Genomic DNA, 115343 nt, shown 5'->3' with positions numbered 1-115343 from the left:
AATAAATATTTTTGAATGATGAATTAAACCTCTATTTTGCGCGCCTGATTGCTCAAATTGACAAAGTCTTTTACGCTCAAGGTCTCGGGACGCGCTTGTGGATCAATAGCGCAAGTAGCAAAGTCTTCTTCGCTCAATGTCGGCAACAAGGTAGACTTCTTAAAAATAGCACGTAGTGTCTTACGACGATGATTAAAGGTTTCGCGCACGACAACGGCGAAATACTCTTCGTCTTCTGCCACGATTGGCTTATTGATATGCGGGGTCAGGCGAAAGACTGCGCTGGTGACCTTTGGTGGTGGATTAAATGCGCCACGTGGCACAGTCAATAGATAGTCGGTATCACAGTGATATTGCATGATGACCGACAAGCGACCATAGGTTTTGCTGCCGACATCAGCGGTGATACGTTCGACCACTTCTTTTTGCAACATAAAGTGCATGTCTTGAATCACATCAGCATAACTGAGCAGATGAAAAAGTATCGGTGTAGAGATGTTATACGGTAAATTACCCACCACACGTAGTTTGCCACGCTCAGGGCTATAGAGCTCACGATAATCAACGTGCATGGCATTGTCTTTGATGATCGTAAAATTTGGATGGCTATTAGCCCCAATACGAATGCGCAAACTATCGGCCAAATCACGATCCAGCTCTACCACGGTCATCGCATCGACTTCTGCCAATAGCGGCTCTGTTAGCGCGCCCATGCCCGGTCCAATCTCGATTAAATTATCATTACGCTCTAAACGAATGCTCTCAACAATCTCACGGATAACACTACGGTCATGTAAGAAGTTTTGACCAAAGCGTTTACGCGGTTGGTGTTTGGCAGCCCGTAGGCTGTTAGAAATAGTTTGAGCATCAAACGTAGTCTTGGACATAAAAAAGTCTTAATAGGTAAAAAAAAGGGTCGATAAGTCGATGCCAGTGATATATTGGCTTTATAATGACAAATTATAGCACAGCTCATAAATTTGCTGTATTTTTGAGAAATTTTATCGGTAAACTGCTCATACCTTAGCGCAATCGACACATTGTTTTTTTGCCCTCAAGCCATTTACCATAACGTCCGTTATGGGAATAATGGGGCATTATCGTTAAGCCACCTGATCAAAATAACCCAAGTTTGTTTGTACGGATTTGACGGCAGGGGCCAGACTGTGTTTGATGATTCATAAATGACCATTATTCACACTAAGGTATATCCAATACTGCGCGATAAATCTCGCTAAGGCACCGACTTATGCCAGAGGTCTATTAATAAGCGATTTGTCTGCCATTTCATTAGCCATATTCAACGCTTGGTATAAGCTGGTAGCACTTGCACCGCCACATCCTGCCAAATCAAGCGCCGTCCCGTGATCAACCGAGGTGCGAATATAAGGCAACCCTAAGGTAAGATTGACCGTATCACCAAAACCATGCGATTTAAGCACCGGCAAACCTTGGTCATGATACATCGCAATCACCGCATCGCAATTTGCCAAATGTCTTGGCGTAAATAAGGTATCCGCTGGCATCGCCTCTGATATATCGACGCCCGCATCGATAAACTCACGCAATACGGGATTGATAATCTCAATTTCCTCAACGCCCAAATGCCCGCCCTCGCCTGCATGTGGGTTAAGACCGCAGACCAAAATACGTGGCTGCGTTAAGCCGAATTTCTCGCGCATATCATCAATGACAATTTGTACTGTTTGCCGCACATTCTCAGCGGTAATGGCGACAGGAATATCCTTTAATGCTAAATGTGTGGTGACGAGCGCCACTTTCATCGCTTGATTAGCGAGCATCATCACGACTTTCTCACAGCCACTTTGCTGCATAAAAAATTCAGTATGACCACTAAACATCGTGCCATCGAGCAACTTTATACCAGCATCTATCAAGGCAGATTTTTGCAATGGCCCTGTGACGATAGCAGCGACTGTTTGGTTGGTTGCCATCTGATGGGCAATTGCTAATTGCTTGGCAACCATCGCTGAATTGTTAATGTCGATTTTTCCACGAACGACTGGCGCAGCACAAGGCGTATTCAGCAGGATAAAAGCACTATCGCTATCCATAGTTTGCTGTGATAGTTGACTTAAAAAATCATCAGCTTCTATATTTACATCCAGTATTTGCCAAGCAGGACAGCTTTCGAGCACACCAGCCACCACAAGCTCGTTTGCCCGCGTTTGTATAGCGGTGCTATCTGCCGTGACCCATATTGGACGTTCAAAATCTTGCAACTTGCCTGCAGCCGCTAATAGCAGTACGACATCCATACCAATGCCTGCCGGTTCACCGGTTGTGATTAATAATGGCAGTTTTTTTTGTGTATCTTGCATAATAGCAACCCCTTTATATTCAAAATAAGTATTTGATTTAATTATTATTTTTATTGTTAGAAAAAATATTTATATTCACATTGTATAAACGATTTCTTTACGTATTACAACCCTGATTTAGATTAGATAGTTGTTTATAGCGTCTGAAAAAAGTGCATTATGTGTTAAACTTTCGTTTCTCATTTTAGCATTTTTAAGCAAACGCTGAGACCACCTTTTGGTACTGCTGTCGTAGAAGTGCAGCGCGCTTGCTTTGCTGTATCATTGCTAAAATAAGCATTTATATTAAACACTTTTCACACCCTTTTTTATACGACTTTTGACATATTAGGCACTCATGGCAGACAAAGAAAAAACCGACGACTTACTCAATCAGACACCGCCGCACAATATTGATATTGAAAAGGCCTTGCTCGCGTCTTTGATGAGTATCGAAGAGGCGTATGACAAGATTGCAGATATCGTCACCAAAGACGATTTTTATGCGGGGCGGCACCAGTATATTTTTGATGCCATTGCTCATCTAGCGGCGGTCAACGAGCCTTACGATACGGTCATGGTTCATGATTGGCTAGAAGCACAGAAACTGCTAAAAAGTGCGGGCGGTGACAGTTATTTGGCCGACATCTTGAGCCAAAGCCCTGCCACCTTATTCAACCTGACCGCCTACGCCCAGCGCGTACGTGAGCTGTCTACCCTACGCCAATTGATCACGACTGGCAACGAGATGCTAACGCTGGCCTATAATCCCAAAGACCAAACCGTCAGTGATATTTTGGACAGCGTCGAGGGCAAGATATTCAGTATCAATGAGCAGCATAACAAACGCGCTGAGCAGCGTGGACCCGTCGGCATTACCGCGGTTTTGACCAACGTTATTGATAAAATTCAAGAGCTAAAGTCCAATCCAGACGGCATGATTGGTCTACAAACGCCATTTGCGGAGTTGAATAACAAAACGCAAGGCTTGCAAGCAGGTGACTTAATCATCGTAGCGGCGCGTCCTTCTATGGGTAAAACCACCTTTGCCATGAACTTGGCAGAAGGGATTTTATTTAATGAAGATTTGCCCGTGGTGGTATTTTCGATGGAAATGCCCGCAGAGTCTATCGTCATGCGTTTGCTGTCCTCATGGGGCGCGATTAATCAGACGCATCTCCGTTCTGGGCAAATGAATGAAGATGAATGGGCAAAAATGATGAATGCCATTCAACACTTGCAATCTAAGCACCTTTATATTGATGATAGTACTGCTTTGCCACCATCTGAGATGCGTTCACGCTGCCGCCGTATTGCAAAAAACCATGATGGCAAACTTGGCGCTATCGTCGTCGATTACTTACAGTTGATGAAAGTCCCTAATCTTGATGGCAACCGTGTTGGGGAAATCTCTGAGATTTCACGGAGTCTCAAGGCGCTAGCACGTGAGCTTGAATGCCCCGTCATCGCCTTATCACAGCTTAACCGCAGTCTAGAAAACCGCCCCAATAAGCGCCCTATCATGTCGGATTTGCGCGAATCGGGCGCGATTGAGCAGGATGCCGATTTGATTATGTTTATCTATCGCGATGAGGTTTATAATGAAAACTCAGATCACAAAGGCGTGGCTGAAATCATCATTGGTAAACAGCGTAACGGCCCTATCGGTACCCTACGTTTGGGCTTTGAAGGGCAATTTACCCGCTTTATTAACCTGACGCCAGAATACTATCAAAACGCGAGTTTCGAAAATGATGAATAAGTATCCATCAATAAATAACGATTAATAAAAAGGCCAGTGATTCATCAGTTGATCGATGTTTCACTGGCTTTATAACTTTGCTGATAAAGAAGCCGATTATGCGCACCATTACTATTAAACCAAAAGCCATCACTCATAATCTTAACCAAGTTAAAAAACTGGCACCCCAGTCTAAAGTCCTCGCTATGGTCAAGTCCAATGCTTATGGGCACGGAATCGCAGCGGTACTGCCCGCATTATCACAAGCTGATGGTATCGGCGTTGCAACCTTAACTGAGGCGCTGGAAGCCAGACAATTGGGCTGGGATAAAACCATTGGTTTAATCGAAGGTGCCTTTACCGCTGATGAGTGGCAACAAGCGATTGAGCATGATATTAGCTGCGTGATTCATCATAACCAGCAGTTGCAGTGGGCGTTGGACAATATGCCAGCCGCTGATAGCGCAACCAGAGTAGTTTGGATTAAATACAACACTGGTATGAACCGCTTGGGCTTCAATGCAGAAGGTGTGATTGCAGCGGCTATACAGTTACATAAAGCAGGTTATCAGCTTATTTTAACGACTCACTTTGCCAATGCCGATGACCGCACTCATCCATTAAACGTGCTACAGATTCAGCGGTTTTCGGAGGTGTTAAGTACGTTGCAAGCAACCATTAGCGCCGATATTAAAGGTTCCTTATGCAATTCAGCCGGTATCGTCAATTTCTCAGAGCACCATTACGACTGGGTACGTCCCGGCATCATCTTATATGGTAGTGCCCCCGTCATTGATAAAAATGCGCAAGAATTGGGTTTGCAGCCAGCGATGGAGTTTAGCGCCCAGATTATGGCACTGCAGACGGTCGATCTAGGAGATGCCATTGGTTATGGTAGCCGCTGGACCGCACAACAGGACACCAAAACGGCACTGGTCAGTATCGGCTACGGTGATGGCTATCCGCGTGTGGTCAGCGACGACGCTTACGTCTCTGTCATAGATAGCATAAATCATCAAAGCTACCGATGTGCGGTACTTGGAAGAGTAGCCATGGATATGATCGTCATTGATGTCAGTAGCGTACCAGAAGATACCGCGTTGAATAGTAAGGTCATACTCTGGGGCGATGCGCCACACGTTGACGAAGTCGCTGCCCACGCTGGCACCATTAGCTACGAGCTATTATGCCGTCTCAGCTTAAGGCCAAACCGTATACAAGCTTAATATCGCAAGGTAACCATAAACTTAACACTCGAATGATGGGTATATTAGGCGCAGAAAAATTGGACATTTACATTAAGACTAATTGCGCTATACTAAAAGTTTGTTGTCACCCCAGCATACGCACTGACGCAATGCTATTACAGACTGATGACGTTTCATTGACCGCGATCGACTGCTAGGATTACTATGAGTTTGCGCCATTTTTTGACCTTATCTGATTTAACCCAACAAGAACTAGAAAACCTAATCAAACGCGCCAGCGAGTTGCGCAAGATGCAACACGCCGGTGAGATATATCAACCGTTTGTGGGTCGTACGCTCGGCATGATCTTTGAGAAGTCGTCCACTCGTACGCGCATCTCATTTGAGACTGGTATGGGGCAATTTGGCGGTAGTGCTATCTTTTTGTCACCCAACGATACCCAGCTAGGACGCGGTGAGCCATTAGAAGATTCAGCTCGCGTTATCTCTAGTATGGTTGATATCATCATGATTCGTACCTTTGGTCATGAGAAAGTTGAAACCTTTGCTGAATACTCAAGCGTGCCTATTATCAATGCCCTTACCGATGACTTTCATCCTTGCCAGCTCTTGGCTGATATGCAGACCTATTATGAGCATCGCGGCAGTATCGAAAATAAAATCGTCACGTGGGTTGGTGACGGCAACAATATGTGTGCTTCTTACATGCAAGCGGCCAATCAATTTGGCTTTGAGTTACGTGTAGCGGCGCCTTATGGCTTCGAGCCTGACCCTGAACTGATGAAACGCTTCTCGCATTGCGTTAGTATTGTGGAAGACGTTCAAGAGGCAGCGAAAGACTCTCATTTGATTGTCACCGATGTCTGGGCCAGTATGGGGCAAGAGTCTGAACAAAACACTCGTGCACGCCGTTTTGCCTCTTATCAAGTGACACCTTCACTACTCGATAAAGCCGATCCTGACGTGGTATTTATGCACTGCTTGCCAGCGCACCGCGGTGAAGAGATTTCTCACGATATGCTTGATGACCCGCGTTCAGTAGTGTGGGACGAAGCAGAAAACCGCTTGCATGCCCAAAAAGCACTGATGGAATTTTTATTAAAAGATAAGATTAAACTATAGTCAAAATATCCTAAAATCGCTACGGTATTGCTGATATCAATTTTTTGTAGCCTCTGTCTGCGCAGGCACAGCAAGCAAAGAAAATTGATATCAGCAGTGCGTCATTTATTGATATTACTTTTCGCTAACTATACCTGCATAAAAAACCTCTGCCCGAAGTAATTATAAAATAAACCATATAAGAAAGGCAGATCACATCTATTGTGGTCTGCCTTTTTATTGTCGCCCAACAATTATTAGTCAGTTAACAAGCCCTTTAACGGGTAAAGGTCGTTACGCCAGTACTGCCCGCTTTTAATAATACATCGGCTTGGTTGGCAGCAAAGATACCATTACAGACGACCCCAACGATATTGTTCAACTCTTTCTCAAGCGCTATCGGATTACTAACATCCAAATCATAAGTATCTAAAATTACATTACCATAATCAGTCACAAAGTCTTCACGGTAAACAGGATCACCGCCTAGACGAGCCAATTGACGTGCCACATACGAGCGCGCTTGTGGTAGTACTTCTATCGGTACGGGGAACTCGCGACCCAATATCTCAACGCTCTTACTCTCATCAACCATACAGATGAACTTATTGGACGCTGCAGCGACGATTTTTTCACGAGTCAGTGCACCACCACCGCCTTTAATCAATTGTAAATGGGCATTAACTTCATCAGCACCATCAATATAGACATCTAGCGTGCCAGCAAAGTTCAAATCAACGATTTCAATACCAAAAGCACGAAGTTTGTCTTCCGTCACCTGCGAGCTTGCAACCGCGCCAGCAAGCTTGATGGTCGGCAACAATTCAATCAAACAGTTCACCGTACTGCCTGTGCCTACTCCAAGTATCATGTCGTCTTCGATATAGCTTAGAGCAGCTTTGGCTGCGGCTTGTTTCTGTACTTGCTGATCACTCATCATAAATCCTTGGCAGAATAAACGTATCATTGTAAAAAAGGTAAAATGCGCCGCTATTATAACCGATGACTTTGATATATGTCAGCGTAATAGCCACACTAATCGCAAGTCATTTACTCAACTTTTAAAATGAAGACAGATAAGGCAACCAAAACACCAAGGCCAACAGCGTGACTAGTAATACTGGCGGCGTAATGAGCAGACCGATTTTCATATACTGCCCCCAGCTTATTTTATAGTCTTTTTCTGCCAATACATGGAGCCACAATAAAGTCGCCAGACTACCGATAGGCGTAAATTTCGGTCCCAAATCATTACCAATCACATTAGCATAAATCATCAGCTCACGAGTGGCTGCGGGTACTTGCGCACTATCAATAGCCAGTGCGCCCACTAAGGTCGATGGCATATTATTCATGATAGAAGCCACGATAGCCGAAAGGAATCCAGTCCCTACTGTAGCGATAACATTGCCCTGCTGCCCTAACCAGTTAAGTATTTGAGCACCATAAGCCGTTAATCCTGCGTTACCCAAGCCATAAACGACTAAGTACATACCGATTGAAAACAACACGATTTGCCAAGGCGCTTTACGTACGACATCAGATACAGAAACAATAGCACCCCGACCACCTTGCCAACAGCGCCCTGCAATAGCTATTAGCAGCAGTGCAGCAGCGCCAGTGACGAGGGAAATAGGAATACCTAGTGATTCAGTCGCGAAATAAGTAACCATTAATAATGCTAATAGCGGAAAAGCTGCCCTAAACACCATCGGATCTTCAATAGCGGATGCAGGTGCACTAAGACTGGCAATAGAATAGTGTGTTGGAATTTGGCGGGCATATACCACCCATAGCACTGCTAATGTCGCGATGACAGAGACAATATTTACCGGCACCATGACTGCTGCATAACGTCCAAAGCCAATATCAAAATAATTGGCGCTAACAATATTAACCAGATTAGAAGTCACTAACGGCAGGCTGGCGGTATCAGCGATAAAGCCAGTGGCTATGATAAAAGCCAACGCAGATGGCGGTGAAAAATTAAGACGTAGCAATATAGCGATGACAATCGGTGTTAGTAGTAACGCGGCACCATCATTAGCAAAAAACGCGGAGATAAATGCGCCCAGTATCACAATCATGGGAAACAACAACCGTCCCTGCCCATTGCCAAGTCTGGCCACATGTAGCGCCGCCCAACCAAAAAATCCCGCTCTATCTAAGATAAGCGAGATGATAATTAGCGCCACAAAAGTAAAGGTTGCATCCCAGACGATGTCCCATACAATACCGACATCGGATAACTGCACCACGCCAAAAGCTAAGGCGATTAAAGCCCCACCCAGCGCGCTCCAACCAATGCCTAATCCTTTAGGCTGCCATATCACCAAAACCAAAGTCACGATAAAGATAATTAATGCGAGCATGGAGCAACCTTATTTGAGCTGGCTTTTTTAACCGTATTGGTTTAACCGATTTTGTTGAGCTATTTGGTTTAGCCGATTGAATCTATAATCAGTTCGAAATAAAATCGATACGCTGATGTTATCGTGCAGTTGGGATAAATTTTCCTTGCGTGCTGTTATCTTTCGATGCTGCACAAAATTCATCCCAACCGTACTGTATCGTTTTTAAAGTGGGTCAACTATATAAAAGACTAAATCGACTTTTGATTGACACGTTGCGACACTGCTTCAGCACTTTCCACCCGCTCAGAGTACCTATCTGTCAAATAGGCTGAACGTCCACGAGTGAGCCAAGTAAACTTTACCAGCTCTTCACAGACATCAACGAGACGCAGATATAAGGGCGACTTGTCCATGCGATTATCGTCATTAAACTCTAAAAAGGCCTTAGGGATAGACGATTGATTCGGGATAGTAATCATGCGCATCCAGCGCCCAAGAATACGCAGCTGATTGACGGTATTAAAGCTTTGGCTGCCACCGCTCACTTGCATCACCGCTAAGGTTTTGCCTTGGGTTGGACGTACGCCGCCCAGTGCGAGTGGTATCCAATCGATTTGTGCTTTCATAATGCTAGTCATACTACCGTGACGCTCTGGACTCGCCCACAGCATACCCTCTGACCACTGCGCCAGCTCGCGCAGCTCTTGTACCTTTGGATGATTGATATCAGCATCATCTGGCAGCGGTAGACCCGATGGATTAAACATCCGTACCTCGCAGCCATACCAACGTAATAGACGGCTTGCCTCTTCAGCCGCCAGCCGCGAAAACGAGCGCTCACGTAATGACCCGTATAGCACTAGTATTTTAGGCGGATGACGCGGATCATTTGGCGCAATCAATGACTCAATATCAATCGGTTGTAATTGACTGGCATCAATATTGGGCAAGTCATCTAGATTGAATAAGCCATCTAGATTGGATAAATCGTGTATGTCAGATTGCCCTGTATTAACCTTTACCATGATGTAGAACCTCTCCATCCTCTTTAGTAAAGCTGCTCACTGGGTTTTCTAACAATTCAAACACTCGCTCTGAAGGTCGGCATAACGCTGCGCCTTTATCCGTGACCACGATAGGACGGTTAATTAAGATAGGATGGGCCATCATCGCATCGATAATGTCGTCATCAGATAACTCAGGATTGTCTAAGCCCAGCTCATCATTGATGGCTTCTTTACTACGTAGCAACTCTCTTGGCGAGAGGTTCATTTTTGCCAATAGCTCAACCAAGTAATCACGGGTTGGCGGGTTTTTCAGATACTCCACTACTTTTGGCTGCTCGCCTGATGCCTTCATGATGGCTAACGTATTGCGAGAAGTACCGCAGTTAGGATTATGAAAAATTAATGGTTTCATAGCAATCTCACCTATTTTATGGGTATGGTTATTAATAATATATTTGTTCAGAAAACGTTTATTAAGAATCTATTAGTTCTACTACTTCTATTAGTTAAGAGATAGTTATTGAGTCAGCTATCGGCTTAGCGCTTACTTTACAGATTGTCTTTATTATTAAGTTTAGCAGTCTCACATCCACTCAAAATTTCCATGAGCGAGGCACACAGCTCTGGATGTCCCGCACAGCAGTCTTGCAATAAAAACTGCACGACCGCCTCCATATGCGACAACGAGGCGCGATAGATTATTTGCCGACTTTGGCGTTTTGACACTACCCACCCTGCTCGTGCCAGCACCGATAAATGCGCCGACATAGTGTTATGCGGCACAGACAGCTGACGGGCTATCTCACCCGCAGGCAAGCCCTCAGGCTCTTGACTGACAAGTAACCTAAAGGCTTTGAGACGAGTATCTTGAGACAGCGCAGCGAAGCTTGCGATAGCATTTGTTATTTCCATATGTCCAATAATACAGACATATGGAAATAATTCAATACTTTTGAATTCACTACCCTATAAGAAGGCTGTTTTTTTACTTAAAAACCATCAGTGCAGTAAAACTGCTATAAAAACTGCAATAGGGCCTTGCATGATAATCAAAATCAGCATAGGCTAATCTATTTCGTTTTTATATTCATTTTTTAGGGATCATTATGCTGTCACATTGGGTACGCGCCATCTTACAAGCCACTGTCTATGACGTTGCTATTCAAACGCCACTTGAAGCGGCACCCAAGCTGACCCAACGTTTTGCTAATGATATTCGATTTAAACGCGAAGACCTGCAACCAGTCAAATCCTTTAAATTGCGCGGTGCTTATAACCGCATCAGCCAATTGAGCGATGAACAAAAAGCGCGCGGCGTGATTTGTGCGTCGGCAGGTAACCATGCGCAAGGCGTGGCTTACTCGGCACGCAAGTTATCGCTTAATAATATCATCGTTATGCCAACCACTACCCCTGATATCAAGGTAGATGCCGTCAGAGCGCTTGGTGGCAACGTTGATCTGCATGGTGATAGCTTCGATCAAGCCAACCGCTATGCGATTGATCGTGCTGAGCGTGAAGGCTTAACCTTCATTCCTCCTTACGATGATGAATTGGTTATCGCTGGACAAGGCACTATTGGACTTGAGCTAACCCAGCAGTGGCGCAACATGGATTATGTTTTCGTTGCCGTTGGTGGTGGTGGTTTGGTCTCAGGTGTCGCAGCCTTCCTAGGTGAAGTTGCCCCGCACGTTAAAGTCATCGCTGTAGAAGCAGAACAATCGGCCTGCCTAAAAGCGGCGTTAGAGACTGGCGAACGCGTAAAACTTGAGCAAGTAGGACTGTTCGTCGATGGTGTGGCAGTCGCGCAAATTGGTGAATTGCCTTTTGATATCGTCCGTATGCAAAAAAGCGATAACTCAGGGCCTTTGGTCGAGCCTGACGTTGTCACTTGTACCAATGATGAAGTCTGTGCGGCGGTCAAAGACATCTTTGAAGAAAACCGTAGCATCGTTGAGCCTGCTGGCGCGTTACCCGTTGCGGGCATGAAAAAATATATCGAAGCTCATAATCTACAAGGCAAAAACTGCGTAAGCATCATCTGCGGTGCCAATATGAACTTTGACCGTCTGCGCTATATCGCTGAGCGTACTGAGATAGGGGAGAAAAAGGAAGCCATCTTTGGCGTGACCATCCCTGAGCAGACTGGGGCATTCTTAAACTTCTGCCGTAGCTTACATGGACGTAATATCACCGAGTTTAACTACCGTGCCGATAGCAAAAAATCACCAGACTCGATGGAGCCTGCAGCCATATTCGTCGGAATTGCCCTAAAAGAAGGTGATAAAGAGCGTCAAACTATCCGTACGCAATTGGCAGCAGATGGTTATACGGCGCATGACTTGACTGACGATGATATCGCTAAATCGCATATCCGTCATTTGATTGGTGGTCACGCCCACGTCACAAATGAGCAATTATTAAAAGTTACCTTTCCTGAGCGTCCGGGTGCGCTATTGACCTTCTTAGAAAAGCTGGGTGACGATTTTAATATTACCTTGTTCCATTATCGCAACCATGGCGCTGCTGAAGGACGCGTGTTAGTGGGTCTACAAGCCTCTGAAAGCAACTCACGTTTACTGCAAGATGCCTTACTTGATATTGGCTATGATTGTACTTCCATCACTGACAATGTCGGTTATCAATTATTTTTAAAGTAATCTCAAAAATGGTTTTTTAACCATAATGATGACAACATATTTTAAGCGGCCTACCCCACTAGGATTGGCCGCTTACTAATATTGAGAACGCGATGCATATCCCTACTGTTTTTGCCGAAGACAATTTTGACAATATTATTAAATTTATCGCCGTTAATCCGTTAGCAACTTTGATTGCCCAAACTAATGATGGTATGGAAGCCTGTCATATACCGTTATTTTGGTATAAAGATGATGCAAACATCAATTCTCAATACGGCTATCTTTACGGTCATTTTGGTCGCAAAAATCCTATTTACCAACAGGCTTTAGCAGACAGCTCATGGTTAATTATCTTTCAAGATTCTGGACACTACATTAGCCCTAACTGGTACCCTAGCAAAGCTAAAACTCATAAAGAAGTGCCGACATGGAACTATCAAAGCGTCCATATTCAATCTAAAATTGAGCTGCTTGAAGACACTGATACCCTTAAATGGATATTAGCTACCATGACGGCGCAGCAAGAAGTAATAAACAATAATCCTTGGTCGTTAGATGACGCACCAGCTACTTATATCGATGCCATGTGCCGCGGTATTATTGGCTTTAGATTGTCTATTGATTCGATACAAGCCCAATTTAAACTAAGCCAAAATAAAACTGTAGAAAACATCACAGGGGTGATAAATGGCTTAGAGCATTTACATAAAAATGACGCTAAAGAAATGGCTGTTAAAGTTACAAATCAAAATGAAGGCTAATTTTTTTTACTTATTCACCATAAAACCCCATTTTGAAAAACTTTAATCACTCATCACTCTTTTAATATCTAAAAAAAGCACCATTATTATCTTAGTTTATTGATATCTATGAGGTTTTGATGAGTAAACACAATAAAAACCACAATCAACCCAGCCATAGCCAGCCCGATGCTGTGCGTATGCGTCTCGATAAATGGTTATGGGCCGCGCGTTTTTATCGCACCCGTACCCTTGCCAAAGAAGCCATCGAAAGCGGACGGGTGCATTATGCTGGTAGCCGAGTCAAGACCAGCAAAGAGATTGCCGTCGGAGATGAATTGAGTATTCGCCAAGGCTCAGCCACTGCCATGACCGAAAAAACCATCGTCGTCGAAGCATTAACAGCACAACGTGGTAATGCGACTGCCGCGCAAGTGTTATATTCAGAGACCGAGGAAAGTGAAGAGCGCCGCGCTTATTATGCCGAGCAGCGCAAACTTGCCAACCTTGCCCGCCCTGATAACAAGCCCAATAAAAAAGAGCGCCGCGATTTACAACGCTTTAAAAGCAACCAAGACTAATGTTAACAAATCATTCTATATCTAAAAGCTGAGCAGCTGAGCAATAATCACTGGCGTGACCCTGTTGTTTAGCTTCTGCCCTTGCCATTCAAGGTATTAAGCGTTACGCTGATCCCTTATTAGTTTACTAGATAGCATGCTCATAAACCGCATTACCCATGCTGGTTTTTTATGGCATGTTTTTTTTGCTGTAAGAAAAGGTCATATTATGCTGATGAAAACTTGTACCCCATCGTCTGTATTATTGGTTTGTTTAGGAAATATTTGCCGTTCACCGACTGCCGAGGAAGTTTTTCGTCAGCAGGCGGCGATCGCAGGCTTGTCAATTAAAGTAGACTCAGCAGGCACTGGCGACTGGCATATTGGTCATGCCCCTGATGAGCGAGCGCAGCGCCATGCAAAAGCCCATGGTTATAAAATCAATAAACTGGTCGCTCGCCAAGTGAGTGCAGACGACTTTCGTAATTTTGACTTGATACTGGCGATGGACACGCAGAATTTAGCTGATCTACAAGCTATCAAGGATAGCTTAGCGGTTACAGATGACCATTTAGCGAAGTTGGCATTATTCAGTGAAGAAGATCCAACCTACGGCGGCGATGACGTGCCAGACCCTTATCAAGGCGATAGCGATGCTTTTGAAGAAGTGATTGAACGTATCGAGTCAAGTGCACAAGCTTGGATTGAAAGCTGGAAGACTTGCTAGCCAAACAATCTATATTTATGCTACTTTTGCACCCTGCATCCTTTATAATAGGGTCTGTTGAACATTCAAATGTGGAACTGGCAGTGGCTATTTTTTAGACAATACGCAGTGAAATTTTTGACGCCTAGTCATTCTAGGTTAGATAATTTCGCCATGTATTGGCAAAAAATAGCCCTGCCCTGAAAGGCTGATATTTGAATGTTCAATAGACCCTAAACATCGCATAATTTTTTATATTTGCCATATAGGCTATGTTATGACCTCAGCTGTTCGCCTTGATTCTAGCGCTCAACAGACTATGTCGACTGATTTACCGCTTAGCTTACTTAATGCTAAGTCGGTCGATTTGTCGCATGGTAATACCATGGCATTGGCATGTGTCGCTGACTCTGTCGTGACCCTAACAAATGAAGCTCAGCTAGACAGTTTTATGGCAAGCTATGCCAATAATCCTGAGCGTAAGCCATCATTGTTTGTACTGTCTGGCGGCAGCAATGTGTTGTTGCCAGCGCAGTTAGAGGCGACGGTATTACAGCCACAGATGCGTGGCATCACGATGACGGCGCAAACAGAGAATTATGTCGATATTGAAGTGATGGCGGGTGAGAACTGGCATGACTTAGTGGTTTATAGCGTTGACCAAGGCTGGTATGGACTAGAGAATCTAGCCTTGATACCGGGTCTGACCGGCGCCGCACCTGTACAAAACATCGGTGCTTACGGTGTCCAGTTAGAAGACTGTTTGCAATACGTTCGTGCTTATCATTTGCCAACTCAAACGTGGCATCGTCTATCGCTGGCAGACTGCCAGTTTGGCTATCGCGATAGTATTTTTAAGCGCGCACTCAATACATGGTTGATCAGCCGTGTGGGATTTAGATTGCATACCGATGCGAGTAAAATTCTTGCCAGTTACGGTGATGTACAGACAGTAGCGCAGCGCTATGCTGAGCAGAAAAATCGCCTACAGCCTACCCCTGCCGATGTCATGCAAGCAATTATCGATATTCGTCAGCAAAAACTCCCTGATCCTAAACAGCTACCGAATTGTGGCAGTTTTTTTCAAAACCCAATTATTCCGCAAGCACAATTCGCCACTCTTAAAGAAATCTATCCTACTATCGTTGGCTACCCAATGCCTGATGCAACGGTGAAAGTTGCCGCTGGTTGGTTGATTGAACAAGCTGGCTTAAAAGGGGGTGGTATTGCCCCTATTGTTACCCATCAGCAGCAGGCGCTGGTACTGACCAATCATAGCCCTTATCAAGCAACCCAAGATGACGTAGCAACTGCCCAATACTACATCGCTGCTCACGTCTATGAAAAATTTGCGATTCAACTATCGCGTGAGCCGGTTTGGATAAATGCAGATGGCTCTATTGGGTATGATGAGCATGTGGTCTAAGCGCCTATTATCCAAACGCTTATGGCGCTATTATTTGCAGTCAGCCGAACGTATGGTGAAGCTGTTTCGCATCATTAACATCACCTTTTTGCTCGGCTCAACGTCTGTTATTTTAGTGCTAATTAGCTTATTCACCCCGCTATTCTCGCAAGCGATCGTTTATATGTTTTCGCTTTTGCCATTACCTAACATGCCTCCGGCTGCCAAGAGTTCTCCGCCTACTGCTTATGTGGTGCTAGGTGGCGGCCTCACCAACGATCACAATAACCAAATCATCCTCAATAGCTACAGTCTTAATCGCGCCCGTACTGCTGCCACCGCTTATCACGATTTACCGTTGCCTATTGTCCTCAGCGGTGCCGAAGCGCCGTGGCTCGGTCAATGGCTCATCGAGCATGGCATTGATGGATTGATAAGCGAAAATGCTAGCATGAATACCTGCGAAAATGCCCGCTTTACCGCTAAGCGCATTCCGCTACATCACGTGTATCTTATTACCGACAGCTACCATATGGCACGGGCGCGTAGACAATTTGCTTTAAATGGTATCAATAGCACGCCTATTGATGCGCCATTGCCCGTCAGGCGTGATTGGATGAAACCAGCACAAAACTTGAGCCACTCACGGCGCGCCGTCTATGAAGTCGCCGCCTATTTGCGTGATGTGATACGTCCACAGATGGACTGTCGCAATGCCAATGATGTCACTTCACAGCAGCTATTGACCCCCAGAGGAAATGCAACAAAAACGCCTGTGCAATAACGTTGGTAATGAGTTTTCGCCACCATTAACCTCTGTACCTGCTCCTTTTCCAATCATCTACTATATTACTTTCAACTCTGCAAGTCGTCCATCACCCTGATGACAAGTGTATAATAACGTCAGAAACTGCTATAAAAGAGATTTGCCATGCTCAGTATATTTTTATTAATTCCATTAAGTCTCATGCTGTTTGTGGTTGCCATTTGGGCAGTACGTTATGCGGTTAAATCAAACCAATTTGAAGATTTAGACAACGCTTCACAGCGTATTATATTAGATGATCGTCAAGAACGTCGGCAAACCATGCAGGCTCACGAGCAATCAGCTGCAAGTACACAGATTAACCTTACCGTCGCGACGGATACTGCTAATAATGACAAATTAGCGAATGGGGAAAATCCCTTCGATAATGATATCGATGACAACCTCAAACCATAGCTTTAAATCATCTTACCTGTGCGCCCTACTGTTGATTTTTTTGTCAGTAATCAAACTATATTGCTGACCCGCTATATTAAAGACCAATTATAAAAGTAGGCGCGCCTTTTGCCATTTTTAGGAGAATTGCCCCATGACCACCGCCTTACTTGTTGCGGCATTACTAATGGGATTTTTTGGTTCACCACATTGCTTGGGTATGTGCGGGGGTCTGGTGACAGCGTTTGGTCTATCGATGAAAGACATTAGTCCCGCTAAACGCCGCGCCCTTGTGGTAACTTACCATTTAGGGCGTCTTAGCAGCTATGCGCTGTTGGGTTTAGTCGCAGGTTTGATTGGTACGACTGTTTTAGAACCCTTGATGCGAGGCAATAATATGCCGCGTATCTTATTAGGTTTGGTATTGGTGTTTGTTGGTGTGACCATGCTTGGTGCGCCATTTTTGAGCAAGCTTGAGCGCTATGGCATGCGTTTTTGGCAGTATCTCAGTCCCCTTCGTCAAAAAGTTTTTCCTTTAAACACTTTTCCACGAGCATTGTCAGCGGGTCTATTGTGGGGATTTTTGCCTTGTGGTTTGGTTTATGGCGCTCTACTGATTGCAGTGGTTGCCCACAACCCATTAAGCGGCGCGGCATTAATGTTCGTCTTTGGCCTGGGTACAGTGCCGATGCTGGTTGCCACGCACGAGACCGTTGGCTGGCTACGCGACAAAATTGGACGCTTTCGTCTGCGTCAGATGAATGGAGCACTGATGGTCGTGTCAGGTATGGCGATCATTGTCGTCCCATTAGTAATGGCAAATATGCATAGTGGGCATGATATGTCCACTATGCATAGCGATCATATGCAGATGAGTGATTCGCAAATGATGGATATGCCCATGGATGGATCGATGGATCATGGCAGCCACTCTGCGACGACTACTGATACCCATGGCCATCATGATATGAGTCAAATGAATCATGAGATGACACTTGCTACGACTGACACAATGGATCACAGTATGCATGATATGAGCAATACGAGTAGTGAAGCAAACATGGAAAACAATCAGGATACTATGATAGAAAATGCTGAATAAAAATTAAAGCGCTTGGCATTGTGATGCCCTAATCAAAAGAAGCCCTTAACATCAATCACGATGTTAAGGTCTTTTCTATACATCCGAAATTATTAAGCAGACCACTTATTCCTGCCATTGCTCAAGCGTAAACTTAGTATCTAAATGCTTCTCTAACGCAGGGATGTTAAAAGCATCATCTTCACTAACGAAGCTAATACTGATACCAGTCTGTCCAGCGCGTCCCGTACGACCAATGCGGTGTACATAATCATCTGGCTGATCAGGCAAGGTATAATTGACCACGTGGCTGATATCATCGACATGAATACCGCGCCCTGCGACATCGGTGGCAACCAAGATAGAAGCGTGACCATCTTTAAAACGCTGTAAGTATTTTTCGCGTTTTTGCTGAATGACATCGCCTGACAACATCACAATTTTATGTCCCTGACGAAGCTTATGATATAGACGCTTGACTTGATCTTTGCGATTGGCAAAGACAATCACTTTATCGACAGCGCTATCACTAATAATACGCTGCAATGCCGCTAGTTTTTGATCTTCTGTCAATAAATAAAAGTGCTGATCGACCAACTCACTGGTTTTATGCTCAGGCTCAATTTCAACAAATTGCGGCTCATGTAACCAACGATAGGCCAAGTTCATCACATCTTGGTTAAAAGTGGCTGAGAATAACAAGCTTTGGCGATCGGTGTTCGAAGGCATCCGACCAACCAAGCGCTTGATATCCGGAATAAAACCCATATCCAGCATGCGATCTGCTTCATCTAGTACCAGCACTTCTACTCGATCCAGATAGACCATGCCCCTATTGGCAAGATCAATCAGACGACCGGGCGTCGCTACTAAGATATCGACATATTGACGCTCAAGCTCATGCTGCTGGGTCTCATAATTGGTGCCACCCATAATACAAACGCTGTGCAGCGAAGTGTATTTGGTCAAAGCGATACAATCATCAAATATTTGCTGTGCAAGCTCGCGGGTTGGTGCCATGACCACGGCGCGCGGCTCACCTAGATAGCGCTCTTCGTCACTGGTAAAAGGACGCTTGAGTAATGCCTCCATAATGGTCAACAAAAACGTTGCCGTCTTGCCGGTGCCAGTTTGTGCCTGTCCGATAGCGTCTTGATTTGCCAAGGTATGCGGTAATATTTGTGCTTGGATAGGCGTCAGTTCAGTAAAACCTAAATCACTTACCGCACGCAAGGTCGGTGCAGAGAGTGGTAAATCAGTAAACGCTGTAAAATTACTCAAAAAATCATCCTTTTGTATGAATCGCTTGTATTTTTCAATTCAGTGATAGGCTTATGCCAAGACTCAGCCTAGCTGTATATCGCTACCAATATAAACACGCTTCTAAACGCTGTACATTGATAAGCATAAAAAAAGCCAAGCCTAACGCCTACCCTCACCAATAATGCTGAATGAAAATCAACATAGGTAAGATAAGACGGGCTTGACTCGGTAGTATATCAGTAGTTTATCCAGACATTATAACTAAACTGCGCTAATGGCTGTATCGACTATTCTTCTACTTTTCTGACTTCTTCAGCTTGAAGACCCTTATCGCCTTCGACCACGCTGAACTCAACCTTTTCGCCATCTTTTAGAGAGCGATAACCATCACCTTGGATCGCGCGGAAATGGACAAAAATATCTTCTCCGCTATCACGTTGAATGAAACCAAAGCCTTTTGAGTCATTAAACCACTTAACGATACCTTGCTCACGAGCTGACATAATATTACTTCCTAAAAAAGTCGCTTAGCCCCAAATTCCTTTGCAACATTGCATATAAACGGGGTCTAAGATTGAGAAATCAGAATTAAACGCTATGACGCAACATACATTCGTATAGACAGACAAGATGAATGCTTATCTTAACTATGTTGAATGTACTGTTTTGCTATACCTTTTACTCATACCAAAATAGCTTTTGTACTCATCATCGTTTATGTTAGATGCTTCATTATAAAAACTTATAATGGTAGTAGTAACAAATTCGCAATATAGATTGCTTAAAAAATATCATAGCACGGGTTTTTAGCAACATAAAGACTTTTAACACGGTTTTTAAAACTTAGCTTGATTTTTGATGTAATTTTTTTATAACCTTGCTGACAAGCTGTTATCATAATGCGATAAGAGGGGTTTTATGGCACAGCTTTTTCTGTATTAACCCTACTTATTTAGCAGTAACGCATCAATCATCCGTAGCCTTCAATAGCGATAGAGAGCATTATGACCACCCCTTCTCAATCAGCAGCGCCAGTAGCACACGTTGACCAATCAGTAAAAACAACCTTGACCCAAAGATTATTATTGATTAATGGCGTCAATCTCAATTTACTGGGCAAGCGTGAGCCGGAGATTTATGGCCATACGACGCTGGCAGATATTGAGCAGGGCCTCATTGAGCGCGCGGCAAACTACGGTGTTGAGCTGATTTGCATACAGTCAAACCATGAAGGCAAGCTGGTCGATGAGATTCAACACTATGGGCTTTTAGCAGAGTCAGCAGCGCAAGTAGATGCCATCATTATCAATCCTGCAGCGTTCACTCACACCTCGGTCGCAATCCGTGATGCGTTATCGGCCACGCAAAAGCCATTTATCGAGGTGCACTTGTCTAATGTACACGCTCGCGAAGCTTTCCGGCAGCATTCTTACTTTAGTGATATTGCAGTCGGTGTCATTTGTGGCTTAGGACATAGAGGTTATCAGATGGCTTTAGATTATTGGCTAGCTAATACCTATAAGATAAACCTAAATGATTAGGGCGTGTTGAACATTCGATCATGGCACTGACAGAGACTGTTTTTTAGGCGATTCAAAGATAAAAATAGTAAGTTTAGTCATTCTAAGCGTCTCTTTTTATCAAAGAATCAGCAAAAAATAGCCCTGTCCTTTTAGGCTGATGCTAAAATATATTGAGAAAGTCATACAGAAAGAAAAAACTCATTCGCGCAAGACAACCTTATCTTTAGCACACTAGTCAAACAGCAATTACTTGCTTAAAATAATAAAATTACGGTTTGGTAAATAAACCTCTACATGGTGATATGAATGGCAAAATCGTCCGGAAAACGCTTTATGAAACTGGCTGGCATGACAGCGAGTATTGCCGGCAAAGCCGCTAAAAACTCATTAAGGCACCTATCAAGTGACGAAGAAAAACGTCTGCAGGCACGCTCAGAATTGATGCAAGACGTGGGTATTCAAATAGCCGAAACGCTTGGTGAAATGAAGGGCGCGGTGATGAAAGTGGGACAAATTGCCTCACAATATAAGGACGTATTTCCACCTGAGGTTGCGACCGCTTTAGAAAAGTTGCAAAAAGATGCACCGCCCATGCCTTATGCGCAGATACGGGCACAAATAGAACGTGAGCTCAAAGCTCCTGTCGATCAACTGTTTACGATGTTTGAAGAAACACCCTTTGCCGCCGCTTCCATTGGACAAGTACACAGGGCTATTCTACCCTCTGGGCAAAAAGTCGTGGTCAAAGTACAGTACCCCGATGTCGATGAAAACTGTGATAGTGACCTCAAACAAGTGCGCATGGCGCTAAAAATCGCTGGCGTCTTGAATATGAGCAAACAATTGCAGGAGCAGCTCTTTAACGAGATTCGTCAAAGCCTGCATGATGAGTTGGACTATGTCAAAGAAGCTCACAACCTACAGGTATTCGGTGCTTTTCATACTGATGACCAAGGACTTATTATCCCCAAAGTCATTAACAGCCACTCTACCAGACGGGTTTTGACATTGACTGAGGAGATTGGAGAGACGCTGACCGTCGCCGCGACGTGGAATAATGAGATCAAACAGAAAATCGCCAAACGACTGTTTCACTTTACTGCAGGTCAACTGTTTGGCTTATACCGGATGCACTGTGACCCCCATCCCGGTAATTTTGCGTTTCGTCATGATGGCAGTGTCGTAGCCTATGATTTTGGCGGTATTCGCAGCTATAGTCATAGTGAGGTTCAATTGTTTCGCCGCTTCGCGCAGCATGCCGTCAAAGGTGATGTGACCGCACTAGAGCAAGACTTAATCGCTCTTGATATTCGCCGTGAGGATGATAAAAATGTGCCGGGTGAATTCTATGAAAAGTGGCTGGCTATTGGTATGAAGCCGCTATCCATTGCACCTTATCAAGAAGGGGCTTTTGATTTTGGCAGCAGTCAAGTTCATCATGAAGCCATCAGCCAAATGCGCACCTCATTAAAATACTTCGGGCAATTTCAACCTTCAGCCACGACGATGATGCTAGATCGTACCGTGTCAGGACAATATTGGAACCTAGTCAATTTGGGTGTTGAAATAGACCTGTCACCACTGGTCGCTGAGTATATAACCAACTAGGGCGTGTCCTCATTTTAAAAATGGTGATACAAATGAGGTAAATTGCCGTCAAACAAGGAAAATAGTGCAGATAATATCGATGTATTACCTAGCTATTTGACGATGTTTGGCAAGATTTAACCATTTTTAGCCCATTTAGATTGCTATCGGTTGAATTGAGGACACGCCCTAGCCTCTAGCCTACATAGAAAAATAAAGACTAGTGAACATTACACATGCAGTGCATGGCCGCAGCGGTCGCAAAAAACAGCACTCACGGCATGACCGAATTTTCCGCAGTTCGGACACGTAATGGGGTTAAGCTGTGGACGCATATTTCGAGCAAGCTCAGAAGTAAAAATACCCGTTGGTACCGCAATGATTGAATAACCCGTAATCATGACCATACTCGCAATCGCTTGACCCAACGGAGTTTTAGGTGACATATCGCCATACCCTACCGTAGTCATCGTAACAACCGCCCAATAGATAGACAGCGGAATACTCGTAAAGCCATTTTCAGGCCCCTCTACCACGTAGATAATCGAGCCGAAAATCGTAACCAATAATACCAGCGATAAGAAAAACACTGTGATTTTTTGCTGGCTGGTTTTGAGTGCCGAGGCCAAAAACCCTGCTTGTTGCATGTAAGCTTTGAGCTTGAGTACGCGAAAGATACGTAAAATACGCAAAACACGTATGACCAACAGATACTGCACGCCTACAAACAACAGGCTTAAATAGCTGGGCAATACAGATAATAAATCCACTACCCCAAAAAAGCTAAAGGCATAACGAAAGCGGTTGGGCGCTGAAAACCAGCGCAATGCATACTCAATGGTAAATAAAATCGTAAAAAACCATTCCGCATAAAAAAACAGCGTGCCATATTGCAAACGCATATATAGCACGCTGTCCAGCATTACCACCCCAACACTGGCCAAAATGGCTATCAACAATACAACATCGAAAAGCTTACCCATGCGGGTATCTGTGCCTTCGATAATAATATGAATGCGGTTACGCAGGTGAGTAATAGCTTCGTTAGTTGGTTGCTTCATAGAGTCAATAGAGTCACAAGATCAATGGTTTAAAAAAACCGAACGATTTAGGCTAGGATGGACAAGCTAAGATTGGTCAAAACGCGTAAAAGTGGTTTATAATATCCCACACCTTATGACTATCAATAGTTATTATCAAGGTTCGATAAGTGACGATATAGGCAGCCATAACGCAAAAAATAATAGTGTAGCAAAAAAGCACTGCTAACGACATACAAATCGTTAACTTGCAGGTAAGTCAATTACCTCAAAAAACAGCTCAATCATATAATAAAAACCGCTTATGAAGTATCAAATATTATCATTCATAGTCTTTTTATTCACACCATAAAAACCACGTAAAACTTTAAGGATGTCATATGGCAGGCCATTCAAAATGGGCAAATATTAAACACCGTAAAGCGCGTCAAGATGCGGTAAAAGGCAAAGTATTTACCAAGATTATTCGTGAAATTGTCTCAGCTGCCAAGCAAGGCGACCCTGACCCTGATAAAAACCCACGCTTACGTGCTGTTATCGAAAAAGCATTGTCAGTCAATATGACTAGGGACACTATCAATCGTGCAGTAGCTCGCGGTACGGGTGGCGATGACAATGACAATATGGATGAAGTGAGCTATGAAGGCTATGGCGTTGGCGGTGTGGCAGTATTAGTCGAAACCATGACTGATAACCTTAACCGAACCGTCAGCGAAGTACGCCATGCCTTTACTAAGAATGACGGTAATCTTGGCACCTCTGGCTCAGTGGCTTATCTCTTTACTAAGCGCGGTGAAATCACCTTCAATGACACAAGCTTAGAAGACGAAGTAATGTTGGTCGCTCTAGATGCTGGTGCGCTTGATATCGAAAATGATGGCGACAGCTTGCTGGTCATTACCGAATGGGAAACTTTCGGTCAAGTCAAAGATGCGCTTAATGCTGCAGGTCTGGTCTCTGACAACGCGGAAGTAACCATGTCGCCGTCAACTACTGCTGAGATAGACAATGTGGATGATGCCGAAAAAGTCATGAAGATGATTGATATGCTAGAAGACATCGATGACGTGCAAGAAGTTTATAGCAATGTGAACTTCTCAGATGAGGTAATGGCGCAACTTGAGCAATAGTTCGGGTTGAGAATATCAAATAAAAAGGCCAAACGTTTTTTAATGTTTGGCCTTTTTTTAGTGACGAGTGATAAGCACTTATTTTAGACTAAGCCTTGCAAGTGACCCCTTCAAGCGCTAACAAATATTCTTTCTTATCCAGCCCACCCGTATAACCACCAAGCTTACCATCGCTAGCAATGACGCGATGACAAGGAACGATGATGCTAAAAGGATTCCTACCATTGGCATTGGCCACCGCGCGAAAGCCTTTGGGATTATGCACATTTCGTGCCAGCGTTGCATAGCTGATAGTTGCGCCATGATCGATGTTTTGTAATGCCCGCCATACTCGTTGCTGAAATGGCGTGCCCAAAGACAGATCTAATGCTAAGTCAAACGCTTGACGCTCACCCTTAAAGTACTCATCCAACTGTTTTATAGTCTCTAATAGTAGCGCTTGAGCCGGTTCATTTTCGCTTAGCTTATCCTCATTGATAAACGTAAAGCTCTTATCAACAAGGCCATAGTGCTTTTTAAGTTTGGGAATGGATTTTGAGCTATGCCAAGCGTCACCCGTCTGCTGCCAGTTGACTTCAACCAGTTTAGGGCTGCTATGCTCATTGACGCTGGCAATTAACGTTAACTGGTTAGATCCAAAAGCTGCTTCGGTGACTATCATGGTTTTCCCCTGTTAAATCATTACGTTTTTAAGGCTCTATCATTGACCATCGACTCAAACAAACTATCGAGTACTACTCTTTATCGTCGGTTTCGAACAAGGCTGCGACAAACTGCTTTGGACTAAAAGCGCGCAAGTCATCAATTGACTCACCAACGCCAATATAACGAATCGGCACGTCTGTGGTTTCGGCAATATTAAAGACCACGCCACCTTTGGCCGTTCCATCTAACTTAGTAATCGTAATACCCGTTAATGGGACGACTTTGTTAAAGAGTTCTACTTGATTGATCGCATTTTGACCCGTGCCAGCATCGAGAACAATCATGCCTTCGTGCGGTGCGCTTGGATCAGCTTTACGCATGACGCGTACGACTTTTTCTAGCTCCGCCATGAGATGCGTTTTGTTTTGCAAGCGTCCAGCAGTATCGGCGATCAGTACATCGATATTTTTTGCTTTGGCAGATTGCATGGCATCAAAGATCACAGAGGCACTATCAGAGCCATGACCCTGCGCCACGACTGGAATATTATTGCGCTCACCCCAGATTTGTAGCTGCTCGGTTGCGGCAGCACGGAATGTATCACCAGCTGCGAGCATGACAGATTTGCCCTCGCCTTGTAAGCGCTTGGCAAGTTTACCAATCGTCGTCGTTTTACCGACCCCATTGACGCCCACTACTAAAATTACAAAGGGTTTTTTGCTGGTATCAATCACCAGTGGCGCGACTTTTGGCGTTAAGATATCAACCAGTTCCGTTTGCAACGCTTTATACAATGAATGGGCATAAATTAAGTCACCACGGTCTGTCTGCTCAGTGAGACTTTTGATGATACGGTTGGTCGCGTTGACACCGATATCGGCGACCAATAGCTGATCTTCGACTTCTTCTAACAGCTCATCATCGATCTCTTTGCCACCGATCAGGATACTGACCATCCCTTCGGCTAAGTTCTTCCGTGATTTACTCAGCCCCGTTTTCATACGGTTAAACCAGCTGCCTTTTTTCTTATTATCCTGCTGTTCTTGTGAGTCTTCTGGCAATGGCGACGGCTTTTCTGCTTGTTGTACTTTATTATTTTCTGGGCTTACGCTTGCTGTATCTCCCAATTGCTCTTGTAATGGCATGGTTGGAATGGTTGAAGCCGTATTAGTCTTGCTGTTAGCTTCTGTTTCCTTGGCACGCGAAAAACTTTCAGAGGAACTTTTAGGTACGTTATGCTCCTCTGTCGTGACAATCGGCGTGGCTAAAGCGATACTCTCAGCAGCATGGGCGCTTGAGACGTCTTTGTTTGTCGTCGTTTCTTGCTCTGTGGCCTTATCATTATTCACTGCATTGTCATTATTCACTGCATTGTCATTATTCACTGCATTGTCATTATTTGCCGCATTGTCATGATGCTTATCGGTCATCCCAGCATCATCTAACGGTTTGGTTGGTACGATATCCTCATCAACGATGGGCATAGATTGCACCGGTAGGCTGGGTAAGGTAATATCATCGTCATCTAAATCATCAAGACCACCTTCAAGGTTAATGACCACACGATTGCTATTGTTTGGGTTATTCATAAGCTTGCCCTAAAAGTTATCATTATTAGTAAGATGTTTATTTTAAAATCGGTCAGTATATCGTCCGTTTTCTATCATTCAAATGATAGATTATTTTTAGCCTAGTTTAGCATAATTCAAGTTGCTCTCAGCCTTTACCATCCTAGACCGAGGTTAAATGCTAGAATTCATTAGATGAGATGAATGGTTGAGAAAGTTTAGCTTAAGGTTTGGACACAAAAATCTGACCTTCAATATGCGTAACTTCGCCTACTCTTAGCGAGCTTTATTCAATAACTTCATATTAGGAATCACCTATGTCATCGCTATCAGATTATTATAAAAAAATTGCCAATATCAGTGCGGCTCTATTAATAACCACCATCGCGCTGTCAGCGACTGGCTGTAACACCACGCAAGAGTTTAAGCCGACGGCTAGCGTGATGGTTGGCGCGCATAAATCGCTGTAACGCCAGCACTGTCGATTACTATATTTAGCATGCATACATTCAGCCATCTTTTTATATAAGTAGAACCTACCATGTCCTCGACCTTACCCTTACCTGCTAGCTTCTTACGCCTTGCCTGCGCTTTGGCGATAGCAACTACCCTTGCCGCTTGTCAGACTAACAGCGTTGGCACTACTTCGTCAGCGGATGGAAACGCACTTGTCCAAAGCCCAGACAGCAAGGAATCCCAGCCATCGTCAGCGTTGTCTATGGATATGTCAGGTCGGCATGAGTATCAGTTAGCAAACGGTCTAAAGATCGTGGTAAAAGAAGACCACCGCGCACCCGTCGCCATGACCCAGATTTGGTATCGAGTAGGCTCGACAGATGAGCCGCTTGATAAAGGCGGCATCTCGCATTTGCTAGAGCATATGATGTTCAAAGGTACCTCTACTGTATCAAGTGACGACTATGAACGCCTAATCGCCAAATTTGGGGGCGTTAACAATGCCTTTACCAGTTATGACTATACGGGTTATTACGAGCTATTCCCAGCCAACCGTATGCCACTGGCGCTAGAGCTTGAAGCCGATCGAATGAAAAACTTAATCTTTGATGACAAAGAATTTACCAAAGAGCACCAAGTGGTCATGGAGGAGCGACGCCAACGTACTGATGACAACCCACTTGCTAAAGCTTATGAATCATTTCGATTGTTGGCGCTACCTGATAGCCCAAAAGGCGAATCTGTCATTGGCCCTATGAGTGAGCTTGAATCCATTACGCTCCCAGAGCTAAAAGCGTGGTACAAGACTTGGTACGCACCCAACAATGCAACCTTGGTGATAGTTGGCGATGTTGACCCAACAGAAGTGTTGGCGCAAGTCAAACGCTACTTCGGTGATCTCAAACCAAGCAATCTGCCCAAACGCCCTGCTGTCAGTCAAAAGGGCTTTCGTGGTTATCAGCAAGTTGAGTCTGAACAAGCGGTACAAGTACCGGTTTTGCTGATGGGTTATAACGTGCCCAGTCTCGTCACTGCCGGCACAGCCAATGAAAAACAAGCTTACGCGTTATCGTTGGCACAAGACGTATTGGATGGTGGTCTGTCTGCTCGCTTAGAGAGCCGACTGATACGCGAACAAGGCCTGCTCACCACAGTTGGCACCTCTTATGACTTGCTCGATCGCGGTGATGGACTGTTTTTAATTCAAGCGACGCCGCGTGAAGGTGTCAGCTTAGAACAAGCGCAGCAAGCCATAATTTCTGAAATAGAAAAGCTCAAAACCGATCCCATTGCCGATGATGAAATCAGTCGCGCCAAAACCAATACAGTAACTGGACTGGTCTATGCCCAAGATAGCATGGAGGGTCAGGCGCGCATGATTGGCTCGCTACAGTCTATCGGTCTCGATGACAGGCTGCTTGCCGAATTACCAGCCAAGCTCGATGGTGTCAAAATCTCTGATATTCAAGCGGCCAGTAAAAAGTACTTGGTCAAAGATAATTTGACCGTCATGCATGTGATACCGCCTACTGAGCAAGCGTCTAAAGAAAAAGCATCTACAAAGCAAATAAGTCAAAAAACGGTAAGCAAAAATCAATAATAACAACGTGCTGTCAATATTTTCACTGATAAGACAATGCTAAAGACCTTATTAATAAGAAGAAAGCCATGACTCAGACTACTTTTCTCATGAATATAAAAAGAAGCCCTTTAATGTCATTAGTAAAGCGCGAATTTAAACCTCATTTCGAACCTCGTTTCGAACCTGGGTTTAAGCAGCGTTCCTACTTGAGCCTAAGTATATTATTAGGTTTGACGATATTGACGACCACCGCTCAGGCAGATACCACTGGTAGCGAAGACTTTCGTACGCCATCATCTGCCGTTGATATAAATGCACCAATAGCCGCACTATCAACACTCACAAGTGTCGCTGATGCCAAGCCATTAAAAGTCACAGTGCCAACCATTCAACCGTTCAAAACCAAATCTGGCGTTCCTGTGCTTTTTGTACGCACCACCGCCCTGCCCATTGTTGATATTGATTTACGCTTTAATGCAGGTAGTGCCCGAGATGGCAGCATACGCAAAGCCGGTTTTGGCATTGCCAATATGACCGCTACGATGTTGGAACAAGGCTCTAAAAGCTTAGATGAAAATGAGTTCACCCGCGCTGTTGAAACCTTGGGAGTGAATTTGAGCAGTAGCGCCTATAAAGATATGTTTATCGTCTCGCTACGCAGCTTATCCGATGACAAACATCTACTGCCTGCCGTCGACTTGATGACTCAAATGCTGAATGAGCCAGCGTTTGATGCAGATATCCTAGCTCGTAACAAAGCGCGGTTATTGGTCGGTTTGCAGCAGCAAAAACAAGACCCCAATAGCCTTGCGAGTATTGCTTTTAATGAAGCTTTATATGGCGACCACCCTTACGCCCACCCTTCCGTTGGCACACTCGACAGTGTACCGACTATTGAAAGAAAAGAATTAATCGACTTCAAAAATCGCTATTTGGTTGCGGCAAATGCTTCTATCGCGATGACAGGCAATCTGACTTTAAGCCAAGCCAAAAAACTTGCTGACAATATCACTGCTGACTTGCCGGTCGGTCAAGCCGCGACAACGCTACCTGAGCCCAAACCACTGACAAAAGCGCAGCATATTCACATTCCTTTTCCCAGCACCCAAACGACCGTACTAATGGGACAACTGGGCGATAAACGCGCCACCGATGCTATCGCACAGCAGAAGCAAACTAACTTTGCCGTGGGTAACGAAGTGCTGGCAGGAAGTGACTTTAATGCGCGGCTGATGACTGAAATCAGACAAAACCTTGGCTATACCTATGGTATTTCAGGCTCAATGAGTCCGATGCTAGCGCGCGGCCCTTACCAGATTGGTTTTTCGACGCGCAATGATAAAGCGCGCGCTGCTATTGATGCCAGCTTAGACGTCATCAATGATACTTTGGATAATGGTATTACTAGCACTGAGATGCGCTTGACGACCGACAATTTAAAGAACAGTTTTCCGATGGGCTTTGCCAGCAACGCCGGTATCAATAGCTTATTGGGAATGATGAATTTTTATCAATTGCCCAATAATTATCTGACCAATTATGTGAGCCGTATTGAGCAAGTACGATTACCAGAGGTCAATGAAACCATGCGCGATACGCTCAAACCTGATAACTTTTTGATTGTCACTGTTGGACAAGAGGATCCTTGGAAGGCCGATAAATAGTGATTATTAATAATAATGAAGATCAAAAAAAGCACTTATAAAAGTGCTTTTAGACAAATTATTAAAGATAGCTATTGGCAGTAACTATTGAAAGTAACTATATGAAATACAAGAAGAATAGACAATAGAAAAATAAAGGATGACGTTACAAGTACTAACTATTATGTAAAGTCGTCAGCTTAGGTTACGTTAGCTAGTGATGGTGATGTTTACGTCATAGCTTAAGCGCGTGGGTTTATGAGTTGCCCCGACATAATTTAAGCGAATCACATGTTTATCATAAGATTGAACTTGATAAGGACCATTGGCAAAGTTATGCATGGTTGGGACAATTAATAACGTCTCGATTTGATCGCTATTAATATTAATATCGATGCTTTGACCTGCTTCTGGGTATAAATAATAGTCACAATAATCTGATATCAAGACCTCAGCCGTACGGACGATAGTGTCATCATCGACGTTTTTTTGCAGCAGTTTTGGACATATATCAGGACGTTTAGCGGCGAGAAGCGCATAAGAATTTCTGATATTTTCTTCGATATCTTCTGCATCCGAAGCATTTGCATTGGGCAAGCTATTTTCAGAAGCAGGGTCTGGACTGCAAGCACTAACACACAGAAGAGACAAAACCACTGAGCAACATAACCCCGTATACATCTGGGTTGAGCGCAAAGTGCTTTTTTTAGGTTTGTCTGATTGACTCAATCTTTCTACTGCTGAGTACCGCTTTTTCATAAATCCCGCTTACAGCAAACGATGGTGTATTATTTTTGACATAATACACCATCATTTGTTGCAATAGAAAATGGTTTATATACGTATGAGTATAACTGGATAATTATATTCGTTTTTACGATAATATCGGCTTTATCAATAGCGACAGGAAGAGCTGCTGCTGGCATGATTAAAGCCCCATTTGCGGTATCCATCAGTATCCAAATGGATAGCGCCTGTGGAATACAACCCCAACCCAAAGTTATGAGACTGACCTTGATATTGCCAGAACTGACATAAGCCATCTTGCATGGTGCTGAGCAGCCATAAATTGTCTTCGTACTCAGGCACCCAAATATCTATAGCGCCTGCGGTCATATGTTTGCTGCTACTTGCCCCGCCAGCACAGTCATTGAGTCCAGGACTGCGATATACCGAGCGTATCTCAGTACTAGCGGGTAAAATACCTTGGTTTTTTAGCTCACTATACAGGCGCAATGTGGGCACGACATTGGCCCATAACTCTTGCGGCGGCAGCTGATAAGGCTCATAGCCACATTTATCCCAACTGCGTGCCGTCGTGAGTAATTGAGACAAGGGCGGTACATTACGAGCACCCACTCGCGCATTTAAATAGCGTTGATAGTCGGCAACTTGGCTCGCTCGGTAGCTATTGCTGTTTAGCCAGCCGTTAAAATCTATACTGGTAAAATTATTATAAGTATTATTACTGGTACTGTAAGTAGAGGGATAGGTGGTACTGTAGCTAGGCGCGCGTCTATTGATGTTGACGCGTTTGTTCTCTTCAATGGATACACTGGCATCAAAATTGAAATCGCGTTGTTTTTGCTGAATCAAGCCCTGCATGCTATCGCCAGTCACCACATTTGCGCCACTTAGCCTTGCTCCACTTAACATAGTAACACCAGAGTTATATGTCGCATTAGTAGAAGGCTTGATATAGGGATTACTGCTACTATTATCGCTACTATTGCCATGACGGACTTGAATGCGGCGCTCACTGCTGTCGCTCACGATAGCCGCATGAACGCTGATACTACTGGCACAAACCAATAAGGCAATAATAGGCTTGTGAATCTGCCCATAGACATGGTTTTTTTTATTGATCATTGCAAGAAACACCCGCTAAAAACGTTTTACCGATACTATCAAATTTTTAGCAAGCAGGCTAAACTATCGCATCTAATTCTTAGCGACCTATTCGTAATTAACACTTATCCTTATAATCTTCATAGTTACGTGACTTTATTACTAATGTGTTACTTTATTGGTTAGCATCTATTAGAATGAATACCTTATATTTATTGATTAATTATTTTTTTGTGTCAAATCAGACTTCTCTTTTACGCCAATTGCCAGCCACATTTTGCCTATGTCTTCTAATCCGCAATACCGTTTTTCCCGTCAGAGCCACCATTTAGGTCAGGGTCATGCACCGACGCTATGGCAACGTATTCATATTGACCCATGGTTGACCCTGCTTTTATTGACGGTTTGTTGTATTGGTTTAACGATTTTATATAGTGCTTCGACCCAAGATGGGAGCATGGTCATACGCCAGATGATTAGCTACGGGGTAGCGTTTGCCGTCATGTTTACCATGGCTCAGATACCGCCCAGCATTTATCGTAGCTTTACGCCTGTTTTTTACGTTCTAGGACTCGTACTATTAGTATTGGTAGATATTATTGGCGAGGTGCGCATGGGTGCACAGCGCTGGATTAACCTGCCAGGATTCGGCAGCGTGCAGCCTTCAGAATTTATGAAACTTGGCATGCCGATGATGTGCGCTTGGTTTTTGTCTAAGCGCGATCTACCTCCTTCAGCCTCAAGTATCGCCATTACATTAGCGTTGATTATCGTTCCGGTGCTATTGATTGCCAAAGAACCTGATTTGGGTACTTCGCTGCTGGTTGCGGCCAGCGGCATTTTTGTGCTTTTTTTAGCAGGTCTGTCATGGCGAATGATTTCAGGAGCGGCCATCTTAGCGATACCGCTTATCGCCATCGCTTGGAATTTTTTGTTACATGACTATCAGCGTACCCGAGTATTGACATTGCTCAACCCGGAAGCGGATGTGCAAGGTGCTGGCTGGAATATTATTCAGTCCAAAACCGCCATTGGCGCAGGGGGGCTGACGGGTAAAGGCTATTTGGAAGGCACACAGTCGCATCTACATTTCTTACCAGAAGGCCATACTGACTTTATTATTGCCGCGTTTTCTGAAGAATTCGGTCTGTTGGGCGTTATGTTATTGATGTTCGTGTATGCCTGTCTACTCACACGCGCCTTATATATTGCTTTTACCCATACCGATGTTTATAGCAGACTATTGGCAGGCGCGGTCGCCATGTCGTTTTTTGTCTATGTGTTCGTCAACGTCGGTATGGTTGGCGGTATTTTACCTGTTGTTGGCGTTCCTCTACCTTTCGTTAGCTATGGCGGCACGGCAATCGTCACTTTGATGGCAGGCTTTGGGTTATTAATGTCCATTCATACCCATAAATCTAACTAGAGCATGGCTTTAATCTTAATATGAGAGAATGAAAAAACACTATGTCGGTAACAGCTAAAAAGGCGCTATTTTATGGCGTCCTTTTTTAAAGCCTACATGAAATTTTGGACTTGGAATGTCTGTATAAACACGCCATACGTGACTCTTGAGAGTATCAAAAATGCAAACTATAGCGACTTATTAATTAAAAAATAGCAGCCTTAATATCCAAAAATTAGAATATTAAGATAGAATTTAAGCAGTTTTTAGGAGCTAATAATTCGTTTTATTTGTAATTAATGCTACATATTCTTTGATATTACCCATCGTTTATCATAGCCATATTCCACCTTAAACTACTAATATAGTTAGAAAAAATATCTCTATACTACAGCTTTTTTCCTCTAAAACTCCCCCTATTGTTACTCTACACTGATAGGTTTTAATCCTTGTTTTTTACAAATAATTGCGTTAACCTCGTTTTATTGTGTTTTGCTACATAACCCGTACAGAGCTACTAACAAACTTAGCATTTAATTATATTTTAGTTATAGCTCATCCGTATAGTTAGCAAATCCGAGATTTCAGACTTTCAAATCGACTACTTAGTTAACGCTTTAATAACAAAGTAATACGTAATACACTTTAAAACGTTTATTAATTTAGCAATACATGGAAGTTTGTTTATCGGATATGATAAATGTCGGTACTGACCATTGAAACTTTAGTTATTTAACTATGAGAGTCGGTACTTAATTAATGTTGTTAACTATCATTTGAGCACATCGTAAACGTTTCAGTCATTTACTACTGCAACGCATTTATGATAACAAAATGAAAATTATCATATGTTAGACCCTATAAAAGCCATCTTTTGCATCAATCGTGATTAGAATAACCGATTGATATATAGGCTTTAGAGCTTGCGACACGATTAGATTGGTCTAAGTCTGTCACACTCGATCTAAGATTTTTAGAGTTAGGTTTTAATGTATAAGTTATAGAGGTATTTATGAATAAGCGTTTATCTGGTTTACTTACAATGTCAGTATGTCTATTTGCTGGCTCTGCAGTCGCATCTAATGCCAATGCGGTAGAAGCAAAAACCACCCTTGCAATGATTTCGCAAGATAACGCCTCCCATATCGACCGTGTCCTCGGTGAGCTTAGTCGTCAACATGACGGTGCTTCAAGCTTGGTTAAGTCTGCCCGTCAGCCTACCTCATTAGCACTTAGCAGCTCACTATTAGCGAGCGATACCGCTCAAGTAAGCAATGACGAAGACGTGCTAGAGCGTTTAACAGCAGTCGCGTCTAACTCAGTGAGCAAATTTAAGCAAACCGGTTTGGCATCTTGGTACGGCCGTAAATTTCATGGTCGCAAAACGGCCAGCGGTGATACATTTGATATGAATGCCCTGACAGCGGCTCATCGTTCACTACCATTAAATTGCTATGTCAAAGTCACCAATAAGACCAATGGCAAAAGCGTCGTGGTAAAAGTCAATGATCGCGGTCCATTCCACGGTAACCGGGTAATGGATTTGTCTTATGGTGCTGCTAAGCAATTAGGTATCACTAACAAAGGGGTTGGCAACGTCTCGATTGAGCGTGTTTCAGGACCCTAGTTCTAAACCTACAGTTTTATAACTAAAGTTATAGCTAAAACGAAAAAAGCGCCTAACCACGATGAGTTAGGCGCTTTTTTATGTCTGACATTTATCTTTTTTAATATAAAGCTATAAGCCTATCGCTTACAACTCAAACGCACTTTCGATAGCATCGTCAAGACGTTCAACGGCAATCACATTAATGCCTTTAAATTGAGGAGAATCCTTCGCAGGTGCGTTAGCTTTAGGAATAATAGCGTGCTTGAAACCATGCTTCATCGCTTCTTTCAATCGTTCTTGACCGTTAGGTACAGGGCGTATCTCTCCAGACAAGCCTACTTCACCGAACACGGCTAAGGATGAAGGCAAGGGCTTTTCTTTGATACTTGAAGCACAAGCCAATAATACAGCCAAATCAGACCCTGTCTCTATGACCTTGACGCCGCCAACCACGTTGACATACACGTCTTGTCCACTGGTATGAATACCGCCGTGACGATGCATGACGGCCAGCAGCATGGATAAGCGTTGAAAATCTAGCCCCAGCGCCATACGTCTAGGTTGACCTTGCGAATCATCAACCAACGCCTGTACCTCGACCAATAGCGGTCTCGTACCCTCACGACTGACCATAACGACCGATCCAGCCACGGGCTTATCATAACGGCTCAAAAATATCGCTGACGGATTGGCGACTTCTTTCAGTCCCATATCGGTCATACCAAAAATACCGAGCTCGTTAACCGCACCAAAACGATTTTTGACGGCGCGAATCATCCGAAAGCGGGAGTCTGACTGTCCCTCAAAATACAATACCGTATCAACCATATGCTCAAGCACGCGTGGCCCTGCGAGCGTACCTTCTTTAGTCACATGCCCCACTAAAAATAGCGCAGTGCCCGTCTGCTTGGCATACCGTGTCAAAATAGCCGCAGATTCTCGAATTTGACTGACGCCGCCCGGTGCAGAATTGATGGCATCTGTATAAATAGTCTGAATAGAGTCAATAATAGCAATGGCTGGCTGCTCTTGAGTTAAAGCCGCACAAATAGTCTCGACGTTGGTCTCGGCCAATACCCGAAGTCTGTCAGCAGGCAGATCCAAACGTTTGGCACGCATAGCAACCTGAGCCAGTGACTCCTCGCCGGTCACATAAAGCGCACTACCTGCCAGCGAATCAGCACGAGCCATATTGGTCGCTGTTTGCAATAAGATAGTCGACTTACCAATACCGGGGTCGCCGCCTATTAATACGACAGATCCGGCAACCAATCCACCGCCAAGCACACGATCAAACTCGCTAATGCCAGTGGGCAAGCGCGTATCTAGGCCGACGCTGACAGCATTAAGCGGCATGACCGCACTATGAGTGCCTGCATAGTTGCCAGCGGGTGCACCTGTACTACGAGACACCGCTCGACTAGCATTAGGCTTAGCAGTATTCTTATTATGATGCGGCATACTGACGTTTGGCGCTTCAACCAAGCTGTTCCATTCCCCGCAATCCGTACACTGCCCTGCCCATTTGCCAAAATGCGCCCCGCAATGCTGACAGACATAACTGCTTTTATTTTTTGCCATAATGTATGAGCCTTATACAGACGATCAATAATAAAATATCAGAATACTTTTTTAAGTGTTTATATGAGAATAATTGTATGAAGAAGCCGTTAAGATGACAGGCTGTGTAGCAGGGATAATAACGAATAGGGTATGAATTATGGTCGTTGACACAAAAGATAGCTGAGACTTTATGCCAACTTATAAAAACAGAAACGAACGTGAATAGTGGTTAACTTACTGATTTATACCTGAAAATCTTTACCTAGGTACACAGATTTCACCAATTCATTATCTAAAACATCGCAAGCTGTACCTTCAGCAATAATGGCACCTTCTGAGACGATATAAGCTTTTTCGCAAATAGCGAGCGTGTCGCGGACATTATGATCCGTGATTAGTACGCCAATACCACGATTTTTTAGCGTTAATATCACATCTTTAATATCACCAACAGAGATAGGATCAACGCCCGCAAAAGGCTCATCGAGCAAGATAAACTTCGGATCAGCTGCTAGGGCACGGGCAATCTCGCAACGGCGACGCTCGCCGCCCGATACACTCATTCCCAAAGATTTGCGTACATGTCCTAGATTGAATTCACCGATTAGTTTTTCAAGCTCTTGGCGCTGCTCATTGGCCGTCAATTCTGTACGCGTTTGTAAAATAGCTAAGATATTGTCTTCAATAGACAGTTTGCGGAAGATAGAGGCTTCTTGCGGCAAATAGCCAATACCAGCACGAGCACGCTCATGCATGGCATATTTGGATAAATCCATGTTGCCTAAGCTGACGCTGCCTTTATCCATGTTAACCAGTCCGACGACCATATAAAAACTGGTGGTTTTACCGGCACCATTAGGGCCTAATAATCCAACCACTTGACCTTGATCAACAGAAAACGAGACATCTTTGACGACCCAACGTTTGCCATAGCGCTTACCTAAGTTCTTCATACACAAGCGCGCGACAGGCTCAGCGTTGATGGTTGGGGCTAAAGGGTCAAGATTTTGGTTATCACTCATAACTTACTCATAGTGTTATCGAAATTTAAGCGCTGCTACAGACTGGTTTGTACAACTTAGCGTACACCGCTCTGGCTATTACTGTTGCTGGGCGGGAAAACCAACTCCACGCGCTGATTGCCGCCAGCAGTCGCTTCTACATCACCCGCCTTTAAGCTATAACGAATGACATTACCTGCGAAACTGGCACCATTTTGTACAAGCTTTGCATTGCCAGTCAACGTGATAATACCAGTGATGGCATTATAATCAATTTTATTGGCCTGACCTTTCGCCACACCTTTTTCTTGGGTAACTACTTGTTGCATAGTGGCTGGACGACCGGTCGCTACTGCAGAGTTGATACTACGACCCTGTGATAAGTTGACCGTAATATTATCTGCGGTCATCTTAAACGTACCTTGAGTAATAACCACACCACCAGAATAACTCGTGACGCCGGTACGTTCACTATACGTGGCTTTATCTGCCAACAGCTTGATCTGCTGGTTGGCGTCTGATGGCAGCGCATGACTGTATAGTGGTAACGCTAGCAACATCATGACCGATAGCGTGCGCAGACGAGGAGAGACTTGAATCGAGCGGGTCGATAATAAGCGCAAAGTAGGCAAAAATTTAGATTTCATAAATATTACTCGTTTTATTATTAGTAGTAGGATTTGCAAACTTTATGCTAACGATAGTCAATTCTATATTAATCGGACACGGTCTCAGGTTATTAGAGTCACTCGGCGTACTATAGATAGCACTTTCGCTCATCTGTCCTGTCTCTCAATTATTCTGAACCAACTATATTGTTTTAATGCTTTTTGACGTAATCATTTACTGTAAAAGGCAACGGTGATTAAAACAAGGCTTTGTCTTGACGGTCAGCAGGAGAAAAATTCACAGCGACCTGACCGAACTCATATTCTCCAGTCTCAAGATTGGCTTTCATACTCGATGCTTCAAATCGATTCATCCCTTGTTCAATCTTGACCGCTTCATCACTATAAACTTGACCTGACTTGGTATTGCCTTTAAGAGTATTACCCGTCACTTTGATGGGTTCAATATCTGATGCGCCATCAGCTTTATCTTCACTAACTAAGGTAAAGCCACCAGACAAACTCAGCTCTCCAGTCTGTTGGCTAATAGCAGCACTACCCGCTTCGATACGATAGCGCTGCTCATCTGAGGGCTCCCAATTCATCGTAATACCGGACATCTCATCCTCATTAGTCACCGGATTGTGTGTCAACGATTCAGCGGTAAGCTCATATTCCGTTTCGCCTTGCTCATTGGTTTGCACCGCCTTGATGTCGGTCGCTTCATAATCAACATCCGTCGCTTCCATACTGACTGGCGGTGATATATCTCCTTGCTGCTGAAAAAACCAGCCAGCAATACCAGCAATAATCAACGCTAAAACTATTAAAACACGAGTATTCACGACAAGTTATCCTGAGTTTGTGCCTCATCAAGCGTATAGTGCGCGATAAAGTCTTGATAATGACCGTGACCTTTTAAGATAAGATCACATATTTCACGAACTGCCCCCGTACCGCCTGCGCGGGTGGTGACCATGTCGCTACGCTTAATCACTTCGGCATGAGCATTGGGCACCGTTGCCGCAAACCCCACGGTTTGCATTGCTTTAATATCTGGCAAATCATCGCCCATATAAGCACAATCAGCCGCCGTAATGTTGAGTGCCGGGTCAAGGGTAGATAACAATTCATTTAAGGCAATGAGCTTATCATCACGTCCTTGTACCACATAATTCACACCCATCTCGACAGCGCGCTTATCCACCATGGCGCTGCTACGACCCGTGATAATAGCAGTCAAAATGCCATACCGTGCTAACGACTTAACGCCGACACCATCGTGTACCGAAAAGGCCTTAGTCTCAATACCATTGGCGTCATAGATAATTTGACCATTGGATAAAATACCATCAACATCCAGTACCAATAGCTTCACTTGTCCGGCTTTTTTTATTAAGTCTTGCATGAGTCATCCCTTCTTAAAGACTTTTTGGCTCTTATTTATGTAGCATTATTTTTTTAAATGCATAATGCTTACTTAACACCCGCTTGTAGTAAGTCATGAACCGTAATAATCGCTTCCAAGCGATCTTCGTCATCGATAATCAATAGCTGGCTAATGCCGTTTTCGTTCATGACACTCAAAGCGTCTGATGCGCGCATGCTTTTACTGATGCGACGTGGGTCGTGTACCATCACATCGCGCATCGGGGTTTGTAGATCAATGCCTTTTTCTAAGCCACGGCGTAAGTCACCGTCTGTAAATACGCCGACAACTCTGTCATTATCATCAATGACCACTGTCATACCTAAACGCCCAGCAGACATGGTAAAAAGCGCCTCTTGCAATGGGGCTTGTTGATTGATAAGTGGCAAATCTTCTGACTTAGTATGCATCAAATCTTCGACGCGCGTGAGCAGTTGACGACCTAACGCCCCTGCTGGATGCGATAAAGCAAAATCCTCTGACGTAAAATTGCGCGCATGCACTAAAGCCACTGCCAAGGCATCGCCTAGCGCCAATGTAGCGGTGGTGCTAGAAGTGGGCGCAAGATTTAGCGGACAGGCCTCCTGCGATTTACCCAAAGTCAATACAATGTCAGCTGCGCGCGGTAACATGCCACGCTTATCACGGCTGATACTAATCAGTGGAATATTTAAATGCTTAACCACAGGCAGCAGCATTTTAATTTCGTCTGACTCGCCAGAGTTTGAGATGGCCAGCAACACATCGCCTTTCACCAGCATACCTAGGTCTCCATGCCCCGCTTCACCAGGATGCATAAAAAAAGCGGGTGTACCAGTAGAGGCAAAGGTCGCAGCGATTTTGCGCCCAATCAATCCTGACTTACCCATACCAGTCACCACTACCCGACCTTTACAGGCCAAGATAATATCGCAAGCCTGTGCAAATCTATCGTCTATCTGCTCTGTCAGTAGTGCTAACGCCGATATCTCGGTATTGATGGCTTCGATAGCGGTACTAATATATTGCTCATGGGTCAGATTGCTTTGGCTATTACTCATGCATCAGCTCTATGTTTATAATGAATCGATAAGATATTTTACTATACTCTGAGCAATATTAATAATGCCCCGCAAAACCCAATAGCAACGTCAAATCGATATCAATGTTTAGTAGTTATTATACGTCTATTTATACAAAAAAAACCCACTATAGCAGCAGGTTTTGATTAAGTATATCAAGTCGAGATAACGCATCTATAGGCAAAATACTTCCTGTCTATGATCGGTTATTTATTATCAACTTAGTTGTTATCATCAGACTCGTTATTTGGCTTACTTTCGAAGCTCGCACTGTCTGCTGGCGTCTCAAACCCACGGTCTTGACCAAAACCACCACGTTCAAAACCGCGATCTTGACCTTGTCCTAAACTACCACGCTCAAAGCCGCGATCTTGACCTTGGCTAAAGCCACCACGGTTGAAGCCACTACGATTAGCAGCAAAACCGCGCTCTTCAAAACCACTGCCGCTAGCAGGATTACTACCACGTTCAAAACCACTACCTTGATAACTGGTTGGCGCGGCACTCTGAGGCTGAGCGGTAGTGCCTGTCGCTGTGCTACTACGCGGGTTACGCGCTGGTACAACCGTCGAGATGGCATGCTTATAAACCATCTGGCTCACGGTATTTTTGAGCAACACGACATATTGGTCAAACGACTCAATCTGACCTTGCAATTTGATACCATTAACTAAAAAAATAGAGACAGGAATGCGATCTTTGCGCAGCGAGTTCAAGAACGGATCTTGTAAAGTTTGTCCTTTTGACATGAAATCTCTCCTAAATATTATATAATTATGTTTTAAGCGCCAATTATTTTAAGTGTTGATTCAATTATAATGGCTAAGAGTAGATACAATAATAAGTTTTATTTATAAAACGTATCTAAATAAACACTGGTCCTTCTTAAGCGATTCCACTTTATCGTGAATACATTATTATTGTAGATAATTAAGTAACTACTTGTTTCATAAACTGTTTTTATCAACAAACGTCAATTAATAATAGTTAATAAAGCAATGGCGATCGCGCAAAATACACCACTTTACTGAATTTAAATTATAACAGCTATTAACGTTGTATTTTGAAACTAATTGTCATTACTTTCTAGTGTGTTTATGAAGCGTTGCTGCTATGTTGTGTTTCTAATAAGATGGAGCAAAATCAAGACAGACTTTAAAGCAAATAACGCCTTTAAGAATGGCTAAAGCAGATAGTTTCTTGCCTCTGCCATTGTTGTGAATGCTTTAATCTCTAACGTATGGTTCATAGAGTCATTTGCATCATCAGCAGAGTTGGGATTTATTGCTACTGGTGTCGCAGTACTGGGCAGTTGCATTACTTTGCGAAGCCAAGTGTACTGGCGCTTTGCTAGCTGTCTTGTCGCATATAGTGCCTTATTTTGCATTTGCTGACAAGCAAGCACCTCGGTTTGGCTATCGGCCAAACTTGATTCAAGAAGAGGCTGAGACGCTTTATCTTGTTGTAATTTATTACTTAATGAACTGTCTAATTCGCCAAAAGCCTCGTAAAACAACGCCTTGTCTAAATGCGGCTGTTCAAATATTGGATGATTAGTATGCACGAGATATTCTAAGACTTGCCGATAGCCAACGCAGCGCATCGACGGCAAATTCGGTGTTAGTGGATACTGCTCAAGCAGCCTGATTACTTCAGCCACTAGACCCTCATTCCACATGATGTCTAGACGCTGCTCGATACGCTCATGTAACCATGGGCGATCAGGCATCACTGCCAATACATGCCAGTTCTGATTGGGATTATGGGCCAATGCTTGTTTGGGCTTTCGCTGCCAGTCACTAATTGGGATATCTGTTTGCAAATACACTTCAATAGCGCGGGTAATACGCTGAGTATCAGTGGCATTGAGGCGCTGGTGGCTCACCGCATCAACTTCACCTAGATAGTCATATAGCACACTTATACTTTCATCTTGTCGCCATTGCTCCACCCGCGCACGGACGCTATCATCGCTATCTGGTACTGGAGATAGCCCATCTAATAGCGCCATGTAATACATCATGGTGCCGCCAATGAGCAAGGGTATTTTGCCGTTTTCATGACAGCGATCAATCAGACGAGCAACATCATTAACGAATTCTGCAACGCTATAGCTCTGCGTCGGGTCAATAACATCAACTAAATGGTGCGGATAACGCGCCAGCTCCTCCGTCGTAGGCTTGGCTGTACCGATATTCATGTCGCGGTATATCAGCGCTGAATCTACTGAAATGAGCTCATAACGCCCTGTATCATACAGCTCATAAGCCAGTGCTGTCTTACCGCTCGCGGTTGGTGCCATCAAGCACACCACGCTATTATCTGCCAAATTGGGATTTAGGCGATAAGACGAGCTATCAGACGAATGTTGCATAAAGTTGCCTTTACCAATAATGTTTTGGGTAACAGAAATAGAATTTAGTTATTTTTTTTATTCACAGACGAGAGCATTAACGCGACTAACTGCTGACTGTCTATCGTTTTGAGTGCGTTATTAATAAGTAACGAGTCGATATCAGCTAAGAATACTATCAAATCTTGCGCTGACATTTGCGCGCTCACGGTAGCCAGTTGCTGATTAATATATGCTGCACTATCTATCGACTTGCCCTCTAATATTTCCCCTTCTTTGGAAAAATTATTGCTAAGCACTTGTGACTCAAATAATGAGCTTAACATCGACTGCCAATCTGCTGCACTGATGAGTAAACATTGCCCGTGATAGTAAAATAATAACCAAGGCAGTGATTTATTATCGATGTCTTTAGCATAAGAAGATTCGATTGCTAGGTTATTTAAGCTCGTAATGATGTCTAAGCAAACTGGTAAAGACTCGCTTGTTAGTAACGAGCTACTTAGAATATTAGCGTTATTGGTTGAAACTGGACTTAATAATTTAATACTCTTCGCTGAAGAGTCATCACTATAGAATTTTCCTGAAAGACGCTCTTCTAAATTTTGCGAAAAAGCTTTACTTACTGACAACTGATATGGCTGTCTGGGTGCTTGTACTTGCTGGCTTTTGGTTAAACGAATGGTAGATGATGTCTGTTCCCTTTCAGCAGCAAAGGCGTTATATATAGGTAGACGATTATCTAATACTTGACTATCATCATTAGCAGAATCAATGGTCTTTTTGCTAATAATCGTTTTAAGCTTTGTCCGAATATCATGACTTAGATGCGCCATGATATTGTTGAGCGGACTGATTTTGATGCGCTGTTTGGATGGATGTACATTGATATTGAGCCACTCGGTTGGCAAATCAAAATAAAGCGCGTAGCCAATACCTGCCAGCTGAGTACTTTGGGCAAGTTGGCGCAATTGATTGCTAACCAAGGCTTCTTTTACTAGCCTGCCATTTACATAGATTAGCTTTGGTAAAGTATCCTGCGAATGAGCGATAGGCCACAACCAACCATTAATGCTTGCTTGAGCGCCAAAGCTATTGCCAGCATACTCTGCAGGTGACTGCATCAAGCTGCTGAGATCTATCGCTATTTCTAACGCATTATCCATTAGTGATGACCCAGTCGCTTGTTCAAGACGCGATAATGGCAGACGATTTATATTACTATGATTGTTGTTATCGACAGACCTTGAAGACAGCGACAGCCGCTTTTTATTATCATGAAACAGCGTCAGTGCCACATCTGCTCGCGCCAGTGCGACTTCACGGACTATTGTCTCAATATGACCAAACTCGGTCGCGATAGACTTTAAATTACCGCGACGGGCTGGCACGTTAAAGTATAAATCCTTTACGGTAATGGTCGTACCACGATGATGCACAACGGGTATGAGCTTTGGCACATCGTCCAATACACCAGCAACTTGCAACTGACGACCGATGCCACTGTCATCGTGGCTACTGGTCAAGGTCAAACGAGAAACTGCTGCCGTCGCTGCCAAGGCTTCCCCGCGAAAGCCTAACGTTGTAATACCATGTAAGTTAGCGACATCCGCAACTTTACTGGTCGCATGACGGGTAATGGCCATGACCATATCATCGGGATGAATGCCCGTGCCATTGTCCATCACTTCAATCATTCCCATGCCGCCTTGGGTAATATGAATTTCAATATTACTCGCACTAGCGTCAATCGCATTTTCAAGCAGTTCTTTGACCACTGCGGCTGGACGCGTGACCACCTCACCTGCTGCTAATTGATTGATGAGCAACGGCGATAATTTTTTGATGCGGCTATTGGAGAGATTATCTGGCATTAATGGATGTCATACTTTTCTATAGTCTCAGCAGCATTAACGGGGTCTAACCTAAATTTTAAGAGAGGATAAATCTAAGCCTTGTGCTTGGCCCGCCTTCGATAGTCGCAGCTCAACTTGACGAGCCTCTTTATCTATATCAGCGCTGTTGGCTTGCGTCATATCGATAAACATAGTCGGCGGTGGTAAGTAGCTGTCCGCACGGCTGGCCCATTCGATAATGACCAGCGCATTTGGTTCATCGAGATACTCATCGAAACCGATAAAAGACAGCTCTTCTGGGTCTTGCAGACGATATAAATCAGCATGATAAACAGGCTTAATTGAGTCGTCATTTTGCTCGATGCTATAAGGTTCCACTAAGGTGTAAGTCGGGCTTTTAACGGCACCCGAATGTCCGAGCGCTTGCAACCAATAACGCGTCAGCGTGGTTTTACCTGCGCCCAAATCACCCGCTAGCCAGACACTACCGGATAGTGGTAATGCCGCCAATTGTGCCGCCAAACGCTGAGTATCGGCTTCAGAATACAGCGTCAACATTTTTACGTTTTTGTCTTCCATTGTACTATTAAGCATCAGGCTTACCTGTCTGTACTTGCGTATGTACCTGCATAGTCACGGATGGATTGACAAAGCGCTCACCGCGAATCAGCTTGGTATACAACTCGGTGTCATGCCATTCAGCACTCACTTGGTCGCTGAACTCAAATTCTTCTAAATTAAGCTCGCCCATTTGCGCGTTTGCCACATCATCAGCAAAGCACTGTGCGTAACCGGTTGCCGTCTCATGGGCAATCACCGAGTAAACGCTGACATCAGACTCACCGTTTTGCATTTGGGTTTGTTTTAGAATTTCTTGCGCCCAAAAGAATATCACGCGCGAGAACTGCTCTGCGGACGGCGAGACTGGCAAACTTATCCAGCGTGCGCTGAACTTTTTACAAGCCTCAATATACTCAGGATCGTCCTTATTCCAAAAGCAAATGGCATGATCAAAGCTGTCGATGATGTCTTTAATCGAAGACTTTAATAAGCCAAAATCATAGACCATTTGCCCGTGATCTAAACGCTTGGCTTCTAGAATCAGCTCAATCTGATAGCTATGACCATGGATAGAATGCTTGCAACGCTCAGAGCTACAGTTACGCACGATATGAGCATTTTCAAATTTAAAAAGTTTACGGATACGCATAATAATTTTGACCAAAACAGTAAGCACTATCGTGCTAAATATTAATAACTAAAGGTTTGCCACAGCGAATCATTGGCTTGTCGCTTATTATAGCAAATTGGCATGTATCCGTAAGTAAGCACTTATTAATAGCAATATTGGCTAAATAAATCTATTGCCTACAACGTCTATTTATAAAATACGAATTTAAGGCATAGCATCGACAAAGGCAGGGTTGGATCGAATCGTAGGTGAATTGTGCAGAGGCTATCTATTACCTACCCTTCAGCCTATACTCAATCCAGTACGCAGCGTTTGCGGCCATTGTAGCAATATCGCCTACTAGTCAGCTAATTTGGCTTAGAGGATGGTATAAGCTACCTAAAAAGGAAAAAAAATCATGAGTAAAGGTCAAGATAGTAAGAAGAATGTAAAAAAGAAGCCACTGTTAACGGCAAAAGAGAAAAAAGCGGCTAAACAATCAAAGAAAGAAGACAGTGGTAGTATTTTAGGTAAACATTAATATTCAATGCACCACTGTGCTAATTGAAACCCTATTAATTAAAGCTATGCCAATCGAACCTCAAGGTTTGATTGGCATTTCTTATATTTGATTGGCATTTCTTATATTAGATTGGCATTTCTTATATTAGATGATGCTTTGATACTAGGGTGTATCCTCATTTTAAAAATAGTCATAAAAATGAGATAAATCGCCGTCAAACGAGAAAATAGCGCAAATAATATCGGGATATTAGTCAGCTGTTTGACGGTGTTCGGCAAAATTTAGCCATTTTTAGACCATTTAGATACAATCGAGTGAATTGAAGATACGCCCTAAGTACTGCGCGGTGCAAACATAATAATCGCCATCCCTAACAGCGCGACCGCCGAACCCACTATATCCCACGTGGTTGGTCGAATACCATTCACCGTCCACAACCATAAAATCGCCATCACCACATATACCCCACCATAAGCTGCGTAGACTCTACCCACAGCCGTTGGATGTAATGTCAGCAACCAAACAAAAGCGGCTAAACTAAGCACGCTGGGAACAAGCAGCCAAATTGACTTACCTTCTCGCAGCCATAGATAAGGCAGGTAACAACCGACAATCTCAGCTAATGCTGTCAGCGCAAAAAGGCCAACCGTCTTTAATTCTGTCAAACTTACCTACTCCCCACCTACTACTCTTCTAATCTAACAAAACCAGTTAGGTATTGTACGGTATTTCCCAAAATAATCACTCTATCTCTATCACCTCTTATAAAAGACTATTTTGTCTGACATTACAGTCAAAATCACAGTAAAATCTATCATAGCAAACCTCTTAGATAACCGTCTATCGAGGTCATACCGATCTATTGAATAGGGATTTAACGTAATGATGCGTATTGGCTTGTTTTTATTGACCAACTTAGCCGTGATTGTGGTGTTTAGCATTGTATTTGGCATACTATCCAGATTTTTTGGGATTGGCGGTGTGCATAGTGCAGGTGGTCTTAACTATGTCAGTCTTGCTGTTATGTGTGGTATCTACGGTATGGTTGGCTCGATGGTGTCGCTATTTATATCAAAGTGGATGGCTAAAAGATCAACGGGTACGGTGGTGATAGAATCCCCTCGTAACTCGACTGAGCAATGGCTAGTCGATACAGTAGCCAAACAAGCGCGAGCAGTAAATATCGGTATGCCTGAAGTCGGTATCTTTAATAATTCGCAGCCAAATGCTTTTGCGACTGGTTGGAATAAGAATAAGGCGCTGGTAGCTGTATCGTCTGGTCTACTACAGAATATGACAGCCGATGAAGTTGAAGCGGTATTGGCACATGAGATTGGTCATGTAGCCAACGGTGATATGGTAACCCTTGCCCTTATTCAAGGCGTGGTCAATGCCTTTGTGATGTTCTTTGCACGCATTGTCGGTAGCTTCGTTGACCGTACTGTGTTCAAAAACACCAGTGATCGCCCAGGTATCGGTTACTTTATTACCAGTATTGTGATGGATATCTTACTTGGGTTTTTGGCGTCTGCTATCGTAATGTGGTTTTCACGCTTACGTGAATTCCGTGCGGATCAAATGGGGGTAAAACTTGCCAGCCGCGAAAAAATGATCAGTGCGCTTGATGCGCTTCGTCCTTCTGCACAGCGACCTGACCAGATGCCTGAGAGCATGAAAGCCTTTGCGATCTCGTCTGGGCAAACGCAAGGCTTTAGTATCGCGAATCTATTCCGCTCACACCCCACGCTTGATGACCGGATTGCGGCGTTGCGGAATTATAATCCTAGTGAGAGATAATAAGAAGATTGATGAATTAACTCCTAATTTGCTATCTCTTAGCAGATTAAGTGACATACTAAAACTTACCTATGATTTATATGTACTGCAGAGATTTTAGACATTTAGTGATTTCCTCTATTATCTCTTCATAACCATCTATTTTTTGTTCAACTTCGAGAAAATTTGTACCGGTATCTTTACAATAATTTCTTGCTGCGTTATAGATTGAATCTTGCATTTGATAGTTTTCAATCAAATTCACTGTTTCGTCGTATACACGATTTCTTTTTTTCTGTAATGTACTCCAATCATCTTCACTTACTTTTATAAATACTAATAAATCGGGAGCGGCTAATAGTTCTGCATCTAATTCAGCAGTTCTCTTAACAACTTCATAGTAGGCATTTTCTTTTGAAATCAACCAACTAAAAGACGGGTCGTTAATATAATATTTAATCAATACATCATAGAAACTGTCAACGAAGACTAACTCTTTCTCAGATATTAATGCAGCTTTCTTATACTCAGGAACTCTAGCAGATCTAAACCAATTCAAAGCACTAAACTGATCTAGGTTATCCTCTTTAATCCAACTTGGCCAAAAATCCTCCTCTGGCTCTAGAAAGTACTGGCTACTACAATTTTCAGCTATTTTTGCTGTTAACGTACTTTTGCCACAAGAAGGCAACCCACAAAAGACAACTAACATGAAGTATCCTTTTTATCGGCTATACGCCACATTTCTTCAAATTCAGATAGATACATATGAAATAGTCGACCAGGATTTTTAACTTCATAAGTAACAGTGGATGAACTTCTGGATTTTTTAATTATTGAATAATGTCCTGTAAATAATGTATCTCCTAGACGATATATCATGACTGGTAAACTTTGTTCAATAAACCTAATTTCAACATTTTCAATACCTTCAAAACTGGCTAATATATTCGTACATAATGTTTGGTAATAATCTTTAACGTGCCCTTCGTTAAGAGCTTGACTCTTTGATGCTTCAGTATCTGGATTAACTAGTAAAATTCTAACATTTATAGGATTTTTACCCTCATTTCTTCTTTTTATTATATCTAAAGCTTGATTTGAAAACCCTGATAGCGAATAACCTGTAACATCAATCTCATTAGACGTTTCTAATAATTTCTCATATATACTCACTAAGGCTCTCTGACTATGTATTTCCTTTAAGCCATAGCTCCTAATGTTAGACAAGAGTCTATCTTCAGATGTCTTAATAAACCTAACCCATAAGGTGCTAAAGCTTACAAGAGAGCTAGCTATTAATGAAGTTCCAATTGCACGTGGAATTTCATCAAAAAAAATTAATATTAACCCTAGTATCAGTATTGAAATATTTAAGACTAGTAGTGAAGTAGTAGAATTAAATAACTTACGAATTGTTTCATGTTCATCTAAGTTAAAACTAGCCATATTTAATCTTAATTTTTAATGGTTATTATAGTTAAACGTCGTGTATATTTATGATACTTTCAATTTTATCCGCACCCATAACTAAACACTTACGTATCACAAAATCTTCTAAGCCCAGATTATCAGACCATCTTTGAATATACCCTTCTCGCATTTCCTTAGGATACAAGAGTATATCGCTCGATTTATTATAAATAGTGGCTAGTAACCTTACTTTATTTTCTAAATCAAGCTCTATAAGTCCTGTCTGTTCATCGCTATCTTCTAAAATTTTTTCATCAATTTTTTCAACTATATGTTCTACTAAGCTTTTCTCTTTATCACTCATTTCATTTACGATATTAGTCATATCTGAAAATTTATCAATATAAGAGTGGGCTTCAACTAATTTGCTAACTAATATTTTCATGTACTATTCCTCTAGTATTTTTTTAATAAAAGGTATTATTTCTTTATAAATACTCTTTATAGACTTACGATTATTACCTTTATCATATGCATCAATAAACACTCTATTTTTTTTATTTTCAACATTGCTAAAGAAATTGTTCACCTTTACCTGTAGACCTTCATCTTTTTCATGAATATCTGAACTATCTAAAGAGTAACTTCTATCTTTCGAGCCATTTCTTTCTAAATGTATACCATCTATGTAATGAGAGTCTGGAGCAGTAATAATAACCTCCAAATCAGGTTTGGGAAGCTTATATATCTCATACTCTAACCACTGAATGAGTTCTACAAGCTTCTCACTTCTATCTATATCTATTAACTTAGAAGTTTGAAAAGCTATATTTGATAGTATGTAACGATCACAGAGAACAATAGCTCCACTCTCAAGACTTCCATTAATAGGATCTTTTGAGATATATCTATCAGCAGCAAAGGCTAAGCTCAAGAATTCAGGCTCAACCTGCCCATGTTTACCATTTAAGAAGTCACCTATCAAATCTGATAGTGGGTTACCTACTTTATGAGGAAAATCATAAGTTGATACTTCATAACCTTCTTTAATCAGCATGTCTTCTATGAGACTATACTGTGTACTTTTGCCTAGGCCATCCCCACCCTCTATTACAATTAATTTTCCTTTACCGCTATTATTCATATAACTACCTGTTTAAGTCTCTTGAGAAGTGATTATTTTGCATATATTTCGAACTCTGCCTTATAGAACTATATTTCTTGATACAAAAAACTTTAATTTGTTAGACGGCTGATGTTTCTATTATACAGATATTAAGATAAAAAAGACCTGAGTGATAATAGAAATAGACATAGACTATGTCAACTCTTCACTCATCTAAGTAGATAATAGATTATATCAGTACCTGATCTATTTCTTCTTCAAAGATTCCAAGTAGCTTCAACCATAAAAAAAAGCCTATCTATAAAAGATAGGCTTTTCTAAATCAAACTCGTTATTTAAACATCGAACTCTAATGCTCTGTCACCTTCGCTATCTTTGATACGCGTTGGCAAGCCAATTTTATTGAGCAGATTGATAAATGGCTTGGCATCTAGCTCTTCAACGTTGACCATCTTGCCAGCATCCCACTCGCCAGTCGCGACTAACATCGCAGCCGCGACAGGTGGTACGCCTGCGGTATAAGAGATACCTTGGCTGCCGACTTCATTATAAGCGTCTTTATGATTGGAGACGTTATAGATAAAGATTTCGCTATCAACGCCATTAATCTTACCTTTAACCTTGTCACCGATGCAAGTCTTGCCCGTATAGTTTGGTGCAAGCGAGCTTGGATCTGGTAGCACGGCTTTGACCACTTTTAGCGGAATAACCTCTTGCCCTTCCGCAGTCATCACTGGCTGCTCAGACAATAGACCTAAGTTCTGTAGCACGGTGAAGACATTGATGTAGTGCTCACCAAAGCCCATCCAAAAACGGATGTTTGGCACATCTAGGTTGGCTGACAATGAATGCACTTCATCATGACCACTCAGATAGCTGTTCTGCACACCCACAACTGGTAAATCGTCAGTACGCTTTACTTCAAACATTTTGTTAGACTGCCACTTGCTGTTCTGCCAAGAGTAGACCGTTCCGGTGAATTCGCGGAAATTAATCTCAGGGTCGAAGTTGGTGGCGAAGTATTTACCGTGGCTACCCGCATTGATATCAATAATATCAATATCAGTGACCGAGCCTGTATCCATCATGTCGTAGCCAAGGCGCGCATAGGCATTGACCATACCGGGATCAAAGCCTGCACCCAAAATCGCCGTGACATTGTTGTCCGCACAGCGCTGTTTACGCTGCCATTCATAGTTGTTATACCATGGCGGCGTCTCGCAAATCTTACGCGGATCTTCGTGGATAGCGGTATCAATATAAGCAACACCTGTCTCAATACAAGCTTCTAATACAGTCATATTGACAAATGCCGAACCGACATTGATAACAATTTGTATACCAGTATCTTGGATAAGCTGTGCCAACGCTTGGCTGTCCATGGCATCGACTTGGTGCGTGTGCAAGATAGCAGCTTGTTTAAAGCTCTCTTTGTCTTTGACACTTTGCGCGATGGCATCACATTTAGTCTTGGTACGTGAGGCAATATGAATCTCGCCGAGCACATCATTATGCATCGCACATTTATGCGCGACCACTTGAGCGACACCGCCGGCGCCGATGATGAGTACGTCTTTTTTATTGGGCTTAGCTTGTTGGTTGGTATTCAATGCAACAATCCTCCTTTGTGTCCCTGTCATCGCCTAAGAGGTGGCTATTCAAAACAGAAACGAGTGAATGATATGCGTGAATTAAAAAGGAAGACCGAGGAAAACCCACGCACCCGTCGGGCAAAATCAGCTGTTTTTGCCCGTGGCGATTATAACAATTTTTACTTACTATTCGGCAAAAATTACAACATAACTTAGAAAATCTGAGAGCAATACTCATTTCTGGATAGTTGTTTGGCAGTGTTATCGATTAATGCCAAGCATAATAGTGTTATGACAAACTCGCCTTATAATCTTGGTAATCAAACTCGCGCTGCACATCAATACTACCATCTAAACGACGAATCACAATCGCTGGCATATTGACACCATTGAACCAGTTCTTCTTTACCATGGTATAGCCTGCCGCATTACCAAACGCAATGGTATCGCCTACCTGTAATTGGTTAGGCAAGGCATACTCACCAAAAATATCGCCTGCCAAACAAGAACGACCATAAATAATAGTGTTGTCCACCACGTCAGCTGTTTTGGTCATATTAACGGGTGAAATACTCATCGCTTCTTTATTAATAGCCGCAATGGGTGCTGACTCGCGATAAATCAGTAAATCAAGCATATGCGCCTCGATAGACGCATCGACGACTGCTAGGTTTTTTTCATTATGCATAGTATCTAAAACGCTTGTAACTAGTGATCCAGCGCCATGAATGCTCGCTTCACCCGGCTCAAGGTAGACTTGTACGCCGTATTTTTCACTAAAGCCTTTCAACCGCTCAGCAAGTTTTTCTAGCGGATAATCAGGGGCGATAAAGTGAATGCCACCGCCCAAACTGACCCACTCAAGCTGCGCTAAAACGTCACCAAATCTAGCTTCGATATCAGCCAAGCTGTCGCTAAAAGCCTCAAAACTGTCATTTTCGCAATTGTTATGAATCATGACGCCAGTGATATCACTCAATACCGCCGCAATCTTATCTTTATCATGCTCACCTAAGCGGCTAAATGGACGCGCAGGATCAGCGATGATAAACGATGAATTACTGGTCTTTGGATTTAAGCGCAGACCAACTGGAATACCTTTTTCCGCGGCTTGCTCTTTAAATACATTGAGCTGCGAGATTGAGTTAAAGATAATCTTATCTGCGTAGCTTAATACTTCATCGATTTCATCCGTACTATAAGCGACGCTATAAGCATGCGTTTCTTTTTCATTATCACTGTCTTTACCTTTACCAAAAGTCTCGTAGCCAAGTCTGACTTCATTGAGTGACGACGAAGTGGTTCCGTGCAAATAGGGCTGCATCACATCAAACACGCCCCAAGTCGCAAAGCATTTGAGCGCCAATAAGGCTTTAGCGCCTGACAGCTCACACAGTCGCGCGATAATCTGCATATTGGCAACGATTGCCGCTTCGTCGAGTAGATAATAAGGCGTTGGTGGCAAGGATGATTTTGTGGTTTTCAGCGAAGTTTTTGCATTCATAAGAGGTTACCTAATAGCTGCTGTTGGTATCATGACAGATATAAATATTTGCGCTATAGTAGACTAAATCCACCGTAATTAGAATATCTTATGTCATTATCAACCGATTATTCCAGCTCTGCTAGCCAAGCCAATTTATCGCAACTCGATTCAAAGAATATTAATGTAGAGTATCTAGATGCTGAGGCGCGCGCAGTGTTGGATTTTTGGTTCGACCAAGATAATGAGCCATATTGGTTTGCCCAAAATGACAACTTTGATAAGCAAATAAAGGCTAAGTTTGGCAAAATCTGGCAAGCAGCAAAACACGGTGAATGTGCGCCGTGGCGATGGTCTGACAATCACAACGATGTGAATAGCTCAATCACTAATTTGGCAGGACGATTGGCAGAGATTATTGTCTTAGATCAGTTTTCTCGCAATCTATGTCGCGAGCAAGCATGCGCCTTTGCTCAAGACGGTATGGCGGTGGCATTAGCGCAAGAAGCCATTGCCCAGCCGCATTTTGAGACCCTACCGATGGAGTGGCGCAAGTTTACTATTATGCCGTTTATGCATTCTGAATCAGCTGTTATCCATAAACGCTATCTGCCGCTGTTTGAGCAACTAAATGACCCAACCACTTTAGACTTTGAACGCCGTCATAAAGACATTATTGATGAATTTGGACGCTATCCACACCGTAATGAAGCCTTGGGTCGTGAGTCGACTGCAGAAGAAGACGCATTTTTACAGCAGCCGAATTCTTCATTCTAAGCGTTGTTACTTATAATAACAAAAACAAGGGCTGAATCAGATAACTGGTTCAGCCCTTGTTTTGTTTTATGCTATTTATTCTAGGGTATACCCTATAGATTAGTAGTTCACTTTACCCGTGCTAAAGCTAAACGACTGCTGCTTTAGCGTTCGATTGTCCACTAACACATCAAAGCTTACACGATATTCACTCTCGCCATGCAAACCACAGTTTTGATCTTTTTTAGTGGTGATTTTGCAGCTTTTTAGATTATCCGTAATGGGTAAAATAAAAGCTTCGTTCGCTGGTAGCTCATAAACGGTATTCTTATGGGGATCTTGCCCATAATCAAGCAGTTCAGTGGGCACATCGATGTTACGCTGAACATCATGGAACTTGATATTACTGAGCTTAATGGTCTGGGCAGCTGGCATACTGACATAGATGGGCTGCCCGATAGGATCAGCTCGTAGGTCACGACCCGTTCCTTTGACAGGATTTGGCGTTTCGTTATACAGCGCAGTCACCGTACCACTGACCCCTTGGCAAGGATAAGTGAATATGCCTGCCACCGTATTGTCTTTGCTTGCCTTGGTCGCTGAGGCATGGTTGACTAAGATATAACCCTGATTGTTGGTCGTGTCTTTGCCATAAGGCTTATAAGTGACCATACCCGTACCCGTCAAACTCGAGCCTGGTAGCATCAAAGAACGCAGATGATAAGGCGCTGCCAATAATGACTTCGCCATTGCACCTGCCACTATATCAGAGCCTATAATATTGCCAGCCGAGCTATAATAGACCGACTGAGCAATATTCTCAGTCACACCATATTGGGCGTTGCCGTAGTTTGCCTGTAACAACCGATCTGTGAAGCTGACTCCGCTAAAGAATGGGTTATTATCACCCGTGACGTTGGCGATATCTGCAATCTTATTTTCATAGTGCGGACTAAAAGCAGTCGGCGTGCTATTAGCAAATACATGCTTGATGTATTTTGCATGTTGAATCGCAACATTATCCAGTGCAGTATCGGCAGACAAACCACTTAGACCACAGCTGGTGCGCGCTAGACTAAAGGTATTATTGGCAATTAATGCAGCTTTTGCCTCATTATCAGTCTGGTCATTAGGCTTATCAGTCGAGGTATCATCAGGACTAGCAACAGGCGGTGTTGGCTTGGGCGTAGTATTGTTAGTGCTGCCATCTGAGTCTCCGCCACTGCCGCCACTGCCGCCACAAGCCGTCAAAAACGCTGTTAAAAATATTACTGCCGCGAGGTTTTTTTCTCGTAATTTGAGAGTCATCTTTTATCCTGTAAGATAGTGGTGTGCCTATTATGAGCAATAAATCAGCTATGACGGATATTATCGAATAACGATTCAAATGTCATTTAATAAAACATGAAAACTTAATACGCATAATCTCAAAAAACCATTCATTTTTGACTAAGGGGTGTTTTTTTAAATTGATAAATAATTTATGCTTAGGCTATTTATATAAATAAGCAATTCTCCATCTGCCTTTAACTCTCCAACGCCTTTCGCACTGGTGCAAAGCTACGTCTATGCTCGGGCAGCACCCCATACTGTTGAATCGCTTCCATATGCGCTTTGGTTGGATAGCCTTTATGTTTGGCAATCCCATATTCAGGATGCTGAGCATCGAGTGTATACATAGTAGTATCACGGCTGACTTTTGCCAATATACTGGCTGCGGCGATACTGGTATGACGCGCATCCCCTTTTACCCATGCTTGGCAGTCAATCGCAGAGTGATCTATGCCTAATTCAGCGAGCTTGGTATTGTTTACTTGAGGACAGCGATTTCCGTCGAACAAAACCTCAAATGTCAGCATAGATGTGGCAAGATGCTCAGCGATAGCCTCTAACAATCCTTCAGTGCATAAGCGCATACCGAGCATCGTTGCTTGCAAAATATTGACCTGATCGATGACCGCTGCTGGTATTTCAGCGATGATAAAACCCACAGCATTTTGCTGCACCAATGGATAAAGAATATCGCGTTTTTTCTCACTCAACTGCTTAGAATCCGTCAGTATGGATAAAGGTGTGTCTTTTAAGGGTTGTTCTTCAATCAATCCTGACCACGTGGCAGGCAGTATCGCTGCGGCCACATTAACGCTACCTAAAAGTGGTCCGCGCCCTGCTTCATCAACACCTATTTGCAGCGTTGAGCTGTGCAGCGTTGAACGTTCTACATGCTGTTGTGTATTTAAGTGTGGCTCTTCATTTATCCCATATTCAGCGAGCAGCTTAGTCACATTCACTTGCCCATATAAATGGATAGGTTCGGCTAAATCAATGCACTGGGGTTTTATATCAATCTGTTGGATTTTTTTGTCAATCGGAATAATACTATCTGTAGGGTTGTTCTGAATGCTCATGATTTTTTGTGGTCTTATTGATTTGGGTGTTAAAGATAAATAATGCGCAATTATCCCTTAGGATTTATGCTGGTTTTGCATAAACCATTGATCAATCACGCTATTAGCAGGCTCATGATTGCTTTGCTGCTGCAATAGCTGCTTGGTGGCGACAAGCGCTTTTAATTGTTCTGCATAAGCACGCGGTTGCAACAGGCGCATGACGGTGCGGCAAATATTATCACCACTCGCCTGCTCCTGTATCAGCTCAGGGACGATGACGCTGTCGGCTAAAATATTGGGCAGCGCCACATAAGGGACTTTGACCAGACGCTTGGCAATCTGATAGGTCAGCTGATTTAATTGATACACCACCACCATTGGGCGCTCAAGCAGCATCGCCTCAAGGGTTGCCGTGCCAGATGCTAGCATCACCATATCCGAGGCAGCCATGGCCTGCTGACTAAACGCTGGCTGGCTGTCGTCATAGACCACCACGATAGCGGCACGCAATTGCTCTGAGCGTCGATCAATGACGTCTTGGACGATATACTGATGGTTTTGATCGACCGTTGGAATGATAAAACACAGCTTCGGATCTAGTAATATTAACTTTTGAATACCATCCAGCATAAGAGGTAAAATAGCCGTTATCTCCCCGCGCCGAGAGCCTGGCATCACACAAATAAGCTGGCTGACATCATCGAACCGCTCGATAAAAAACTGCTGCAAACCATCGTTGTGCCAGACCAACTCACTGCGCCTCTGATTGATAGGCGTCTCTATCAAGGTCTGATCAATAGTACGTAACAAAGGATGACCCACACATATCGCTGGATGATTGTGGCGCTCATATACTGGCAGCTCAAACGGAAATAGACAGAGTACAAGGTCGGTCGCTGCTTTAATATTATGAATACGCGACTCGCGCCATGCCCAAATAGAGGGGCTAACGTACTGTACACAAAACACGCCTTTTGGCTTTAACTTTTTGGCGACTCGTAGATTAAAATCAGGCGCATCAATGCCGATAAACCAATTGATATCAGCGATTTTGAAGGCGCTCAATAACTCGCGGCGCGCTTTAAGTAAGTCAGGCAATTGCGCCATGACTTCCACCAAGCCCATCACTGCCAGACGTTCTAGTGGAAAAATACTTTGCAATCCTTGCGCTTGCATCTTAGTACCACCAACGCCTACCCAAACGATATCATCACGCAGGTTATTCATCTGCTGCATAAAATCTGCCCCCAAACTGTCACCTGACACCTCACCTGCGACAATACCAATAACCAGTGGTGCCGTCTTAAATTCAGGCATCTGCTGATTGGTATCTGTCTGATCAATAAAGTCAGTATGTTTATGGGAAGTAGCAGAATCGGTCATAACAAGCTCTCAATATGAAGAATGACAATGGGTACAATTATTATGAACAAAAATAGCATTATTATAAAATATAGCACACCGAGTGAGTAACACCGCGCTAATGGCTGCAAGCGCTTGCCTCACTACTATTGTAGCGTTATATCATTTATGTTGTCATCATACGTCACCATGGTACAAATAGCGAAATTAGCTTATAAAAGTCCAGCATAGTTGGCTGATAAATACCAAAAGAAGCTTTTATACGCAAAAAAATGCGCAGTAAGCTGATGTTTAAAAATCCCAGTTTAGGGCTGAGTGTTGTTAAGTATAACGAAGTTTTGGTTTGCACATTCCAGTTATCAGTCAATTAACTGCGCGACTGCCCTTGTCAACCAGCACTTTTGTCCTCATAATGATTATTCCTATAAATCAGCTAGACGATATATAATCATGACAACACCAGCTACCAATAATGCAGATATTGATGACGTGAATATTGAAAAATTCATTCCCTTGATCACCCCCGCTGAGCTAAAAACTGAGCTACCTTTATCAGACGAAGCCTATAAAACCGTCCTAAAAGGGCGTAATACGATCCAAGATATTTTGGATGGTAAAGATAAGCGTCTGTTTGTGGTCATCGGCCCTTGCTCTATCCACGATATCAAAGCCGCTCACGAATATGCCGATCGCTTAGCTGCATTGGCAAAAGAGATCGAAGACAGCATATTCGTTGTAATGCGCGTTTATTTTGAAAAACCGCGTACCACGGTCGGCTGGAAGGGTATGATCAACGACCCTGATATGAATGACAGCTTCGATATTGAAAAAGGTCTGCGTACCGCTCGTAAGCTATTGCTTGATTTGAATGAGAAAGGCTTACCTTGCGCGACTGAAGCGTTGGATCCAAATACTCCGCAGTACATGCAGGATTTAATCAGCTGGTCAGCAATCGGCGCACGTACCACTGAGAGCCAAACGCATCGCGAAATGAGCTCTGGCTTATCATGCCCAGTTGGTTTCAAAAACGGTACGGACGGCGGTATGACGGTTGCGGTTAACGCCATGCAAGCGGTTAAAGAAGGTCATAGCTTCTTAGGGTTATCCTCAGATGGCAAAGTCTCTATCATCAAATCTAAAGGCAACCCTTACGCACACGTGGTACTACGCGGTGGTAATGGCAAGCCTAACTATGATGAAACTGCTGTTGCGCAAGTGGAAAATGAGCTAGCAAAAGGAAAAACCAACAGCAAGATTATGATTGACTCAAGTCATGCTAACTCAGGTAAAGACCCGTACTTGCAGCCGATGGTTATTAATAACGTCGCCGAGCAAATCCAAAACGGCAACAAATCCATCATCGGCATGATGGTTGAGAGTCATCTTAAAGGCGGCAGTCAAAAGCTAACTGCTGACTTGAGCCAGCTTGAGTATGGCAAGTCTATCACCGATGGTTGCTTAGATTGGGATAGCACAGTCACTGCGCTATACAATCTACGTGACATGGTAAAAGATGTATTGCCTAACCGTTAATAGCGATTGGTCATAATGAATCGTTATTAGGCCACTCAGCAAAAAGCCCGTTTGACATAATTAATGTCAAACGGGCTTTTTTTATACTTCAGCTTATAAAATTGAGGACAGGCCTTAAGCTAACCGTCCTACTCACTTGCTGCGCCTAGTACGCTCGTTAAGCTTTCGAGCACGTGTTTAGAAGACACGGCTTGCTGCAAATCTAACAGCTTATCATGCGCCATCTGACGACGTGGCTCAGCCAAGGTATTCCAGCGCGCCAGCACCTGCAACAAGCGCGATGCTAAGACAGGATTGGCATCATCCAACTTTTTAATCACAGCAATATAGATATCTAAACCCTCTGCCGTCCATAAGACGGTCGGCTGCGAGGTAAAAGCGCTAATCACTGAGCGCACACGATTGGGCGTATTCCAATCAAAATCAGTATGAGTGAGCAACGATTGGATAGCCTCAGTAGTGACCGTATCAGCTGATGCTTGCACACTAAACCATAAATCGATAACCAAGTCATTTGCTTGGAAACGTTGATAAAAGTCCGCCAAATAGGCATCCGCATCTGCCAATTGATGATTAACCATCACTTTTAATGCACCAAAACGTTCCGTCATACAGCTGGCATTGTCATACTGCTGCTGTGCCCATTCATTGGCACCATTAACGTTAGCCGTCAATGCCATGTCTAATATCACATTGCGCAAGGCACGAGTACCACGAGCGGCGGCGCTATCTTCATAAGACTGCATGGGCAGCTGCTTATAAAGTACTGCCCATTGGTCTTTTAGCATCTCTGCCACTTGCTGATATAAGCCTTCACGCTGCGCTTTGACCAACTCTGGATCATAATCTTCAGCAATAGCAGAAGCCAACTCTTGCGCTGATGGAATATCAAGCAAACGCGCCGCCAACATCGCATCGTCAGCTGCGAGCACGGGCAAGGTCTGCGCTAATGCTTGTAGGTACACTTCAGGGTTGCTCTTCTCGCCTTGGCCTTGCAGCAAGATGCGATTGACCAGCATTTGCGTCACTTGCCAGCGGTTAAAGCCGTTGGTTTCATGCTTGAGTAAGAATGCCAAATCTTCATCTTGATAGTCATAATTAAGCTGTACTGGCGCACTAAAGTCACGCAGCAATGATACTACTGGTTCGCTAGTCACATTTTCAAAGGTAAAGGTTTGCGCGGCTTGATCGAGTAGCAGCATACGCTCGGCGACGATAGCACCAAAATCTTGGTCAAATAGCGCGGTCGCTACGGGAATAGGTAAAGGTTTTGGCGCATTGAAGCCACTGACATGGCGGGTTTGCTGACTTAAAGTAATGGTCAATGTTTGCGTAGCGCTGTCATAATCTTGGTGACCAGACACCACTGGCGTACCGGGTTGACGATACCAATCAATAAAATCTTCAATTTTATCATCAGTAATACTAAGCGCAGACAAGAAGTCCTCAACGGTAACTGCTTGCCCATCATAACGACGGAAATACTCATCCGTACCTTTACGGAAGTTATCTGCCCCCAAGGTATTCGCAATCATACGGACGATTTCAGCGCCTTTTTCATAGACGGTCGTCGTGTAAAAGTTATTAATCTCGACGAAACTTTCAGGGCGTACAGGATGTGCAAGCGGCCCTGCGTCCTCAGCAAACTGATGGGCACGCAAAGTCGCGACATCATCGATACGCTGTACGGCACTCGACTGTTGATCGGCTGAAAAAGATTGATCACGGTAGACGGTAAAGCCTTCCTTCAAGCACAGCTGGAACCAGTCGCGGCATGTGATGCGATTGCCTGTCCAGTTATGAAAGTACTCATGCGCGATGATGGCTTTCACACTAAAGCTACGCGAGTCCGTCGTGGTCTCAGGGCTAGACAACACACAAGCAGTGTTAAAAATATTGAGACCCTTGTTTTCCATCGCGCCCATATTAAACTGACTAACGGCAACAATCATATAGCGGTCTAAATCATAAGCGCGGCCATAATTAACCTCATCCCATTTCATCGAATCTTTTAGGGCTTGCATACCGACATCACACTTATCGATATCGGCAGACTTGGCGTATATTTCTAGTAAAACGTCTCGACCTTCGCTAGTGGTATAAGAATCCGTCAATACATCCAAATCAGCGACGACACAGGCAAACAGGTAGCTTGGTTTATTGGTCGGATCGTGCCAGATTGCATAATGACGGTCTGAAGCATCTGCCACCTCACCCGCTTCAACCAAATTACCATTGGCTAGTAACGTCGGATAGCGCTTATCGGCCTCAAGACGGGTGGTGAATATCGCGAGTACATCGGGGCGATCTGGATAAAAAGTAATCTTGCGAAAGCCTTCTGGCTCGCATTGAGTCACAAACATGGTATCGTCACCGCTACCTGCCATGTAAAGCCCTTCAAGGGCGGTATTGGTCTGCGGACAAATACGTACTTGAATCTCTAAAGTGATTTCCTCAAGCTCATCAGGTGTAGCAGTGATGGTAAGTTTACCGGCTTGTTGCTGATAATCTGCATCTGATAACTTACGACCATTCATGGTAATAGCCAGCAGTTCCAACTCTTCACCAAATAATACAATGTTCCCAGCGGTTTGGCGCACCATCTTCAGGGTACTGTCTACCTGAGCATATTCTTCAAATAGCTTAATATCTAAATCAACCGTTTCTACATCAAAGCTTGGTTTTTTATAATCTTTTAAGTTGATCTTACTCGGTGCATGCGGCGGCACATCTGGCATTTCAGGGTTGATAATTTGAGCATCAGTTTCAGCAGTAGACATAGGGATTCCTATTATTATTTATAGTAAAAATTTGGGTAAATCACATTAGGGCGGGACGTCAATTATGCACAATTTTTATGATCATTAGAATGATAGCGACATTTAGCTACATTGACCTAAACCAGCAGATTTCAAGAGCAACCCTCAAGATTATTACGCCTATCATCCGACGCAAATATCAAAAGCGTCAATCATCCATTGGATAGTCGCCATGAAAATGATTTAATAGAGACACAGCTCACCAACAATCAATGGTTTATTAATGACAACACAATCTGCTAATCGCGCAACTATTACCCTGCCACTCTTAATAGATTATATTGATGTGCTATTACCATCATTAGCAACACAAGTGAAGTCGCCAGACACGAATGAACAAACCACTGCTGATCAAATCAATGATAGCTCTGATTTGCTGTGGGTGGTGCAAGATAAAACTGAGCGTTTAGCCCTACAGCCAACACTGAAAAAATACGCTGATGAAAATGGAAAAATGCATTTATCAACGTTATCAGAACTTACGCAACAGCAATTATCAGAACGTTATGAGCTCGCCTGCTTTTGGCTACCCACTTTATCAGCAGAGCTATTACCACAATATATTCCATTGCTCATGCGCTATCGCGATCTTTATGCCGCGCATCTACTGATTGCACTTGATAGCTCCATAGACCTAAAAGCTTATGGCTTTACGCCATTTGATATTTTAGACGAACCGTCTGTGAAAGTAACTGGCAGCAGTGCTATAGATGACTCCCTACCAGACGCCTCATTACCAACATTATGGCAATTTAATTTGTACGATTATAAGCAATTACCAAACTGGCTCAATGCAGATTATTGGGCCAATCCTGAAAACTGGGGCAAACATCGTTGGTAAAAATTCGCGTGTTGTTTGAATAGTATGAAAGACCTTATGTAATTTGCAGATTATTTACAGTAATACTACTTACATAAAGTAACATTTAGTATATGATAGATAGTAATTGCCTAAGTTTTATCGTAAGCAGTTTAAAACAACAAATCTAATTAAAATTTTAGGAGCTCGTCATGTCAATCAGTTTTTCTAAGATCGCTGTCCTCGCTGTATTATCAAGCGCCGTTGCCATTACCACAGGTTGTGCAACCAAGCGTGCTACCTCTGAAGTCGTAGTTGCACCACTAGGTATCCCAGGTGGTCAAGCTGGCTACAATGGTGCTGTTATTGTAGACAATTCAAACGCCGTTATTACTGGTGCTGAAAACCTACAAGCGGTTGTTTACTTTGGCTTTGATAGCAGTGAAATCACCTCACAAGCAGCCAGTGTGTTGAACCAACACGCAGGCTTGTTAAGCTCAAACCCAGCCGCTGGTGTCGTGATCGCTGGTCATACCGATGAACGCGGTAGCCGTGAATACAATATCGCCCTTGGTGAGCGCCGTGCCCAAGCAGCACGTGACTATCTTGCTGCTCAAGGTGTTGCTGTAAATAACATTCGTGTCATCAGCTATGGCGAAGAGCGTCCTGCGGCGACTGGCAATACTGAAGACGCCTATGCACAAAACCGCCGTGCTGAGTTGTCTTACTAAAATCAAGTAAACTGCCAATAATCCATAAAGCTTTATACGCTTTATCAAAGCCCAGTAATATCAATATTGCTGGGCTTTTTGCATTTCAGTCAGTTAAGATAGCGGATATCAAAAAGCACAAAATGAATAATAATGATGCAAAAATTGCAGTTAATAGACGTTAAATATACTCAGCTTGCTCCAATGACATGGTGCGCTACCGCAGAGGTGAGCGAATCTCTCTCTTTACACCTTAGAGAAACAAGGAGTAAATCGGCATGCTTATCCGTTTTTAATATACCAGATATGAATTTGCATCAGCTACATGATGCTAACTGGCAGCATTATACATCGCAAAGTCATTTGTCTGTGCGGGATATCGCTTACAATCAACGTCAGCAACAACGCAAAGGCGTTCGGCTACTGTTAAAAGCATTGCTCAATAAGTTAGCAATCACTGACACCTTAGATGAATCCGACTTCCCGTATCGACTGATGAACAGTAAATATTACGTATGTTTTAGCCATACGGGTGCGGGTTATAAAAACGATAGGCATACAGATAGTGATACAGACTTTCGTCACCCTAGCCATAAATCTTCTAATAATAAAATTGCAGTGGCCATCAGTCGACGTCACGCCGTAGGTATCGATATAGAGACCAATGAGGTTGCACGGAACGTGGCACAGCGCTTTTATCATCCTTATGAAATTGCCGCCTTACAAGCCTTATCAGCAAGCGATCGCAGCACCATGACTAAGCTGTTTTGGCAAATAAAAGAAAGCTTTATCAAGATTCATCAGTATAAATTGGCGCAAGGATTGGGAATGGATTACTCTTATTTACTGCCCAGCTTGGTTGACAAAATGAGTGAGAAATCATCTTTCGTTATCACTGGTGATGATAAGACTGACTATCACATTGCGGTTTTATCGTCGCAGCAAACTGTCGTTATTTTTTAGATAGCCCAGATTATTCACCTACTTGGATAATACTTTACTGATTACCGCTTTAATGCAAACAAAAAAAGACGACCCGAAGGCCGCCTTTTTTACTTACTCTAAATACAGTGCTTAGACTGCGATTAGATTAGAAACGGTAAGTTGCACCAAGTTTAACAATTGGGAACCACTCTAACCAATCTTTATCTTCAAGTTCTTGCTCAGCAAGATTTGCAACTTGGCCAGCATTTAAACCAGAAGGTACATTATTAACACCATTAGAAATGCCTACTAGTTTTTCTGGGTTTTTTGCATTAACAGTCGCATCAGTTTTACCCATGTATGCTGCACCGATTTCGCCGAATACACCCCAGTTGTTGCCGATGTTAGGACGGAAACCAATAGTAGCATAAGGAGCTAGCTTGTTACGGTGTTCCAACGTACCTTGTAGAGTACCTACATCATCTGCACTATACTTAACATCGTTAATTTGGTAATAGCTGTTTTCACCACCACCATTAGCATTAGCAGTTACATCGATATCGTTGTCAGGAACAATAACACCAGCACCCATAGTGAACCAGTTAGCTGCAGGACGGTATTGAACGCCAAGGTACGGGTTGCTGAAGTCTGAATCAACTTCATAATTAACATCATTTGCATCAAAATCACCGCCGAATAGGTCAGCTACATCACCGCCTGCCCAACCAGCTTGTAGTTCAGTTTTTTCGTTCATTGACCAAGCAATGTTCGCACCATAACCTAAAGTACCCACTTCAGCGCTAACAGCGGCTGGGTTAACAGCGGTTTGGAAGAAAGTTTTAGTACCACCAAAAACTGCGCCAGTCGTGTTACGAACTATGCCAGCGTCGGCATTGTATGCATAAGCAGGTTCAGCTTGATAAGCGACAGCAACAGGCTCAGCTTCATAGGCAACTGCAACAGGCTCAGCTTCGTATACAACAGCATCAGCTTCGTCAACAACGATAACAGGTTCAGCAGCTAAAGCCGCAGTTGACGCTAGAATAGCGGCAGAGATTGCAGATAGTTTAATAAATTTCATAATTACTCTCCTAAAGTGTGAAATAACTCGCCCATAAAAAATGATAATTCAGCTTTTTTTAAACCATCATTTTGTTGAGCAGATTAAAACAATTTTGGCTCAAAAAGTCACCCCTATAAACGCGCTTTTTATTTGCCATTATGTAAAGATTGCATAGAAATTGTAATAATTACTACACTAACCAGCAAAACTTCGGCTTCCAGTTACACAACGCTCTCAAAGTAACTTAAGAGCACAGACACGAATACTAAATGGCTTAATGTTCATGTAATGGTATTACAAAATATGTCATTATGATGGACGAGCCATGAAACTAATTCAATAGTAGTTATATGGCTTATTACTACAGTTTGTTGTGATTTGTGAGTTGACGTATCTTTTATTGCTTATCCTGCAGCTTTTGGCCTAAGACCATTTTGAGCAGGAATCATACGACAAGCCTATGTTTAAATAATAATTCAACTAATTATGGTTGATTCCATTTAAAAGAGAGTAAAGGCAACCGAGTGCAGAATTAGCAATCATACTTCAAGTTGGGTAAAGGCTGTCACTCTTTTATAGCGGATTGACTACATAGTGCGACTATTGCTTGTCTGAGACTGATATTATGCTAAATTAGAGAGTTATTCAGTCGTGTCTTAGCTTTACCAGTATTTGACTCATCGATTAAAACGTTTTGACGTTCTCTGCCTTATTATTTTTTATTATTGAGCCATTTTTATGCCTAAAGTATCGTCGATTACCCGTGTGTTAGAGATTATCGAAGCGGTGTCCTATGCCTCCAAACCTCTTTCTCCACTTGAACTGTCGCAAGAGCTAAATATCCCAAAACCCACCATCCATCGACTAATTCAGAACTTGGTTGATGAAGGGTTTGTGACCGTTGATATCGGTGGCGGTATTATACCCGGTAAGCGGGTCCGCAACCTAAGTGTCGAGCTCTGGCAACAGCGCCAGTTTTTTAATGAACGACAGCTGATCTTGCACAAGTTAGTTGATGAGATCAAAGAAACTTGTGGTATTGCTATTCCCTATCACATGGATATGCTCTATACCAACCGCGCTCAAACGTCGCTGCCATTACAGATTTATCTACCAGTGGGCGCAAAATCACCGATGTGGTGTACCGCTACAGGTAAGCTGTACCTGAGTCAATTGTCCACCACCAGTCGCAACAAAATCCTCCAAGGACTGCCGCTAGACAAATTCACCAAAAATACGATCACTGACGTTGATACTCTAAATGCCGAGCTTGATCGTATCGCTGAAACAGGTATTGGTATCGATAATGAAGAGTTTATTTCAGAGATGGTAGCGGTATCGGTGCCTGTGTTGGATAAAAAGTCACGCTATTTGGCTTCCTTATATATTCACGCCCCAACCATCCGCGTGTCATTAGATGAGCTAATGACACACGTGCCGCGTTTGCAGGCAGCGGCGAAGGATATTCAGACGCTGGTATACGAGCTACAAAATTGAAGGTAATAGATAGATGAACTTAGGGTCTGTTGAACATTCAAATATTAGGACTGCTGATTGCTAAAATCGTCCCAAACTAGGCGTAAACCGACGATAATGTCGAGACCTTAGCTAGGTTTACAACAACGTTTGGGGTGATTTTAGCATCAGCCTTTCAGGGCAGGGCTATTTTTATACTTTTCTTAGTCGCACTATCAAGAACAGTCTTTTAATACTTCATTAAACCACAGTATTCAAAACTGCTTAAGAGACTTAATCATTTAGAGCATTAAGATAGTACTGAGCTATCATGACGCGCCATAATACTAGAAAAGTCCTTATCGCCGTTTTCTAGCGCATGAGCTTCATAAAGCTCCGTCGCTTTGGCTCCCATTGGGGTTTCAACATCCGTATCCTTAGCCGTTTGCATCGCAAGGTTGAGATCTTTTTGCATGAGCTTACTCATAAAGCCGCCTTGATAACCATTGCTAGATGGCACGTTCTCCATTACTTGCGGATAAGGGTTATAGACCTCTAATGTCCAATTGCGACCTGAGCTTTGTAGCATAATATCTGATAGCACTTTAGGGTCAAGGCCGTTCTTAACCCCTAAGTTAATTGCTTCTGCCGTTCCCGCCATTAGAATGCCTAACAGCATGTTGTTACAGATTTTCGCGACTTGTCCAGCACCGTGCTCGCCTGCATGAAAGATGTTTTTGCCCATAACAGCTAGTATCGGCTCAGCTTTGGCAAACGCATCAGCGCTACCACCGACGATAAAGGTTAAACTACCAGCGATGGCGCCGCCCGTACCGCCGGAGACTGGCGCATCTAAAAAGTCGATACCAAGCTTACTTGCAGCCTCTGCTACCAATCTTGCATCAGCTGCCGCGATGGTACTGCTATCAATAACCAATGTACCTTTGGGCAATTCTGCTAGTAAGCCGTTATCTCCATCATTACCTAAATAGACAGAATGGACGTGCTTGCCCGCAGGCAACATGCTAATGACGACTTGTGCATTGCTCGCAGCATCTTTAGGGCTAGCAGCCACACTGGCACCTGCTTGTTGCAAGCGCTGGGTAGCGTCTTCAGACAAATCATAGACAGAGAGCATATAACCTGCCTTTAATAAGTTCTCTGCCATCGGTGCGCCCATATTGCCAAGCCCAATAAAGGCTATATTTGGCTTGGCAGTATTGTTTGACTCTTTATTGCTTAAATCTGAATCCTTTGTACCCATCTCATCGCTCCTTGATGATTGCTTATGCAGACAGTGCTACACATAGTTTTACGTTTTTTAGTTTATACCTGATTCTTATAATGAGCTTACAAGCTCTTAGCGCACAAGCTGGCTGCCTAAGGCTTCATCACCCAACCAATCGCCTAACGGATGCTCGCCTTTAGCATAAGGATTCACAAAGTGCTGATGTATATATTCCTGCCCTTCGGTGCTTAGGCAGTCTGCTAATGAACGCGACCATTGTGGATTGCGGTCTTTATCAATTAATAGCGCACGTACGCCTTCTTTAAAGTCAGGATTGGCCGCACAATGTACGGCTACGTTGGCCTCTAAATACAGAACTTGTTCTAGCGATAAGTCCGTGACTTTATGATACAGCGCATAGGTTAAAGCGGCGGTAACTGGGCAACCTTGACGATATGTGTCTGCTGCCCGCTGCGTCCAGCTGTCTGCTGCAAAGTCTGAGTTTAGCTTTGCTAGCGCTTCATCGCTCTGTAGAAGTGCATCGATATCGCCCAGTCCGCCGCTGTTCATCAACTGCTGGATAGGATGCCAATATGTCGCTAATTTGCTAGCAGGCAATTCGGCTACTGGTTGCGCTGCCAATGCACGGCTAACGATACTATGAGCGCTATTGTTGCGACATTTATCGGTGCTACCTGCTGCCACTTGCCAATCGCTCTGTTTTAAGCTTTGTATGATGGCATCATAATCACTACTGGCAACGGCATACTCTGCAAGATTAGATAATAGGGCATCATTGCCATTACACATCGCACCTGTTAGCCCTAAAAATAAACCCGTTTTTGCCGGCATACGCTGTAAAAACCAACTGCCAGAGGCGTCAGGGAACAGTCCAATAGTCACTTCTGGCATGGCAAAGCGGGTGCGCTCGGTGACCAAACGATGACTACAGCCAGCCATCAAACCCATGCCGCCACCCATAATAATACCGTCGCCCCAGAGGATTAAAGGCTTTGAATAAAAATGCATCTGCCGATAAAGACGATACTCATGACCAAAAAACTCTGTCGCATAAGGGTTCGGCAGTGGCGCACTGGTAGACATACTGTCATACAGCTTACGGATATCACCACCAGCACAAAACGCCTTGTCACCTGCCCCTTTTAATACCAATGCCACTATCTGATCGTCACTTTGCCACTGCTCTAGCTGCTGGGCTAACAACTGACACATCTCAACACTGAGCGCGTTGAGAGATTTGGGCGTATTTAGTGTCATTATCCCAATGAGGTGGCCACAATCTGTCGGCTCAGTATTGAACAATACCGGCGCTTCTTGTGTATTTTTTTCTACGGCTTTTTGATTATTAATATCGTCCGTCGCTGTCGTAGCTGCTGTCATAAAAGTAACCTAAAAATTAAAAGGAAAAATATTAGCGCTAAGTCTGATTTAATTTGGCCTATTTATTTTGCCAAGTGGGTTTACGCTTTTCTAAGAATGCTTGTACGCCTTCGCGCTGATCGTTGGTATCGAACAACTTAACAAATGCTTCGCGCTCATGGATAAGGTTTTGTGCGGGCGGAGTATTTCTTGCGGCTTGGATAAGCTGTTTAGAATAAGTGACGGCAACAGGAGATTGCTTAGCGACTTTTTGCGCTAATGCTTGCGCCGCTAGTAAACCGCCACCTTTTGCCGTGACTTCCTCGACTAAGCCAATGCGTAATGCAGTCTCGGCATCGACGCGCTCACCGCACAATATCATACGTTTCGCCCAGCCTTCACCAACCAGTAAAGGCAGATTCTGCGTACCGCCTGCACACGGCAATAAACCCACGCCGGTCTCTGGTAAGGCCATCTGTGCATGCGCTTCTGCGATACGTATATCACAGGCCAGCGCGCACTCAAGTCCACCGCCCATCGCATAGCCGTTGATAACCGCGATACTCACACCGCGATATGCTGATAGCGCTTCAAACGCTTCGCCAAAAGCGATGGCCATGCTGATTGCTTGGCCTTTATCACCGTCTGAGAAATTATTTAAGTCCGCACCTGCTGAAAAGAATTTCTCACCATCGCCATGGATAATTAAGGCGTAAACATCATCATTGGCATTGAGGTCAGTGACCAGCTGTTTGAGCGCTGGCAGACTGTCCATCGTCCACGTATGGGCTGGTGGGTTATTCAGTGTCACGGTAGCAGTATGACCGTCAATCGATAACTTGAGATTGGTATAATCCGTCATAAATAATCCTTTATTTTATCTGAATTTGGTACGATTTATTGGTGAGACGCTAGGTAAAAGAGCCATAGAAAACCATAGCGAACTTAAAATACCATGATAAAAATATTGCCATAAAATAGTTGCGTACTTCGATTAACGCAATTGACTCAATGCATCATCCTGCATAAGCTGACGCGAGACAATCACTCGCATAATCTCATTGGTGCCTTCCAAAATCTGATGGACACGCAAGTCTCGTACATGGCGCTCTAGCGGATACTCATTTAGATAACCATAGCCACCATGTAGCTGTAAGGCCTCATTGGCAACATCGAAACAAAGATCAGTGGAGAGACGCTTTGCCATCGCACAGTAGGTAGAAGCTTGCCCATCATTGTTATCGACTTTATTAGCCGCTAGATACAGCATTTGTCGCGCAGTAATGGTTTGGGTAAGCATGTCCGCAAGCTTAAACTGTACCGATTGTAAGCTGGCAATCGGGCTACCAAACTGGCTACGCTCTTGCACATAATTGGTCGCGGTCTCCAGCGCTGACTGCGCCGTACCTACCGCACAGATACCAATATTGATACGACCGCCATCTAAGCCTTTCATCGCAATGCGAAAACCTTGGCCTTCCTCGCCGATGAGATTTTCAGCGGGTACTTTGACGTCTTTAAAGCTAATAGCACGCGTCGGCTGCGCTTTCCAACCCATTTTATGCTCGTTTTTACCATACTCAATACCAGCGCTGTCAGCGTCTACCACAAATGCTGAAACCCCTTTTGGCCCTGCACCGCCTGTACGTGCCATGACCACTAAGACATCGGTCGAGCCTGCGCCCGAGATAAAAGTTTTTTCGCCATTGAGTACATAATGGTCGCCTTGCTTATCAGCTTTGGTGCGTAATGAGGCAGCATCAGAACCGGCGTTTGGCTCAGTTAAGCAATAGCTGCCAAGCCATTCACCACTGACCATATTGGGTAAATACTTTTTGCACAAGGCATCACTACCATACTCACCGATCATCCAGCCCGCCATGTTATGAATACTCATATACGCGGCGACTGCCGTATCACCCCATGCCAGCTCTTCAAACACCATGGCAGAGTCTAAGCGTGGTAGCCCTAAACCATCATATTCTGGGTTGGTATACAGCCCCAAAAAGCCAAGCTCGCCTGATTTCTTAATCACATCGACTGGGAAGTGTGAGGTACGATCCCATTCAGCCGCATTGGGCTTTAGCTCTTTTTGGGCAAACTGCCGAGCGGTTTGGCGAAAAGCAATTTGGTCTTCCGTTAATGAGAAATCCATAAGATCATCCTTGTGCTTGCAAAGCAAATATGGTGAAGAAAGTTTGGTAAGTCATCAGTTCAATATTGTTTATACAGTATAGCAGCGACATAACGACATTCTCAAAATTATGCTCTACTAGTAAAGCACATATTAAGTAAGATTGACGTTATATCGCAAACATAGTGAATGAACGATTACATTGAAATAGTGGTATTCACGCCGCGGCTTGCCTCATCATCGAACCAGCGGGCAGTGACCGTCTTAGTTTGAGTATAGAACTGTACTGCCTGCTTACCATAAGGACCGAGATCACCAAGCTTACTAGCACGTGAGCCTGAGAATGAGAACATCGGTAGTGGCACAGGAATTGGCAAGTTAATACCGATTTGCCCCACTTGTACATCTTGTTGGAATTTATGTGCAGCAGCGCCTGACTGAGTAAAGATAGCGGTACCATTACCATGTGGGTTGGCATTCAATAGCTCAATCGCTTCATCAAGGTCGGCTGCACGCATAATACATAGAACAGGGCCAAAGATTTCTTGCTGATAAATTTGCATATCAGCGGTGACGTTATCAAAGATAGTCGGTCCTACGAAGTTGCCTTTCTCATAGCCTTCGACAGTAATGCCACGACCATCAAGAATCAAGCTAGCCCCTTCTTCTACCCCTGTACCAATCAGATGCTCAACACGCGCTTTTGCTGCTGGTGAAATGAGCGGACCTAAATCCTTGTCGTTTTTACCTGCTGAGACCACTAAGCCTTCTGCTTTGGCTTTGATATCGTCAATCCATTCACCTGCTGCACCGACTAACACCACGACTGACAATGCCATACAACGTTGACCGGCGGCACCAAAGGCTGCACCCGCTAGCTGATTGAGTGTTTGCTCTTTATTGGCATCAGGTAGGATAACGCCATGGTTTTTGGCACCCATCATGCACTGGGCACGTTTGCCAGATTTACTAGCGCGCTCGTAGACATGCTTGCCGACGTTGGTAGAACCAACAAACGAAACCGCTTTGATGTCTGGATGATCACAAATGGCATCAACCGTCGCCTTGCCACCATGTACCACGTTGAGTACACCTTCAGGGACACCCGCTTCTACTGCCAGCTCAATCAAACGCATGGTGACCATTGGGTCTTGCTCAGAAGGTTTTAGAATGAATGTGTTACCCGTGGCAATCGCCATTGGGAACATCCATAGTGGAATCATCGCTGGGAAGTTAAACGGGGTGATACCAGCACAGACGCCAAGTGGCTGCCAAATGCTATAAGTGTCTACGCCTGAGGCGACGTTTTCAACGAAGTCGCCGATTTGCAGATTGGCAATACCTGCGGCATGTTCGACGACTTCTAGACCACGGAATACATCACCGCGAGCGTCAGCGATAGTCTTGCCCTGCTCTGCTGTCAGGATTTCTGCCAGCTCATCCATATGATCGCGTATGAGTGCTTGATACTTCAAGAAGATACGCGCACGAGTAGTAATTGGCGTTTTGCGCCACGTCTGAAAGGCTTTCTGAGCGGCAGCGACGGCTTGATTGATTTCATCATCAGTGGTTTGAGGGACTTTAGCGATAACTTCTTGCGTGGCGGGATCGGTGATATCAATCCATTCGCTGGTATTAGAATCAACAAATTGACCATTGATGAGCTGCTGAACGTGGTGCATAAGATATCCTTATCTTTTTTGCAAGATTACCGTTTGACGGTATCTTCATATCTATAAAGAGAATTAGAAACGATAAGTTTCTACGAATAAAGCTTTATTTTAAAGTGATTTATTTTGTATCATTATTGACTATAACAATAAATCAATTTTAGGGTCAAGTGTTTTATGTGTACTGCTTGTCTCTACATTTAGGCCAAAAAAAGCCCATGATTGTGCATGGGCTTTTTCGGTATCAAAGGTGGCTGGTTTTTTTCAATTGATACGCCATTAGATTAATAATCTTTCATAGACTGTTTAATGGCGTCAATGGCCGTTGGATTGTCAAGCGTTGACATATCTCCCGTTTCATTACCTTCCGCTAAAGCACGAATAGTACGACGTAAAATTTTGCCCGAGCGCGTTTTTGGTAGCGCCTGCGGGAAATAAATCGCTGCGGGTCTTGCGATACCACCAAGAGATTTTACCACTGCCCCAATCACTTGCTGCTCAAGACGGAAGCGGTTTTCGGTCGTCGCTACTTGGTCATGATCTTTTAGCACACAAAAAGCAATGGGCAACTCGCCTTTTAACTGATCCTGAATACCCACGACCGCACACTCAGCCATCTCTGGATGCATGCTAATTGCCTCCTCAATCTCTTGGGTGCCGATACGATGACCCGCGACATTTATCACATCATCGGTACGACCGAGAATATAAAAATAACCTTCTTCATCCGTTACCGCATAGTCTGAGGTGGAATACTGTTGACCATCAAACAGACCGAAATAACTGCTGACAAAGCGCTCATCATTACGCCATACCGTAGTAAGACAACCGGGTGGTAATGGCGCTTTAATCGCTAGCAAACCCTTTTCACCAGCCGCGCAAGGCTCGCCGGTCTCTTCATTGATGACGTGGGCATCATAACCATACATGGGATAACCGGGCGAGCCTTGTTTGTGCGGTTTATGATTAAATTTGGGCGTATTGCTTAAAATCGGCCAGCCAGACTCTGTTTGCCAATAGTGATCTAAAATCGGTACCCCTAAATGCTTGGTCAGCCAATTGGCCGTTGACTCATCAAGTGGCTCGCCTGCTAAAAAGAATGACTTGAGGCTAGAGACATCATAGCGTGTCATCCACGTCTCATCTTGCTTTTTCAGCATACGCACACCCGTCGGTGCGGTAAATAGGATATTAACCTTGTTGGCTTCAACAATCCGCCACCAGATACCAGGGTTTGGACGATGCGGCAAGCCTTCATACATCACACTGGTCATGCCAGCGAGCAATGGCGCATAAATGGTATAAGAGTGCCCCACTGCCCAACCGATATCGGATATTGCCCAAAAGGTCTCGCCGGCTTTGCCATCGTAGATATAATCTATCGACGTTGTTAGCGCCACTGCATGACCGCCGGTATCACGCTGCACGCCTTTTGGTGTACCCGTAGTACCAGAAGTATAGAGCAAATACGATGGCGTATTGGATTCTAACCACACTGGCTCGACAATCGCATTGGCTTCACAACTGATACGGCGTTGGGTTGCATAATCGACATCGATAGCTTTTGGCTCATAAGGCAAGATACCTCGATTGACGACCAGCACATGCTCAGGCTTCACAGTGGCTTGTTCAACACCTTGATCGACGAGGTTTTTATAGTTGATAACCTTGCCACCGCGCAATCCTGAATCTACCGTAATGACCATTTTTGCCTCAGCATCGTCCATACGAATCGCTAGGTTGTGCGCGGCAAAGCCACCGAAGACTACAGAATGAACTGCGCCAATACGAGCACATGCTAGCATCGCATAAGCGGCCTCCAAAATCATTGGCATATAGATAATGACACGATCGCCCTTCTCGATACCATGACGCTGTAGCACATCGGCGAAGTAATTCACTTCTTTATACAAATCGTTATAAGTCAGGCGGCGCTTGGTATAGTCGGTATAAAACTCGACGTTATTGCCTAAATCGCTAAAGGCATCGACGACTGCTGGGAATGTTGCTACTAACTCTTGGTTAATCTCAGAGGATAGCCAAATAAAGGCATCTTGCTCTGCACGCTCTGCCAGATGGCGATCGACACAGTTATAGCAAAGGTTGGTCTCACCGCCGACGTACCATTTGGCAAAAGGCAAATTGCTGTCATCGAGGATTTGCTCAGGCTCTTTATGCCAGTAGATACGCTTGGCTTGCTCTGCCCAAAACTGCTCACGGTCGTTAATAGAATCGTGATAAATATCAGCAAAGCTTGGAGTCTGAGTGACTTGAGTTTGGCCATTTTGAGAAGGTTGGGTTGTGGCTTGGTTTTTGATTGGGTCGCTCATAATAGCTGTCCTTAGCGTAAACAAGATATGATGCAATATAATTGTAAATATAGCGGTGATAAATAATATCGTAATAAGGTACTGGTCATCCGTGCCAGAACTGAAAAACCGATACATTATGTATCGGTTTAAAATGTAGCAGAGCTAACAATAAAGGTCAACTATTAAGCGTCTAATCTGTTTGATTATCATCAGCATTCAAATACCTTAACAGCCTATAGCTTTAAAAAAGTGGGCCAGTAACGTTATACCTCGGTCTGATCGGCATACATCTCACGCATGACTTTTTTGTCATGTTTGCCTACAGAAGTTTTGGGCAACTCATCAACGAACTTAAACTGACTGGGCACACCATATTTAGGAATGATACCGCGCTCTACCGCTTTCTCAGCGATGGCTTTGATGTCCTCCACCTTGGTATCTTGGCAATCAGGCTTGAGTACCACCAAGGCCAATGGACGCTCGCCCCACTGCTTATCGCGAACGCCAATAACTGACACATCAGCCACTGCTGGATGCAGAGATAAAATCGTCTCAATCTCAAGCGATGATATCCACTCGCCACCTGATTTGATCACATCTTTTAGACGATCGGTGATTCTAATGTAGCCATCAGGACGGACATAGGCGATATCTTGAGTATGCATGTAGCCGTTTTCCCACAGCTCTTTGCCTGCATCGTCATTTTTCAGATAGCTCTGGGTCAACCACGGTGCGCGCAGTACCAGCTCACCTGTATTTTCTTCACCCGTACCCACCGATTGATTGTTTTCGCCCCATACCTGTGCATCGACCATGACCACTGGCTTGCCCGTCATACAACGGCGAGCAATATCCTCTTCTTCCGTCATTTCTGGTTCGTTGAGGCTAAACTCTGTCAAGCTAATAAGCGGCGCCGTCTCTGACATACCATAGCCCGTATAGACTTCGATATCTTGCGCCAATGCAGACTTTGCTAAACCTTCGGTCAACCTTGAACCACCGATGATCATTTTTAGACCATTAAAACTGGCCCCACGATCTTGTGCTTCTTTGAGTACCATTTGCAAAATCGTCGGCACACAATGGGTGATACTGACTTTTTCGTTAATGATCAAATCCAGCAAGGTATCAGGCGCATAGCGTCCCGGATAGACCTGCTTGAGACCGACCATCGTCGCGGTAAAAGGAAAGCCCCATGCATGTACATGGAACATCGGCGTCATCGGCATATAAACATCGCCGTTACTCACGCCTTGTTTGTTCGGCAACATACCTAGGGTGGCGGCTTCTGCCATACTATGTAGTACTAGCTGACGATGGCTAAAAAACACACCCTTTGGATCGCCTGTGGTGCCCGAAGTATAAAAGGTCGTCGCAATGGTATTTTCATCAAAGTCTTGGAAGTCAAAAGTATCATCAGCGGCTTCTAACAAAGCTTCGTACTCACCCGTTACGCGCTTTTGATTGTCACCAAAGACCCCTTCTACTGTCATGCCATTGTCATCTAGCCAGATGATATGCTCGATACTAGAGTTCTCAAACTGATAATCCTTCACCAGTGCGGCAAACTCAGAGTTCAGCATCAGCACTTTTGGTTTCGCATGATTAATGGTGTACAGCACTTTTTCTGGTGATAAGCGGATATTGACGGTCTGCAAAATATACTGCGACATCGGCACTGCAAAGTAGGATTCTAAATAGCGATGGCTGTCCCAATCCATGACGGCGACCACATCACCAGTAGCGAGATTCAAGTCGGCTAAAACGTTCGCTAAGCGATTGATACGATTAAACAGATCTTTATAAGTAAAGCGTTTTTTATCCGCATAAACGATTTCTTGATCTTGTGAGACGGTTTTGGCACGGTTTAACAATTGCTTGATCAGAAGTGGAAACTCATAAGCAGCTGGTGCGCTGTGGTAAATATTTGACATAAATCTGACGTCCTTGTTGAGTATTTTTGATAATTTTAATGGCTATTAAAGGGTTTGAGGCAAACTAAAATTATTGTTTTAATAAAAGATATGTTCGATAAGCCTGATACTGATAGTAAGAAAAAACCGCTTATATGTAAAGGCTGCTTGCGTAAGTACTGAAACAGCAACAGTGATTTTCCTGCCCTTTTTTATTGGCTATATAGGTTAAGTAGTACGAGTTTTGGTTTTTATCATGCCAAAGCTAGCGACTAATAATGCCAATACTTGCACGAATAATAATAACCATACGGTAAGCGACCATTGACCGCGCGCATAGGCGATGCCGCACAGCCATGCCCCTAAGGTACCGCCTGTATAATAGGCCATATAGTATAAGCCAGAAGCCAGTGAGCGCCCTTTTTTCACATTGACCGCGATATAGCTGATGGTCGCAGCCTGCGTGACAAACACGCCCGAGGACATAATCGCCAGTCCTACGACAATACCCCAAAGTGGTGCCACAAGCGTCAATAATACTCCAAGCATTGAAACAACCACGGCCACCCGAACCGTACGTGCTGAACCAAATCGACGCAGTAAATTGGTTGATAACGGCGTAATGACTACCCCAATTAAATACACTGCAAAAATATTGGCCAGTGCGCCCGTACTAAGCTCATATGGCGTGCCTGCTAGGTGCAAATTGATAAAGGTAAAACAACCAACTAGGGAGAACAGAACGCAGGCACCAAGCAAGCAAGCAGTGACCACATAACGATTGGTCAGATGCTCGCCGAGCGTCTGTATCGCTGAGCGAAAGTTTGGATTGGCCTCAAAGTGACGCGACGAGGGCAGCATTTTACCAACCCAGAGCGCACCAATCAGCGTCATCGCTGCCATCACATAGTAGCCTGCGCGCCAGCCGATGAGCTCGTGTAAATGTCCAAGTAAGAACCGTCCCATAAAGCCGCCAAAGACCGAGCCTGAGACATAAAAAGACATCAGCTCAGTGACCGCGCGTCCCTCAAACTCCTCTCCGATGTAGGCAATCGTCACCACAGTAATACCGGGTACGGATAAGCCTTGTATAAAGCGCCATATGCCCATCCAGCCGATGCTAGGGCTTTGTGCAATCAACGCGGTCGGTATCGCTAAAAACAATAAGGCCGCCACAATAAATGACTTGCGCCCCACGGCATCAGAGAGCATACCCAAAAACGGTGACATGATAGCAATCGCTAACACAGTTGCTCCAACGATCATACCCGCTTGGACTTCAGTCGCCGCAAAATCTAGCATCAGGACGGGTAGCACCGCTTGAATAGAATACACTTGTAAAAAAGCAAACATGCCAATCAAGCCAAAGGTGAGTTTTAAAACCCATGACGTAGAATCATTTGGCGAAGTGGAAGGCGGTGGGGCGGTATATTGGGTCTGATCAGTAGAATGATTCACAAGGAGGCTGACTATATTGGTTATGCCATGACAGTGATAAATACCTGTTATTGACTTGGATGAAAGATGGTTGATACAGCTATAGTCAAAATATCCTAAAAACGCGACGGTATTGCTTGCTGATATCAATTTTTTGTAGCCTCTGTCTGCACAGGCACAGCAAGCAAGGAAAATGGATATCAGTAGTGCGTGATGGTTCGATATTACTTTTCACTGACTATAGATACTAAAAGCGTTATATGATAAATCTATAGGATAAAATGGTATTTTTAAATACTAAACACCTCTTAAATGATAAATATTTATCCTAAAGACAAGCGAGTTATGTTACCACATCAGACCTCATACTCAGTTTTAGATGTGTTATTGGCGCTACATTAGCCTTGTTATTTGACTAAAAAATATTGCCATTTTTCTTTATATCATAGCGCCGCCACTTATAGAAATACCTTTGCTTAAAATTAGCCGCGCTACTTAACATTAGCCACGCTTTACCTTCAAATTGGCATTGTAGCCTAGTCCCATTCGATACCGTGCAGGCGGTTTATGGCTTTGACAATTAAAAGATTAATGTCTACTATTATTTTGCCTTATCAGGTATAGCGTCAAAAATAGAATAAAAAACCAATAGCTAAGCCAATCAAAATTATACAACCCTCACATACAAGAATGTTTATCATGATAAAAAATGCTGGGCTTGCAAAAGCTATTATTGTCACGGGCGCGTTGTTTTTTTCTATGCCGACTGTGGCTGAACTCAGCCTATCTGAGACTACAGTTCATACAGTAAATGAAGCATTACCAGCGATGCCATCAGACTGTATTGCAGATAGCGCAATCACGGCAGATGCTCTGTCAGATACTCGTAATAATGGTCCCTTCTCTGTCCGCACCAAACGCGTTTCGCGACAGTCAGCAAAGGGTTTCGGTGGTGGTACGATTCACTACCCGACCAATGCTAGCGGCTGCGGTCTGTTAGGCGCTATCGCTGTGGTTCCGGGTTATGTGTCTTACGAGGCTGCTATTAAATGGTGGGGGCCGCGTCTGGCATCTTGGGGCTTCGTCGTTATCACTATCAATACCCACTCTATCTATGACGATCCAGATAGCAGAGCGGCTCAATTGAACGCCGCGCTCGACCACATGATCGCTGATGACACCGTCGGCAGCATGATAGATCCTACGCGGTTGGGTGCTATTGGCTGGTCGATGGGCGGCGGCGGTGCGCTTAGACTGGCAACGGAGCGCAGCACAGTACGAGCCATCATGCCACTAGCACCCTACCATAACAAAAGCTATGGCGCGGTAAAAACGCCAACCTTAGTCATTACCTGCGAGCATGATCGGATTGCGTCTAACAATAAATATAGCAACGCTTTCTATAAAAATGCCACCGGCCCCAAAATGATAGTTGAAGTAAACAATGGTAGCCACTTTTGTCCAAGTTACCGCTTTAACGAGATATTGCTGAGTAAGCCTGGCATCGCGTGGATGCAGCGCCATATTAATAATGACACACGCTTCGATAAGTTTTTATGTGCCAACGAAAACTATAGCAAAAGCCCGCGCATTTCTGCTTACAATTATAAAGACTGTCCGTAAAGCGGTGTATAGGAATGGTGACATTTGCTTTAAGTCTCCCTTTATTTGCGTATATTAGGTCTAAGAACATTCGAATTTAGCTATCGAATTCAGCTATGATTTAAAGAGGATTATCTACAATGGAAGACCAGATACATGATTTGGGTGCAGGTTTTTGGAACATTCGCGGCTCGTTCGTGAGACAAGGCATGATCGATATAGGCAATCAATCAGCCTTAGTAAAGTTACACTCTGGAAAGTTTGTGCTGCTAGATAGCTATACGCTCACGGGTGACGTCCGCGCGCAAGTGATGGCGCTGACCAACAATGGGCAGGACATAGAAGCCGTACTCAACGTACATCCTTTTCATACGGTGCACTGTGCGCGAGTGGCAAAAGACTTTCCACATGCTCTATTTTACGGGAGTGCACGTCATCATAAAGAAGTGCCAGAAGTAACCTGGAGTGAGGATTACGTTGAAAGTGCAGCGGTCGCCGAGCGTTATCCTGAGCTTGAATTTTCACTACCGCAAGGCATTCATTATATTGCCCCTGACGATACGGTACATGCAAGCTCGCTCTTGGTATTCCATCCTGCCAGCCAAAGCTTATATGTCGACGATACCATCGAGACGCCACCGTCAAAACGCTTCAATGCGGTACAAGCGGGTATAAACTTACATGCCACGACGATAAAAGCACTAAGAGATGAACCAGATGCGGGCAAAAATTATTGCGATTGGGCCATCAATTTGGCACATGACTGGCGCGATGTGCGTCACTTTTGCGGCGCGCACTCAGGTTTAGTAGTGTTTGAAGAAGGTGAATTTGAAGCAGCATTATTGTCTACTATCCACAGCGCCCGTTCTGAGCTTGAGAAGGCTTAAATGAGTTAACTTGAATGGTCTAAACAATCACAAGAAATAGCACAAATAATAAGCGTAAATTATAAGCATTAAAACCCATCAGCAGTGAAAAAAGCCAAGCGAATGCGCGTTTATTAATGACAATTTCTCTTGAATTCACTGCGCTGATGGAATATCGCCACACATAACATCTTTTTTATAACAGACTTTAAGCGTGTCCTAAGTCATTATCCATGGCGAGACTGTTTATCATTGATCAATTAAGGAGAAATAATTATGACAGACAAAATTATAGATTTAGGCTCAGGATTCTGGAACATACGCGGAACTTTTCGTATAGGCGGCGTCCTAAATATCGGTACCCAATGCTCACTGATCAAGCTGGCATCGGGACGTTTTATATTTTTGGACAGCTATGCATTGGCCGGTGATATTCGTGCCAAGGTTATGGCATTGACCAATGACGGTCAAGATGTCGAAGCGGTGCTTAATTTGCACCCCTTTCACACGATTCACTGCGCACAGATGGCAAAGGATTTCCCGCAAGCCACTATGTATGGCAGTAGCCGCCATCATAAAAAAATACCTGAGGTCCAATGGTCAGATGACTTGGTGGAGAGCGAAGCGGTGGCACAGCGCTATCCTGAACTAGAGTTTTCTTTATCCCAAGGTGTGCATTATATCTCGCCTAACGAGATGATTCACGCAGGCTCATTATTGGTATTTCATCCTGCCAGTAAAAGCTTACACGTCGATGATACTTTTATGAATCCACCATCAAAGTTACTGCGCGCGGTGCTACCCGAGATAATGTTGCACCCAACGACCAAAAAAGCGCTAAAAAGCGAGCCTGATGCTGGTAAACAGTATTGCGACTGGGCAACGAGCTTGGCTCATGAGTGGCGTGATGTGCGTCACTTTTGCGCAGCGCACTCAGAGTTAACAACCTTTGCAGAAGGTGAATTTGAAAAGGCGTTAGTCAAGGCAGTAAGCAAAGCGCGTCCTAAGCTTGAGCAGGCGTAACGTCGTAGAACCGTTATGATTAGTACCGTTATGATAAATAAAAATGAAAAGGAATAATAACTATGTCAGACGAGATTCATGATTTGGGCTCAGGCTTTTGGAACATACGCGGCTCGTTTAAAATAGGCGGTGTCGTTAATATAGGCGCGCAATGCTCTTTGGTACGCTTACAGTCAGGAAAGTTTGTATTCTTGGACAGCTATACGTTGACCGATGAGGTTCGTGCTCAGGTCATGGCATTGACCAATGACGGTCAAGATGTCGAGGCGGTGCTCAATGTCCACCCCTTCCATACGGTACACTGTGCGCAAATGGCCAAGGACTTTCCAAAGGCTATATTTTACGGTAGTAGCCGTCATGCCGAACAAGTGCCAGAGGTAGCATGGGCAGATGATTTGGTTGAAAGCGAAGCAGTAGCTCAGCGCTATCCTGAGCTGGCTTTCTCTTTACCCAAGGGCATTTATTATATTGCGCCTGATGAAAAGATTCATGCTGGTTCGCTATTGGTTTATCATCCTGACAGCCGCAGCTTGCACGTCGATGATACCTTTGTGACGCCACCTTTAAAGCTACTAGATGCCGTGTTGCCTGACGTACTACTGCAACCTGATACCGAAAAAGCCCTGAAGAATGAAACTAATGCTGGCAAACAGTATTGCGACTGGGCAACAAGCTTGGCTCATGATTGGGATGTCCGTCATTTTTGCGCGGCACATACCCATATGATCGAGTTTGAAGCAGGCGAATTCACCGCCGCATTGTTAAAAACCATTGATAAAGCGCGTCCTAAACTAGAAAGCGCTTAAAGCTTATCAGTATCTAAAATTTTCAATGCAAAAAGGCCGCTATTATCAGCGGCTTTTTTATGAATTTATTATTATAGGGTCTATTTCCAAAACCTTGAACAGAATGATTTTGATGGTAAAGCAATTTAAGACAATAATGCTGCCAACTCCGCTTCATTATTCATCACGTCAGCCAATGTATAGCGCTCAAGCACCGCAATAAAGGCTGTAAGCGCTTCAAAAAACACCCCTTTTAATTGGCAAACTGGACTAATCACACAGCCTACCTTAGAGATAGATGCGGACTCATCTATTAGCGTAATGGGCAATCCTTTTGAATGTGGTTGGCGCTCGCCATTGGGCAACTGCGTCGCAAAACATTCTACTAGCGCAAAATCTGGTTCGATCTGCTTAATCAATACGCCCAAGTTGATGTCTTTTGGCGCGCATGCCAGCCGGATACCACCGTTTTTGCCACGCACGCTATCGATATAGCCAAGCTGACCGAGCTGATGAATAATCTTTGTTAAATGACTTTTTGAGATATTATAGCTGTTGGCGATATCACTGATGTTGGCCAGTGAATGCTGATCTGGTTTCACCGCTAAATAAATCAATGAGCGCAGCGCGTAGTCACTATAATTGGTTAGTCGCATTGATTCGCGCTCCTGTCTAGTTTGAGATTATTAAAAGTTAATGCTTTCATATTATACGTTTTCGATATTTTTGCTCTCATGCATATCATCCAAATAAGCCGTCTGGTCTTGGTCGTGCTAGCATCGGTAAATAACTGATGCAGAACAGTACAAAGCAAGCAATCCACGCGCTTTGTGCCACCATAATCCATAACAAATAATGATTCATATCAACCAGCGGTAATAACACTCGGCTGACAAATACCAGTATCATCAGAATGTATACGACATTCACGCTCTTTGGTGGCTGATGAATACTGCGGCCCGTGTGTCCGAGCGATACCCGCGTCATCATCGCCACCGTCATCATCCCAACCCCTGCAATGGCCAATCCGTGCAGCGCAATACTATGCGCGTAGCCCAGCCAAGGCTGCAAAGCGTAGAGCAGGAAACTCAGACACATTCCCAAAAAGGCAATATATAATGACCACAGCAGTGGCTTTTGCCAAATACCGCGATTATACCATCCCAACAAACGAATGATATTGACCACGGCTACGCCAAGTGCCGTGATCGTCAGCAAATACTTATTAGGATAAAACAAATCGGCCAAAAAGAAAGCGAAGAAAAAAGCCAAGCTGGCAATATCCTGAATTTTACTATTTCGTAGCGTTATAGTGCCAGTGCCAGCCCCACTTAATCCGCGCTCAATAAAGAAAGGGACTACTCGCCGCCCAATAGTTAGCACTAAGCCAATGATTAAGTAAAAGCCCAAGTAGATACCTACTCTGGTCGTACTCATGTCTGCGCTTATAATACCCCAGTAGCACAGACCGTTACCCAGTGTTAGTAGCGCCAGCTTGGCCAAAATTCCCATTTGTTTGTATTGTTTGACTTGTAGCACTGCGCGAAATATAACGAAAGCCATCGAGCCGACAAACAACAAATCAAATAATGCCGCTGCATATAATAACCATGCACTACTTCCTGCAATGGTGACGCCAAGCCCAAAAGCCAACCATCCTAAACGCGCCAGCAACCAACAAGCAAAGATTGCCAGTAGCGAATAACCATGCGGCATCATCACTCCTGTCCATGTCTTTACTGCCGTCAGTAAAAAACCCGCCACCACAGCGAGTGCATAACCATAAATCATCTCGTGACCGTGCCAGTACAGCGGGTTTAAAACCTGAGCATCGATGTCGGTATGTCCGGTAAACACAAACGACCACAACACCATCATGATAATCGCAAATACTGCCGCAGCACTAAAAAATAGGCGAAAGCTGAGGTTAAGAATAGGATGTGGAGAGTATGGTGCTTTACTCGGTAGCTTGATAGAGTACATAGCAGTCTTCTTAGAATTGATTTAAATCGCTTACTTAAAAGTTCATATTAAATGAATGTTATAAATTATACAATATGCCTAATGTACTGGATAGCTTATAGAATGATGAATGTATGCAACAAAGGCGACTATAGTGATAGCCTTTTTTAATGTCTATTTGATAAAGTAATACAGATGCTAAGCAAGCAGCCTTTAAATTTGTATAGCGGCTACAAACAAAGAAAAAACCACGATTAGGGTCACGTATTTTCTAACGGTAAAATATTTATTATCAATAACATCAGCGCGACGTAAGCCATAATCAATGAGCAGCAGACAAATGAAGCCAATTATAAGCAACCAGATAAAACCCGTCGTTGATAGGCTTAAAAAGCCAAGCCATAGCAGCAGCGCAATAATATTGCTGAGTATAGGTAGCTTGACAGCCCACGGATGGTTATCAGCCAACCCCAGATGATTGCCCCAATGCGCGCCTGCCATAAATGAGGCAATGACTAACCCATAGACTGAAAGAATCTGCGTGGTTGCGCCCAGTACCCGTATAGCGTCAATGCCCATAGTGATAAAGATGGCGCAGGCAACGAACGGAATGACACCGGCAAACGTTAAATAAGGACTGGGTTTTTTCATAAGTCATACTTATATGTTATTTGAGCTGATAAGAAATATTTAAGACAACCACTTATCCATAAATTCACTATTAGGATCGTGCTGCTGAGTTTGTTTTTTTAGATTGAACTGACGACATCCTCTAGGGTCAGCGCCGACTCCAGCTAGATACTGCCAATTGCCCCAATTACTGCAGACGTCATAATCAATCAACTGCTGCTCAAAATAAGTCGCACCGTAGCGCCAATCAAGTCCCAATTCGTGAATAAAGGCGCTTGCAACCAGTTGTCGACCGCGATTTGACATATATCCTGTGCTATTCAACTGCTTCATACAGGCATTGATAATAGGATATCTCGTTTCGCCATTTTGCCACGCCTCCAAGCGCTGTTGATTATGACGATTGGCTGGTGCTTGATGACTGATACCTTTGAATAAAAATAATTCCTTGTCATGAGTGACGCCATACCAGTAAAAATACTCGCGCCATAACAACTCAAACCATATCCAGTACGTCGAGTCATTAGCGATCACTTCCTGCTCGTACTGACGCAAACGGTTTAATAAGACTTTGACCGATAGTGAACCGTTAGCCAGCCACGGCGAGAACTTTGTTGAGTCAGTCCAAGTATCGAGCGCATTACGAGTGGTCTTATAGCGACTTGGCGCATCCGACTTGAAATAATTGTTTAGATGTACAAGTGCCTGCCCTTCTCCGCCTTTGAAGTTTGGCTCTAACTGTACAGATTTATCAAATGTTTTGGATTCAAAAATATAATGGCTACTATCTAGCGTTTTAGGCATAGGTGGTAACTTAGTGGGGGTTTGACAAATGGCAAGATCGTCTTGAGCGCTCAATAGATTATGCTCATACTCTACTTTTTTACGAAACTGAGTAAAGCTTTTGGGTAGCTCTTGAGTTGGCATTGAGGCAAAAAGCGTTGCGGTCGATTGATAGTGCCAAATGATTTGTGGATACTTATTTCGTAGCGCTTTATAAGCCAAATTCTGAGCGTAGTCGGCGGTGTTACTAACGCAGATATCACTAACATTTTGTGATTCAATAAGCTGACACAGATGGGTAAACGCATCTTCGTCTGCTTTTTTATCTTGATTTAAGTGCAACAACCTATTGCCTAAACGCTGTATCGATGACTTCAAATCTGCCAAACTTTCCATTAAGAATTGCTGGCGCGCCAATCCCCTCTCATCAAAGTGATAAGCTTGCCCCCAGTTTGGCGTTTGACTATCGGTCAACTCCGACGCATAAACCATTATTAAAGACCCACTATCAGCCAACGCTGCAGCGTGACTCAAAGTCGCATTGTCATGCACGCGCAGATCATTATGAAACAGCATTAATACTGTTTTTTCACCTGACTCATTAGCTACTAACTGATTGCTCATGCTTATCCTTTAGAATTTAAAAGCCCCTACGCTATGACTATAATATTTTAAAAAAAGCGATACAGTATAGGACGTGTTAAATACCTGCCTTTTTGCAGCTACTGTAATCGCTAGCATTGACTCTACTTGAGTGGGCTGATTAAATGGTGGACACTTAGGAGAATACTATGACTGAAGAAAATGCACCTGCTGAAAAGCGTAAAATCGTTAATAAGTTTTTGATGACGCTGACCAAAGAACAGCCGCAAATGTATTATGCAACGACATCTGAGATCTCCCGTAGCATCCATACGATGATAAAAGAACATACCAATCGCCTATCAGTAGAAGAGCAAGCGCTCGTTAGAAAGATAACTATTGAAGAGATTGAAGCTTTGCTAGGTTTTCATTCTCGATAGCCTGTTTTTAGATAAAGCGATTCACAATGACAGCTGACACTCACAAAAAAAAGACCGCTATAAAAGCGGTCTTTTTCATTATTAACAATTCTAACTCGACTAGAACATACTATTAAAACAGCTAAATTAGAATGGATATTGACGCGGTTCGTTTTGCATTGATATCCAATGCGTTCTGGTAAACTCTTCCAGTATCCACTCACCATTGAAGCGACCAATACCTGAGTTTTTTTCGCCGCCAAATGGCATGTTGCTCTCATCATTGACTGAGATATCATTAATATGGGTCATGCCCGCTCTGATACCGCGAGCAAAGCGCAGACCTTTTTGCATATCTGCTGTAAATACCGCACTAGATAAACCATACATGGAGTCATTGGCTATCGATAACGCATCCTCCTCATCTTTGGCACGAATAATACCAACCAATGGTCCGAACACCTCATTACGTGACAAATCCATCTCGCGAGTCACTTCAGTAAAGATATGCGGCGGTACGACTTGACCTTTAATCTCACCACTCAAAATCATTTTGGCACCTTCTTCCTGTGCTTTAGCGATTTTTTCTTTCAGCGATTTGACTTGTTTTTCATTAATAATTGGACCGACTGCCGTATCTTGCTTGCTTGGATCACCAACGTTTAAGGTTTTAACGTGCGCTAAGAAGCGCTCTACAAAGTCATCATAAATCTCGTCTTCAACGATAATACGGTTGATAGCGAGACAGATTTGACCTTGATGCAGGAACTTACCAAAGGCGGCGGCTTTTACCGCTTGCTCAATATCAGCATCCTTTAATACCACAAATGGGCTATTACCACCGAGCTCAAGCGCGACTTGTTTGATGTAATCACCACCATTGGCCAGCTCGCCAATATGTTTGCCAACTGAGGTTGAACCGGTAAATGAGACAAAGCTTGGAATATCATGAGTGACGATGGCGTCCCCTATCTCACTACCAGCACCGACGACGACGTTAAGCAGTCCTTTTGGCAGACCCGCTTCTTCGAATACTTTTGCTAACAATAAACCACCCGTAATAGGTGTATCACTTGCAGGCTTGAGTACGACCGCATTACCGAGTGCTAATGCAGGCGCGATAGAGCGTTGGGTAAGATGTAGTGGAAAGTTCCATGGGCTAATGACGGCCACGACACCGATTGGCTCACGGTAGACGAAGTTTTCTTTGCCAGGTGTATTCGATGCACGAATCTCACCATGGACACGGTTAGGAAAGCTTGCGGCCTCAAGTGTAATCGCCCGCGCACTACCGAACTCTACCATTGCTTTGATACGCGTACTGCCCGATTCTTTAATGAGCCAATCGACAATCTCGTCTTGACGCTGATCTAAGACATTGACGACGTTATACATTAAACTGGCACGCTCAGCTGGCGTCTTTTGCGCCCATTCTTTTTGTGCCGCATTTGCCGCCTTATAAGCTTCATCGAGCTGATCTTTGGTCGCCTGTTTAATCTCGACCAGCGTGTCGCCATTGAAGGGATTGGTGTTGGTATTGACGCTATCGTCTTTACCCTGTTGCCATGAGCCTGCGATATATTGCAGATGAAAATCATTATAAACGCCAGTTTTATTAGTATCGGTTGACATAATTATCCTTATTTATTTTATGGTTGTGAAATAAAGTGGTTGAGCTAGCAAGTATCTAGATGACTAATGATGCAATTAATTGATGCAATTAATGAACGCTGCTACTAGGGCACGTCTTCAATTCCCTCGATAGTCATCTAGATGGGCTAAAAAAATTTCGTCAGCATCTCAAAAATGAGTGCCTACTAAAACCTCAGTTATAAGCCGTTATAAAACGCAACTTGCTAGACGACTGGTCTAATGCTACCATAGGCATCATGAAAACGAGAATAATTTATCATTAAAGATTGTTGAATAAACGTAACGCCAAATAAAATACGTTGAAAGAGAGCGTTAAAAGTAATGATCTATATCTCGCCCAAACCTACCAATGAAGCACTTTATAATCGAATATGCTATTTGCACAACTTATTTTGCACAAACTATTCCATCCCAATTATCAAAAAAATCTCAGGAGGACATTATCTTTATGTCTACTATTACAACGACCACTTCATCAGATACTAAAGCCCACCTATTAGCCACAGGCTACCAGCTTATTGCCAAAAAAGGCTTCACAGCCGTTGGTATCAAACAAATACTGGATACCGCAGGGGTGCCCAAAGGCTCCTTTTATCATTACTTTGAATCAAAAGAAGCTTTCGGTGAGGCAATCATCGGTGATTATTTTTTTAATTATAAAAATCGTTTAGAAACGATCGGCGAACAAGATGTAAGTGCCCAGCAAAAACTGTATAACTACTTTCAAAACTGGTACGACACTCAGCAAAATGGCTGTGACCATGGGAAGTGCTTGGTCGTCAAGCTTAGCGCAGAGGTGGCAGATATGTCAGAGACAATGCGTGAGGCCTTAAACGCTGGCTATCAGCAAACCGTCACTTGGCTTGCCACACAAATAAAGACTGGTTGGGCTGATGGCTCTGTACCACAACTCGACAATATCGCTGCTGAGAGTATGGCAAAGCGCTGGTACTTTGCGTGGCTTGGTGCCAGCTTAATCGCTAAAACCAGCCAAACCAATACCCCACTTGCAGAAGTCTGGCAAATGACGACGTCGCAACTGGGTCGCTAACTGTCAGCACGCACCATCATCACACACTGTCACTCACGGTGCTTTTTCAACGAAGCCGCCTGTTTTTCATGAAGCTGTACGTCTCTAATTAGGTCTATGCTTCTGATAAATTAGATTATACATTTTTGATAAAAACGCACCGTGGTTATAGATAGTCATTCGTTAGATTCATACCATCTGCTTTACGATAGTTTTGTAACCATTCACGGTCAAGCTATAGACGACCGGTCTAATTCATGTACAATGCGTGCAGATGTTTAGAACACGCATCACGAATTTTAGTTTTAAAACGTAAGACATACACTCTATAACCTTTAGGAAAATTATGAACAACTTCCAATATTACAACCCAGTACGTATCGTTTTTGGTGAAGGCCAAATCAAACAACTATCAGAGCTAGTGCCTAGTGATGCAAAAGTACTTATCACTTATGGTGGTGGCTCGGCTGAACGCACAGGTACTTTAGACGAAGTCAGAAAAGCGTTATCGGCGAGCGGAAATCGTGAAATTTTTGAGTTTGGTGGTATCGAGCCCAATCCAGAATTTGTGACTTTATTGAAAGCAGCTGACATGGTCAATGAACATAACATTGACTTCTTATTAGCAGTCGGTGGCGGTTCAGTCATTGATGGCAGTAAGTTTGTCGCGCTTGTGTCTTCATTAACTGAAGAAGATGGGTCTGTCTCACGTGAGCAAGCATGGGATGCATTGACCAGCTATTGCAGAAATATCGACTCTGCCGTTGATTTAGGTGCTGTATTGACCATTCCAGCAACGGGCTCAGAGATGAACTCAGGCGGTGTCGTCAACTATAGCGAACGTCAGGCAAAACTGCCCTTTGGTAACCCATTGGCCTTCCCTAAATTCTCAATCTTAGATCCAACGAAAACCTTAACATTGCCTGAACGTCAAGTAATGAACGGTGTTGCAGATGCCTTTGTCCATGTTATGGAGCAGTATTTGACTTACCCAGTCAATGCAAAAGTGCAAGATGCTTTCGCTGAGAGCTTACTAAAAATCTTGATTGAAGAAGGCCCTGCCGTCAAAAAAGATCCAGAAAACATGGAAACGCGTAAAAACATCATGTGGACCGCGACCATGGCATTGAACGGTCTGATTGGTACTGGTGTGCCACAAGATTGGACGACGCATATGATTGGTCACGAACTAACTTCATTGCACGCCATTGATCATGCACGTACGCTCACCATCGTCTTACCCTCAGTGCTACGTGAGCTAAAAGACAGCAAAAAAGACAAACTGCTCCAGTATGCACGCAATGTCTGGAACCTTACTGATAGCACTCAAGACGATGACACCATCATTGAGACAGCGATTGTCAATACTGAGAACTTCTTCCGCGAGCTTGGTTTACCAGTCAGTTTAGAAGATGCTGAATTAGACCAGTCAGCAATTGACCCTATTATTAAGCAGCTCGAATCTCATAAAATGGTCAAACTGGGTGAGCACGGCACGAATGATCTTGACGTATCACGTCGCATCTTAGATCGTGCAGTGACCAGCAAAGCTTCGTAACCAATCAACACAGTAAACGAATGCTGCCTGAGATTGAATGGTATTTGGCTGAAACAACAACGCTCAAAATATTGATAGCCAAAATACCACTTTTTAGAATACCAGTATCTTTAATGACTGCAGTAACAGTAGCTATTCAAATATGAGTAGTTACTGCCCTTTTAATCCGCCATTAGCTTTCAACAAGCAAAGAGTCAATAACTATTAAAAAACGACTATGCAATATCTAACCGTTAAACCGTTCACTTTCTAAATATTAGTAGTCAACTGACAATCAATATCTAACACTCTATAAATAAAAAAGGAGCTTTACTATGAGCTTTGACAATAATTTTAATGAGCAACAAAACCAAGCAACAAACCGTCAAATTAAACTGGCCAGTCGTCCTCATGGCGCGCCAAAAGCTCACAACTTCGATATGGCTACCAGCGATATCCCAACGCCCAATGATAATGAGATGCTACTGCGTACGGTCTATCTGTCATTAGACCCCTATATGCGTGGGCGTATGAGCGATGCAAAAAGCTATACCGATCCATTGCAAGTTGGTGACGTCATGACTGGCGGCGTAGTGGCGCAAGTGGTCGAATCTAATGTTGATAACTTTGCAGTAGGTGACTTAGTCGTCGCCAATTCTGGCTGGCAGGATTACAGCGTCAGTGATGGCGAAGGCATTCTCAAGTTAGACAAAGACATGCCCAACCCTTCTTATGGTTTAGGCGTACTTGGTATGCCGGGCTTTACTGGCTATATGGGTTTAACTGATATCGGCAAACCAAAAAAAGGGGAAACGCTAGTCGTCGCAGCCGCAACTGGACCAGTCGGAGCCACAGTCGGTCAAGTCGGTAAGCAATATGGGACGCGCACTGTTGGTGTGGCTGGTGGTCAAGAAAAATGTGACTTCGCTGTTAATGAACTAGGCTTTGATGTCTGTATTGATCATTATGCCGATGACTTCGCTGAGCAATTACAAGCCGCCTGCCCTGATGGCATCGATATCTACTATGAAAACGTTGGCGGCAAAGTTTTTGATGCAGTAATGCCATTATTAAATGCACATGCCCGTATCCCAGTATGTGGTTTGGTCTCACAATACAATGCCACTGAACTCCCTGAGGGTCAAGATCGCTTAAGTGTATTGACAGGCCTTGTTTTAAGCCAGCGCTTAACTATTAAAGGTTTTATTATCTTTGAAGAGTATGGCGACCACTACCCTGAGTTCTTAAAAACCATGAGTAAATGGGTAGAGTCTGGCGACGTGAAAACTAAAGAATATATGGCTGAAGGCTTAGACGATGCACCAAATGCCTTTGTTCGTATGTTAAATGGCGATAACTTTGGCAAAACTGTCGTAAAAGTAGCTGACGTCGAATAACTGGCATTAACTAAATCATTAGATAACGACTTCACAACATAATTCGTTAGGATAACTACTGAAAGTGACACACTAACCATGAATACTGTTAACAGTCATTGCTAACGATAATATTAATAATGCCAATATTCATTAAGTGTCATGAGTTAATAATACTTAATGAAAAATGACTGCTAACAATCAATAATTTAAAACGATATCAACAATAAATAAGGACAATTATGAATATTTTAATGGTACTAACTTCACATGATCAACTAGGCGATACTGGTAAGAAAACTGGCTTTTGGCTAGAAGAATTTGCCGCGCCTTACTATGCGTTTTTGGATGCTGGCGCAAATGTTACGCTCGCCTCTCCTGCTGGTGGTCAACCACCACTTGATCCTGGTAGCGATACTGAAGATACGCAAACAAAAGATACCACACGTTTTAAAGCGGATACTGATGCGCAAAAGCATCTTGCCAATACTAAGAAACTCGCTGATATGAAAGCGGAAGACTTTGATTCAGTATTTTATCCTGGTGGTCACGGCCCATTATGGGATTTGGCAGTGGATAAAAACTCTATTAATTTGATTGAGACGTTTGTGAAGCAAGATAAGCCGGTTGCTTTTGTTTGTCACTCTCCTGCTGCCCTCAAAAATGTCAAAATCGATGGCGAATATTTAGTGAAAGGAAAAACAGTCACTGGCTTTACCAATTCAGAAGAAGAGGCGGTTGGCCTTACAGATGTGGTACCTTTCTTAGTAGAAGATGCACTGATAGCCAATGGCGGTAATTATGAAAAAGCAGCTGATTGGGAATCGTTTGTGGTAGAAGACGGCTTGTTAATCACAGGTCAAAACCCAGCATCGTCAGAAGAAGCCGCTAAGCGTTTGATCGCAAAGCTTAACGGTTAATCCAATTGACAAAGTAAAGAAGAGTACTATTATGATTCGACTGCATCATCTAAACCAATCACGCTCGCTACGCATTTTGTGGCTGCTAGAAGAGCTAGGCGAGCCGTACGAAATTATTAGTCATCAGCGCGATGCTAAAACGCATCTGGCACCTAATAGCTTAAAAGCCGTACATCCCCTTGGTAAGTCACCGGTCATCGAAATGGATGGTGAAATATACTCGGAGTCAGGGGCCATTACTGAGCTATTGATCGAACGCTTTGCGCCAGAGCGTTTGCGCCCCGCTACTGATAGTGTGGATTATGGGCATTATCTACAGTGGATTGATTTTGCTGAAAGCTCGCTCATGCTGCCATTGATGCTTGAGTTGTTTTCTAAAAAAGCAGGTATCAATGACAACGAGTTTTTGAACGGTTATATAGAGACAGAAAAAACCAGACTGTTCAAGTATTTAGATGCAGCGGTCGAGGGTAAGTCTTATATCGTCGGCAACCAGCTTAGCGGTGCTGACTTTATGTTGTCATTTGACTTAATTATTTTGGCCAGTCGTCAGAAATTAGACAACTATCCAAATATTAAGCAGTATGCATTACACTTGGCCAGTCTTGATAGTCATCAACGTGCTATACGCTTAGAAGCCAAATATGACGAGACCGTTACTGATTAGACAATGTTACCAAAATGCAATGTTGCTAACAGGCAAAACGGTAAGCAACCATAAAATTTATGATAAAATAGCCCAAACTCAGCTTGGGCTATTTTTCTCATTTTATCACTCTGATGATAGCGCTGCCCATTATGGGTAGCAATACCCCAGTCTTGTTTTGTCCAGTCTTGTTCTATCCAACCACGCCGATCATCTTACGCCCATGAATACTGAATACAAATTTAAGCCGCATGAACAGCCAATGATGGTTGGTTCTCCTGCCAACCCTGATCATCCTACACGCCGTAAACTATGTTATTTAATGATCGGAATTTTTATTGGGATAACCGCCAGCTTTCAAAATGGGCTATTGGTGGCAAACCTGTCCCAAATTCAGGGCGAAATGGGCTTAACACCAGTCGAAGGTGGTTGGATATCTGTCAGCTATAATATGACCAATGCTTGTATTACGGTGCTACTGTACAAAATTCGCCAGCAATTTGGCATGTCACTCTTTAGTAAAATTACCTTGTTTTTTTTATTGGCGGCCACGAGTTTGCAGTGGTTGGTCAGTAGCCATCTATTGAACGCTACCAGTATCCAAATTGATCCTTATTACTTAGAAATCATTGCTAGAGGACTCAGTGGTATGGTTGCTAGTGGCATGACCATATTAGGCTTATTCTATTGCTTGCAAGGTATGCCAACCGTCAAACGTACTAGTGGCTTGATATTAGGCTTTGGCTTGGTACAGTTTGGAATTCCCTTATCACGGATTATCTCACCCTATCTCGCTGTCGATGGTCAGCTTGAAAGCTTGTTTTTATTTCAATTTGGTTTGGCTTTGATTTGTTTTGGACTCATTAATATATTAGAGCTACCACCGGGCAATACTGAAAAAGTATTCGAAAAACTGGATTTTTTAAGCTTTGCTTTTTTTGCCAGTGGTCTTGCAGCATTGGCGGTGTTTTTAGTACAAGGCCGTATACAGTGGTGGACAACACCTTGGCTGAGCTACCCGCTCATCATTGCAAGCGTCAATATTAGCATTGCACTATGGATTGAGACTCACCGAAAAAACCCAATGCTACAGGTGCGCTGGATGCGTAGTCGCAACATTATTGCTTTTATGACAACGGGTGCGGTCATGCGTATCTTGCTATCCGAGCAAAGTGTTGGCGCTGCCGGACTACTGGCCAATCTTGGCTATGGTAATGATCAGCTGGTCACTTTTTATGCTGTGATATTAGCAGCCAGTATCTTGGCATTGGTCATTAGTATTTTTAGTACCAATCCAATAGATTTGCGTCGACCTGTTATTTTTGCAGTGGCGCTAATCGCTCTAGGTTCTTGGCTGGATACGGGTGTATCGATTAACTCGGCGCCGACGATGTTTTATTTTAGCCAATTCCTCATTGCTTTTGCCGCAGTGTATTTTATGGGTCCTCTGGTTTTTGAAGGGTTTTTACGAGCCATTGCCAGTGGCCCTGCGTATATTATTAGTTTTTCAGTGATTTTTGGTATTTCGCAGACGGTGGGCGGGCTTGCAGGAGCGGCGGCTATTCAAGCTTTTACCACTATTCGCACGCAAGTGCACTATGCCGATATGGTCAGCTCACTCAACTTAGGGGATCCTGAGTTAGTAGCACAAGTTGCAGGCGCAGGTAGGGCTTTATCAGGTCAAATAACAGATTCTACCCAAGCCAACGTTGCTGCCATGGGACAAGTTCTGCAAGGCATCCAGCGGCAAGCTACCGTCGCAGCTTACGATGACTTGTTTTTTCTTATGGCCAGTATTGCGACTTTGTCGGCTGTTATTTTATTGATAAATTATCTCTATAACCGTTATCACAAACGTAATCCCCTTGCTAACGAGCTGGCTGTCATTGCCAAAATGCGTGAAGGAAAATAGCGGCTTTAAATGCCTTAATTTTTGCTCGCCATCTTGCATAACATCATCGAAATATCGAACATAATTGTTATATTTATTCAAACTTTAGGAGCGCGTCATGAGCAAAGAAAACCCCAGTGAGCTTAACCAAAAATCTCAGACGCCAACTGACGCGCTGCTTAATACGACCCTTAATACAGCTAAAGTAAAAGTAACTGCCTCTCCAAAAAATAATAACGAATCAGTAGAGCCTGAAATTGCCGCTACCGACTCGAATAAAAAAGCGGATATCAATACAAATAAAAATACAGATAAATCGGCTGTCGATAGCCAAAATACCAGTGATAAACCACCAATGCCGCCCAAAGAGCCGATTGTGGCAGCCACTGGCTGGTCACCTATGAAAAAATCCTACCTAAATCTAGGTTTATTGATTGCCTTAATACTCATTGGCGTGGCATTGATTTTATATGCATGGAAGCTACCGCCTTTTACCCCGACTTTGCAGCAAACGAACAATGCCTTTGTGAAAGGGCAAACAACCATTATTAGTCCGCAAGTATCTGGCTATGTCACCGAAGTAGCCGTACAGGATTTTGCCCAAGTAAAAGCGGGTGATTTACTAATAAAAATAGACGATCGCGCGTTTCAACAACAGCTTGAGCAGGCGCAGGCCAATATTGAAGTGGCGGTTACCAACCGCTCTAGCAATGCTCAGGACACACAAACCAGCCAAGCACAGATTGAAGCACGCGAAGCGGATTTATATAGCGCCAAAGTGAGTGTCGATAGTGCTCGTGAAGATGTCAATCGCTATCAGGGTTTAGATGCCATCGGCGCGGTATCAAAGGCAGAAGTGGCTCATATAAAAGCACAACTTGCACAAGCGCAGGCAGGCGTTCAACAAGCTGAAGCGAACTTACAAGCAGCTCGTGAAAACCGTAAAAAGACCAGTGGTAGCCGCGCTTCGCTCGATGCCAATATAAAAAATGCTGAAGCAGCTCTCAAGCAAGCGCAGATTAATGTAGACAACACCATTATCACCGCCCCTGAAGCCGGACAGTTGAGTCAAGTCAGTGTCAAAGAAGGGCAATATGTCAGTGCGGGTACACAGCTCATGTACATCGTACCCAAAGGCATTTGGATTATCGCAAATTTTAAAGAAACGCAAGTTGCTAATATGGCTATTGGTGAACCTGCAACCATCCATGTTGACGCGCTGGGTGGTGCCAAATTTAGTGGTCATGTCAGCAACATCTCACCAGCCACTGGCAGTGAATTTAGTGCTGCAGCTGCCAACCCTGCGACGGGCAACTATATTAAAATTGCCCAGCGTATCCCCGTGCGCATTGATTTAGACCAAAATCAGGCTGCCCTTACCCAATTACGTCCCGGTATGTCTGTTTCGGTCGATGTCGATACCAATATTAAAGCAAAAAACTAGGGTCTGTTGAACATTCAAATATTAGGACTGCTGATTGCTAAAATCGTCCCAAACCTTTTATCAAATCAGGCGTAAACCGACGATAATGTCGAGACCTTAGCTAGGTTTACAACAACGTTTGGGGTGATTTTAGTATCAGCCTTTCAGGGCAGGGCTATTTTTTGCCAATACATAGCGAAATTATCTAACCTAGAACGACTAGGCGTCAAAAATTTCACTGCGTATTGTCTAAAAAATAGCCACTGCCAGTGCCACATTTGAATGTTCAACAGACCCTAAGACTGCTGATATCCATTTTTCTTGCTTGCTGTGCCTGCACAGACAGAGGTCACAAAAAAATGATATCAGCAATATCGTCGCGTTTTTAGTATATCTTGACTATAGAGCATAGTGAATACACTCCAGCATAAAAAAACCACTTTAAATACCAATATAACTGGATTTAAAGTGGTTTTTTTAGCATTAAAACAAGCTGAAATATATCAGTCTTACACTTATTCATTTAACTTTATGGTAGTAAACGTTTAGTTGTCCAACTGGCATTATTCTGTTTGCTATCTTGGGTATACACAATGCGGTCATGCATACGATTGGCACGGCCTTGCCAAAACTCAACTTGCTCAATGGTAATCTCATAACCACCCCAAAATGCTGGCACTGGCACTTGGCTATTGTCTGGATAGTCAGCTTGTAGCTGATCAAAGGTCTGTTCCATGACGTCACGGCTGGCCACTTCACCGCTCTGTGGTTGGCTGACCCATGCGCCTACTTGGCTATCGTGTGGACGCTTTTGAAAATAAGCAGCGGATTTTGCAGTATCAATCTTAGCAATAGAACCACTGATACGAACTTGACGTTCAAGCTCATGCCAAAAAAACAGCACTTCTGCATTGGGGTTTTCAGCGATATCTTGACCTTTGGCACTTTCATAATTAGTATAAAAAATAATGCCATTATCGGTAATCTCGCGCAGTAATACGATACGTACACTGGGCTTGTTGTCTGCCCCACATGTTGCCAAACTCATGGCGTATGGTTCTTGCACTTTTTGTGCTAGTGCCTCATTCATCCACGCTTTCAATAGCTCAAATGGTGAGGTGGGTATTGACTGTTGATCAAGTGTGCCCTTCTCATAGGAGAGGCGCTGATCGGTAAAGTCCATGCTCATACTGCTTCCTTATTATTCATATTCTTATTGATGACGATTATCAGTTTTTTACTGACTGTTGTCATGTTATAAATATCGATTAACCCAATACCGTTTTGATTTGCTCAGCTAAATCATTTGCCATAACGTCACACTCTATCTCATCATCTGATTCGACCATCACTCGAATCATTGGCTCAGTACCCGATTGACGAATTAGTAAACGACCACGACCCTCTAGAGTGGCACGGGCTTTATCAAAAGCGGCGACCAGCTCTTTGTGCTCAAAAGGATCTTGCATAGTAGATAAGCGTACATTAACCAGTTTTTGTGGCAAGACTTCAAAACCTTCTGTGAGATCACTTAGGGCTTTATCCTGCGCTTGCATGACAGCCAATACTTGTAAGCTTGCAATAATAGCATCGCCCGTACGACTTTTGTCTAAGCATAATATGTGCCCAGATGGTTCGCCGCCTAGTATCCAGTCATTAGCTGCAAGCTCTTGCATAACGTAACGATCGCCTACTTTAGCACGGGTAAAGGCAATATCCGCCTCCTTCAATGCCAACTCTAGGCCCATGTTAGTCATGAGCGTACCAACCACTCCCGCTGCAGGTGTTTTGCCTTGAGTGGCAAGCACGTATAAGATGCCGTCGCCATCAACCAACTTACCGGTTTCATCGACCATCACGATACGATCACCGTCGCCATCTAAGGCAATACCGACATCTGCTTCATGCTCGAGCACGGCTTTTTGTAAACTCTCTGGGTGGGTCGAGCCACAGTCAGCATTAATATTGATACCATCCGGTGTATTATTGATAGCAATCACGTTGGCGCCCAGCTCGCGCATGACTCTTGGGGCGACGCTGTAACCTGCACCATTGGCACAATCGACCACGATGGTCAGATGATCTAAGTCGTACTGATAAGGGAAACTGCCTTTACAGAACTCAATATAGCGACCCTTGGCATCATCAATACGGTTGTTTTTACCTAATTTTGCTGGATCAAGAATAGGCATGAGCGCATCATTACTATCAGAAGAAGCCATCATGGCTTTTAATTTATCATTGATGGCATTTTGCATCGCATCGGTCAATTTTTTGCCATCCCCTGAGAATAATTTGATGCCATTGTCATAGTATGGGTTGTGCGATGCGGAAATAACGACACCAGCATCCGCGTTAAAGCTACGGGTGAGATGCGCAATAGCTGGTGTTGGTAATGGTCCTACCATATACACGTCAACGCCTGCCACATTAAAGCCTGCTTGTAGCGCACCTTCGATGACATAGCCTGATAGACGAGTATCTTTGCCAATGACCACGCTCGGCTTACGAGTAGGATTGTCATTGTTTTCTATGAGCACCAGTCCAGTCACATAGCCTAATTTTAAAATAAAATCAGGGGTAATCGGTAATTCACCAAATTTTCCGCGAATACCATCAGTGCCAAAGTAGCTCATTATAAATGTTCCTCAAGTCTAAAAATGAAACGCCAGACGGGCGCGTAGGCAAGGCAATAACCAGTATATTCTATTTGTGTATTTTACAAAAAAAACAGCCAACAATGACGGGGCATTGTTGGCTGTTTGTATCTTGATGTCACTATCCTACTGTCTGTCAGCAATTATCAACGTCAGTAGGACTACAGAATATGAATTAATCTACTCGATAGTTCGGGGCTTCTTTGGTAATTTGCACATCGTGAACATGCGACTCTTTCATCCCCGCAGACGTCACCTTAATGAACTGTGGTTTGGTACGCATATCTTCGATAGTCGCACAGCCAGTATAGCCCATTGATGAGCGTAAACCACCAACCAACTGATTGACGATGCCTGCCACTGGTCCTTTATAAGGAACGCGACCTTCGATACCTTCTGGAACCAGCTTTTCTACCCCATCTTTGGCATCTTGGAAATAGCGATCTGATGAGCCGTTTTGACCTGACATCGCACCTAAGCTACCCATACCGCGATACGCTTTATAATAACGACCTTGGAATAGCTCAACTTCGCCTGGCGCTTCTTCGGTACCAGCCATTAGTGAGCCGACCATGATACATGAAGCACCGGCCGCGATAGCTTTTGCCATATCACCTGAGAAGCGAATACCACCATCAGCAATCAATGGAATACTGTCTTTCAGGGCGCTGGCTACATTATCAATGGCCGAGATTTGTGGCACACCAATACCCGCGATAATACGGGTGGTACAGATAGAACCAGGGCCAATACCGACTTTTACTGCATCAGCGCCCGCATCACGTAATGCTAGAGCGGCATCACCGGTTGCGATGTTGCCACCGATGACTTGTACGTGAGGGAAATTTTTCTTGACCCAAGAAACTTTTTCAATCACGCCTTTTGAATGTCCATGGGCGGTATCGACCACGATAACATCGACGTCAGCGGCGATTAAGGCTTCAACGCGCGCTTGCGTATCTGCGCCAGTGCCGACAGCAGCGCCAACCCGTAGGCGACCTTGCTCATCTTTACACGCATTTGGATTATTCTCAGCTTTGGCAAAGTCATTGACCGTAATCAAACCGCGCAGACGAAAGTCTTCATCAATCACGATCACTTTTTCAATACGGTGCTCATGCAGCAATTTTTTGATATTTTCATTGCTTTCACCTTCTTGCACGGTGACTAGCTGCTCTTTTGGCGTCATGATATGGCTAACTGGTAACGACAAATTGGTCTCAAAACGCCAGTCACGATGGGTCACGATACCAACGACTTTATCAGTACCCTTCTCTACCACTGGTACACCTGAAATATTATTGTCTTGAGTCAATCTTAATAATTCACCAATCGTCATTTCAGGGTGAACGGTAATAGGATCAACCACGGTTCCTGCTTCGAATTTTTTGACGCGGCGTACTTGCGTGGCCTGCTTATCGATATCCATGCTTTTATGCAAGATACCCAAACCACCTAGCTGTGCCATGGTAATAGCCATTTCAGATTCGGTGACCGTGTCCATAGCAGCCGAGATTAATGGCAAATTCAGTGTGATACTTTTGGTCAGACGCGTGGACAGATCAGCAGATTTTGGCAGGATTTCAGAGTAGGCTGGTAACAATAAAACGTCATCAAAGGTAAAGGCTTCATCGACAATTCGTAACATACAGACCCCTAGTGGTGGTTATTTTGATGGGTGGGATTTTCGCATTAAGACAATCAATCAAGATCACCATTATGACTTTACGACGTTCAACCCTTATTTATGAAAGGCTTTGAATCATAGAGCTTTAGATAATAAGCAATGTACCAGTTGTTATTTGTCATTAGATATTTTTTATCAGTAAACAAAGACACTGGAAAACAGCTATTGATTTATCAGTGGTAAGAAGACACAAATACTGCAACCTCTTATCTTTAATCGCTCAGTTATCCCTTAAAAATAACGCCATATTATAACAAATAAACAAGCAAATCGCATGCTTATTTGTTAGCTTATTTTAACATCAATAGTTTGTCTGTTTTTGCCACTTTGCTTGCTGTCCACTATACCTATTGACCGTTCCAACTTATACGCTAGTGTCTTTAAATATCAAGCGCTCAGCGGGGAGATAAGCTTGCTGTTCAGCATATAAATAACTTAACATCTGCTCGCGTACCTGACACTCCAACCGCCAAGCGTTGATAGGACTATCAGACGCTTGGCTACAGCGTAATTTTATGGTGTTTTCGGACACGGATACTGTATACATTTCAGGCTCAGTTTCACCGTCCCATAAGTCGTTCGCTTTGACCAGCTTGATATATTGTTGTCTGATTGCTTCGACATCAGCGCCATAGTCGACGTAGAGATAAATCACACAGGTTTGATGCGAGTCTGTATGCGACCAATTCTCTACGATTTCGGTGACGAAGTGGCGCATTGGAATAATCAACCGGCGCTCATCCCAAGTCTGCAGAACCGCATAGGTATAGCCCAAATCATCTATCGTCGTCCACTCACCTTCCATCATGACCGTATCACCAATACGCACTGGCTGAGTGATGGCAACCTGCATACCAGCAATGACATTACCCAATATCGGCTGAGCGGCGATACCGATAACTGCACCAGCAATACCTGCGGAAGTCAGCAAGGTCTTACCCAATCCTTGAATATTGGTGAACTCACTGAGGCCAATCCAAATACTACCAAGGATCATGACGAAGATAAAAATGCGGCGAAATATAGAAACGTAAGTACGGCGACGACGACCTTTATCAAATTGCTCGTCGCCTAAATTCTCAATCTGCAAATCTTTGTAGCGATTGGCAAAGAAATTAATCACTCGAATACCCGTCCACAGTGCGCTAAAAACCAGTCCTACCCAAATAATTGGACGAGTTGATGACGCGACCGCGTCTAAGTAAGGAAAACCGCCCGATACTAAAGTAAATACCGATGAAAAACTGATGAAAAAGGTCAGCGGTACCGTCAGCTTATTGACCAAATCTTCCACGCTATTATGGTGAACCGTACTCAGCCGATTGCCTTCTTTATCTTTGACATACCAATTAAGAAGCTTGCCAGCGGCGGTACTTAATAGCCAACCTACTCCCATAGTAAAAGAGAAGAAAATAAATAACGCTAAAAACTCCCAGATAGCGATACTAAATAACTGTAATTTTGTCCATGTTGGTAAGTAACGTTCGAATTTTGCGGGATGGTATTGTTCATAAAGGTTGTCAATATTGCCAACCGTTTGGGCAGAAAATATCCAAAAAGGCGCACTGTCATCAATGCGCACACGCTCTAAATATATCGGTACGCGACGTTCACGATAATCGATATAGCCAAGCTGAATAGAGCGTCTGGGTATCCCTTGAATACTGTTGGTGCTGCCAAGCGGTGGCTCAATCAAACCATCAGGACGGTCTGGCAATTTATCAAAAACATAGAGTTTTTTTTCAACCAACAAAAAATCAAGCTGTTTGGCCAGCTCAATCGCCCGATTACGCTGCAACTTGTCATCAATGAGGTTCATATTGAGTGCATAAGCGGCCAAGTCATACTGCTGCTTCATGACGGCTGACTGAAAAAACTCTAATGTGGCAAGCGGCGTAGATAAATTCGGTGGTTCAGCTAACGGCGGCAATCCTGCATTTAGCTTGTTTAAGGAATAATAGCTTTCGTTATAATCACCAGTGAGACCAGTATCTCCTTGCAGTATGCCTGCCTGCTGCACGGCATCCTTGTCTAAAGGATTGAAGGTTTCTTCTGCAATATCTGAGACACTAATGCCGTCTTGTTTGAATTGATCAATTTTCTGCGCTGTATAATCTATCAGGTTTTCTGGCTTTGCCATCTCAGTATTTTTTGTAGTGTCTTGCCTATCAACTGTTGTATCGCTACCGGTTGCCGCAGTTGCTGGAATATAAAACACACTGCACAACATGACGAGCATACTGAGTAAAAATGTCAGTCCACTATGATGACGCACAACATTGTCATCGCTAGCAGAACCCTCAATAACATTAGCGTTATGATTGACGTTTTTAACGTGGGTCGTATTTAGAGAATTAAGGGAGTTTTGCATACGAAAAATCTTGGCCTCGGTGTGTTTCTAACCTAATGCAGTCTACAAAAAAAAGCCAGCTCAATGCTGACTTAATTTATTAGTTGACGTACTTTATTGTTGATAGCTTCTATATTCAGCAAAGCACTATTAAACACAGCACTATTAAGCACGGCGCCAAGTCGTACCAGCTCGGCTGTCTTCAAGCTCAATGCCCGCCGCTTTTAATTGTTCACGCACCTCATCGGCACGCGCAAAGTCTTTGTTGGCTTTAGCCTCTGCACGCTCAATGATTAGACCATCAATAGCCGCATCGCTTAAACCATTATCCGCTTGATCGCCAATGACAGCTTGCAAAAACTGTGATACTGGTTGCTGCAGAATATTTAATACCTGTGCCAAGGCTTTGAGCTGCTGCGCCAACTGCCATGCAGTATCTACCTCTTCAGCTTTGATCGCTTTATTGATATCACGGGCCAACCCGAACAAGACACTAATTGCCGTTGAACTATTAAAATCATCATTCATGGCTTTGATAAAATCTTGTCCAGCAGGGCTGCTGTAAGCGTCATTTATTAAAGAATCATTAATCGTCAATTCCTCACCTTTTTGCTGTTCAGCAACTTTGAGCGCTTGGTATAGTCTGCTTAGGCTATTATGAGCCTCATCTAACGCACTATCCGAGAAGTTTACTTGGCTACGGTAATGGCTGGATAATAAAAAGAAGCGCAGCGTTTCAGGATGAAAATGTGCAATAACATCACGAATTGTGGAAAAATTACCTAATGACTTAGACATTTTTTCGCCATCGACGTTGATAAAGCCGACGTGCATCCAGTTACGTGAATACTCGCAGCCAGTCGCTGCTTCAGATTGAGCAATCTCGTTTTCATGGTGTGGAAATTGTAAATCATGACCACCGCCATGGATATCAAAGGTATTGCCTAGGCACTTGGTCGACATCGCCGAGCATTCAATATGCCAACCTGGACGTCCTTGACCCCACGGTGATGCCCATTGCGGCTCATGAGGTTTAGCCGCTTTCCATAGGACAAAATCAAACGGGTTGCGTTTGTCGTTTTCGACATCAACGCGCGAGCCTGCCTGCATATCATCGAGATTACGTTTTGATAACTTACCATAATCTGCAAAGCTATCTACAGCATAATAGACATCGCCGTTATCGCCAGCATACGCATAATCGCCGGTAACTAACGTCTCAATCATTTGTTGCATCTCATCGATATGGTCAGTCGCACGCGGCTCGGTATTAGGCGTCAAGCAGCCAAGGGCTGAGAAGTCCTCATGCATTGCTTTAATAAAGCGCTCAGTCAATGCACTGATAGCCTCGCCGTTTTCATTCGCGCGCGCGATGATTTTGTCATCAATATCGGTGATATTGCGCACATAATTAACGTCATAACCTATTTGTGTTAGCCAACGTACTGCCATATCAAAGCCAATCATCATCCGCGCATGACCAATATGACAATAATCATAAACGGTCATGCCGCACACATACATACCTACTTGCCCGGCTTTAAGTGGTACAAACTGACGTTTACCGCCCGTCAGTGAATCATAAATGGCAAGCTGAGACATCGCATCGGCAAGAGGTGTGGTCATGGTATAAAAGCCTTTTAATTAGAACAAGATAGATAAATTGAGATGACGATAAAATATGAGTATCGTACTATTAGCCACTAACCGCGACTAATAAGATTATAAACTTGAAAGTTACCGCTTTATAAACGCTTTATAAAACTTAACCCATTATCTTAGCGAAATCGGCTGGAAAATACTACAATGAGCGCGCAACTAACCCTATTCAATGATAAAAACCGTTAAGGATGTAGAAATGGCCAATCGCTTAAGCAAAATATATACGCGCACCGGAGATGATGGTAGCACCGGTATGGCAGATGGCAGTCGCGTAAGTAAAGCCGACAATTTATTTAGCGTAATGGGCGATATCGATGAGCTCAACTCACACATCGGCTTGGTACGGGCACACTTAACACAAGCTACTGATAATGAAAACGCAAACCAACAACATCTGCCTGAACGCTTACAACAGCAAAAAGAGTTAGACTTTGCTCAAGCCTTGGTCATAATTCAGCATTTATTATTTAATATCGGCGGTGAGCTGGCCATGCCAGAATATGAAGGCGTTAATGCCAGCCATATTGAATGGCTAGAACAACAAATTGATGCGATGAACACAACTCTGCCACCGCTCAAGGACTTTATCTTGCCGACAGGCTCACTATTGGTCAGTCAACTACACGTCGCGCGTACGGTTTGCCGCCGCGCTGAGCGCCAAGCGGTACTATTGCAGCAAGAGCGTCCAGCAGCGATTCGCAGTACTGCCGTTAGCTTTATCAATCGCTTGTCTGATTGGTTGTTCGTTGCCGCGCGTTTTTGTACCGACCCTGCCCAAGTCTCTGAGGTGCTGTGGGACAATCAAGTCTTGCAAGATTTTGCTAATGATAAATAGTCACCCATAGCATAAAGGCAAATGATGTAGTTTTACTATAGCAATCCCACCTTATCCAAAAAGGTTAGTTCTATAAAAAAGCCCACTACGTTAATGTAGCGGGCTTTTTTATAGTTGTATCACGTAGCAACTGCTGCGTTTTTATGACTTAATAAGTAGCACTGTCATCTTCAATGATGACCATATCAATGCTCTCATCATTAGGTACTAATTTTGGCGAGGTTTGGGTTGCCGGTTTTTTGGTGTCAGTGCTTGGCGCTGCTTGATTATTTTCTGTAGCACTGCTCTGACTGTTATTTTGGCTACTACTTGGATTGTTAATGGTCGGTGGCGTAGCAGGCTCAGCTGGACGAGCAGGGGCCGTCGGCGTCACAGTTCTTGGCTGACGGGTTGGCGCTGATTGATTGTTGTTATTATTGTTCTGTGCAGTGTCACGGCGACGCTCAGCCTGTTGAGCGGCACGCTGGGAACGTTGCTCATCAACTGCTGACTTAAATGCAGATCCTGCCATCATATCTGCCACCACAGTCAATAATGCCGGTTGTCCAGCAATACGGGTACGAACTTGACCACCTTGAGTACCGACGACATAAGTAAAGGCGTCGTCAACGAGCATATTATTATTGATACGAATATTGTTTTGCGCTAAGCGAGACTGCAAGCTTGGCTGGTTACCGGCCGCTTGTACTTGACTGGCCTGATACAAATCTTCGCTTGGCAGAGTCATGCTAACGCTTGCCTGACAAGTGGTCATGCCGTTGTTATTGGCTTCTTGTAAGATCGCTGCATTTTGTACGTCAATGACAATACCATTGATTTTGTCAGTGACAACACCGCTATTTAGACTGATTTCTGCCTCATTGGCATAATTGGCAGCCAACGTTTGAGCCTGCTGATTGAGCGTGTTTTTTAGCGCGGATTTCAAGCGGTCTTGTACCATCGGATCATCACAACTGACGGCAGGCGTGATGACATTATCGTCAACTGCTGGCTGTTCTACTGTTGCCTCTGTCGTCTCAGCGTTATCGTCTTTATCTGAGCGATCACAACCTGTCACGGCCAAACCACATATCAGACTAATACCGGCGACGTGCTGCCATTTGATCCACTTGCTTTTTGTTGCGCTCATACTCAATTTGCTCCCAATTTACTAATTCTTACCGTCAGCGATGGACAGTATTTGACATTCAGATCGCAACACTTGCCGCGATAGATTTGAAAATCACATTATTATAAGGTGTTTAAATGAGATGGTCATTAGTGTGACCCCTTGCTGTACAAATAATGTCTTACATTGTGCCCAAAACCTATGTTTGGTTGCAAAAACATAACAAATACATACTTATATCATCGCTAAGAATATTTAAACAAGGGCTTAATTCTAGCGGAAACTTGCAACAAACTATTCCTGAAACAACTTTCAAATATTAGCTTACTTTTCAATATCACAACCCTCTAAGACGGTATTTAATCCAAAACTATTTTGCAAATTTCGTTAGATTCTGTCGGTTGGACGCTATATCATTACTCGTAAAAATAGCCGACAGTTCCTCATTATGATAAATCTTAACAATACACTTTTACTCGGTCATCGCGGTGCGCGTGGTGAAGCAGTCGAGAATACCTTAGCAGGTTTTGAACACGCTCAACGTCTCAATCCTCAAGGTTTAGCAGGGGTTGAGTTTGATGTACAGTTGAGTGCGGATGAGCAATTAATCGTATTCCATGACGACAATCTACAACGCATGTGTGGTCAGCAATCGCGCATCGATCAATTAACGCTCGCTGAGATTCAGCGCTATCGTCAGGATAAACACCCACTTATTACTTTAGACCGCGCATATCAAGCATTGACCAATTTTAGCTATATAGAGCTTGAGATAAAGACTCATGAGCGTACCAATTACACGCAGTTGGTACATGCATTGACACGTAATCTCCTTGACACCCCGATTGCTAGCTTACCTATTGTCCTGACTAGCTTTGATGTCGAATTACACGCGCGGCTGCAACGCAATAAAACCTTACAACATATTCTGCGTGGCTTACTGATTCGCACCCCTAAAACTTTGCTAAGCGCACCACAAACTGCCCTGCAACTTGGCTGCGTCCAGCTAGGTATTCACTATCCATTGCTGACTCAAGCAGTCATTAAGCACTGTCATCGTTATCACCTGCCAGTCAGCGCGTGGACCGTCAATGATAGCGAGACGATTAAACAGCTTATTACGTGGCAAGTCGACGTCATCATTACCGATTATCCAACCTATTTTCTCACGCGCTAAGTAAGTGAACTTCTTACCTATCTTTTTGTCATATTTCAAAAAACTTGCTTGAAAATGGCTTAAAAAAGCCAGCTAATTAATTGGCTCGATAGTCATTTGTACGTTTTTATCGCACACATATTTATCTTTTTACTTACACTTTCACTTAATTGCTGATAAGTAAGGGATTGTTTGGGTTAATCACTACCATAACTCCTACAAGTTATTGTTATTTAGCAATATTTTTCTAGTGTATGACTGTTCACTTTACTAGTCTTTTAGGGTAATATGGAGGCTGAAATTAATATCATTAGGAATATTACATGATTGCTAAAAAAGTAATAGGCTTACCACTTAAGGGCTTGCGTTTTGCCATGAAGTCGGGTGATACGCTTATACAGCATGCTGGCACTCAGGCGCTGCGCGTGAAGACGTGGCTTGATACTGGCAAAAGCAAAACTGATGAGGCTGCCGATACGCAGTTTGCGACGACGAGCGGTTATAAAGATGCCAATGCAGTCGCTAACTATGAAGGTATCGATCCGCTTGAGCTTGAATTTCAAAAGTCGCCCATCAATCTGGTTCCAGCGATTTTTCTGATTACAACGCCTATTGCTGCTGCCGTCATTACGCCATGGTACTTGATGACCCATCAAGTTAGTGCGCCGGTTTGGGGCGTGTTTGGTGCCTTTATGGTGTGGACCGGTATTAGTATCACTGCAGGCTATCACCGCCTATTGTCGCATCGCGCTTATAAAGCCCATCCCTTGGTAAAAAACTTCCTATTACTTGGCTCAACCCTTGCGGTTCAAGGCTCTGCTTTTGACTGGGTATCGGGCCACCGTACGCATCATCGTCATGTTGATGACCGCATGGAAGATCCTTATTCAGCAAGACGTGGTTTTTGGTTCAGTCATATCGGTTGGATGTTACGCAATTATCCTAGTGGTCGCTTTGATTATAAAAACATTCCTGATTTGACCAAAGATAAAGTGCTACAGATTCAGCATAAATACTATGGTTTATGGGTACTGGCTACCAACGTTGCGATGGTTGCGGCAGTTGGTTGGTTAATCGGTGACGTTTGGGGCACGCTCGTATTGGCAGGTCTACTGCGCTTGGTATTGACCCACCACTTTACTTTCTTTATCAACTCGTTATGCCACATGTTTGGTACGCGTCCTTATACGGATACCAATAGTGCGCGCGATAACTTTTTCCTTGCTATCTTTACGTGGGGTGAGGGTTATCATAACTATCATCACTTCTTCCAATACGACTATCGTAATGGCGTGAAATGGTGGCAATATGATCCAACTAAATGGCTTATCTTGGGCTTATCTAAACTTGGGTTAACCAGTGAATTACGTACGGTTGACGACACCACCATTAAGCATGCTGAAGTACAAATGCAGTTCAAAAAGGCTCAACAGCAGATTGATAGTGCCACTGCGAACGGACTTGATATTCCGCATGCGATGAAGAGTTTCCAAGATCGTATCAAGTTTGAATATGATGCCTTTACGCAAACGGTCGAAGAATGGCAAGCGCTAAAAGCCAAAACTATTGAGCTAAAAAAGACCGAGTTTGCTGATCGCCTGCATGAAGTTGAAGAGATGCTAAAGCATGACTATGCCAAAGTTGAGCAAAAAATCCTTGAGCATAACAGTAATTTAAAGACAGCATTTCGCTCTATTGGTCACAGCTCCAAAGCCGCTTAAGCGTTAACAGCAGACCCGTAATGTGACGTTAATGTGACTTTCTTATTTTTGCTTTTCTCCTTCCCTTTATCTGTAATAGATAGAGGGATTTTTTTGTTTAGCGTTTATTCACAGCACTTATTTATCTGCAAGGCGCATGAAATCGGACAGGATTAATTAGGCAAAATTTGAAGGTATAGATTACAAGAGATGGACAGAGCGAAACGCTGCAATGGTAAGGCTATGCTATAGTAAGTTACTCACTTTATAATTCGATTTTATCAGCCGATGGGAAAGCCTTGTATGCGCTATCAAAACACCTACGTCAATCTAGACACACGTCTCTATCACAAACAACCTCCTACACCGCTAGAAAATCCACGGATTGGTCACTTCAACCTGCAGGTGGCACAGCAATTGGGCTGGGCAGATGATGAGGATTTAATGGCGCGCTGGGTTGAGATACTCGGTGGTCAATACTTGCCAGCAGATTTTGAACCCTTAGCCATGGCTTACGCGGGTCATCAGTTCGGGCAATGGGCAGGCCAATTGGGTGATGGGCGCGGCTTACTGATGGCACAAGTGCTCGATAATAATGATACGTTGCAAGACTTACATCTTAAAGGTATCGGCCTGACGCCTTATTCGCGGATGGGTGATGGGCGCGCCGTGTTACGCAGTACTATTCGCGAGTATTTATGTGGTCATGCCCTCACTCAGCTAGGTATCCCGTCTTCCAATGCCTTGGGCTTTGTGGTATCAGATACCAAAGTGCGCCGTGAGCGTATGGAAGCTGGAGCGGCATTAATGCGCGTTGCTGACAGTCACATTCGCTTCGGTCATGTTGAGTGGATTGCCAGCTTTGCACCTGACCTGCTCGGCGAGTTTACCGACTATATGATTGATACGTACTATCCAAAGTGCCGCCAAAGCGAGACACCCGTGTTGGCATTTTTGACCGCCGTGGTTGAGCGTACCGCACGAATGATTGCGGACTGGCAGCTAATCGGCTTTGCTCATGGCGTGATGAATACCGATAACTTATCCATTACAGGAAGTGCTTTAGACTTTGGGCCGTTTGGCTTTATGGAGCGCTTCGATCCGGCGTGGATTAACAACCATTCTGACCATACTGGGCGTTACGCTTATCAAAATCAGCCTGCTATCGGACATTGGAATCTCAATACTTGGCTACCGCATTTTATGCGCCTAGAAGGAGTCACCCGTGAGACATTGGCTGACTGTTTGGCGCCTTACGAGGCGACCTTTATGCAGCACTACCAACAGGGACTGTGCCGTAAGCTCGGTCTGCCGCACGAAAAAGAGAGCTTAACCTTGGCCTTTGAATGGCTCACCTTGCTCGAAGATAACTTACTCGATTATACCAATAGCTTTAGAGCATTATTGGCTCTCGTAGCACCAGATGATTATCCTCATGAGCAGCAGCTACTGTCTACCCTGACAGCAGAACTCACCGATGAGGCAAGTAAAGTTTGGCAAGATTGGTCGACGCGCTATCTGGCCCAATTACGGTCAGTGTCTGTCAAACAAGCGCTCGATAGCATGCGAGAGAATAATCCCGTTTATGTGCTGCGTAATAGCATGGCTCAGCGTGCCATTACTGCCGCTGAACAAGGTCAATTTGAAGAAGTTAATCGGGTGTTCGAGCTACTCGCCGACCCTTATAATGTCCAAGATATCGCTATCGAACTGGATAGTAAGCCGCCTACGCCTCATGCACCGCAAATGCCGATTAGTTGTTCGTCTTAATAAGCCTGCTATACTGTAATATTTTGAAACATAATAGGATTGGGGTTGATATTCAACCCCAATCTTTGGCATTATCAACGGGCTAAATGATGAATATCATTTAATTATATTATTCGCATAATTCACAGCTGTTGACTAGGCAGTGAAATGCCAATGATGCTAGAATGATTATTTTGCAGGATTGCTTTTTTTCGCTGCTATCTAAGCGCCGATACTTATCTTTTGCCGATACTTATTTTTTTAGTGTGACTTTACCCTCTTCTCATCATATTGCATGGTTTTTTGAGGGTTAGGCGTTAGTTTTTTTTATCACCATTTAATCTATTCCAATTTATTCCAACCATGGCAATTATTATGAATGACGATATCACTTTGAATACGGATAACCCTACTACGGAAAAAGAGCAGTTTGAACAAGCTGCCCTCCATTATCATGAGTTCCCAAGGCCGGGTAAAATCTCAGTTACGCCTATCAAGCAATTGGCCAATCAACGTGATTTGGCACTCGCCTATTCACCAGGTGTTGCCATACCCTGTCTTGAAATTCAAAGAGACCCAGCCTTGGCTGCCAAATATACCGCGCGTAGCAACTTGGTCGGCGTCATCACCAACGGTACTGCCGTACTGGGTCTAGGTAATATCGGGCCATTGGCGTCAAAACCAGTGATGGAAGGTAAAGGCGTTCTATTCAAAAAGTTTGCAGGTATCGATGTTTTTGATATTGAAATTGCCCAAAATGATCCAGATAAATTCATCGAAGCCGTCGCTTCTCTTGAGCCAACATTTGGTGGTATCAACTTAGAAGACATCAAAGCACCAGAATGCTTCAAAATCGAACGTGAATTGCGTAAACGCATGAACATTCCTGTATTCCATGACGATCAACATGGTACTTCAATCATTGTTGCCGCTGCCATGCTCAATGCGTTGATTATCACTGACAAAAAAATTGAAGATATCAAAGTCGTCTGTTCAGGTGCTGGCGCAGCAGCAATCTCTTGCTTAGACATTATTTGTGCACTTGGTGTCAATAAAAACAATATCATTGTGTCAGATTCACGCGGTATCATTAGCACCAGCCGTG

At 43.7% G+C, this 115343-nt stretch carries 99 protein-coding genes and 1 pseudogene (1 of these 100 cut by a window edge); 44 read left to right on the top strand and 56 right to left on the bottom strand.

Translation table 11 applies throughout. The features are described 5' to 3' along the window. Positions 1-23: 23 nt before the first annotated feature. Together rsmA and pdxA are read right to left on the bottom strand one after the other, a co-directional pair. Positions 24-887 (bottom strand): 16S rRNA (adenine(1518)-N(6)/adenine(1519)-N(6))-dimethyltransferase RsmA, encoded by an 864-nt coding sequence (rsmA, locus tag AAEY80_RS02730; RefSeq protein WP_350587849.1) that lies wholly within the window; start codon positions 885-887, stop codon positions 24-26. A 360-nt stretch (positions 888-1247) separates the two neighbouring features. After that, positions 1248-2342 (bottom strand): 4-hydroxythreonine-4-phosphate dehydrogenase PdxA, encoded by a 1095-nt coding sequence (pdxA, locus tag AAEY80_RS02725; protein WP_350587848.1) that lies wholly within the window; start codon positions 2340-2342, stop codon positions 1248-1250. Positions 2343-2679: 337 nt separating this feature from the next. On the opposite strand from pdxA, the gene dnaB reads away from it, so the two are divergent. From dnaB to argF, 3 genes are all read left to right on the top strand, one after another. Then, on the top strand, positions 2680-4083 hold the full coding sequence (gene dnaB / locus AAEY80_RS02720) for a replicative DNA helicase (protein WP_025651208.1): 1404 nt from the start codon (positions 2680-2682) through the stop codon (positions 4081-4083). Positions 4084-4181: 98 nt separating this feature from the next. Further along, positions 4182-5288, top strand: coding sequence for an alanine racemase (gene alr, locus AAEY80_RS02715; protein WP_101212633.1), 1107 nt, complete (start codon positions 4182-4184; stop codon positions 5286-5288). A 186-nt stretch (positions 5289-5474) separates the two neighbouring features. Beyond that, on the top strand, positions 5475-6392 hold the full coding sequence (gene argF / locus AAEY80_RS02710) for an ornithine carbamoyltransferase (protein WP_101212634.1): 918 nt from the start codon (positions 5475-5477) through the stop codon (positions 6390-6392). A gap of 256 nt (positions 6393-6648) precedes the next feature. Here argF and rpiA read toward each other — a convergent pair whose 3' ends face one another. The 5 genes from rpiA to AAEY80_RS02685 all read right to left on the bottom strand — a co-directional run bounded on the left by rpiA (position 6649) and on the right by AAEY80_RS02685 (position 10644). After that, complete coding sequence (rpiA, locus tag AAEY80_RS02705; protein WP_101212635.1) at positions 6649-7308, bottom strand: ribose-5-phosphate isomerase RpiA; 660 nt, start codon at positions 7306-7308, stop codon at positions 6649-6651. A 124-nt stretch (positions 7309-7432) separates the two neighbouring features. Then, on the bottom strand, positions 7433-8743 hold the full coding sequence (locus tag AAEY80_RS02700; RefSeq protein WP_101212637.1) for an arsenic transporter: 1311 nt from the start codon (positions 8741-8743) through the stop codon (positions 7433-7435). Between the two features lie 230 nt (positions 8744-8973). Further along, positions 8974-9750 carry an arsenical resistance protein ArsH gene (gene arsH / locus AAEY80_RS02695; protein WP_101212638.1) on the bottom strand — a complete coding sequence of 259 codons (777 nt, stop codon included), beginning with the start codon at positions 9748-9750 and terminating at the stop codon, positions 8974-8976. Beyond that, positions 9737-10144 (bottom strand): arsenate reductase (glutaredoxin), encoded by a 408-nt coding sequence (gene arsC, locus AAEY80_RS02690; protein WP_101212639.1) that lies wholly within the window; start codon positions 10142-10144, stop codon positions 9737-9739. Before arsC ends, arsH begins: the two co-directional genes overlap by 14 nt. Before the next feature lie 137 nt (positions 10145-10281). Then, a complete protein-coding gene (locus tag AAEY80_RS02685) occupies positions 10282-10644 on the bottom strand; it encodes an ArsR/SmtB family transcription factor (RefSeq protein ID WP_101212640.1) in 363 nt (120 codons plus the stop codon). 194 nt (positions 10645-10838) lie between these two features. Here AAEY80_RS02685 and ilvA point away from each other — a divergent pair, with 194 nt between their 5' ends. The 8 genes from ilvA (at position 10839) to AAEY80_RS02645 (ending at position 18088) form a co-directional block, all read left to right on the top strand. Then, positions 10839-12392 carry a threonine ammonia-lyase, biosynthetic gene (gene ilvA / locus AAEY80_RS02680; RefSeq protein WP_201566430.1) on the top strand — a complete coding sequence of 518 codons (1554 nt, stop codon included), beginning with the start codon at positions 10839-10841 and terminating at the stop codon, positions 12390-12392. Positions 12393-12484: 92 nt separating this feature from the next. Then, on the top strand, positions 12485-13135 hold the full coding sequence (locus AAEY80_RS02675; RefSeq protein ID WP_101212642.1) for an FMN-binding negative transcriptional regulator: 651 nt from the start codon (positions 12485-12487) through the stop codon (positions 13133-13135). A gap of 119 nt (positions 13136-13254) precedes the next feature. Then, a complete protein-coding gene (locus tag AAEY80_RS02670; protein ID WP_101212644.1) occupies positions 13255-13695 on the top strand; it encodes an RNA-binding S4 domain-containing protein in 441 nt (146 codons plus the stop codon). A 208-nt stretch (positions 13696-13903) separates the two neighbouring features. Then, positions 13904-14401 (top strand): low molecular weight protein-tyrosine-phosphatase, encoded by a 498-nt coding sequence (locus AAEY80_RS02665; protein WP_101212645.1) that lies wholly within the window; start codon positions 13904-13906, stop codon positions 14399-14401. Positions 14402-14657: 256 nt separating this feature from the next. Beyond that, the gene (gene murB / locus AAEY80_RS02660) at positions 14658-15806 is read left to right on the top strand and encodes a UDP-N-acetylmuramate dehydrogenase (RefSeq protein WP_101212646.1); all 1149 of its coding nucleotides are present in this window, start codon (positions 14658-14660) and stop codon (positions 15804-15806) included. Continuing rightward, positions 15772-16569: a YdcF family protein gene (locus AAEY80_RS02655; protein WP_227523281.1), complete on the top strand. Its 798-nt coding sequence runs from the start codon at positions 15772-15774 to the stop codon at positions 16567-16569. The genes murB and AAEY80_RS02655 overlap by 35 nt, the downstream gene beginning before the upstream one ends. Positions 16570-16716: 147 nt before the next feature. Next, positions 16717-17007, top strand: coding sequence for a cbb3-type cytochrome oxidase assembly protein CcoS (ccoS, locus tag AAEY80_RS02650; RefSeq protein ID WP_101212647.1), 291 nt, complete (start codon positions 16717-16719; stop codon positions 17005-17007). Positions 17008-17140: 133 nt separating this feature from the next. Continuing rightward, a complete protein-coding gene (locus AAEY80_RS02645) occupies positions 17141-18088 on the top strand; it encodes a sulfite exporter TauE/SafE family protein (protein WP_201576230.1) in 948 nt (315 codons plus the stop codon). A 105-nt stretch (positions 18089-18193) separates the two neighbouring features. On the opposite strand, the gene AAEY80_RS02640 is transcribed toward AAEY80_RS02645, so the two are convergent. Next, on the bottom strand, positions 18194-19348 hold the full coding sequence (locus AAEY80_RS02640; RefSeq protein WP_201616112.1) for a DEAD/DEAH box helicase: 1155 nt from the start codon (positions 19346-19348) through the stop codon (positions 18194-18196). A 269-nt stretch (positions 19349-19617) separates the two neighbouring features. Further along, a complete protein-coding gene (locus AAEY80_RS02635; RefSeq protein WP_011513806.1) occupies positions 19618-19833 on the bottom strand; it encodes a cold-shock protein in 216 nt (71 codons plus the stop codon). A gap of 501 nt (positions 19834-20334) precedes the next feature. Between AAEY80_RS02635 and aroQ the strand changes: the two genes are divergently transcribed. Both aroQ and AAEY80_RS02625 read left to right on the top strand, forming a co-directional pair. Then, entirely contained in the window at positions 20335-20871 is a 537-nt protein-coding gene (gene aroQ / locus AAEY80_RS02630; RefSeq protein WP_025651226.1) for a type II 3-dehydroquinate dehydratase, read from the top strand. Between the two features lie 288 nt (positions 20872-21159). Beyond that, positions 21160-22461, top strand: coding sequence for an ABC1 kinase family protein (locus AAEY80_RS02625; RefSeq protein ID WP_025651227.1), 1302 nt, complete (start codon positions 21160-21162; stop codon positions 22459-22461). Positions 22462-22670: 209 nt separating this feature from the next. Here the strand turns inward: AAEY80_RS02625 and AAEY80_RS02620 are convergent, their stop codons facing one another. Then, positions 22671-23501, bottom strand: a complete 831-nt coding sequence (locus AAEY80_RS02620; protein ID WP_025651228.1) for an ion transporter — start codon at positions 23499-23501, stop codon at positions 22671-22673. Positions 23502-23860: 359 nt separating this feature from the next. Here AAEY80_RS02620 and AAEY80_RS02615 point away from each other — a divergent pair, with 359 nt between their 5' ends. After that, positions 23861-24610: a YebC/PmpR family DNA-binding transcriptional regulator gene (locus AAEY80_RS02615; RefSeq protein ID WP_025651229.1), complete on the top strand. Its 750-nt coding sequence runs from the start codon at positions 23861-23863 to the stop codon at positions 24608-24610. A gap of 88 nt (positions 24611-24698) precedes the next feature. Here the strand turns inward: AAEY80_RS02615 and AAEY80_RS02610 are convergent, their stop codons facing one another. Continuing rightward, entirely contained in the window at positions 24699-25271 is a 573-nt protein-coding gene (locus tag AAEY80_RS02610; RefSeq protein ID WP_201567181.1) for a methylated-DNA--[protein]-cysteine S-methyltransferase, read from the bottom strand. A 73-nt stretch (positions 25272-25344) separates the two neighbouring features. Beyond that, positions 25345-26256, bottom strand: coding sequence for a signal recognition particle-docking protein FtsY (gene ftsY, locus AAEY80_RS02605; RefSeq protein WP_217271537.1), 912 nt, complete (start codon positions 26254-26256; stop codon positions 25345-25347). Between the two features lie 884 nt (positions 26257-27140). Here ftsY and AAEY80_RS02600 point away from each other — a divergent pair. The 3 genes from AAEY80_RS02600 (at position 27141) to AAEY80_RS02590 (ending at position 30525) form a co-directional block, all read left to right on the top strand. Further along, complete coding sequence (locus AAEY80_RS02600; protein ID WP_156915594.1) at positions 27141-27293, top strand: hypothetical protein; 153 nt, start codon at positions 27141-27143, stop codon at positions 27291-27293. A 71-nt stretch (positions 27294-27364) separates the two neighbouring features. After that, on the top strand, positions 27365-28879 hold the full coding sequence (locus tag AAEY80_RS02595) for a M16 family metallopeptidase (RefSeq protein ID WP_350587846.1): 1515 nt from the start codon (positions 27365-27367) through the stop codon (positions 28877-28879). A gap of 68 nt (positions 28880-28947) precedes the next feature. Continuing rightward, positions 28948-30525: a M16 family metallopeptidase gene (locus AAEY80_RS02590; protein ID WP_201632858.1), complete on the top strand. Its 1578-nt coding sequence runs from the start codon at positions 28948-28950 to the stop codon at positions 30523-30525. A gap of 189 nt (positions 30526-30714) precedes the next feature. On the opposite strand, the gene AAEY80_RS02585 is transcribed toward AAEY80_RS02590, so the two are convergent. Beyond that, positions 30715-31263, bottom strand: coding sequence for a hypothetical protein (locus tag AAEY80_RS02585; protein WP_025651234.1), 549 nt, complete (start codon positions 31261-31263; stop codon positions 30715-30717). 135 nt (positions 31264-31398) lie between these two features. Then, a complete protein-coding gene (locus AAEY80_RS02580; RefSeq protein ID WP_025651235.1) occupies positions 31399-32373 on the bottom strand; it encodes a D-Ala-D-Ala carboxypeptidase family metallohydrolase in 975 nt (324 codons plus the stop codon). 262 nt (positions 32374-32635) lie between these two features. On the opposite strand from AAEY80_RS02580, the gene rodA reads away from it, so the two are divergent. Beyond that, entirely contained in the window at positions 32636-33778 is a 1143-nt protein-coding gene (gene rodA / locus AAEY80_RS02575; protein WP_201567187.1) for a rod shape-determining protein RodA, read from the top strand. 1264 nt (positions 33779-35042) lie between these two features. Then, a pseudogene (locus AAEY80_RS14970) lies at positions 35043-35384 on the top strand (septal ring lytic transglycosylase RlpA family protein); the annotation flags it as partial. A 126-nt stretch (positions 35385-35510) separates the two neighbouring features. On the opposite strand, the gene radA reads toward AAEY80_RS14970, so the two are convergent. The 11 genes from radA to AAEY80_RS02515 form a co-directional block, all read right to left on the bottom strand. Further along, the gene (gene radA / locus AAEY80_RS02565) at positions 35511-36947 is read right to left on the bottom strand and encodes a DNA repair protein RadA (RefSeq protein WP_025651238.1); all 1437 of its coding nucleotides are present in this window, start codon (positions 36945-36947) and stop codon (positions 35511-35513) included. Positions 36948-37171: 224 nt separating this feature from the next. Further along, positions 37172-37951, bottom strand: coding sequence for an LPS export ABC transporter ATP-binding protein (gene lptB, locus AAEY80_RS02560; RefSeq protein WP_025651239.1), 780 nt, complete (start codon positions 37949-37951; stop codon positions 37172-37174). A 56-nt stretch (positions 37952-38007) separates the two neighbouring features. Then, positions 38008-38493, bottom strand: coding sequence for a lipopolysaccharide transport periplasmic protein LptA (gene lptA, locus AAEY80_RS02555; RefSeq protein WP_173239370.1), 486 nt, complete (start codon positions 38491-38493; stop codon positions 38008-38010). 302 nt (positions 38494-38795) lie between these two features. After that, positions 38796-39383: an LPS export ABC transporter periplasmic protein LptC gene (gene lptC, locus AAEY80_RS02550; protein ID WP_025651241.1), complete on the bottom strand. Its 588-nt coding sequence runs from the start codon at positions 39381-39383 to the stop codon at positions 38796-38798. Further along, on the bottom strand, positions 39380-39946 hold the full coding sequence (locus tag AAEY80_RS02545) for a KdsC family phosphatase (RefSeq protein ID WP_025651242.1): 567 nt from the start codon (positions 39944-39946) through the stop codon (positions 39380-39382). The genes lptC and AAEY80_RS02545 overlap by 4 nt, the downstream gene beginning before the upstream one ends. 68 nt (positions 39947-40014) lie before the next feature. Next, positions 40015-41007, bottom strand: coding sequence for a KpsF/GutQ family sugar-phosphate isomerase (locus AAEY80_RS02540; RefSeq protein ID WP_025651243.1), 993 nt, complete (start codon positions 41005-41007; stop codon positions 40015-40017). 242 nt (positions 41008-41249) lie between these two features. Then, positions 41250-41777: an RNA chaperone Hfq gene (gene hfq, locus AAEY80_RS02535; RefSeq protein ID WP_101212658.1), complete on the bottom strand. Its 528-nt coding sequence runs from the start codon at positions 41775-41777 to the stop codon at positions 41250-41252. 434 nt (positions 41778-42211) lie between these two features. Next, entirely contained in the window at positions 42212-43402 is a 1191-nt protein-coding gene (gene miaA, locus AAEY80_RS02530; protein ID WP_201584169.1) for a tRNA (adenosine(37)-N6)-dimethylallyltransferase MiaA, read from the bottom strand. Between the two features lie 44 nt (positions 43403-43446). Continuing rightward, complete coding sequence (gene mutL, locus AAEY80_RS02525) at positions 43447-45255, bottom strand: DNA mismatch repair endonuclease MutL (protein ID WP_350587845.1); 1809 nt, start codon at positions 45253-45255, stop codon at positions 43447-43449. A 51-nt stretch (positions 45256-45306) separates the two neighbouring features. Beyond that, positions 45307-45831 (bottom strand): tRNA (adenosine(37)-N6)-threonylcarbamoyltransferase complex ATPase subunit type 1 TsaE, encoded by a 525-nt coding sequence (tsaE, locus tag AAEY80_RS02520; protein WP_101212661.1) that lies wholly within the window; start codon positions 45829-45831, stop codon positions 45307-45309. Beyond that, positions 45824-46447: a 6-pyruvoyl trahydropterin synthase family protein gene (locus AAEY80_RS02515; protein WP_173239306.1), complete on the bottom strand. Its 624-nt coding sequence runs from the start codon at positions 46445-46447 to the stop codon at positions 45824-45826. The genes tsaE and AAEY80_RS02515 overlap by 8 nt, the downstream gene beginning before the upstream one ends. A 379-nt stretch (positions 46448-46826) precedes the next feature. Between AAEY80_RS02515 and AAEY80_RS02510 the strand changes: the two genes are divergently transcribed. Further along, positions 46827-46949, top strand: coding sequence for a hypothetical protein (locus tag AAEY80_RS02510; protein WP_264673009.1), 123 nt, complete (start codon positions 46827-46829; stop codon positions 46947-46949). Between the two features lie 314 nt (positions 46950-47263). Here AAEY80_RS02510 and AAEY80_RS02505 read toward each other — a convergent pair whose 3' ends face one another. Next, the gene (locus tag AAEY80_RS02505; protein ID WP_025651249.1) at positions 47264-47596 is read right to left on the bottom strand and encodes a YnfA family protein; all 333 of its coding nucleotides are present in this window, start codon (positions 47594-47596) and stop codon (positions 47264-47266) included. Between the two features lie 217 nt (positions 47597-47813). Between AAEY80_RS02505 and htpX the strand changes: the two genes are divergently transcribed. Further along, positions 47814-48728 carry a protease HtpX gene (htpX, locus tag AAEY80_RS02500; RefSeq protein ID WP_201578280.1) on the top strand — a complete coding sequence of 305 codons (915 nt, stop codon included), beginning with the start codon at positions 47814-47816 and terminating at the stop codon, positions 48726-48728. Between the two features lie 76 nt (positions 48729-48804). On the opposite strand, the gene AAEY80_RS02495 is transcribed toward htpX, so the two are convergent. The 6 genes from AAEY80_RS02495 to AAEY80_RS02470 form a co-directional block, all read right to left on the bottom strand. Next, a complete protein-coding gene (locus AAEY80_RS02495; RefSeq protein WP_201576275.1) occupies positions 48805-49419 on the bottom strand; it encodes a hypothetical protein in 615 nt (204 codons plus the stop codon). Then, on the bottom strand, positions 49413-50156 hold the full coding sequence (locus AAEY80_RS02490; RefSeq protein WP_201576278.1) for a hypothetical protein: 744 nt from the start codon (positions 50154-50156) through the stop codon (positions 49413-49415). The genes AAEY80_RS02495 and AAEY80_RS02490 overlap by 7 nt, the downstream gene beginning before the upstream one ends. 31 nt (positions 50157-50187) lie before the next feature. After that, positions 50188-50565 (bottom strand): hypothetical protein, encoded by a 378-nt coding sequence (locus AAEY80_RS02485; protein WP_201576281.1) that lies wholly within the window; start codon positions 50563-50565, stop codon positions 50188-50190. A 3-nt stretch (positions 50566-50568) separates the two neighbouring features. Next, complete coding sequence (locus AAEY80_RS02480; RefSeq protein WP_201576283.1) at positions 50569-51264, bottom strand: dTMP kinase; 696 nt, start codon at positions 51262-51264, stop codon at positions 50569-50571. A gap of 317 nt (positions 51265-51581) precedes the next feature. Continuing rightward, positions 51582-52856: a saccharopine dehydrogenase family protein gene (locus AAEY80_RS02475; protein WP_350587844.1), complete on the bottom strand. Its 1275-nt coding sequence runs from the start codon at positions 52854-52856 to the stop codon at positions 51582-51584. 271 nt (positions 52857-53127) lie between these two features. Beyond that, complete coding sequence (locus AAEY80_RS02470; protein WP_025650626.1) at positions 53128-54342, bottom strand: carboxynorspermidine decarboxylase; 1215 nt, start codon at positions 54340-54342, stop codon at positions 53128-53130. Positions 54343-54432: 90 nt separating this feature from the next. Here AAEY80_RS02470 and AAEY80_RS02465 point away from each other — a divergent pair, with 90 nt between their 5' ends. Next, positions 54433-55098, top strand: coding sequence for a DUF924 family protein (locus tag AAEY80_RS02465; protein WP_025650627.1), 666 nt, complete (start codon positions 54433-54435; stop codon positions 55096-55098). Positions 55099-55197: 99 nt separating this feature from the next. Here AAEY80_RS02465 and AAEY80_RS02460 read toward each other — a convergent pair whose 3' ends face one another. The 3 genes from AAEY80_RS02460 to lpxB all read right to left on the bottom strand — a co-directional run bounded on the left by AAEY80_RS02460 (position 55198) and on the right by lpxB (position 58784). After that, complete coding sequence (locus tag AAEY80_RS02460; RefSeq protein ID WP_025650629.1) at positions 55198-56385, bottom strand: CAP domain-containing protein; 1188 nt, start codon at positions 56383-56385, stop codon at positions 55198-55200. A gap of 218 nt (positions 56386-56603) precedes the next feature. Further along, positions 56604-57485, bottom strand: coding sequence for a ribonuclease HII (gene rnhB / locus AAEY80_RS02455; RefSeq protein WP_350587843.1), 882 nt, complete (start codon positions 57483-57485; stop codon positions 56604-56606). 57 nt (positions 57486-57542) lie between these two features. Next, positions 57543-58784, bottom strand: a complete 1242-nt coding sequence (lpxB, locus tag AAEY80_RS02450; protein ID WP_201576311.1) for a lipid-A-disaccharide synthase — start codon at positions 58782-58784, stop codon at positions 57543-57545. Positions 58785-59279: 495 nt separating this feature from the next. On the opposite strand from lpxB, the gene AAEY80_RS02445 reads away from it, so the two are divergent. Then, positions 59280-60362 carry a 3-deoxy-7-phosphoheptulonate synthase gene (locus AAEY80_RS02445; RefSeq protein ID WP_173239314.1) on the top strand — a complete coding sequence of 361 codons (1083 nt, stop codon included), beginning with the start codon at positions 59280-59282 and terminating at the stop codon, positions 60360-60362. Positions 60363-60490: 128 nt separating this feature from the next. Here AAEY80_RS02445 and pepN read toward each other — a convergent pair whose 3' ends face one another. Continuing rightward, positions 60491-63100 (bottom strand): aminopeptidase N, encoded by a 2610-nt coding sequence (gene pepN, locus AAEY80_RS02440; RefSeq protein WP_350587864.1) that lies wholly within the window; start codon positions 63098-63100, stop codon positions 60491-60493. Between the two features lie 304 nt (positions 63101-63404). On the opposite strand from pepN, the gene AAEY80_RS02435 reads away from it, so the two are divergent. The 3 genes from AAEY80_RS02435 to AAEY80_RS02425 all read left to right on the top strand — a co-directional run bounded on the left by AAEY80_RS02435 (position 63405) and on the right by AAEY80_RS02425 (position 65653). Then, entirely contained in the window at positions 63405-64022 is a 618-nt protein-coding gene (locus AAEY80_RS02435) for a DUF6231 family protein (protein WP_201576291.1), read from the top strand. A 170-nt stretch (positions 64023-64192) separates the two neighbouring features. Next, positions 64193-64711, top strand: coding sequence for a peptidoglycan-associated lipoprotein Pal (pal, locus tag AAEY80_RS02430; protein ID WP_201632843.1), 519 nt, complete (start codon positions 64193-64195; stop codon positions 64709-64711). A gap of 132 nt (positions 64712-64843) precedes the next feature. After that, on the top strand, positions 64844-65653 hold the full coding sequence (locus AAEY80_RS02425; protein WP_025650636.1) for a 4'-phosphopantetheinyl transferase family protein: 810 nt from the start codon (positions 64844-64846) through the stop codon (positions 65651-65653). Between the two features lie 127 nt (positions 65654-65780). Here the strand turns inward: AAEY80_RS02425 and AAEY80_RS02420 are convergent, their stop codons facing one another. Beyond that, a complete protein-coding gene (locus tag AAEY80_RS02420) occupies positions 65781-66695 on the bottom strand; it encodes a hypothetical protein (RefSeq protein ID WP_025650649.1) in 915 nt (304 codons plus the stop codon). A gap of 720 nt (positions 66696-67415) precedes the next feature. On the opposite strand from AAEY80_RS02420, the gene AAEY80_RS02415 reads away from it, so the two are divergent. After that, positions 67416-68174 (top strand): IclR family transcriptional regulator, encoded by a 759-nt coding sequence (locus AAEY80_RS02415; RefSeq protein ID WP_025650650.1) that lies wholly within the window; start codon positions 67416-67418, stop codon positions 68172-68174. Positions 68175-68442: 268 nt separating this feature from the next. Here AAEY80_RS02415 and mmsB read toward each other — a convergent pair whose 3' ends face one another. The 8 genes from mmsB to AAEY80_RS02375 all read right to left on the bottom strand — a co-directional run bounded on the left by mmsB (position 68443) and on the right by AAEY80_RS02375 (position 80131). Continuing rightward, positions 68443-69396 carry a 3-hydroxyisobutyrate dehydrogenase gene (mmsB, locus tag AAEY80_RS02410; RefSeq protein WP_350587842.1) on the bottom strand — a complete coding sequence of 318 codons (954 nt, stop codon included), beginning with the start codon at positions 69394-69396 and terminating at the stop codon, positions 68443-68445. A 96-nt stretch (positions 69397-69492) separates the two neighbouring features. Beyond that, on the bottom strand, positions 69493-70761 hold the full coding sequence (locus tag AAEY80_RS02405) for an enoyl-CoA hydratase/isomerase family protein (protein ID WP_227692077.1): 1269 nt from the start codon (positions 70759-70761) through the stop codon (positions 69493-69495). A 58-nt stretch (positions 70762-70819) separates the two neighbouring features. Next, complete coding sequence (locus tag AAEY80_RS02400; protein WP_201567343.1) at positions 70820-71602, bottom strand: enoyl-CoA hydratase; 783 nt, start codon at positions 71600-71602, stop codon at positions 70820-70822. A 132-nt stretch (positions 71603-71734) separates the two neighbouring features. After that, the gene (locus AAEY80_RS02395; RefSeq protein WP_201567341.1) at positions 71735-72895 is read right to left on the bottom strand and encodes an acyl-CoA dehydrogenase family protein; all 1161 of its coding nucleotides are present in this window, start codon (positions 72893-72895) and stop codon (positions 71735-71737) included. 176 nt (positions 72896-73071) lie between these two features. Beyond that, positions 73072-74556 (bottom strand): CoA-acylating methylmalonate-semialdehyde dehydrogenase, encoded by a 1485-nt coding sequence (locus AAEY80_RS02390; protein ID WP_201567332.1) that lies wholly within the window; start codon positions 74554-74556, stop codon positions 73072-73074. A gap of 272 nt (positions 74557-74828) precedes the next feature. Continuing rightward, a complete protein-coding gene (locus AAEY80_RS02385) occupies positions 74829-76874 on the bottom strand; it encodes a propionate--CoA ligase (RefSeq protein WP_201567330.1) in 2046 nt (681 codons plus the stop codon). A 245-nt stretch (positions 76875-77119) separates the two neighbouring features. After that, positions 77120-78790, bottom strand: a complete 1671-nt coding sequence (locus AAEY80_RS02380) for a fatty acid--CoA ligase (RefSeq protein WP_201577849.1) — start codon at positions 78788-78790, stop codon at positions 77120-77122. 207 nt (positions 78791-78997) lie between these two features. Next, complete coding sequence (locus AAEY80_RS02375; RefSeq protein WP_217271540.1) at positions 78998-80131, bottom strand: MFS transporter; 1134 nt, start codon at positions 80129-80131, stop codon at positions 78998-79000. Positions 80132-80905: 774 nt separating this feature from the next. Here AAEY80_RS02375 and AAEY80_RS02370 point away from each other — a divergent pair. The 4 genes from AAEY80_RS02370 to AAEY80_RS02355 all read left to right on the top strand — a co-directional run bounded on the left by AAEY80_RS02370 (position 80906) and on the right by AAEY80_RS02355 (position 84503). Continuing rightward, positions 80906-81829: a dienelactone hydrolase family protein gene (locus tag AAEY80_RS02370; protein WP_350587840.1), complete on the top strand. Its 924-nt coding sequence runs from the start codon at positions 80906-80908 to the stop codon at positions 81827-81829. 119 nt (positions 81830-81948) lie between these two features. Then, the gene (locus AAEY80_RS02365) at positions 81949-82695 is read left to right on the top strand and encodes a hypothetical protein (protein ID WP_025650660.1); all 747 of its coding nucleotides are present in this window, start codon (positions 81949-81951) and stop codon (positions 82693-82695) included. A gap of 255 nt (positions 82696-82950) precedes the next feature. After that, positions 82951-83697, top strand: a complete 747-nt coding sequence (locus AAEY80_RS02360) for a hypothetical protein (RefSeq protein ID WP_025650661.1) — start codon at positions 82951-82953, stop codon at positions 83695-83697. Between the two features lie 62 nt (positions 83698-83759). Then, complete coding sequence (locus tag AAEY80_RS02355) at positions 83760-84503, top strand: hypothetical protein (RefSeq protein WP_025650662.1); 744 nt, start codon at positions 83760-83762, stop codon at positions 84501-84503. Between the two features lie 125 nt (positions 84504-84628). On the opposite strand, the gene AAEY80_RS02350 is transcribed toward AAEY80_RS02355, so the two are convergent. From AAEY80_RS02350 to AAEY80_RS02335, 4 genes are all read right to left on the bottom strand, one after another. Then, entirely contained in the window at positions 84629-85138 is a 510-nt protein-coding gene (locus tag AAEY80_RS02350; RefSeq protein WP_101212684.1) for an Rrf2 family transcriptional regulator, read from the bottom strand. 85 nt (positions 85139-85223) lie between these two features. Further along, positions 85224-86465: an NnrS family protein gene (locus AAEY80_RS02345; protein ID WP_201632821.1), complete on the bottom strand. Its 1242-nt coding sequence runs from the start codon at positions 86463-86465 to the stop codon at positions 85224-85226. A 192-nt stretch (positions 86466-86657) separates the two neighbouring features. Then, the gene (locus tag AAEY80_RS02340) at positions 86658-87095 is read right to left on the bottom strand and encodes a DUF3429 domain-containing protein (protein ID WP_201632818.1); all 438 of its coding nucleotides are present in this window, start codon (positions 87093-87095) and stop codon (positions 86658-86660) included. Between the two features lie 39 nt (positions 87096-87134). After that, positions 87135-88481 (bottom strand): DASH family cryptochrome, encoded by a 1347-nt coding sequence (locus tag AAEY80_RS02335; RefSeq protein WP_201632814.1) that lies wholly within the window; start codon positions 88479-88481, stop codon positions 87135-87137. Between the two features lie 167 nt (positions 88482-88648). Here AAEY80_RS02335 and AAEY80_RS02330 point away from each other — a divergent pair, with 167 nt between their 5' ends. After that, entirely contained in the window at positions 88649-88879 is a 231-nt protein-coding gene (locus AAEY80_RS02330) for a hypothetical protein (protein WP_025650667.1), read from the top strand. A gap of 126 nt (positions 88880-89005) precedes the next feature. Here AAEY80_RS02330 and AAEY80_RS02325 read toward each other — a convergent pair whose 3' ends face one another. Beyond that, the gene (locus AAEY80_RS02325; protein WP_201632811.1) at positions 89006-90490 is read right to left on the bottom strand and encodes an aldehyde dehydrogenase family protein; all 1485 of its coding nucleotides are present in this window, start codon (positions 90488-90490) and stop codon (positions 89006-89008) included. A gap of 469 nt (positions 90491-90959) precedes the next feature. Between AAEY80_RS02325 and AAEY80_RS02320 the strand changes: the two genes are divergently transcribed. The 7 genes from AAEY80_RS02320 (at position 90960) to AAEY80_RS02290 (ending at position 99355) form a co-directional block, all read left to right on the top strand. Further along, positions 90960-91562: a TetR/AcrR family transcriptional regulator gene (locus AAEY80_RS02320; protein ID WP_350587839.1), complete on the top strand. Its 603-nt coding sequence runs from the start codon at positions 90960-90962 to the stop codon at positions 91560-91562. 325 nt (positions 91563-91887) lie between these two features. Next, a complete protein-coding gene (locus tag AAEY80_RS02315) occupies positions 91888-93099 on the top strand; it encodes an iron-containing alcohol dehydrogenase (protein ID WP_201577780.1) in 1212 nt (403 codons plus the stop codon). A gap of 314 nt (positions 93100-93413) precedes the next feature. Further along, the gene (gene curA / locus AAEY80_RS02310) at positions 93414-94475 is read left to right on the top strand and encodes an NADPH-dependent curcumin/dihydrocurcumin reductase (protein ID WP_350587838.1); all 1062 of its coding nucleotides are present in this window, start codon (positions 93414-93416) and stop codon (positions 94473-94475) included. Between the two features lie 221 nt (positions 94476-94696). Next, on the top strand, positions 94697-95374 hold the full coding sequence (locus AAEY80_RS02305) for a type 1 glutamine amidotransferase domain-containing protein (RefSeq protein WP_350587837.1): 678 nt from the start codon (positions 94697-94699) through the stop codon (positions 95372-95374). 31 nt (positions 95375-95405) lie between these two features. Next, complete coding sequence (locus AAEY80_RS02300) at positions 95406-96041, top strand: glutathione S-transferase family protein (RefSeq protein WP_350587836.1); 636 nt, start codon at positions 95406-95408, stop codon at positions 96039-96041. A 202-nt stretch (positions 96042-96243) separates the two neighbouring features. Next, positions 96244-97932, top strand: a complete 1689-nt coding sequence (locus tag AAEY80_RS02295) for an MFS transporter (protein ID WP_101212698.1) — start codon at positions 96244-96246, stop codon at positions 97930-97932. A 97-nt stretch (positions 97933-98029) separates the two neighbouring features. Further along, positions 98030-99355, top strand: coding sequence for an HlyD family secretion protein (locus AAEY80_RS02290; RefSeq protein WP_025650678.1), 1326 nt, complete (start codon positions 98030-98032; stop codon positions 99353-99355). A gap of 508 nt (positions 99356-99863) precedes the next feature. Here AAEY80_RS02290 and pdxH read toward each other — a convergent pair. The 5 genes from pdxH to cysS all read right to left on the bottom strand — a co-directional run bounded on the left by pdxH (position 99864) and on the right by cysS (position 107654). After that, positions 99864-100517, bottom strand: coding sequence for a pyridoxamine 5'-phosphate oxidase (gene pdxH / locus AAEY80_RS02285; RefSeq protein WP_350587863.1), 654 nt, complete (start codon positions 100515-100517; stop codon positions 99864-99866). A gap of 85 nt (positions 100518-100602) precedes the next feature. After that, on the bottom strand, positions 100603-101970 hold the full coding sequence (gene glmM / locus AAEY80_RS02280) for a phosphoglucosamine mutase (protein ID WP_101212701.1): 1368 nt from the start codon (positions 101968-101970) through the stop codon (positions 100603-100605). Between the two features lie 196 nt (positions 101971-102166). Further along, positions 102167-103639, bottom strand: a complete 1473-nt coding sequence (gene guaB, locus AAEY80_RS02275; protein WP_350587835.1) for an IMP dehydrogenase — start codon at positions 103637-103639, stop codon at positions 102167-102169. Between the two features lie 403 nt (positions 103640-104042). Next, positions 104043-106049, bottom strand: coding sequence for a mechanosensitive ion channel family protein (locus tag AAEY80_RS02270; protein ID WP_350587834.1), 2007 nt, complete (start codon positions 106047-106049; stop codon positions 104043-104045). 144 nt (positions 106050-106193) lie between these two features. Further along, positions 106194-107654 carry a cysteine--tRNA ligase gene (gene cysS, locus AAEY80_RS02265; protein ID WP_201577843.1) on the bottom strand — a complete coding sequence of 487 codons (1461 nt, stop codon included), beginning with the start codon at positions 107652-107654 and terminating at the stop codon, positions 106194-106196. A 232-nt stretch (positions 107655-107886) separates the two neighbouring features. Here cysS and AAEY80_RS02260 point away from each other — a divergent pair, with 232 nt between their 5' ends. Further along, entirely contained in the window at positions 107887-108525 is a 639-nt protein-coding gene (locus AAEY80_RS02260; protein WP_025650684.1) for a cob(I)yrinic acid a,c-diamide adenosyltransferase, read from the top strand. A 148-nt stretch (positions 108526-108673) separates the two neighbouring features. Here the strand turns inward: AAEY80_RS02260 and AAEY80_RS02255 are convergent, their stop codons facing one another. After that, positions 108674-109654 carry a hypothetical protein gene (locus AAEY80_RS02255; protein ID WP_350587832.1) on the bottom strand — a complete coding sequence of 327 codons (981 nt, stop codon included), beginning with the start codon at positions 109652-109654 and terminating at the stop codon, positions 108674-108676. 427 nt (positions 109655-110081) lie between these two features. On the opposite strand from AAEY80_RS02255, the gene AAEY80_RS02250 reads away from it, so the two are divergent. From AAEY80_RS02250 to AAEY80_RS02235, 4 genes are all read left to right on the top strand, one after another. Further along, a complete protein-coding gene (locus AAEY80_RS02250) occupies positions 110082-110810 on the top strand; it encodes a glycerophosphodiester phosphodiesterase (RefSeq protein ID WP_025650686.1) in 729 nt (242 codons plus the stop codon). Between the two features lie 302 nt (positions 110811-111112). Further along, positions 111113-112510 (top strand): acyl-CoA desaturase, encoded by a 1398-nt coding sequence (locus AAEY80_RS02245; protein WP_350587831.1) that lies wholly within the window; start codon positions 111113-111115, stop codon positions 112508-112510. 282 nt (positions 112511-112792) lie between these two features. After that, positions 112793-114259 carry a protein adenylyltransferase SelO gene (locus AAEY80_RS02240; RefSeq protein WP_201566926.1) on the top strand — a complete coding sequence of 489 codons (1467 nt, stop codon included), beginning with the start codon at positions 112793-112795 and terminating at the stop codon, positions 114257-114259. A gap of 354 nt (positions 114260-114613) precedes the next feature. Continuing rightward, on the top strand, positions 114614-115343 hold the 5' portion of the coding sequence (locus AAEY80_RS02235) for an NADP-dependent malic enzyme (protein ID WP_201608601.1). The gene runs 1613 nt beyond the window's last position; only the first 730 of its 2343 coding nucleotides appear in the window; its start codon is at positions 114614-114616; its stop codon lies beyond the right edge, outside the window.

It is taken from the genome of Psychrobacter sp. 78a-MNA-CIBAN-0178, assembly GCF_040309625.1.
GTDB lineage: Bacteria > Pseudomonadota > Gammaproteobacteria > Pseudomonadales > Moraxellaceae > Psychrobacter > Psychrobacter okhotskensis.
Note: the sequence above shows the minus strand (reverse complement) of the source record. Positions and strands in the feature narration are given on the sequence as shown.

What these genes read in the sequence shown, in the direction of transcription:
- rsmA (WP_350587849.1), bottom strand. Translation starts at nt 887, where the DNA reads ATGTCCAAGACTACGTTTGATGCTCAAACTATTTCTAACAGCCTACGG.
- pdxA (WP_350587848.1), bottom strand. Translation starts at nt 2,342, where the DNA reads ATGCAAGATACACAAAAAAAACTGCCATTATTAATCACAACCGGTGAA.
- dnaB (WP_025651208.1), top strand. Translation starts at nt 2,680, where the DNA reads ATGGCAGACAAAGAAAAAACCGACGACTTACTCAATCAGACACCGCCG.
- alr (WP_101212633.1), top strand. Translation starts at nt 4,182, where the DNA reads ATGCGCACCATTACTATTAAACCAAAAGCCATCACTCATAATCTTAAC.
- argF (WP_101212634.1), top strand. Translation starts at nt 5,475, where the DNA reads ATGAGTTTGCGCCATTTTTTGACCTTATCTGATTTAACCCAACAAGAA.
- rpiA (WP_101212635.1), bottom strand. Translation starts at nt 7,308, where the DNA reads ATGAGTGATCAGCAAGTACAGAAACAAGCCGCAGCCAAAGCTGCTCTA.
- AAEY80_RS02700 (WP_101212637.1), bottom strand. Translation starts at nt 8,743, where the DNA reads ATGCTCGCATTAATTATCTTTATCGTGACTTTGGTTTTGGTGATATGG.
- arsH (WP_101212638.1), bottom strand. Translation starts at nt 9,750, where the DNA reads ATGGTAAAGGTTAATACAGGGCAATCTGACATACACGATTTATCCAAT.
- arsC (WP_101212639.1), bottom strand. Translation starts at nt 10,144, where the DNA reads ATGAAACCATTAATTTTTCATAATCCTAACTGCGGTACTTCTCGCAAT.
- AAEY80_RS02685 (WP_101212640.1), bottom strand. Translation starts at nt 10,644, where the DNA reads ATGGAAATAACAAATGCTATCGCAAGCTTCGCTGCGCTGTCTCAAGAT.
- ilvA (WP_201566430.1), top strand. Translation starts at nt 10,839, where the DNA reads ATGCTGTCACATTGGGTACGCGCCATCTTACAAGCCACTGTCTATGAC.
- AAEY80_RS02675 (WP_101212642.1), top strand. Translation starts at nt 12,485, where the DNA reads ATGCATATCCCTACTGTTTTTGCCGAAGACAATTTTGACAATATTATT.
- AAEY80_RS02670 (WP_101212644.1), top strand. Translation starts at nt 13,255, where the DNA reads ATGAGTAAACACAATAAAAACCACAATCAACCCAGCCATAGCCAGCCC.
- AAEY80_RS02665 (WP_101212645.1), top strand. Translation starts at nt 13,904, where the DNA reads ATGCTGATGAAAACTTGTACCCCATCGTCTGTATTATTGGTTTGTTTA.
- murB (WP_101212646.1), top strand. Translation starts at nt 14,658, where the DNA reads ATGACCTCAGCTGTTCGCCTTGATTCTAGCGCTCAACAGACTATGTCG.
- AAEY80_RS02655 (WP_227523281.1), top strand. Translation starts at nt 15,772, where the DNA reads ATGGCTCTATTGGGTATGATGAGCATGTGGTCTAAGCGCCTATTATCC.
- ccoS (WP_101212647.1), top strand. Translation starts at nt 16,717, where the DNA reads ATGCTCAGTATATTTTTATTAATTCCATTAAGTCTCATGCTGTTTGTG.
- AAEY80_RS02645 (WP_201576230.1), top strand. Translation starts at nt 17,141, where the DNA reads ATGACCACCGCCTTACTTGTTGCGGCATTACTAATGGGATTTTTTGGT.
- AAEY80_RS02635 (WP_011513806.1), bottom strand. Translation starts at nt 19,833, where the DNA reads ATGTCAGCTCGTGAGCAAGGTATCGTTAAGTGGTTTAATGACTCAAAA.
- aroQ (WP_025651226.1), top strand. Translation starts at nt 20,335, where the DNA reads ATGACCACCCCTTCTCAATCAGCAGCGCCAGTAGCACACGTTGACCAA.
- AAEY80_RS02625 (WP_025651227.1), top strand. Translation starts at nt 21,160, where the DNA reads ATGGCAAAATCGTCCGGAAAACGCTTTATGAAACTGGCTGGCATGACA.
- AAEY80_RS02620 (WP_025651228.1), bottom strand. Translation starts at nt 23,501, where the DNA reads ATGAAGCAACCAACTAACGAAGCTATTACTCACCTGCGTAACCGCATT.
- AAEY80_RS02615 (WP_025651229.1), top strand. Translation starts at nt 23,861, where the DNA reads ATGGCAGGCCATTCAAAATGGGCAAATATTAAACACCGTAAAGCGCGT.
- AAEY80_RS02610 (WP_201567181.1), bottom strand. Translation starts at nt 25,271, where the DNA reads ATGATAGTCACCGAAGCAGCTTTTGGATCTAACCAGTTAACGTTAATT.
- ftsY (WP_217271537.1), bottom strand. Translation starts at nt 26,256, where the DNA reads ATGAAAACGGGGCTGAGTAAATCACGGAAGAACTTAGCCGAAGGGATG.
- AAEY80_RS02600 (WP_156915594.1), top strand. Translation starts at nt 27,141, where the DNA reads ATGTCATCGCTATCAGATTATTATAAAAAAATTGCCAATATCAGTGCG.
- AAEY80_RS02595 (WP_350587846.1), top strand. Translation starts at nt 27,365, where the DNA reads ATGTCCTCGACCTTACCCTTACCTGCTAGCTTCTTACGCCTTGCCTGC.
- AAEY80_RS02590 (WP_201632858.1), top strand. Translation starts at nt 28,948, where the DNA reads ATGACTCAGACTACTTTTCTCATGAATATAAAAAGAAGCCCTTTAATG.
- AAEY80_RS02585 (WP_025651234.1), bottom strand. Translation starts at nt 31,263, where the DNA reads ATGAAAAAGCGGTACTCAGCAGTAGAAAGATTGAGTCAATCAGACAAA.
- AAEY80_RS02580 (WP_025651235.1), bottom strand. Translation starts at nt 32,373, where the DNA reads ATGATCAATAAAAAAAACCATGTCTATGGGCAGATTCACAAGCCTATT.
- rodA (WP_201567187.1), top strand. Translation starts at nt 32,636, where the DNA reads ATGTCTTCTAATCCGCAATACCGTTTTTCCCGTCAGAGCCACCATTTA.
- radA (WP_025651238.1), bottom strand. Translation starts at nt 36,947, where the DNA reads ATGGCAAAAAATAAAAGCAGTTATGTCTGTCAGCATTGCGGGGCGCAT.
- lptB (WP_025651239.1), bottom strand. Translation starts at nt 37,951, where the DNA reads ATGAGTGATAACCAAAATCTTGACCCTTTAGCCCCAACCATCAACGCT.
- lptA (WP_173239370.1), bottom strand. Translation starts at nt 38,493, where the DNA reads ATGATGTTGCTAGCGTTACCACTATACAGTCATGCGCTGCCATCAGAC.
- AAEY80_RS02545 (WP_025651242.1), bottom strand. Translation starts at nt 39,946, where the DNA reads ATGCAAGACTTAATAAAAAAAGCCGGACAAGTGAAGCTATTGGTACTG.
- AAEY80_RS02540 (WP_025651243.1), bottom strand. Translation starts at nt 41,007, where the DNA reads ATGAGTAATAGCCAAAGCAATCTGACCCATGAGCAATATATTAGTACC.
- hfq (WP_101212658.1), bottom strand. Translation starts at nt 41,777, where the DNA reads ATGTCAAAAGGACAAACTTTACAAGATCCGTTCTTGAACTCGCTGCGC.
- miaA (WP_201584169.1), bottom strand. Translation starts at nt 43,402, where the DNA reads ATGCAACATTCGTCTGATAGCTCGTCTTATCGCCTAAATCCCAATTTG.
- mutL (WP_350587845.1), bottom strand. Translation starts at nt 45,255, where the DNA reads ATGCCAGATAATCTCTCCAATAGCCGCATCAAAAAATTATCGCCGTTG.
- tsaE (WP_101212661.1), bottom strand. Translation starts at nt 45,831, where the DNA reads ATGCTTAATAGTACAATGGAAGACAAAAACGTAAAAATGTTGACGCTG.
- AAEY80_RS02515 (WP_173239306.1), bottom strand. Translation starts at nt 46,447, where the DNA reads ATGCGTATCCGTAAACTTTTTAAATTTGAAAATGCTCATATCGTGCGT.
- AAEY80_RS02510 (WP_264673009.1), top strand. Translation starts at nt 46,827, where the DNA reads ATGAGTAAAGGTCAAGATAGTAAGAAGAATGTAAAAAAGAAGCCACTG.
- htpX (WP_201578280.1), top strand. Translation starts at nt 47,814, where the DNA reads ATGATGCGTATTGGCTTGTTTTTATTGACCAACTTAGCCGTGATTGTG.
- AAEY80_RS02495 (WP_201576275.1), bottom strand. Translation starts at nt 49,419, where the DNA reads ATGTTAGTTGTCTTTTGTGGGTTGCCTTCTTGTGGCAAAAGTACGTTA.
- AAEY80_RS02490 (WP_201576278.1), bottom strand. Translation starts at nt 50,156, where the DNA reads ATGGCTAGTTTTAACTTAGATGAACATGAAACAATTCGTAAGTTATTT.
- AAEY80_RS02485 (WP_201576281.1), bottom strand. Translation starts at nt 50,565, where the DNA reads ATGAAAATATTAGTTAGCAAATTAGTTGAAGCCCACTCTTATATTGAT.
- AAEY80_RS02480 (WP_201576283.1), bottom strand. Translation starts at nt 51,264, where the DNA reads ATGAATAATAGCGGTAAAGGAAAATTAATTGTAATAGAGGGTGGGGAT.
- AAEY80_RS02470 (WP_025650626.1), bottom strand. Translation starts at nt 54,342, where the DNA reads ATGAATGCAAAAACTTCGCTGAAAACCACAAAATCATCCTTGCCACCA.
- AAEY80_RS02465 (WP_025650627.1), top strand. Translation starts at nt 54,433, where the DNA reads ATGTCATTATCAACCGATTATTCCAGCTCTGCTAGCCAAGCCAATTTA.
- AAEY80_RS02460 (WP_025650629.1), bottom strand. Translation starts at nt 56,385, where the DNA reads ATGACTCTCAAATTACGAGAAAAAAACCTCGCGGCAGTAATATTTTTA.
- rnhB (WP_350587843.1), bottom strand. Translation starts at nt 57,485, where the DNA reads ATGAGCATTCAGAACAACCCTACAGATAGTATTATTCCGATTGACAAA.
- lpxB (WP_201576311.1), bottom strand. Translation starts at nt 58,784, where the DNA reads ATGCCTGAATTTAAGACGGCACCACTGGTTATTGGTATTGTCGCAGGT.
- AAEY80_RS02445 (WP_173239314.1), top strand. Translation starts at nt 59,280, where the DNA reads ATGACAACACCAGCTACCAATAATGCAGATATTGATGACGTGAATATT.
- pepN (WP_350587864.1), bottom strand. Translation starts at nt 63,100, where the DNA reads ATGCCAGATGTGCCGCCGCATGCACCGAGTAAGATCAACTTAAAAGAT.
- AAEY80_RS02435 (WP_201576291.1), top strand. Translation starts at nt 63,405, where the DNA reads ATGACAACACAATCTGCTAATCGCGCAACTATTACCCTGCCACTCTTA.
- pal (WP_201632843.1), top strand. Translation starts at nt 64,193, where the DNA reads ATGTCAATCAGTTTTTCTAAGATCGCTGTCCTCGCTGTATTATCAAGC.
- AAEY80_RS02425 (WP_025650636.1), top strand. Translation starts at nt 64,844, where the DNA reads ATGATGCAAAAATTGCAGTTAATAGACGTTAAATATACTCAGCTTGCT.
- AAEY80_RS02420 (WP_025650649.1), bottom strand. Translation starts at nt 66,695, where the DNA reads ATGAAATTTATTAAACTATCTGCAATCTCTGCCGCTATTCTAGCGTCA.
- AAEY80_RS02415 (WP_025650650.1), top strand. Translation starts at nt 67,416, where the DNA reads ATGCCTAAAGTATCGTCGATTACCCGTGTGTTAGAGATTATCGAAGCG.
- mmsB (WP_350587842.1), bottom strand. Translation starts at nt 69,396, where the DNA reads ATGGGTACAAAGGATTCAGATTTAAGCAATAAAGAGTCAAACAATACT.
- AAEY80_RS02405 (WP_227692077.1), bottom strand. Translation starts at nt 70,761, where the DNA reads ATGACAGCAGCTACGACAGCGACGGACGATATTAATAATCAAAAAGCC.
- AAEY80_RS02400 (WP_201567343.1), bottom strand. Translation starts at nt 71,602, where the DNA reads ATGACGGATTATACCAATCTCAAGTTATCGATTGACGGTCATACTGCT.
- AAEY80_RS02395 (WP_201567341.1), bottom strand. Translation starts at nt 72,895, where the DNA reads ATGGATTTCTCATTAACGGAAGACCAAATTGCTTTTCGCCAAACCGCT.
- AAEY80_RS02390 (WP_201567332.1), bottom strand. Translation starts at nt 74,556, where the DNA reads ATGCACCACGTTCAGCAGCTCATCAATGGTCAATTTGTTGATTCTAAT.
- AAEY80_RS02385 (WP_201567330.1), bottom strand. Translation starts at nt 76,874, where the DNA reads ATGAGCGACCCAATCAAAAACCAAGCCACAACCCAACCTTCTCAAAAT.
- AAEY80_RS02380 (WP_201577849.1), bottom strand. Translation starts at nt 78,790, where the DNA reads ATGTCAAATATTTACCACAGCGCACCAGCTGCTTATGAGTTTCCACTT.
- AAEY80_RS02370 (WP_350587840.1), top strand. Translation starts at nt 80,906, where the DNA reads ATGATAAAAAATGCTGGGCTTGCAAAAGCTATTATTGTCACGGGCGCG.
- AAEY80_RS02365 (WP_025650660.1), top strand. Translation starts at nt 81,949, where the DNA reads ATGGAAGACCAGATACATGATTTGGGTGCAGGTTTTTGGAACATTCGC.
- AAEY80_RS02360 (WP_025650661.1), top strand. Translation starts at nt 82,951, where the DNA reads ATGACAGACAAAATTATAGATTTAGGCTCAGGATTCTGGAACATACGC.
- AAEY80_RS02355 (WP_025650662.1), top strand. Translation starts at nt 83,760, where the DNA reads ATGTCAGACGAGATTCATGATTTGGGCTCAGGCTTTTGGAACATACGC.
- AAEY80_RS02350 (WP_101212684.1), bottom strand. Translation starts at nt 85,138, where the DNA reads ATGCGACTAACCAATTATAGTGACTACGCGCTGCGCTCATTGATTTAT.
- AAEY80_RS02345 (WP_201632821.1), bottom strand. Translation starts at nt 86,465, where the DNA reads ATGTACTCTATCAAGCTACCGAGTAAAGCACCATACTCTCCACATCCT.
- AAEY80_RS02340 (WP_201632818.1), bottom strand. Translation starts at nt 87,095, where the DNA reads ATGAAAAAACCCAGTCCTTATTTAACGTTTGCCGGTGTCATTCCGTTC.
- AAEY80_RS02335 (WP_201632814.1), bottom strand. Translation starts at nt 88,481, where the DNA reads ATGAGCAATCAGTTAGTAGCTAATGAGTCAGGTGAAAAAACAGTATTA.
- AAEY80_RS02330 (WP_025650667.1), top strand. Translation starts at nt 88,649, where the DNA reads ATGACTGAAGAAAATGCACCTGCTGAAAAGCGTAAAATCGTTAATAAG.
- AAEY80_RS02325 (WP_201632811.1), bottom strand. Translation starts at nt 90,490, where the DNA reads ATGTCAACCGATACTAATAAAACTGGCGTTTATAATGATTTTCATCTG.
- AAEY80_RS02320 (WP_350587839.1), top strand. Translation starts at nt 90,960, where the DNA reads ATGTCTACTATTACAACGACCACTTCATCAGATACTAAAGCCCACCTA.
- AAEY80_RS02315 (WP_201577780.1), top strand. Translation starts at nt 91,888, where the DNA reads ATGAACAACTTCCAATATTACAACCCAGTACGTATCGTTTTTGGTGAA.
- curA (WP_350587838.1), top strand. Translation starts at nt 93,414, where the DNA reads ATGAGCTTTGACAATAATTTTAATGAGCAACAAAACCAAGCAACAAAC.
- AAEY80_RS02305 (WP_350587837.1), top strand. Translation starts at nt 94,697, where the DNA reads ATGAATATTTTAATGGTACTAACTTCACATGATCAACTAGGCGATACT.
- AAEY80_RS02300 (WP_350587836.1), top strand. Translation starts at nt 95,406, where the DNA reads ATGATTCGACTGCATCATCTAAACCAATCACGCTCGCTACGCATTTTG.
- AAEY80_RS02295 (WP_101212698.1), top strand. Translation starts at nt 96,244, where the DNA reads ATGAATACTGAATACAAATTTAAGCCGCATGAACAGCCAATGATGGTT.
- AAEY80_RS02290 (WP_025650678.1), top strand. Translation starts at nt 98,030, where the DNA reads ATGAGCAAAGAAAACCCCAGTGAGCTTAACCAAAAATCTCAGACGCCA.
- pdxH (WP_350587863.1), bottom strand. Translation starts at nt 100,517, where the DNA reads ATGGACTTTACCGATCAGCGCCTCTCCTATGAGAAGGGCACACTTGAT.
- glmM (WP_101212701.1), bottom strand. Translation starts at nt 101,970, where the DNA reads ATGAGCTACTTTGGCACTGATGGTATTCGCGGAAAATTTGGTGAATTA.
- guaB (WP_350587835.1), bottom strand. Translation starts at nt 103,639, where the DNA reads ATGTTACGAATTGTCGATGAAGCCTTTACCTTTGATGACGTTTTATTG.
- AAEY80_RS02270 (WP_350587834.1), bottom strand. Translation starts at nt 106,049, where the DNA reads ATGCAAAACTCCCTTAATTCTCTAAATACGACCCACGTTAAAAACGTC.
- cysS (WP_201577843.1), bottom strand. Translation starts at nt 107,654, where the DNA reads ATGACCACACCTCTTGCCGATGCGATGTCTCAGCTTGCCATTTATGAT.
- AAEY80_RS02260 (WP_025650684.1), top strand. Translation starts at nt 107,887, where the DNA reads ATGGCCAATCGCTTAAGCAAAATATATACGCGCACCGGAGATGATGGT.
- AAEY80_RS02255 (WP_350587832.1), bottom strand. Translation starts at nt 109,654, where the DNA reads ATGAGCGCAACAAAAAGCAAGTGGATCAAATGGCAGCACGTCGCCGGT.
- AAEY80_RS02250 (WP_025650686.1), top strand. Translation starts at nt 110,082, where the DNA reads ATGATAAATCTTAACAATACACTTTTACTCGGTCATCGCGGTGCGCGT.
- AAEY80_RS02245 (WP_350587831.1), top strand. Translation starts at nt 111,113, where the DNA reads ATGATTGCTAAAAAAGTAATAGGCTTACCACTTAAGGGCTTGCGTTTT.
- AAEY80_RS02240 (WP_201566926.1), top strand. Translation starts at nt 112,793, where the DNA reads ATGCGCTATCAAAACACCTACGTCAATCTAGACACACGTCTCTATCAC.